Here is a 112,577-nt window from a genome sequence, read left to right on the forward strand (position 1 = left end):
ACGGTGGCCGCGTCCCAGCGGCGTGCGATGACGGGCGGCCCCATCTTCACCGTGAAGGCGCCCTGGGACTTCAGATGGGCCAGCAGCGGGTGCAGCCATCTGCCGAGTCCGGCGTCGTGCCAGTCGATGGCCGGACCTTCGGGCAGGTAGGCGAGGTACCGCTTGATCTTCGGCAGCGGCCGGTAGAGGACGAGAGCAGTGCCGACGATCCGGTCCGACTCGTCGGTCCATCCGAGGCTCTCCGCCCGCCAGTCGGGTTTTACGTCGCCCCAGGACGGCACCTGCATGTGGCTCGCCGAGGGCAGGCTGCCGACGAACGCCAGGTGCTCGTCCCGGCTGATGGTCCTCAGGCGAAGGGTCATGCGGATGCTCCTCGGCAATGGGCTGCGGCCCCCCAACGGCAGCCTACTGGTGGAGCACTTCTGTTCCTCGGAGGTCGGGCGCGCTGCCCGTCCGGCGCCACCCGAACACCCGTCCGCAGCCGCTGGCTACACTCCCCCGATGGACGACATACGGTGCACTCAATGCGGTGCGGTGGAGCTGGAGCCCGGATTCATCGACGACTCGGGACAGGGCGCAGCCGGGTACGGGAAGTGGATCGCCGGGCCCCTCGCGCGTGGAGCGTTCGGCGGTGCCAAGAAGATGGGCCGCACGCGCCGGGAGATCTCTGCTCACCGGTGCTCCATCTGCGGGCACCTGGAACTGTTCGCCATCGAGGAATGCTGACCGGACGAAGGGCCCCGGCTGTCGGCACCGTCCGGCTGTCCGTACCGTCCGGTTGTCCGTACCGCCCGACCGTCAGCGCTGACCGGGTGTGTCGGCGCTGACCGGATCGCCGCCGCGCTGGTACAGCGCCACCAGCACCCCGTGCGTGGGCTGCCCCTCATCCGGGTCGTCCTCCACCTCGTCGACCAGTTGGGCGAGGGCCTCCCCGAGCTCTCGCGCCTTCGCGGGGCCGAGACGCACATGGCGTAGCGTCAGGTGCGTATCGGCGGGTGAGCGGTCCAGCTCCTGGGCGACCGCGGTCAGCATCGCGGCGGTGCCCGCCTCCTGCGGCTCGGCGACGATCATGCGCCGGGCCGTGCGCTGGTAGTGCTGCTCGGTGCCGCCGCGCACCCGGCGGGTCTCGGCGATGTGGACCAGTCCGGCTTCACGGAGCACCTTGAGGTGGTGGGCCACGTTGCCCTTCGTCGTGCCGAGTTGCTCCGCGAGCCGGCCGATGGTCGCGGGCCGGTGGCCCAGAGAGAAGAGCAGCCGTTGGCGCAGCGGGTGGGCGAGCGCCGAGAACTGCTCGGGCGTGCTGATCTCCTGGACGTCCTCGGGTGGCTGCGGAGGGGGAGGGTGGTCGCTCATACCGAAAGTGTCTAACTCTCTTGACGCTTTCGCAAGGGCGGTGCTCTACTCCCTGCCATGACGACCCTGACGCAGTTACTGCCTGCCCCTGTGATCGACGAAACCGCCAGGCTCCTGATGGAGCATTACGTCTTCCCGGAGACGGCCGAACAGCTCGCGGGCCTGCTCCGGCGGCGCCTTGCTGAGGGTTCCTACGACGTCGACGACGCCGAGGAGCTCGGCCGGCTGGTCACCGCGGACCTGCAGTCCGTCAACGGTGACCGGCATCTGAGGCTGAAGTACCACGCTCACCCGGTGCCCCCGGAGCGGGGGGCGGCCGCCCTGGCCGCCATGCGCCGGGACTTCGACACCTCGCTGGGCGGTGCGCCCCGGGTGGAGCTGCTCGACGGCGGGGTGGCCGTGGTGGAGCTGGCGCCGACCCTGTTCCCGCTGGAGTGGGCCGCCGAACCGCTGAGTGCCGCACTCACTCTGGCCGCTCCCGCGCGGGCGCTGATCGTGGATCTGCGCGCCAACGGAGGCGGCGACCCGGACACGGTCGCCTTCGTCTGCAGCTACCTGCTGGATGAGCGCACTCACCTGAACACCATGTACTGGCGCGACGGCGAGCGCCGCGAGCAGTCCTGGAGCCTCCCGTACGTGCCCGGCGCGCGGTTCGGCGGCAGCAAGCCGTTGTACGTACTGACCAGCAGCCGCACCTTCTCCGGCGCCGAGGAGCTGGCGTACGACCTGCAACAGCTCGGCCGCGCGGTTGTTGTCGGAGAGCGCACCGGCGGCGGGGCGCACCCGCGGGAGGGCTGGACGGTGCACCCGCACCTGGAAGCCACGATCCCGGTCGGCCGTGCGATCAATCCCGTCTCCGGTGAGGACTGGGAGGGCACCGGCGTGCAGCCGGACGTCCCGTGCGCTGCGGTCGGCTCCCTCGACCGCGCACACGAACTCGCCCTGGCCAGGCTCGCCGGCTGATCGTGTCGGGAGCGGGGCGGTTCGCCGGTGACGCGGCGCGCAATGACCGGGTTCGCTGACATCGCGGCGCGCGACGAACGGCGCGCCGATGTCCGTCAGCCCGGGGGAGTCCCGGGCAGTGGTGCGGGCTCGGTGGTGCGCAGTCCGTCGAGGATGATCCGGAGATTGCGCTCCCATTGCTGCGCGCCCGCGCGCATGCCCAGTGTGCGGGCGCCGGTGGCCGCCGCGGCCAGGAGGAACGGCACGTCCTGCCACGGCAGATCGGTGCGCATCACGCCGGCCGCCTGGGCGCGCTCCACCAGGAGCCGGATCCGTTCCCGCAATCCGGCCAGGGACTGGTCAAGGGCGTCGCCGCAGGCGCCGCCGAGTGCCTCGCCGATGCCGCAGCTCTCGGCGCGCAGCCGTACGAATGCTGCGGCGAATTCGCAGAGGCCGGCCCAGGGTTCGGGGGCGGCGAGCGATCTGTCGGCCACGTCCGCGATCTCTGTGAGCACCTCGTCGAGTACGGCTTCCAGCAGTGCCTCACGGGAAGGGACCCGCCGGTAGAAGGTGCCCACGCCCACACCGGCCCGGCGCGCGATCTCGTGCGCGCCGGCGTCGACGCCGATCTCGGCGATGGCGGTCCGCGCCGCCACCACGATTCGCTCCACGTTGCGCTGTGCGTCCGCCCGGGGCCGGTGTCCTGCCTCGGTGGCCATCAACCTGCCCACGGCGCTGTCCGGCCTGTTCATGGGATGAGTCTAGCAATTAAGTGGACATGTTCTGTCCGTTTATTTAGGCTGGCTGGATCCTCTAAGCGGACACCACCTGTCCGTTTAGGTGCCCGTCGGCAGGAAGGCAGAGACACGTCATGGCATCGGAGAAAATCCGGGTCGGCATCATCGGTGCGAGCCCCGGCCGGGGCTGGGCCGCCCGCGCGCACGTCCCGGCGCTGACGGCGCTTGCGGACTACGAGATCACCGCGGTCGCCACCAGCCGAGCCGAGAGTGCCGAGGCGGCGGCCCGGCAGTTCGGTGCCGCGCACGCCTTCACCGACCCCCGGCAGCTCGCCGGGCACCCCGAGGTGGATCTGGTCGCCGTCACCGTGAAGGTGCCCGCCCACGTCGAGTTGGTGCAAGCGGCGCTGGAGGCCGGCAAACACGTCTACTGCGAGTGGCCGCTCACCCGCACCACCGAGGAGGCCGAGGCGCTGCTCAAGTCGGCGGAACACGCGGGTGTGCACCACGCGGTCGGGCTGCAGGCGCGGTACGCCCCCGCGATCGGCTTCGCGCGCGACCTGATCGCCGACGGCTGGCTGGGGCGGGTCAACTCGGCAACGGTGTACGCCGCCCGCGGCAAGTCGGCCGGGGAGCAGATCCCCGCCTGGTCCGCCTACACCCTCGACAGAGCCAACGGAGCCGGGCTGCTGGAGGTCGCCGGGGGACACACCCTCGACGCACTGGAATACCTGCTCGGAGACATCGCGGACCTCTCGGCCGGTCTGTCGGTCCAGCACCCGACCCGTCGAGTCGCCGAGACGGGCGAGGTCGTCGGGGCGACCAGCCCGGACCATCTGCTCCTCAACGCGAGCCTGACGAGCGGGGCAGTGGTGTCCGCCCACATTCACGACGCCAAGATCACCGAGGCGCGCACCCGGCTGGAGATCGCCGGCACCGAGGGCGACCTGGCCATCGTCTCCACAGGTCCTGGCGGCCCTGCGGGTGTCCAGATCGGTGAGCTGCGTCTGCTCGGGAACCGCGCCCGCGACGGCGCGTGGCAGGAAATCCCGCTGCCCGACCGGTACCGCTGGGTCCCCGAATCCGCCGCCGCTACCGAGGTCCTGAACGTCGCCCAGCTGTACGCCCGGCTCGCCGGGGACCTCCGTACCGGCGGCCGGAGCACTCCGGGCTTCGGGGAGGGCCTCCGGCTGCACCGCCTGCTCGACGCGATCAGGCGGTCTGCCGGGACGGGTACCCGGCAGACCTTCCACGGATGATCGCTGACTGACTGGCTGGCCGCTGACCGACTCGACGGGAGGGCGGTGAGGGCCGCCGGAGCGCCCCTCCGGACCGGCGGCGACCCTCCGGCTCCTCCCGTCCTCGTGCGCGTCGGCCCGCTCCGGGTACTTGCGGGCCTCCTGTCCCGGAATGGGCCGGACTGCCCGCCCCGGACCGCCCGCCCCGGACCGCTCGGTCTCAGCCCGTGATGCCGCTGTACCCCTCGACCTCGCGGGGGTCGCGTGTGCTCGGTCCCGTGTACCGCGCGGACGGCCGGACCAGCCGCCCGGTCCGCTTCTGCTCCAGGATGTGCGCGCTCCAGCCGGCTGTGCGCGCGCACGTGAACATCGACGTGAACATGTGCGCCGGGACCTCCGCGAAGTCCAGCACGATCGCCGCCCAGAACTCCACGTTCGTGGCCAGCACCCGGTCGGGACGCCTGGCGTGCAGCTCCTCGAGGGCGGCTTTCTCCAGCGCCTCGGCCACCTCGAAGCGGGGCGCGGCCAGTTCCCTCGCCGTGCGGCGCAGCACACGCGCCCGCGGGTCCTCGGCGCGGTAGACGCGGTGGCCGAAGCCCATCAGCCGCTCGCCCTGGTCCAGGGCCCGCTTCACGTACGCGCTCGCGTCGCCGGTCCTTTCGATCTCCTCGATCATTCCCAGGACCCGCGAGGGCGCGCCGCCGTGCAGCGGGCCGGACATCGCGCCCACCGCGCCCGAGAGCGCGGCGGCGACATCGGCGCCGGTCGAGGCGATGACGCGGGCGGTGAAGGTGGAGGCGTTCATTCCGTGTTCGGCCGCAGACGTCCAGTAGGCGTCAACCGCCTTGACGTGCTTGGGGTCCGGCTCGCCGCGCCAGCGGATCATGAAGCGTTCGACGACCGAATCGGCCTTGTCGATCTCGCTCTGCGGAACCATCGGGCTGCCCTGCCCACGTGCCGACTGGGCGACGTACGAGAGGGCCATCACCGCGGCGCGTGCCAGGTCGTCGCGCGCCGTGCGCTCGTCGATGTCGAGGAGCGGCCTCAGCCCCCAGACGGGCGCGAGCATCGCCAGCGCGGACTGCACGTCGACCCGGATGTCGCCGGAGTGGACCGGGATCGGGAACGGCTCGGCGGGCGGCAGGCCGGGGTTGAAGGCTCCGTCGACCAGCAGACCCCAGACATTGCCGAAGGACACCTGGCCGACCAGATCCTCGATGTCGACGCCGCGGTATCGCAGGGCGCCGCCCTCCTTGTCCGGTTCGGCGATCTCGGTCTCGAATGCGACGACTCCTTCGAGTCCGGGTACGAAAGCGGCTGCGGCGTCGGACATCAGGCGGCTCCTCGTGATGCGTTCGACTTACGGGTTCGTCTTGCGGGCTCGGTGCATGGGCTCGGCGTGCGGGGCCGGCTTTCCTTTCAGGTTGTTCAGGGCGGGGCGGGGCGGTTCGGCTCGGTCCGGCTGGGTTCGGGCCGGTTGGGTTCACGCTCCGGCGTGGGTCTGCGCTCCGGGGGCGCGGAGGGACGAGTCTGACGGGTCCCGCCGTCACGGGGAAGCGTGACATCCGGCACACGTCCCCTTTGCGGCAGGATGGGCCCGTGCCGAACCCTGATCTGCCGAACCCCGATCTGAACCCCGCCGCGATGCGAGAGCAGTACCGCTCCACCGTCCTCGCGGAGACGGACCTGGCCCCCGCTCCGATGGAACAGTTCGGCCGCTGGTTCGCCGACGCCGTCGCGGGGGGACTGCACGAACCGAACGCCATGGTCGTCTCGACCGCTACTGCGCAGGGCAGCCCGTCCGCCCGGACGGTGCTGCTCAAGCGGTTCGACGCGGCCGGTTTTGTCTTCTTCACCAACTACAACTCCCGCAAGGGCCGTGAACTGGCCGCCAACCCGCAGGTTTCGCTGCTCTTCCCCTGGCACCGGATCGCCCGCCAGATCATCGTCACGGGTACCGCGTCCCGTATCGCCCGCGAGGAGACAGAGGCGTACTTCCGCACTCGCCCGCACGGTTCACAGCTCGGGGCCTGGGCGAGCGCACAGTCGTCGGTGATCGCCTCGCGGACCGAACTGACCGCCCGTTACGAGGAGTTGGCGGCGCGCTATCCGGAGGGCAGTGAGGTGCCGGTGCCGGAGGACTGGGGCGGCTTCCGGGTGACCCCCGGCACGGCCGAATTCTGGCAGGGCCACGAGAACCGGCTGCACGACCGACTGCGGTACGTGAGCACGGGGACCGGCGCGGGCTGGCGCGTGGAGCGGCTCTGTCCGTGAAGGGCGGGCGGGTGCCGCCCAGTGAACGCAGAAACCCGCGGGCTCTGGTTCCTCCTTGCGGAGGAGCCGGCCGGACTTACCGGCGAGCCCGCGGGTCGGTGACTGCTTGGGATTTCGGCCGGCGGTGAGCCGGCGCTGCACTACGTGCGACGACGGGCCGTCAGCCCGCAGCCACCTCGCAAGTCCGAGAAGAAATCACTTCCGGAACACCTCCTTTCGAGCGTGCAGCCGACTTTAGGACCCCCTCCGGCTCCGTTCAACCGAATTAACGGCCGCATGTGCCGCGCGGCCCCGCCGTCCGCGGAGTTGCCCTGGCAGCCACTTATTTACCGAAGTTGCGTGTGTGCTGCGTCACGTTCGCGTTGAATGATCCGACGTGCGGTACATGCAGTACATGCGGCGGACGCGTCCTGTTGGGGGTGCCGGATGAGTGGTTCCCGGATCGAGGCAGCCAGTGCGCTGGGGCCCGACGAGCCCGAGCCCGGCGGGCAGTCGGGGGCGGGAGCGATTCCTGCTCCCGCGGCTGCGTCCAGCGGCGCGGAGTGTTCCGGCGGCACCGGGGAAGGACCGGTGGGCACGGGCTCCGATCTGCTGGCCGCGCTGCTCGACGGGATGGACGCCGCGCTCTGTGCGTTCGACGCGGACGCGGTGATCACGCACTGGAACCGTGAGGCCGAGCGGATTCTCGGCTGGTCCGCCGACGAGGCCGTCGGACGTACCGGCTTCGCGGGCTGGGCGGTGCGGGCGGCGGACGCGGACGAGGTGCAGGACCGGCTGATGGCGGCGATGCGCGCCCCCGGCCGTCAGGTCCATGAGTTCGCGCTGCTCCGCAAGGACGGCGGGCGGGTGCTCGTACGGACGCAGTCCTCCGGGGTGCGCGGTGCCGACGGCGCACCGGCCGGGGTGTACTGCGCCTTCAGCGAGGTCCACGCGCAGATCGATCTGGAACGCGCGATAGCACTCAGCGAGGCCATGTTCGACGACGCGTCCTGGGGTGTCGTGCTCGTCGATGTCGACCTGCGGCCGACCGTCGTCAACGCCCATGCGGCGCGGGCGCTGTCCACGGGGCGTACCGCGCTGCTCGGGCGGCCACTGGGCGACATCGTCGTACAGGGCGTCGAGGAACTGGAGGGCGCGCTCCAGCACGTACTCGCCGAAGGATCGCTCCCCGCGCCCGCCGAGATGTGGGTGACCCTGCGGACCGCGGATGGTGAGCGGCGGCGCTGCTGGCGCAGCGGATTCGTCCGGCTGGCATCGCCGCTCGCGGAAGAGCCCGTCCCGCTCGGGGTCGGCTGGTTGTTCCGCGACATCACCGCGGCCAGGGAGACCGAGCAGGAGGCGAACAGGCTCCGCTTCCGCGGCAACCAGCTGCACCGCGCGTCGCGGGCCGCCGCCGAGTGCGAGGACCCGATGGAGGCGGCGACGTCTTACCTGGACTTCGCGCTCGCCGGGTTCGCCGACCATGCGCTGATCGACCTGTTCCCCGAGCCGCCCGGTACATCGGCGGATGCGCCTGGGGATGCACCTGTCACGTCCGCCGATCCGGCTCCCGAACGGTCCGGCCCGGGTGCTGCCGCGTCCGCCGCGGGTGCTGCCGCGCGGCTCGTACGGGTGGCCGAGACGCCGTACGGAGGTGAGCACGGGCCGTGCCTCCCGGTGGCGGGCGCCGCACTGCCGGTGCGCTACCGGGCAGGGCATCCGGCGCTCCAGGCGGTGGCGAGGACCGGAGCGGTACGGACCAGTGCGGCGGCGGCCCCGCGGTCGTCCGCATCGGACGGAGCGGCCAGGGCGGCGGCCGAGGCATGGGCGGCGGAGCGGCAGTGGCCCCCGGGCACCGTGCACGCGCTGTGCACACTGCTGCGGAGCCGGGGCAGGACGCTGGGGGTCGTGACGTTCCTGCGCGGCGCGGGCCGCCCCGCTTTCGAACGGCCCGACGCGGTGTACGCGGAGAGTGTCGCCGTACGCGTGGCCTCGGCCATCGATCTGGCGCGGGCGCTGGAGCGGCAGGGGTGATGCCGCGGCGGTGCGGGCCGCGTACGCGCGCCCATGGCCACCGGCGGCGCGCCACGACCACCGGCCGGGCCCCGCTCGGCGGTGGCGGTGGCGGTGGCGGTGGCCCGCAGTGAACCGGGCGGATCCGGGGCTGGGGCCGGCGGGTCAGTGCTGGTAGAAGATCCGGTCGCCGAACTCCGCCAGCACACGGCCGTTCCACTCGTGGCCGCCGTCCACGTTGCCCGACCGGAGCAGGGGCGGCTCGATGCCGCGCCGGGCCAGCTCGCCCGCCGCCGAGGCCATCATCGCCTGCATCAGGGCGCTGGTGACCACGGTCGACGCGGGGGCGAAGGGCGCCTCGACGCCCTCCGCCGTGAGCTCCGCGTCACCCACCGCGATCCGGCTGTCCAGCACGATGTCGCAGTGGTCCTTCAGATACGTACCGGAGCTGTGCCGTGACGTGGTGTCCTTCGTGTAGGCCACTGAGGTCACGCCGATGACCTTCAGTCCCAGGGTGCGGGCGCTCATCGCCATCTCCACGGGGAGCGCGTTGCGGCCGGAGAGCGAGATGATCACAAGTACGTCGCCGGCGGCTGCGGGGCTGGATTCGAGCACAGCGCTCGCGAGACCGTCGACGCGCTCCAGCGCGGAGCCGAGCGTGGCCGGCCTGACGTCGACACCGAGCGTGCCCGGGACGCCGAGCAGGTTCATCAGCGCGAGGCCGCCCGCGCGGTACACCACGTCCTGAGCGGCGAGCGAGGAGTGACCGGCGCCGAAGGCGAAGAGGCGCCCGCCCGCCTGCACGGTGTCGGCGATGGCGGAACCGGCCGCCGTCACGTTCCCGGACTCCTCGTCCCGCACCCGGCGCAGCAGGCCGATCGCGGCGTCGAAGAACTCGCCGGCAAGGCCGCTGCTACCGCTGTTCTCGCTGCTCATGCGGATCACGGTGCGGTCCGTACCAGCGCAGTGTCAATACCGCCCCAGTCCTGCGCAGCCCGGTTGTCGGAGGTATGCGTCAGAATTGGGTGAGGGCCATAGCAGTAGCGGAACATAGGGGCACGTATGAGCGGGCTGATCGACACCACGGAGATGTACCTCCGCACCATCCTCGAGCTGGAGGAGGAAGGTGTGGTTCCCATGCGGGCCCGAATCGCGGAGCGGCTCGACCAGAGCGGCCCGACGGTCAGCCAGACCGTGGCGCGCATGGAGCGTGACGGGCTGGTGTCCGTCGCGAGCGACCGGCATCTGGAGCTGACGGAGGAGGGCCGCCGCCTCGCGACGCGCGTCATGCGCAAGCACCGGCTGGCCGAGTGTCTCCTCGTCGACGTGATCGGCCTGGAGTGGGAGCAGGTCCACGCCGAGGCATGCCGTTGGGAGCATGTGATGAGTGAGGCGGTCGAGAAGCGGGTGCTGGAGTTGCTGCGCCATCCGACGGAGTCGCCGTACGGCAACCCGATCCCGGGTCTTGAGGAGCTGGGTGAGAAGGCCGAGGCGGATCCCTTCCTGAACGAGGGCATGGTGAGCCTGGCCGATCTGGATCCGGGCCCCGACGGGAAGAATGTGGTGGTGCGCCGCATCGGCGAGCCCATCCAGACCGACGCGCAGCTGATGTACACGCTGCGTCGGGCAGGTGTGCAGCCCGGCTCGGTGGTGAGTGTCACGGAGTCCGCGGGCGGGGTCCTGGTGGGCAGCAGCGGCGAGGCGGCCGAGCTCAGCCCCGAGGTGGCATCGCACGTCTTCGTCGCCAAGCAGTAGCGGTCGGGCGGCAGCGGCCGGCTGAGGCCGGCTCCCCCCGCGGATCGCAGCTGGTCCAGCGGATGCGCAGCCGGTTCCAGCCGGTTGCGGTGGGTTGGGATGGTTAACCGCTGGTTTCGGGCGGCTTGCGCCCCATTGGTTCCGGATGGCGGGACCGGCCGGTTCCGGGTGGTTTCCGGCGCCGGGTTCCCGCGAGTTCTTTCACGGCCCCCGCGGCCTCTGGGCCATGGTGCCGGAATCGCCCCCGGCCGAACGCGACCCGTGCGAGGCTGACGCCTACGGCCCGAGGGCGTCGGCCCGACACGACCCGCCCGTCCGGCAGGGAGGGAGCAGGTGCATGCGTCTGTCTCGGACCCACCGGGTCTTGCACGCGGAGGGCCCCGGCGCTCGTAAGCGCCGGGGCCTGATCTCCCCCGCGCCGACCTGGAGCCCCGAGCTCTCAAGGTCGGTCTGGCCGGACCCTCATCCCCGAGTGGTCCGCCCCCCGCAGAAAATCTCCCCCGGGCAGCAACCCTCAACCCTTGAGGGGTGTCACTCGAAGGTGGGGTGTTGTGGGTGGGAACCGCATTTTCGAATGCGAGTTCGATAGCCTGTGTGACGCGACACCGATGTACCGACGCGACACCCGAATTACCACTGAACGGCCTGCGGCAGATGCGGACCGACCACCCGGGGACTGAAGGGGGTGCCAGAACATATGGCGCGACGCATCGACGTGACCGGACCCGACGGCGTGCGCCTCGCCGCCTGGGAGTTCGCCGACCCGCCCAAGGAGCGCGACGGCGAGACGGAGCGTGCTCCCGGCGTCTTACTGCTGCATGGCCTGATGGGCCGCGCCTCGCACTGGGCGTCCACCGCCCGCTGGCTCTCCGAGCGCCACCGCGCGGTCGCCCTGGACCAGCGCGGCCACGGCCGCAGCGAGAAGCCCGCCGACGGCCCTTACACCCGTGATGCCTACGTCGCCGACGCCGAGGCCGCGATAGTCCAGCTCGGGCTCGCGCCCGTCACCCTCGTCGGGCATTCGATGGGCGCGCTCACCGCCTGGCAGCTCGCCGCCAAGCGCCCGGACCTGGTCCGGGCCGTGGTCCTCTGCGATATGCGGGCCTCCGCCCTCGGGATCGCGTCCCAGCGTGAGTGGGAGGACTGGTTCATGTCCTGGCCCGTCCCCTTCGCGACGCTCGCCGACGTACGGAAGTGGTTCGGTGAGGACGACCCGTGGGTGGAGCGTCCGAATCCGTCGCGCGGCGAGTTCTTCGCCGAGGTGATGGCCGAGAGCGCCGACGGCTGGCGGCCGGTCTTCTCCCGCCGGCAGATGCTGGAAGCCCGCAGGACGTGGGTCTTCGACGCGCACTGGGAGGAGCTCGCCCAGGTGCAGTGCCCGGCCCTGGTGGTCCGGGGCCTGGACGGTGACCTGGGCCGGGCGGAATCCCAGGAGATGGTCCGGGTGCTGCCCCGCGGTGAGTACGCGGAAGTGGCCGACGCGTCCCACCTGGTCCACTACGACCAGCCCGAGGCGTGGCGCGCGGCGATCGAGCCGTTCCTGGACGCGGTGCTCGCTCAGTAGCCGGGGCCGGGCCCGCCGCCCGAAGTATCGGCGTGTGCCCGGTTTTTCACCCCTTGCTGACCGCCAGAAGGATCTCCGGCAGCCGCCCGGCCGCCTGCGGCGCGGCTGCGCGCAGTCCGGCCCAGGCCGCCACCACCCCGTACCCCGCGCCCAGCGGAAGCAGGATCCACAGATACTGCTCGTTGCCCGTGACGTGCAGCGCGATCAGCAGCGCGATCACCGGTGAACAGAGCAGGGCCGACGAGACCATGCCGCCGAAGATGGAGATCCAGGCGAGTCCCGCCTGGCCCGGGGCGACGTTCTTGTGGGCGTTGTCCTGCGGGATCGAGTACGGGAAGCGGGCCGAGGTCACGGCGCCCGTCGCCAGCATCGCGCCGAGCAGGGCGAAGGCGAGCCCCATGGCCTCGGGCAGTGCGCCCCAGTCGCTGAGGAGCCCGGCCGTGACCACGGTGACCAGCGCCGTGTACGGGACGGTGATCAGGGCAAGTGCCAGCGCGCGCGACCGCAGTTCGGCGTACGCGTCCCCAGGGGACGAGATGGTCTGCGCGACCATCCAGAACGCCGAGGTGTCCTGGCCGAACTGGTTGTACATCTGGATGCCGAGCATCCCCGCGGCGAAGCACGAGAAGTAGATGGAACCGCTGCCCTGCACCGCGTTGAGCAGCGGCACGATCAGCCCGATCGCGAGCGAGGCGATCCAGGCGGCCTTGGTCTTGGGGTCGCGCCAGATGTAGCGCAGGGTGCGGAGCATCACCGTGCCCGTACGGCCCTCGGGCAGGAGGCGCGAGAAGCCCCCCGCCGACTCCTTGCGGGCCGGCTCGGCCGCCGCGAGCGTCGAGCCGTCCGGTGAGGTCATCAGCCGGACCAGGGTGCGCCGCCAGGCGCCCAGCATGAGCAGCAGAAAGGCGGCGGCGATGGCGAGTTGGGCCACGGCCGGGCCGTACGACCCGCTGCTCGCCGAGTCGATCGCGCCGATCGCGGAGGCCGGCGGCAGCCACCGCACCACGTCCCCGGTCGGGTCGAGCGCGGAGAGCCCGCCTGCCCTGCCGAGCCGCTGGGCGCCGAAGTTGACGGCCTGGATGCCGATCGCGATCACCAGCCCGCTCAGTACGGCGAGATCGCGGCCCTTGCGCGAGGTGAGCAGCCGGACGTTGGCGGCGGCCACCGCCCGCGCCAGCGCCACGCAGACCAGCACGGTGAGCGGGACGGCGATGACGGCCACCACGGCGGCAGCCGCGTCCGTCGCCACGGCGAAGGCCGAGCCGGCCACCAGGCAGAGCGTGAAGAGCGGACCGATGCCCACCAGTGAGGAGACGAGCAGGGCCCGTACGAGCGGCTCCGGGCGGAGCGGCAGCATCACCAGGCGGCTCGGGTCCAGTGTCTCGTCGCCGCTGGGGAAGAACAGCGGCATCGCCGCCCACCCCACCGCGAGGACGAGGGTGAGGATGACGGTCAGGGTGCGCGCGTGCGCGTGGCCGTGCAGGAGGACGAGGCCGAGGAGCAGCACCGCGGCGAAGAGGAGCGAGACGGCGATCGACGCGATGTACGCGGCCTTGCGGCCCGAGGACTGGCGCAGACCGTTGCGGAGCAGGGAGAGCTTCAGCCGTACGAAGACGGGAGTGAGGGACGAGGGTGCGGGCAGATCGGTGCCGGGCGTCGCGGTGGTGGCGGCCGTCGGTGCGGTCATCGCGGGCCTCCGCCCAGCCAGTCGAGGCTGTCTCCGGCGTTCCTGTCGTGTGCGCCGACCAGTTCCAGGAACGACTCCTGGAGGGAGGGTGCGGTTCCGCGTACCTCGGCGAGCGGGCCCTGCGCGCGAATCCGGCCGGCCGCCATCACCGCCACCCAGTCGCAGAGGGACTCGACGAGCTCCATCACATGGCTGGAGAAGACGACGGTCGCGCCGGAGCGGGTGTAGCGCTCCAGCACGCCGCGGATCGTCTGCGCGGACACCGGGTCGACGCCCTCGAACGGTTCGTCCAGGAAGAGCACTTCGGGGTTGTGCAGCAGCGCGGCGGCCAGCCCGATCTTCTTCCGCATCCCCGTCGAGTAGTCGACGACGAGCTTGTGCTGGGCGCCCGCCAGGTCCAGTACGTCCAGGAGCTGGGTGGCCCGTTTGTCGACCTCGGCGCCGGGGAGCCCCCGCAGCCGGCCGCTGTACGCGAGGAGCTCGCGCCCCGAAAGCCGCTCGAACAGGCGCAGTCCCTCGGGCAGTACGCCGATCCGCGACTTGACCGCCACCGGGTCCTGCCAGACGTCGTGACCCGCCACTTCGACCGTGCCCTGGTCGGGCCTGAGCAGGCCCGTCACCATGGAGAGGGTCGTCGTCTTGCCCGCGCCGTTCGGGCCGACCAGGCCGATGAACTGGCCCGCGGGCAGTTCGAGGTCGATCCCGGCGACCGCGATCTGCTCCCCGAACCGCTTCCACAATCCCTTTACCCGTACGGCTGCCTGGTCCGCCATGGTGCAGCGCCTTTCGGAGTCCCGGCTGTTGCGCACACCCTACGGGCGGGCCTCCCGGACCTCCTGGCCGCAGGCGTACGCGAGGGGCGCGGCCAGCTCGTCCGAGTCGGGCAGCCAGCGGTTGACAGCCGTCGGCCGCCGCGCCCACTGCACGGCGCCCGAGCCCCCGAACCGGGTGGGCGGCGCCGCGACGTAGTCGCCCTCGCCGCGGACCGACAGGTCGATCGTGGACGGCGCCCAGCCCAGCCTCCGCACCAGATCGGGCACCTTGGCCCCGGCGCCCGGCAGGACGAAGAAGAGCATCCGGCGGTCGGGGGTGCAGGTCACCGGGCCGAGGGTGACGTCCAGCCGCTCCATCCTGGCCAGCGCCAGGAAGCCCGCGGTCTCGGGCACGTCGATGGCGTCGAAGGTCCGACCGGTCGGAAGCAGGATCGAGGCCCGCGGCTGCCTGGACCACAGGGCGCGGGCGGCGACGGCGCTGCCCGTGGCCGCGGTCGTCCAGTCGGGGCGCGTGGGGTGTGCGCCGGGCGCGAGGCATGCCCTGTCCCCGCAGGAGCAGCGGTCGACGCCGTCCACCGCCTCCAGCCAGGTGCCGGGGAGCACGTCCCAGTGCCGCTCCTCCGCGTACCGTACGGCGCTGTCCAGCAGCGGTTCGGTGCGCTGCTTGGGGATCTGTGCGGCTTGGGTGCCCGCGCTGGTCTCTTTCACGAACAGCTCAACTCCCGCCGTCACCCGGGGTTACGGGCTCCCCTGGGATAGGCGGCGCACGCCCGCCGGCTGCCGCGGAGCAGGCCCGCCGCAGGCTCAACGAGGGTGGTGGAGGGGCGGCTTGACGGCATCCGGGGCGCATGGAGGCATGGGCGGGGGCGCGTAGGCGAATGCACTCCCCGGAGCGGGTATCCCTCAGCGGAGTGCACGGAGAATGCCGGGATTACTCCCGTCTTTCACCGCATTCTCCCGACATTTACCGGGCAGTGATGAACCCGACCGGATCAGTGACCGCCGCGCGTCTCAGGGGGTATTCATGGCCGCCAGGCCTCTCGTCGCCCGTCAGCCCAACGAACGGCTGCAAGCGCTCATCCAGGAAGCCGGCTGCTCCAACGCCGGTCTGGCCCGCCGCGTCAACATGGTGGGGGCGGAGCGGGGCGTCGATCTCCGCTACGACAAGACGTCCGTCGCGCGATGGCTGCGCGGGCAGCAGCCGCGTGGCAGGGCGCCGGGCGTCATCGCCGAGGCGCTGGGCCGCAAGCTCGGCCGTACGGTCACGATCGACGAGATCGGGATGGCGGACGGGAAGAACCTGGCATCCGGGGTGGGGCTTCAGTTCTCGCCGACGGTGCTCGGTGCGATCGAGCAGGTCTGTGAGCTGTGGCGCAGCGATGTGGGGCGCCGCGACTTCCTCTCCGGTTCCACGGTCGCCGCTTCGGCGCTGGTCGAGCCGAGCCGCGACTGGCTGATCACCGGTGCGGACGCCCAGGTGGCGCGGGCCGCCGGGGCGCGGGTCGGGCCGTCCGACGTCGCGGCGGTACGGGCGACGACCGCCGCGCTCACCGAGCTCGACCACCGGTTCGGCAGCGGCCATGTGCGGCCCGTCGTCGTCCACTATCTGAACAGCGTGGTGTCCGGGCTGTTGGCCGGTTCGTACCGCGACGGGGTGGGCCGGGAACTGTTCGGCGCGGCCGCCAGACTGACCGAACTCGCCGGATACATGGCGGTCGACACGGGTCAGCCGGGGCTGGCCCAGCGCTACTACATCCAGGCCCTGCGGCTGGCCCAGGCTGCGGGGGACCGCGGCTACGGCGGCTATGTGCTGGCGGCCTCGATGAGCCATCTCGCCGCCGAGCTGGGCACCCCACGCGAGATCGCGCAGCTGGCGCGGGCGGCGCAGGAGGGCGCGCGGGGGCGGGTCACACCGCGCGCCGAGGCGATGTTCTACGCGGCGGAGGCGCGCGGCCACGCGCTGATGGGCGACGCCCGTGCGACGGAGGCGGTGGCGGGCCGGGCCCTGGCGGCGATGGACCGCGCGGAGTCCGGTACGGACGCGGGTGACGACCCGGAGTGGATCACCCACTTCAACGGCGCATATCTGGCCGACGAGCTGGCCCACTGCCACCGCGATCTGGGCCAGGGCGCGGCGGGCGCGAGCCGCGCCGAGGAGGCCCTGGTGGGCCTGCCGGAGACGAAGGCGCGCCGCCGGGGGATCGGCCTTGTCCTGCTGGCCACGGCGCAGCTCCAGCAGCGCGAGGTGGAGGAGGCCTGCCGGACGGGGACCCGTGCGGTGGAGCTGCTGAGCACGGTGCGCTCGGGCCGGGGAGCGGCTTATCTGGACGATTTGCGCGGGCGGTTGGAGCCGTTCGGGGAGGAGCGGGCGGTCCGGGAGCTGGGGGCGCGGATGGAGGTCGCGGCCGCTTAGGGGGCCTTGCGCTCTCAGCGCGCGACCCGGGCGGGCATAGTGCAACGACCCCTAGTCGGGCGGCCGGGCGGGGGGCCACGGCCCGTGCTGCCACGGGGGCTGCCGCGCGGGCCGCCGGCGGCGGATGCCAGGGAGCGGGCGCCGGTGGCCCGCCCGATTCGGCCATCGCCCCTGCCCGTGAGCGGCAGGGGCCAGAACCAGCCACCGCGGCCCGCGCGGGCACACGAACCGCCCCAGTACAGCGCCGCGTGTCCTCCATGTGTTACATCGCACACCGCCGACAGCCGCCCCGTGGCAGACGCGTCGGTTCACCCGGTAGCGTGAGCTGACGATTCGGTAAGTCCACGTGCAGTAGGAGTCCCGGTGACGCAGAACGGACAGGGCGACGAGCCGCAGCTTCCCGCTGTGCGGCGCGCGCACGAAGGTGTCGTACTGCCGTCCGACGGAAGTGGTCCGTGGATCCCGGAAGTCGCGGGCGAGCACACGGTCCCCGCCGGTGGCCAGCCGTGGGGTCAGCCCTGGGGGCCGCAGGACGATCAGCAGCAGCCCCCGCAGCAGCCTCCGCACATACCCCAGCAGCCGCAGGATCATCAGCAGTACCAGCCGCCGCACTTCCAGCAGCAGTCGCAGCAACCGCAGGCCCAGCAGCCGCAGTTCCCGCAGCACCTGCCGCCGCAGCAGTCGCAGCCGCCTCAGCCGTACCAGCAGCAGCCCCTGTCGCAGCCCCTGCCCCCGCCCGCGCAGTCGTCGGGGCAGCCGACCGGGCACCGGCTCCCGCAGCACGGCGCGCCCGCCCCGCAGTACCAGCAGGACCAGCAGTACCCGCAGGATCAGCAGCAGTATCCGCAGGCCCAGCAGTATCCGCCGCACGGGCAGCCCCGGCGCCGGCCACAGCTCCCGCCCCAGGACCGGCCGCAAAACCCCTCGTTCGCACAGCCGTTGCCCCCCGAGGCGGTTCCGGGCGCGGGCGACAGCGATGCGACGCAGTTCATCGCCCCGGTCAGCGAGGCGACGCAGTTCATCGCGCCCGTGGCCGCGCCGCCCGAGAATCCGGCGGAGTCCACTCAGTACCTCGGACACCGCAGGCAGCCCGGCCCGGCTCCGGCCGCCTCCGGGGCCGATGCGGAACCCACGCAGTTCCTGCCGCCCGTGCCGGCGGCTCCGGCCGCCCCCGACTACGGCATCAGACCTGGCGCCCCCGAGGACCGCAGGCCGCCCGCCGAGTTCGACAGTCTCTTCCGTACGGACGCGGCCGGGCCGCAAGCGGCCGGTGAGACACAGCAGTTGCCGCGGTTCGACCCGCAGGACCCGTACGGGAGCGACCCGTACGGCAGGCCGCAGGCACAGCCGCAGCCGCAGCCCGGCGCGCCGGCTCCCCAGTACGTCCCGGAGCCCGCCTCCCGGGCCGCCGCCGGTGCGGGCAGGCGGAAGTCCTCCCGTACACCCCTCATCGCCGCGGTCGTCGTCGGCTGCGCCGTCATCGGCCTGGGCGCGGGTGCGCTGCTCAGCGGTGGGGGCGGCTCCGACAAGAAGGACGACAAGCAGCCCGCTGGTGCCACCGCGGCCACCGGGTCGAAGGCGCCCGCCCAGCCCGCCAAGGACCCGGCACAGCCGCAGGCCGTGGCGCTCGACAAGCTGCTCGCCGACAGCAACAACAGCCGCTCCGCGGTGATCGCCGCTGTCGGCAACATCCGGTCCTGTCAGAACCTGCCCCAGGCGGCGTCCGACCTGCGCGGTGCGGCGAAACAGCGCCACTCGCTGGTGACCCAGCTCGGGACGCTCTCGGTCGACAAGCTGCCGGACCACGACAAGCTGACCGCCTCGCTGTCCAGGGCGTGGAACTCGTCGGCGAGCGCCGACGAGCAGTACGCGGCCTGGGCCCACGCGGTCGCGGCCAACAACAAGAAGGAATGCAAGAAGGGTCACGCCAAGCGGACGGCGGCCGCGGGCCGGGGCGACGCGGCCAGCGGTCAGGCCACCGCGGCGAAGAAGCAGGCGTCGACCCTGTGGAACGCCATCGCGGACAAGTACAGCCTGACGCAGCGCAGGAGCGACCAGCTCTGACGGCGGGGCGCTCCGGTTCACTCCGGGGGACGGCTCTCCCCGAGAGGGCTCCGGTTCACTCCGGGACGCGGCCTCCCCGGGAGGCTCCGGTCCTTCCCGGAGGTTCCGGCTCGCGCCACGTCACCCCGGAGGTTTCCGGCTCGCCACGTCACTCCGAGAGTGATGCTTTCTCCAGCGTCGGCCCCACATCCACCGCGCCGTTCCGCAGGGCGACCAGCCGTCCGTCGCGCACCACCTGATACGTCACCCGGCGGTTGACGAGGCGGGGGAAGTCCCGTGACGCCAGCAGGTCCTGGAAGCGCCATCTCAGGGTGGGCGTGAGCCCGCCGGTCCGCACGGCGAGCCCGCCGTCGAGTGCCCGGGTCAGGTCGTCCGCCGTGACACGGTCCTTGCCGAGCGACTCGACGACCTCCTTCAGCGCGGTGTACGCGATCCAGGTGGTCTCGGCGCCGGCGTCGGCGGGGTCGATCCTGTTGTCACCGAAGGCGTACTTGTCGATCACGTCGCGCATCGGCTGCCAGCGCGGATCACCGGCCACCGGATACCAGCCCGTGACGTAAGCGCCCTCGTAGGGGCCGTCCTTGCCGCCCGTGCTGTCGACGAGTCCCTGCCCGACGCTGCCCAGCACCGAGGCGATCCGCACCCGGCGCCCGGAACCGTCCAGACGCCGGAAGGAGTCGACGAACGTCTGGGTACGGCCGCCGAGCACCGCGCTGACGCACCCTGTGCCGCTCCCGCCGCCCGGCGGCGGGGAGCCAGGTGTTTCCGGCCCCGCTCCCACGGCCTTGAGCGCTTCGGCGGCCTGCGCGCGGTACTCGCCCGCGTCCTCGGTGGTGCGGATGTCCGTGGCCGGGGCCCTGCCGCTCGCCGCGAGTCCGGTGTCGAGGAGGTTCGGCAGTTCGTCCCCGTCGACGGTCTCGGGTCTGACCAGTGCGACCCGGTCGCAGTCCCTGGCGAGCTGTCCGCCACTGCCCGCCAGCAGGGATGCCTGGCCGCCGTTGACCGGGTAGGAGAGCGCGGAGCGGAACTCCTCGCTGGAGACGCCGTATCCGCCGATGTACGGGATGCCCGCCGCTTCGAGCGGTGGCATGAACGACTGGCCGTAGGCGCTGTACGAGCCGACCGCGGCGACCGCGCCCTCCTCGACCGCCCGCTCGGCGCAGGACCCGGCACCGATCGGGCCGTTGTGGTCGTTGCAGGTGAGGACGCGGAGCCGGTGACCACCCATACCGCCGTGGGCGTTGACCCAGCGGGCATAGGCAGCCGCCATTGCGGGCATTCCAGGCATATTGGTCGCAGGGGTGGATTCAGGGGCCCAGGTCATGACGGTGACGGTGCCCCTGGAGCCGCCCGGCTTCCCGGGGAGCTCCCCGCATCCGGCGAGCAGGGAGGAGGTCCCGGCGGCCGTGCAGAGTGCGAGGACGGTGAGGGAGCGTCGCCAACCGGTCATGCCCAGGACCCTGCCGCCCCACGGGTAACGCGGCGGTGGCCCACCGTCGACGCCGGGTGACGGCAGGGTGAATTGCGGGGGTCCGGCAGACTCGGCCCGGCGGGAACGTACGATCGAAATCGTGCAAGCTTCCCCGAACGCTTCCCGTCGCGGCCGTCGCTCCACCACCATGGACGACATGCCGCTGACTGACATGCCGTGGTGGCGCTGGCGCGCCAATGTGCGCTCCGCGCTGCATATGCTCTCCGATCCGGCGTTCCACCAGGAGTGCTGGCTCGCGGGCCGTGCGGAGTACGGGGACGTCACCGACGCCGTCTACCGGCTGGTCGAGGACACCTGGCTCGACAACTGGTCCGCCGAGAAGTACGTCGGGACGGTCTTCCGGGACTCCGGTGAGGCCGCACTCGTGGACGTGGCCGTGCTGCGTGTGCTGCGCATCATGCACCAGGTCGGGGCGGATGCCCTCGTATCGGCCTATATGGAACACCACGGCTGGCCGGAGGCGGTGCGGGCCGCCCGTGAGGCGCATGTGCGGCTCGCGGCTGCCGACGGTGACGACCCGGATGTGGCCCCGCGCACACTGGAAGTGCTCCGTATTGTGACCAGGGCCGCCTGACCGGGGCCGGTTGTGGCACCCTGCTTGTCATGACCGACCAGTACGTCCTCACGCTCTCCTGCCCGGACAAACAGGGCATTGTGCATGCCGTGTCCAGCTATCTGTTCATCACGGGATGCAACATCGAGGACAGCCAGCAGTTCGGGGACCGGGACACCGGCCTCTTCTTCATGCGCGTGCACTTCGGCGCCGAGCAGCCGGTGTCACTGGAGAAGCTCCGCGCCAGCTTCGCCGCGGTCGGTGACGCCTTCGGCATGGACTGGCAGCTGCACCGCGCCGAGGACCGGATGCGGATCGTCCTGATGGTCAGCAAGTTCGGCCACTGCCTGAACGACCTGCTGTTCAGGGCCCGTACCGGTGCGCTGCCCGTCGAGATCGCCGCGGTGGTCTCCAACCACCCGGACTTCGCCGAGCTGGTCGGCTCGTACGGCATTCCCTTCCACCACATCCCGGTGACGAAGGACAACAAGGCGGCGGCCGAGGCCGAGCTGCTCGACCTGGTCCGCACGGAGAACGTCGAGCTGGTGGTGCTCGCCCGCTATATGCAGGTCATCTCCGACGACCTCTGCAAGGCGCTGAACGGCCGGATCATCAACATCCACCACTCCTTCCTGCCGAGCTTCAAGGGTGCGAAGCCCTACCACCAGGCGCACGCGCGGGGCGTGAAGGTCATCGGGGCGACGGCCCACTATGTGACGGCCGACCTCGACGAGGGGCCGATCATCGAGCAGGAGGTCGAACGGGTGGGCCACGAGGTCACCCCCGACCAGCTGGTCGCGATCGGGCGCGATGTGGAGTGCCAGGCGCTCGCACGCGCGGTGAAGTGGCATGCGGAGCACCGGATCCTGCTGAACGGCCGCCGCACGGTGGTGTTCGCGTAAGGGGCCCTTGCGGGCACTATGAGCGTCCGGTGACCGGGCGGGCGTAGTGCCAGGACTCCTGAGTCCCGCTGGGCCGGGCGTCCGGGCTCGGATCGCGTCCGGCCCGGGTTGCGAGGTGCGGCCGGTACGCCGCCGCGCGGCCCGCTACATCCGGCTCAGTGACGCCGCCGCGAACAGGACGTCCCGGATCGCCTCACGGTCACCCTCCTGCCCGGCCACCGCCTCCTCCGGCTCCACGTGTCCGGCGGCCAGCTTGCAGAACTCGACGCCGTCCAGGGCGACATGGGCCACCGAGTGGTCCGGGGAACCCTCGGCTGCCGGGGAGTCCAGCGCGATGTACCAGTCGCCGCCGCCCGCGCCCTCGATCTCCAGCCGCAGTGAACGGCCCGGTGTGCCCGTGTGGGCCGTGCGGCGGGACGGGCTCGCCAGGCCCGAGCGGCGGCGGCCGGCCACCGCAGCGGGCAGCATCCGGGCCGCCAGGCCGATCATGAGGTTGAGATGGGCCGACGTCGGCGGGTCGTACGGGTAGTCCACCGCGTCCGCGATGTCCCCGGCGTGCACCCAGCACTCGAAGGCCCTGTCCAGCAGCGAGTCCCGCAGCGACAGGCTGAACTCCCCGTACGGCACGAAGAGTTCCGGGAGATCCTGGCCCGCGAAGGAGACCGTACGGAGCAGGGTGTGGCTCTGCTCGCGCCAGGGCTCACGGATCGTACGCGTCGGGGGCGCGGCGAGCGCCTGCCAGTACCGCCGGGTGCGCTCCGTCGGGGAGGGCGGGGGCTCGGCGCCCAGGAGGCCGCCCAGGCTGTCGTCGAGCCCCAGTGCCGTCGACACCAGGCCGTCGACGGTCAGCAGATGGCCGATGACACCGGCGACTGTCGTCCGCTGTGATGTGGCGTGCTCGTCCTCGTACCACTTCAGCCGGACCGGTGCGTGCCACTCGGCATCGCCGAAGTCGTTCAGCAGGGCGTCCAGCCTCGCGGTCTCCGCGTCGTACGGCGCGGCCCACTCGGGGATCGGGATACGGGCCGGCCTGCGGCCCAGGCAGCCCTGGAGCACCCGGGACCGCAGCAGCGGGTCGAGGTCCAGGCTCCGCTCGGTGTGCAGCAGCGCCACGGCGTCCCGCAGCCGCAGAGCCTCGTCCGCGCAGGGCGCGCAGTCGGTGAGGTGGTCCTCGACGGCCTCGGTCTCCTCGGGGGAGCAGGCCGACAGCGCCCAGGCGCCGAGCAGCGACTTCAGGACCCTGTGCGAGAGCGTCACCGGCGGCGCCGGAAGAAAGGCCAGGTCGTCGGCTGCCCCGCGTGGTCCGGGTATCCGCGGCGGCGGGAACTCCTCATCGGGACGCCCGGCCGGTTCCTCGGCGGGCCCCGTCACAGGGCACGGCCGTATCCGGGCGGTGAAGCCCCTTCGGCGGGGCGGGTGTTGGCCGTGGAGAGCAGCTGGAGGCCCAGCCTGAGCCGCCGCCGCGCCTCGTCCTCGGTGACTCCGAGGTCGGCGGCGGTCTGCCGGTAGTCCCGGCGCTGGAAGTACGCGAGCTCCAGCGCGGCGCGCAGCGGCGCGGGCATGGACGTCACGATGTAGTCCGCGCGGGCCGCCGCCGAGGCCTTGCGCACCTTCTGCTCCAGCTCCTCCGTCGTGCCTTCGCCGCGGGCGGCGAGCGACGCCGTCTCCGTCTGCCGCAGCCGCCGGACCGCCTGCCGGTGGGCGAGTGTGGCCACCCAGGAACGCATGGAGCCGTGCTTCGGCTCGTACTCCTCCGGGTTCTCCCAGACGTACGCGAAGACCTCACGGGTGATGCGGTCCGCGTCGTCGTCGTCGTCGAGCACGCGGTGGGCGAGGCTGTGCACGAGGGAGGCGAACCGGTCGTACAGCTCGCCGAGCGCCGCTGCCTCACCCCGCGCGAGGCGCTGCTGCATCCTGCGGTCCCACCGGGGTGGTGCGTCCTTCGGCATGAGGCCCCCAAGCATCTGCCCTTCGTCCCTTTCGACAGTAACCGGATGACCTGCCGAGTGCGCCTCTTTGCACCAAGTGTGGTCCTCGGGAGATGCGGGGGTGGTAAGGAGGGCTGTCCCGTTCTCCGCCGGACCCCGCGCGGAGACGGGTCGGCAGATGCGGCAGCGACGGCGGGGGCGGCCGAAAAAATTGATCTTTACTGTCCGAAATCGCCCACGTGTTTATGGTGGGGCAGGTGTTTCATGGGGGCGCAGTGGGGCAGCTGCGAGGTGGAACGCAAACTTCCGGATCTTCCGGACCGGCAGACCGACAGCGGAGAGGTCCAGTCCCGTGATGCTGAACGTGATCGAAGCCGAACGCGGTGAATGGCTCGTCCTGCGCATATCGGGCGAAATGGACTTGGTGAGTTCCCCCGAGGTCCGGCAGCGGGTCCACGACGCGGTGGCCGTCGGCTGTCACGATGTGGTGCTGGACCTCTCGGACGTGGTGTTCTGCGACTCCAGCGGCGTGGGTGTGCTGATCGCGGCCCGCCGTCTGATGCGCTCCTGCCAGGGCCGGCTGCGGCTGATCCTGCCGGGCAGCGGCGGGGTGGGCGGCATGTCGGGCCAGGGCGGCGCCGCGCACGTCAACAAGGTGCTGTCCGCGCTGGGCGTGCGGCGGCTCTTCGATGTGTACGCGGACGTGTACGACGCCACGGCGGACGACGCGCAGCCGATCTCGGCCTGAGGCGACAGCCGGCTTCCGGCACCCTATGGCTTGGGCGGCAGGCGGAATGCGCCCGCAGCTTTGCTCCTGAGGCCGTGCCGGGCGCCCCGGGCGGGCGGAAGCGCACGTACGGGGCCGGGGGCGGGAGCGCGCTGCGGGATGCCCCCTTCCCCGACTCCGGAGCAGGGGACGGCTCCCGGGTCGGCATCGTGATCCCGCTGACCGTCCTGGTGTGCCGCGGCTGAGCGCCCGCCGGCCCTCAGCCGTACAACTCCCGCAGCTTGTACTTGAGTACCTTCCGCAGCGCGTCGTTGCGCGGCAGGGTGTCCACCACCTCCAGCTGTTCCGGCAGTTTGTGCACGGAGAGGCCCTCGCCGCGCAGGAACGCCGACATGGCGGGCAGGGTCAGGTCCTCGGTGTCCGGCCGCCGCTCGACCACCGCACACACCCGTTCGCCGCGTTCCTGGTCCGGGAGCCCGACGACAGCGGCGTCGGCCACCGCCGGATGCCGGTGCAGCAGGTCCTCGATCTCCTTGGCCGATATGTTCTCGCCCTTGCGGATGATGATGTCCTTCACCCGCCCGGTCAGCACCAGATGACCGCTCTCCCTGAGGTGGCCCACGTCACCGGTGATCAGGAAGCCCTCGGCGTCGAAGGCGCCTGCTGCCTGTGCCGGGTCCGCGTACCCCTGGCAGACCGCCTCGCCGCGCAGCCGCACCTCGCCGTCCACCCCGGCGGGTACCGGCCCGCCTGCCGGGTCCACGATGCGGATCTCCATCCCGGCCGGTGGACGGCCCTCCGTGGTGGCGAGGTTCTCGGCCGTGTCGTCGGGGGCGCCCATGGTGATCATGGGGACCTCGGTCATGCCGTAGCCGTGGGTGAGCTGGACGCCCATCTCGCGCACCACCGCGCGGTAGATCTCCGGCGGCTTCGGCGCCCCGCCGCCCGCCAGCAGCCGCAGGGTGGGGACGAGCCGGCGGCCGGGGGCCTTGCGCTGCTCGGTGAGGAACATCGAGTAGAACGCCGTCGAGCCGCCCGCGACCGTCACCCCGTGTCTGCGGTACTCGGGGAGCGCCGTGTCCATCGCGAAGTGCTCGAACAGGACGGCCGGGAAGCCGTACAGGAGCAGCATCACCGCGTAGTCCGGGCCTCCGATGTGTGCGAAGGGGAAGGCCATCGAGCCGACGTCGTCCGCCGTGAGGCGCAGGGCGTGGGCGAGGCAGGAGCCGCCCGCGATCAGTGAACGGTCCGTGTGCAGCACCCCTTTGGGGTCGGACGTGGTGCCGGACGTCCAGTAGATCCAGCGGACCGCCGTGCCGTCGGTGGGCGGTGCCGGGAGTATGCCGGGGTCGCCGTCCGGGAGGGTGCCGTACACCTCGAAGACGCCCCGGGCGCCGAGGCGAGCGGCCATGCCCGCGTGGTCGAAGCCGCGCCAGGTGCCCGGTACGGCGAAGAACCCGGCCCGGGACTCGCGGAGCGCGAAGCCGACCTCGCGGTCCCGGTAGAACGGGATCACCGGCGACTGGACCGCGCCGAGCCTGGCCAGGGCGAAGGAGAGCAGCACCGTCTCGATCCTGGTCGGGAGCTGCCAGGCGACCACGCTGCCCGGCCGCACCCCCATCCCGTACAGCCCGGCGGCGACGCGCTCGGCGCCATCCCGCAGTCCACCGAAGGTCAGGGAGCGGTCGCCCTGGAGCAGGAAGGGCCGGTCCGGGGTGAGTCCGGCGCGGCGGTCGGCCAGCTCCCACAGCGTGCGGGAAGCACTCAGTGCGTGTGCGGTCTCGTCCATGCCTGAACTCCCTCGTACGCCCATGTAGCTGACGGGTAGTCAGATTGAGTCGAGAGCGTAGGGCCATGCGTCTTGTCGGTCCAGGGGGCCGGAGCTAGCCTGTGACCTGACGGGGCGTCAGGTATCTGTCCGCCGGATACCGGGACACCGGATACACCGGAAGGGCGCTGATGGACCTCAGGTACACGGAGGACGAAGAGGCCTTCCGCGCGCGGCTGAAGCAGTGGCTCGCGAAAGCCGTCCCGGAGCTGCCGCCCGCGCCGGACCCGCTGGACTGGCCGGGGCGCCGGGCGTACGACACGGCGTGGCAGCGGATGCTGTACGGCGCCGGGTACGCGGGCCTGCACTGGCCTGCCGACGCGGGCGGCCGGGGAGCCACCCCCACCCAGCATCTGATCTTCCTGGAGGAGACGGAGCGCGCCGGAGCCCCGTACGTCGGGGCGAACTTCGTCGGGCTGCTGCACGCGGGCCCGACGATCGCCGCGGAGGGGACGGCGGAGCAGCGGGCGCGCTGGCTGCCGCCGGTGCTGCGCGGTGACGAGATCTGGTGCCAGGGGTTCAGCGAGCCCGGTGCCGGTTCCGACCTGGCGTCGCTGCGGACCAGGGCGGTCAGGGACGGTGATCACTATGTGGTCAGCGGATCCAAGATCTGGACCTCGCACGCCGAGGTCGCGGACTGGTGCGAGCTGCTGGTCCGTACGGAACCGGTCAGCGAAGCGGTGCCCAAGCACCGGGGGATCAGCTGGCTCGCGATGCCGATGGACGCCCCGGGCGTGACCGTGCGGCCGCTGCGGACACTCGCCGGGTCCACCGAGTTCGCCGAGATGTTCCTGGACGAGGTGCGGATTCCGGTCACCGACCGGGTCGGCGCCGAGAACGACGGCTGGCGGGTCACGATGGTGACCCTCTCCTTCGAGCGCGGCACCGCCTTCGTCGGCGAGGTCGTCGCGTGCCGCCGCACGCTGGGTGAACTGGCCCGCACCGCACGGGAGAACGGCCGCTGGGAGGACGACCCCGCGCTGCGCCGCAGGCTGGGGCGGCTCGGCGCCGAGTTCGCCGCGCTGTGGCGGCTCACCCAGTGGAACGTGAGCGAGTCGCAGGGCGGCGGCGGGGGCGGCGGCTTCGCCGTGCCCGGAATAGGCGGTTCGGTCTTCAAGCTCCGCTACTCGCAGGCCCGCCAGGAGCTGTACGAGGCGGCCGCCGAAGTCCTGGGGCCCGACGCGCTCGACCTCGCGCACCCCTGGAACCAGGACCGGCTGTCCTCGCTCTCGTACACGATCGCCGCGGGCACTTCGCAGATCCAGCAGAACATCGTCGCCGAGCGGATTCTCGGCCTCCCCAAGGAGCGCTGATGGAGTTCAGGCTCACCGACGACCAACTGGCCCTGCGGAGCGGCTTCCGGCAGCTCCTGGCCGGCCGCTTCGGCCAGGAGGCGCTGCGGGCAGCCGTGGAACGGCCGGTCCTCGACCGGGCCCTGTGGCAGCAGCTCGGGGACGCCGGGCTCTTCTCGCTCCGGCTGCCCGAGGCGGACGGCGGAGTCGGTCTCGGACTGCCCGAGGCCGTTCTTGTCTTCGAGGAGGCGGGGCGGTCGCTGCTCCCGGGGCCGCTGGTCGCCACGCACCTCGCCGCGGGCACGGTGCCCGGTGCGGACACCGGCAGGACCGTCGTCGCTGCGTCGGACGGCGCCCTGGTGGAGTGGCTCGCGGAGGCCGACGAAGTGCTGGGCGAGGTGGCGGGCGCGCGCCCCCTGCGGTCGGTGGACCCGCTCACCCCGCTGCACCGGGTACCGGGGGCACGCACCCCGCGCCCCGCGGCGGTCCTGCTCACCGCGGCCCAGCAGCTCGGCAGCGCGGCGCGCACCACCGAACTGGCCGTCCAGTACGCGCAGCGGCGTGAGCAGTTCGGCCGGCCTATCGGCACCTTCCAGGCCGTCAAGCACCTCTGCGCACAGATGCTCGTACGGACCGAGGTGGCCAGGGCGGCGGTGTACGCCGCAGCGGTGACATCCGAGGCGGGGCCGGACGGTGCGGGCCCGGTCGGGAACGGTGCGGGCGTACCGGACGCCGAAGTGGCGGGCGCCAAGCTGCTCGCCGACGATGCGGCAGTACGCAACGCCCGGGACTGCCTCCAGGTACACGGCGGGATGGGATTCACCTGGGAGGCAGATGTTCATCTTCATCTGAAACGGGCCTGGGTGAGGGCCGGGCAGTGGATCACCGAAGCCGAGGCCGCGGAGCTGATCGCCGCCGCGCTGTGAGGGTAACCGGAGTGTCACCGAGCGTCGATACCGGGTTGTGTCCTTCGACAGGGCCGTCACAGGCCGGAGTCGGCTCCGCGCTCCGGTACGCTCCGTGGAATGCGAATGACCGTGTTGCGCGGATGTCCCGTTGGCGCCTCCGAGGTGGCAGCGGGTCGGGGCATGCGCGCCGTTCGCACCGTACGTGGGTGCGAAAAGCGCCCGCGTTCGACTGCCCGCAGCAAGCGTCGCACAGTATGCACCACGCCTACTCCTTCGCGCTGGAATATGCCTGAAGCGCTTGTTGCGGTGACTGTACGTCAACCATGCTGTCTCCCAAGGGAATCACGGTCCGTGATCCCTGGGAGGCGCTAGGCGATGTTCCCCCAGTGCTTGAAAAGCCTGGGCGGTACCCCCGGCCGGTTCGGATGGTGTGAGCGGTGCAGGTGCTTCAGGTTCAGCTGGAGGTCGGACCCGACCCCGCGGAAGTGGGACGGGCTCGTAGATGGGCGCGGTCCAGGCTCGTCGGTTGTGGCATAAGGGTCGATGAACCACTCGCCGAGACACTGATCCTGCTGATCTCGGAACTGGTGACCAACGCCGTGGTGCACACCGGGTGTCCGGCTGTACTGCGGATGCTGTTCGGCCCGCCCGACGACTCCGGCACGGTCCGGGTCGAGGTGGCCGACACCAGCGCCTGCCCGCCGCGCCCCCGGCACGCGCAGGGCGAGGACACCAACGGCCGCGGCCTCGAACTGGTCGACGGGCTCGCGGACCGCTGGGGCTGGCAGCCCGAGGGGCACGGCAAGTCCATCTGGTGCGAGGTCGACCGGGGCGAGTGCGAGATCGATCCGGGCGGGTGCGAGGCGGACCGGGGCGTGTGCGAGATCGGGGGAGGTGCGCCGGAGCGCGTGGAGGTCATGCGCGAGACCGGTTCGTACGACCCCCCGCGCGCTGTCACAAATGGGGTGTAACTCACAAAGGGCGGTACTGGTGTTGACGCGGAGTGGTTACCTGATCACTCTTGCAGAAGCGATCCGCCGCGGGGGGACGCCGGGGATGCCGGGGGGTGTGGGGGCTCGGATCCCGGTGCCATACGGGTCGCGTCCGGCGCCGGTCAGGGCCTCTCGCGCGGGGAGGGCGGCGCCCGCGCCGTTCCGGGTGGCGGCTGTCGTGACGCCGCCACCCGGAACTCGCCGTGCGGCACCGCTGTCCGTCCCGGCCGCCGTGCTCAGAGGAGCGCCACCGGAGCGACCGGTGCCCCCGTACCGCCCGTGAAGGGTTCGGGTGTGGCGGAGAGCAGGAAGCTGTAGCGGCCCTCTTCCGCACAGGCTGTGGACAACTCTTCGAGATTCCAGTTCTGCCCCTGGAGCATCCCCATCTCGACCAGGTGCAGGGCGTGCACGGGCAGCCACAGATCCTCGTTCTCGGGCGGGAAGATCTCGAAGGTGACCGTGTCGTTGGCGACCGCTGCCACATCTCTGGCGTGGAACCACTCGGGGGTGCGGACGGAGAGTCCGGGTGACGGGTAGGTGTAACCGTGCTTGTCGCCGCCGAGGTAGAGCCTGACCTGTCCGGTCCGTACGAGCACGATGTCCCCGGCGCGCACGGCCGTACCCGCGAGCTCCTCGGCCGCGTCCAGGTCCTCGGGTGTCACCGCCCGGCCGCCGTCGAGCCGGTCCACTCCCAGAGCGCGGGCCACATCGAGGAGTACCCCGCGGGACACGAGGTGGCGCACTGTGCCGATCCCGCTGAACTCGGCACCGGCGTGGGCCGTGACGGACTCCGCCGGGCGCCCGTTGTAGAGCTTCCCGGAGTGCGACGCATGCGTGAGCGCGTCCCAGTGGGTGCCCGTCTGGAGGCTCATGGTCACGACATCGTCGCTGGTGGCCACGGTGCCGGGGCCGAAGAGCTCCTGGTTCAGCTGGACCATCGAGTGCAGCGGATTCACCCGTCCCGGAATCATCCCGGTCTGCACGCCGTCCTGTTGCAGGGGTATCGCCAGCGGTATCCGGCGGCCGGTCCGTACGTTCGCCGCCGCCTGCCGTACGACCTCGTCGGTGACCAGGTTCAGGGTGCCGATCTCGTCGTCGGCGCCCCAGCGTCCCCAGTTGTTGACGCGTGCGGCGATGTCGTGGAACGCGGCCGGCAGTGACATCGGGGCCTCCGGGGGTCTTGTGCTCGGCTGTCTGACTACCCGTAAAATCTAACGGACCGTCAGAAACCGCGGGAAGGGGCCGGGCATGGGGAACTTCTTGGCAGGCAAAGTCATCGCCGTGACAGGTGCCGGGCGTGGCATCGGCCGGGCGGTCGCGCTCGCGGCCGCGGCCGAGGGAGCACGCGTCGTCGTCAATGACTACGGCGTTCCCGTCGAAGGCGGTGAACCGGAGAGCGAAGTCGCCGAGGCCGTCGTCAAGGAGATCCTGGCGGCGGGCGGCCAGGCCGTCGCCGTCGCGGACGACATCTCGACGATGGCGGGCGGGCAGCGCATCGTCGATGTCGCGCTGGCGCGGTACGGGCGGATCGACGGCGTCGTCTGCGTGGCGGGGATTCTCCGGGAGCGGATGCTCTTCAACATGTCCGAAGAGGAGTGGGACCCGGTGGTCGCCACTCACCTGAAGGGCACCTTCACCGTCTTCCGGGCGGCTTCGGCGGTGATGCGCAAGCAGGGCGGCGGCACGCTGATCGGCTTCACCAGCGGCAACCACCAGGGCAGCGTCGCCCAGGCCAACTACAGCGCGGCCAAGGGCGGCATCATCTCACTGGTGCGCAGCGCCGCACTCGGCCTCAACAAGTACGGCGTCACGGCGAACGCGGTGGCCCCGGTGGCCAGGACCCGGATGTCGGCGAACGTGCCCATGGAGCTGAAGGAGATCGGCGAACCGGAGGATGTGGCCGCACTCGTCACGTACCTCCTCTCCGACCGCGCCCGCGAGGAGAAGATCACCGGCCAGGTGTACACGATCGCAGGCCCGAAGATCGCGGTCTGGGCCCAGCCGCGCGAACTGCGCGCCGGATACGCGGAGGGCGCGGCGTGGACGCCCGAGCGGATAGCCGACTTCCTGCCGGGGACGGTGGGCGTCGACCCGATGCCGATGCTGGCGCAACTCGAATCGATGGCTCGGGCGGCGGCGGCCAAGGAGCGGCCCAATGGCTGACCGGGCCACCGGACACCACGGGCCGGGCCGCAGAAGGGGCGTAAGGGGGTGGCGGCATGGATTTCTCCCCCGGCCCTGACGACGCGGCCTTCCGGGAGGAGGCGAGGGCCTGGCTGGCGGCCCGCTCAGGTGGCGGGTTCGCCGCCGTCGGCACGGCCGGCGGCCCAGGCGGCGGACACGAGGGTGCGGACCCGCGCCGCGCCTGGGAGCGGGAACTCGGCAGCGGCGGCTGGATAGGCATCGGCTGGGACGGCGACTTCGGCAACCGCCGGGCCACCCTGACCCAACAGGTCGTCTGGGCCGAGGAGTACGCGAGGGCCCGCGCACCGGGACGGGTCGGCCACATCGGCGAGAACCTCCTCGCGCCCACGCTGATCGCGTTCGGCGACGACGAGCAGAAGTCCCGCTTCCTGCCGCCCATCGCCCGCGGTGAAGCGCTCTGGTGCCAGGGGTACAGCGAGCCGGGCGCCGGGTCCGACCTGGCGGCGGTGCGCACCGCCGCCGTACGCGACGGCGACGGCGCCTACCGGATCACCGGCCAGAAGATCTGGACCTCGCTCGCCCGGGAGGCCGACTGGTGCTTCGTCCTGGCCCGTACGGAGCCGGGCTCACGCGGCCACCACGGGCTGTCCTTCCTGCTGGTCCCGATGGACCAGCAGGACCGGATCGACGTACGGCCGATCCGGCAGATGTCGGGCACCAGCGAGTTCAACGAGGTCTTCTTCGACGGCGCACGGGCGGAGTCCGTGGTCGGCGGCGAGGGCAACGGGTGGCAGGTCGCCATGGGCCTGCTCGCCCTGGAGCGCGGGGTGTCGACACTGGTCCAGCAGATCGGCTTCGCGACCGAGCTGGCCGAGGTCGTCGAAGCGGCGGTCGCCTCCGGCGCCACCGCCGACCCGGTGCTGCGCGACCGGCTGGTCCGCCAGTGGGCCGAGCTGCGCACCATGCGGTGGAACGCCCTGCGCACCCTGGGGCGTACGGGCGACGCCGGGGCCCCGAGCGTCGCCAAGCTGCTCTGGGGCGGCTGGCACCAGCGGCTCGGGGAACTGGCGGTGCAGGTGCGCGGGCCGGGCGGCGCCGTCGGCCCATGTGTCTGGGAGCCCGGGGACCGGTACGAACTCGACGTACAGCAGAGGCAGTTCCTCTTCAGCCGGGCCGACACGATCTACGGCGGCTCCGACGAGATCCAGCGCACCATCATCGCCGAGCGGGTGCTCGGCCTACCGAGGGAGCCGAGATGAGGGGTGTCGTCTTCGACGGCAAGCAGGCCCAGGTGGTCGACGACCTGGAGATACGTGATCCGGGACCGGGCGAGGTCCTGGTGGATGTCGCAGCGGCCGGACTCTGCCACAGCGACCTCTCGGTGATCGACGGGACGATCCCCTTCCCCGTGCCGGTCGTACTCGGACACGAGGGCGCGGGCGTCGTCGAGGCGGTGGGGGCGGGGGTGAAGCATGTGGCCCCCGGTGACCATGTGGCGCTCTCCACCCTCGCCAACTGCGGTGCGTGCGCGGACTGCGACCGCGGCAGACCGACGATGTGCCGCAAGGCGATCGGGATGCCGGGCCGGCCGTTCTCACGGGGCGGCAGCCCGCTGTACCAGTTCGCGTCCAACTCGGCGTTCGCCGAACGTACCGTCGTCAAGGCGGTCCAGGCGGTGCGGATACCCGCCGGCATCCCGCTCACATCGGCGGCGCTCATCGGGTGCGGGGTGCTGACGGGTGTCGGAGCGGTACTGAACCGGGCGAAGGTCGACCGCGGGGACTCGGTGGTGGTCATCGGTACCGGCGGCATCGGCCTCAACGTCCTCCAGGGCGCGCGGATCGCCGGTGCGCCGGTCATCGTCGCGGTGGACGCGAACCCGGAGAAGGAGGCGGTGGCCCGGCAGTTCGGGGCGACCCACTTCCTCACGTCGGCCGAGGGCGTCCGGGACATCCTCCCTAGGGGCGCCGACCACGCCTTCGAGTGCGTGGGCCGGGTGGAGCTGATCCGGCAGGCCATCGACCTGCTGGACCGCCACGGCCAGGCCATCCTCCTCGGCACCCCGCCCGCGACGGCTGAGGCGTCGTTCCTGGTGTCGTCCATGTTCCTGGACAAGTCCATCCTGGGCTGCCGGTACGGTGCTTCGCGCCCGCAGCGGGACATCCCCCTGTACGCGGGGATGTACGCGAGAGGGGCACTGCTCCTCGACGAACTGGTGACGCGGACGTACCCGGTGGAGGACTTCGCGGGCGCGGTGTCCGACGCGGAAGCGGGGAAGGTCGCGCGGGGGGTGCTGACGTTCTGAGGGGGCCGCACCTCCACGGGGCCCTCCGGGGCCCCGGTCCTCAGACGCCCGGCGAGCTTGAGCCTTCCGGACCGCGCAGCGTGCGCACCTCGCGGGACATGAGCGCCCCGAACGTGGCCACGACGGTCATCACGGCGCATCCGGCGAGCGCCGTCCGCGTCCCCACCGCCGCCGCGACCGGCCCCGCCACCAGCAGCCCGAGCGGGGCCAGCGCGAGGGAGCCGAACCAGTCGTAGGAGCTGACCCTGGACAGCACCTCCTCGGGGATCTCCCGCTGCATGGTGGTCTCCCACAGCGCGCCGAACACATCGGTGGAGAGACCCGAGCAGAACATCGCCAGGCAGATCACCCAGACCGGCGCGTGCCCGGCGAGCAGTGCCATCGGCACGGCCACCGGGAAGATCGCGAGAACCGCGACGAAGAGGGGGCGGCGCACCCGGAGCCGCACGGCGAAGGATGCCCCCGCGACGGTGCCGACCGCCTGCGCGGCGACGATGGCCGACCAGGCACCCGCGCCGCCCAGGTGGGCCTCCGCCTCCAGCGGACCGAGTACCCCGGATGTCGCGGAGCTCGCGGCCACCATGACGGCGGCCTGGCAGACCACGACCCACAGCCACTGCCGGGACGCGAACTCCTGCCAGCCGTCGCGTAGATCGGCCCACGCGGACGACGCGGCCCGTGGGGTCGTCGTCAGCCGCAGCCCCCGGACCAGGCCCGCACTCACCGCGAAGGACGCGGCGTTCAGGGCGAGCGCCCAGCCCGCACCGAAACAGGCGACGGTCACACCGGAGAGCGCCAGACCGACCATCATCGAACCGTTCATGCCGACCCGCAGCATCGCGTTGGCCCGCTGGAGCTGCGGCGCGGGGACGATGAGCGGGACCACCCCGGACATGGCGGGGGCGAACAGCGCCCCGGCCGCACCGGCCAGCACCGCGAGGAGGCACATCGCCGTCAGCGGGGCGTGCCCGGTGATGACCATCGCGGCGAGTCCGGCGTACGCGGTGGCGCCCAGGCAGTCCGCGAACATCATCAGCCGGGAGCGGGACATCCGGTCCGCTACGACACCCCCGGCGAGGATGAGGACCAGCTGCGGCAGCGCCTGGCAGGCGAGCACCAGCGACAGCCGCGCGGGTGTGGCGCCCGGCAGCGAGAGCACCGCGAACGCCAGCGCCACCCGGGCGAAGGCGTTGCCCAGCACCGAGATGGTCCGGGCCGACGAGAGCAGCACGAACCGCCGGTCACGCCAGAGCGACGGCAGCTGTGCGGCCCCGCCCGGAGTGCCGGCCCCGCCCGGCGTTGCTCCCTTGCCGCCGGCCCCGGTGGCATCGGACGCGGGCCCTGCGGGGTCCGCGGCGGAGTCCGGTCCGGAGGAGGTGCGGCCGGGGGCCTGGGCAGGGCCCGGAACGGCCGCATCGATGGTCGCGGCAGGGGCCGCAGCCGGCTCGGAATCGTCGGAGGGATGTGCCATGGGCGGTCACCCTACGGTCGGTGGGACTGCCGGGCCATCCTCCGCAGGTGCCCATTCGGGCCAACTTTCGCTCCCGTACGGAGCAGTCGTGATCCGGCCGGAATTCTGCTTCCCGCCACCCCCCGGAACCCGTACAGGCCAGATATCCCAAGGCCTCCGGCGAGACCTGGCTCCGGCGGTCCGACGCTTCCGGGAACTGTCATGCGCACGATGCGTGGCGTTCAGCCCCTCGGCCACCTCGCCCTGTGAATCTCAAGCGCGACAAGAGACCCCACAGGAGCCAGGGAGTCATTCCGTATGTCCGCAGACGACACAGCACGCTCCGCTCTAACCGGCCGCCGCAGGTTCCTCGCCGGATCGGCCGCCGCGCTCGGCGCGGCGGCGACCGCTCAGCTCTCCTTCGCCGGCCACGCCGCCGCCGCGCCGGCCACCGGCACCGCCGCCGCCCCGAGCCTGCCTGACGGGTTGTTCGGACTCGGTGTCGGATCCGGCGATCCGCTGCCGGACGCGGTCGTGCTGTGGACCCGCCTCGCGCCCGACCCGCTGAACGGCGGCGGCATGCCGTCCGTCCCCGTCACCGTCGAGTGGCAGGTCGCCGACGACGAGAAGTTCACCCACATCGTCCGGAGCGGCACCGAGCAGGCCGTGCCGGCGCTGGCCCACAGCGTGCACGCCGACGCGCAGGGCCTTCAGCCGGGCCGCCAGTACTGGTACCGCTTCCGCTGCGACGGCCAGATCTCGACTGCCGGCCGCACCCACACCGCGCCGTCGCCGCTCTCGGCGGGCGGCAGCCTCCGTATCGCGCTCGCCTCCTGCCAGAACTGGCAGCACGGCTACTTCACCCCGTACGCCGACATGCTCGCGCAGGATCCGGACCTCGTCCTTTTCGTCGGCGACTACATCTACGAGTCCGCCCCGGCGGCCGGGTCGGTCCGTCTCCACACGGGCAAGGGCGAGCCGTACACGCTGGACGAGTACCGCAACCGCTATGCCCAGTACCGGACCGACCCCGACCTCCAGGCCATGCAGGCGCACGCGCCCTGGGTGGTGACCTTCGACGACCACGAGGTCGACAACGACTGGGCGGGCGAGGTGCCGCAGGACCCGGCGAAGCAGTCGCACGACGCGTTCGTCGCCCGGCTGACCGCCGCGTACCAGGCGTACTACGAGCACATGCCGGTCCGGGCCGCATCGGTGCCGCACGGCCCGCACATCCAGATGTACCGGCGCTTCGACTACGGCCGTCTCATCCGGCTGAACGTGCTCGACACCCGGCAGTTCCGCACCGACCAGGCCGCCACCCAGGCCGGCGCCGAGGACCCGTCCCGAACGATGCTCGGCGCCGCCCAGAAGCAGTGGCTGCTGCAGGGGCTGACCCGTTCACCGGCCACCTGGAACGTGATCGCCTCCCAGATCATGATGGCCGAAACCGATCTCATGCCGGGTGCGGGCAAGCTCTGGTACTACGACGCCTGGGACGGCTACCAGGTCGAACGCAACGCCCTGTTGCAGCAGTTCCAGTCGGTGCGCAACCCGTTGGTGCTGTCCGGCGACCGCCATCTGACGATGATCAGTGATCTGAAGAAGGACTTCGCGGACCCGAAGTCGGCCGTGGTCGGGGCCGAGTTCGTGGGTACGTCGATCTCCAGCAGCGGCGACCAGGACCAGGCCGTCTTCCATGAGCAGTGGGACCCGCTGAAGGCGGACAACCCGCACTGGAAGGTCATCGACGCGCACCGCGGCTACCACCTCTTCGACATCGGGGAGTCGTCGGTCGACGCCCAGGTCCGGGTGGTGGACACGGTCCTCAGCAAGAAGGCGAAGGCGAGCACGCTGTCCCGGCTGCAGGTGCGGTCGGAGCGGCCGGGCGTGCAGCTGCTGTAGCCGGCCGCCGGGGACCCGCTGCGATTGCGGGGTTCGCACGGCGCGCCGGGGTCTGCGCCGGGGGCGGGCCCCGGGGTCCGCGGCGAGAACGAGGGACCGCGGCCGGCTTCCGTGTCAGCCCGCGGCGGCCCGTGTCCGGAACGTGCGCCGGTAGACGGTCGGCGGGACCCCCAGCGCCGCCTGGAGATGCTGGCGCATGGACTGGGCGGTGCCGAAGCCCGCGTCCCGGGCCACCTGGTCCACCGACAGGTCCGAGGACTCCAGGAGGTGCCGGGCGCGTTCGACCCGTTGCAGGGTGAGCCACTGGCCGGGGCTGATACCGGCCTCCGCGCGGAAGCGGCGGGTGAAGGTGCGTACGGACATCGCCTCCTGCCCGGCCATGTCCCGCAGCTGGATCGGCTCGTGCAGCCGGGCGAGTGCCCAGGCCCGCGCGGCGGTGGTCGTCGCCGACCGGTCCTCGGGCACGGGGCGTTCGATGTACTGGGCCTGGCCGCCGTCCCGGTGCGGCGGGACGACCATCTGGCGTGCCACGTCGTTCGCCACCGCGGCGCCGTGGTCACGGCGCACGATGTGCAGGCAGAGGTCGATGCCCGCAGCGACCCCGGCCGACGTCAGGACGTCGCCGTCGTCGATGAACAGCACGTCCGGGTCGACCAGGACCGAGGGGAACAGCTGCTGGAAGTGGGCGGCGGACGCCCAGTGCGTGGTGGCCGGGCGGCCGTCCAGGTACCCGGCGGCGGCCAGCACGTAGCCGCCGGTGCAGATGGAGACCAGCCGGGTGCCGGGTCTGATGTGGCCCAGCGCTGCCGCCAGTTGGTCCGTCAGCCTGCCCTCCTCGTACACCGGCCCCAGTTGGTACGAGGCAGGGACGACGACCGTGTCGGCGGTGGCCAGCTCCTGTGGGCCGTACTCGGCGACCACCGAGAAGTCGGCGTTCGTGCGGACCGGTCCGGGCGGACGGATTGAGCAGGTCACCACCTCGTACAGCGGGCGGTCGGCGGAGTCCCGCGGGCGGGCGAAGATGCGGTGCGGGATGCCGAGTTCGAAGGGCAGCAGCCCGTCGAGGGCGAGCACGACGACACGGTGCGGTCGCGGATTCTGACGTGGCACGGCTTCTCCCTGGTCAGTACGGCGGAGGTATTGGGGCGGCGCGGGGCGGGCAGGGAAACACGCGAGCCCCTTGGCCCGATCCTATCGAAGGATGCCCTTCGGGCCACTCGTACGGACGGTCCGCGCCCGGTGATGCTGAGCGGGTGAACCAGGCATCCGGCCCCCTCGCCACCCGGCGCTTCCAGCAGCAGCCACGACCACGACTCTCCGGCCGGCCCCGGCTGCACCGCGCCTGGTTCGTCGCCGCCGTCACGTTCGTGACGATCATCGGTGCGGCGTCGTTCGCCTCGCTGCCGGGGCTGCTCATCGACCCGCTGAACAGGGAGTTCGGCTGGTCGCACGGCACGATCGGTATCGCCGTCTCGGCGAACCTGGCGCTCTACGGGCTGGCGGCGCCGTTCGCCGCGGCGCTGATGGACCGCTTCGGTATCCGCCAGGTTGTGGCGGTCGCGCTGACGGTCATCTCGCTGGGCGCGGTGCTCACGGTGTGGATGACCACCGCCTGGCAACTCGTCCTGTACTGGGGCGTGCTGGTCGGTCTCGGCAGCGGATCGATGGCGCTGGCGTTCGCGGCGACGGTGACCAACCGCTGGTTCGTCGCCAAGCGGGGCCTGGTCACCGGAGTCCTCACGGCTGCGAGCGCCTCGGGCCAGCTGATATTCCTGCCGGTGCTCTCCTGGCTGGTCGTGCACCACGGCTGGCGCCCGGCGGCGATCACGGTGTCGCTCGCAGCACTGGCGGTGGTGCCCCTGGTGTGGATCCTGCTGCGCGACCACCCGGCGGATGTGGGTCAGACGGCTTACGGGGCCACGGAGTTCATACCGAAGCCGCCGCCGCTGACGGGCGCGGCCCGGCGCACGGTCGGCGTGCTCCTCAGTGCGGCGAGGACCGGCCCGTTCTGGCTGCTCGCCGGGACGTTCGCGATCTGCGGGGCGACCACCAACGGTCTGGTGAAGACCCACTTCGTCCCGGCCGCGCACGACCACGGCATGCCGGTCACGGCCGCCGCCTCACTGCTCGCGCTGATCGGTGTCTTCGACGTGGTGGGAACGGTCGCGTCGGGCTGGTTCACCGACCGCTTCGATTCCCGCCGCCTGCTGGCGGTGTACTACGCCCTGCGCGGCATCTCACTGTTCCTCCTGCCGATGCTGCTCGCGCCGTCCGTCCACCCGCCGATGTTCTTCTTCATCATCTTCTACGGCCTGGACTGGGTCGCCACGGTCCCCCCGACGATCGCCCTGTGCCGCGAGCACTACGGCGAGGACAGTGCGATCGTCTTCGGCTGGGTCATGGCGTCCCACCAGGTGGGTGCGGCGCTGGTGGCCTACATCGGCGGTGTGGTGCGTGACGTCTTCGGTTCGTACGACGTGATCTGGTACGCCTCGGGCGCGATGTGCGCCGCTGCGGCGCTGATGGCTCTGGTGCTGCGGCCGGGGGCGGGGGGTGCGGTGAGTACGGAGGCCCTGGCGGACGCCGTCGGGTGAGTGCGGCGGGCCGTGGCCGCGCGGTGCGGTGAGCCGGCGCCCGGAAGGGTGCTCAAGGGCTGAAGCGGCCGAACGCCCCCCGGTGAAAGAGCAGTGGTTCACCCTCGGCCGCGCCGCCCAGGGTCTCCACCCGGCCCACCACGATCAGATGGTCGCCGCCCGTGTGCACGGCGTGGATACGGCAGTCGATCCACGCCGGTACCCCGTCTAGCAGCGGCGCCCCGGTCGCGGGGGAGGGTTCGTGGGTCACTGAGGCGAACTTGTCCGCCCCGCTCACCGCGAAGGCGCGGCACAGTCCGCCCTGGTCCGCGCCGAGGATGTTGACGCAGAACGCCCCGGCGCGGGCGATGCGCGGCCAGGTCGTCGACGTGCGCGCAACCATGAACGCGACCAGCGGCGGATCCAGTGAGAGCGACGCGAAGGACTGACAGGCGAACCCGGCCGGGCCCTCGTCGTCGTGCGCGGTGATGACGGTGACGCCGCTCGCGAAGTGGCCCAGTACGCGCCGGAATTCACCCGGGTCGACCGGCAGCCGTTCGTCGTCGGCCACCGCCCGCAGGTCCGGGCGAGGGAGCGGGTCGACCGGGCCGGTGGCCGTCGGAGCGCCCACGGACCTGAGGTACCGGACGGCGGCGACCGCCATCCCTGCGTGTCCCATCATCCCTCCATTGAAACTGACGATACGTCAGATGTGAAGGGTGCGGCCCGCCCTGCCCGGAGCGGATGAGCCTGCCCGGCGCCGCGCGGCGGGGTGCTTCCACTGCTCGGAGCCGTTTACTTCGAGCGGGACCGAGCCGTACTGCGCCTCCTGCGCCGTCCCATCCGGGGCGAGGGGACCGCCCTGGGTGGTGAGTCCCGCTACCGCCCCCGGTACTGCGGTGTCCGGCGTTCCACGAACGCCGCGACGCCCTCGTTCGCATCGGCGGTCGTCATGTTGATCTCCTGGGCGGCGGCCTCGGCCGCGAACGCCGTGGCGCGGTCCGATTCCAGTGAGGCGTTGACCAGTTGCTTGGTGAGGGACAGGGCGCGGGTCGGGCCCTGGGCCAGGCGGGCGGCCCACTCGTGGGCCGTCTTCAGCAGATCCCCGTCCGGGACCACCCGGTTGATCAGGCCGATGCGTTCGGCGTCCGCGGCGGGGAGCGCGTCGCCGAAGAACATCAGCTCCTTGGCGCGGTGCGGGCCGATCAGGCGGGGCAGCAGATACGCGCCGCCGCCGTCCGGGACGAGGCCGCGCCGGGCGAAGACCTCGATGAACCTGGCCGAATCGGCGGCCAGTACGAGGTCACAGGCGAGTGCGAGCTGGGCGCCCAGACCGGCCGCCGTGCCGTTGACCGCGGCGATGACCGGCTTCTCGCAGTCGAGGACGGCCGCGACGAGCCGCTGCGCGCCGAGCCGGATCGTACGGGCCACATCGCCCGCGACGCGCTCCGCCGTGGCCCCGCCGCCCCGGAGGTCGGCGCCCGCGCAGAAGCCCCGGCCGTTGGCCGTGAGAACGACGGCGCGGATGCCGGGGTCGGCGGACGCCGTGGCCAGCAGGCCGATGACGCGCTCACGGTGGTCCCAGGTGAGGGCGTTCATCGCGGCCGGGCGGTTGAGGGTGATCGTGGAGACGTGGCCCGTCGTGGTGTGGAGGATCTCGTCAGTCTCGGAGGGAGGAGGCATGGGGCGGTCACCTTTCGGATGGCGGGTAATTTTCCGGCCCCGCCAGGGAGCAGCTCCCTGCGGTAGCCGGGGGAGCCTGAGGAGCGGGGGGCCGGGGCGGAGCCACCGGACTGCGGGCAGCCGGCAGCTCCGCAGGGCTTCAGCGGCAGACCGCCAACGCGTCCAGCGCCACCGCGCCCTGCCCCCGGCCCAGCACCATCAGCGGGTTCACATCCAGCTCCGCCAGCTGGTCGCCGAGTTCCAGAGCCATCCGCTGGATCCGCAGCACCACTTCCACCAGCGCGTCCACATCCGCCGGGGGCGCCCCCCGCACCCCGCCCTCCAGCAGGGCGTGGCCGCGCAGTTCACCCAGCATCGCGCGGGCCTGATCCTCCCCGAAGGGCGGGACGCGTACGGCCGTGTCGTCCAGGAGCTCCACCAGGACGCCGCCGATTCCCACCGTGACAGTCGGGCCGAAGAGCGCGTCGGTGGTGACGCCGATGACCATCTCCACACCGCGGTCCACCATCTGGCAGACCAGGATGCCGTCCAGGTCGACCGACTCGTACCGGGCGATGTCGGTCAGCTCCCGGTAGGCGTCCCGCACCTGACTCGCCGATGTCAGACCGATCTTCACCAGTCCCAGCTCGGTCTTGTGCCCGAGCTGCGCCCCCGATGCCTTCATGACGACCGGGTAGCCGACCTGCCCCGCCGCCCGGACCGCCGCCGCCGCACTCGTCACCAGCTGCTCGCGCGGTACGCGGATCCCGTACGCCCGCAGCAGCTGCTTCGCCGCGTGCTCGCTCAGCTGCTGGTGCGGGCGCATCAGGGCCTGGGCCTTGCGGTACGACGGGGAAGGGGTCCGGGGTGCCTCGTCGAAGGGGGACCGGTAGCCGGTGGTGAAGCGGTGGTGGTCCAGATACGCCTTGACGGCTGTGACGCAGTTGCCGAACGTCCGGAAGGTGGCCACCCGCGACGAGCCCAGGAGCGTCGTCCGGTACGCCGCCTCCGTGCCCACCGGTGAGCCCCAGACCACGCACACCAGCTTGTCCGTGGCCTCTGCCGCGTCCACCAGGTCCTGGGCCAGCCTGTCGCTCATCGGGGGGAAGGGGCCGGTGATCGGACAGATGAGGACCCCCACTTCGGGGTCCGCGAGAATCGCATCGATGATCTTGCGTCCGCGCCAGTCGCCCACCGGGTGACCGCCGTTGTCGACGGGGTTCGCCACATTCAGGTACTCGGGTATCCAGGTGTGCAGCTCGGCCTGTTTCGCCGCCGAGAGGACCGGCAGGCCGATCCCCGCTGCCGTGGCCAGGTCCGCGAAGTGTGCCCCGGTACCGCCGGAGATCGAGTACACCACCACTCCATCGGCCTGCGGCTTCTTCGCACGGGCCAACAGGGACGAGGTGTCCTGGAGTTCATCGAGGCCGTTCACCCGGATCACCCCGTACTGCCGCATGGCCGCGTCCACCACCCGGTCCGCGCCGGTGAGTTTCCCGGTGTGGGAAGCGGCGGTCCTGGCCCCGGTCTCCGTACGGCCCACCTTCACCGCGACGACCGGCACCCCGGCCCGTGCCGCACGGTCGGCGGCGAGGAGGAAGGACCTCCCGTCCTTGAGTCCTTCCACATAGCAGGCGATGGCGCCGACCTCGGGGCGCTCGGCGAAGTACGAGATGAAGTCCGAGGTCTCCAGGTCGGCCTCGTTACCCGTGGGGGCCCAGTGCGAGAGCCGGATGCCCAGCTCCTGCATGGCGAAGACCGGGCGGCCCTGGTGGCCGGACTGCGTGATGAGGGCGACCGCCGGGCCCTCCAGGTCGTCGCGGAACTTCTCGAAGGCGTTGAGGTTCGTGTTGGGGCCGAGCATCCGCATCCCGGAGCGCTCGACCGCCGCCGTCAGCCGGGTCTGGGCGTCGGCGCCCTGCTCGCCCGTCTCGGCGAAGCCCGAGGCGAATGCGACCGCGAACTTGACCTTCGCCTCTGCGAGTTGGCCAATCAGCGGCAGCGGATCGGCGACCAGGAGCACGGCGAGGTCGACCGGTCCGGGCAGGTCGGCCACAGACGGGGAGCAGGGCAGCCCGAAGACCGCCTTGCGGGTCGGATGCACCGGGTGCAGTGTCGCGCCGACCCGCTCCGACCAGGCGATCAGCTGGCGGGTGATGCCGGTGTTGGGCCTGCCTTCGGTGTCGGACGCACCGATGACGGCCACCGAACCGGGCCGGAAGAACCGGTCGAGGTCCGGTACGGAGGCGTACAGCGGGCGCCCGCTGACATCCAGATCGCCTTCCGCTGCGGCTGTGCCGTGGACGGCGACGGGGGGCTGCTCCCCGCAGGCCACCACGCGCGCATGGAAGTCGGTGGTGAGGGTGCCGTGAGTCGATCCAAGCATCGTTTCCGCCCGCTCCTGCTCGATGGCCGAAGTACCTGACACTCAGTCAGATTACTGAACTGACGGCCCGTCAGGAACACCGCTGCAAGCAAAGACTGCGACGTGGACGGAGGCGCTGGGTGGCGGTGTCCCGTACGGCGTGGCCTCACCCTGGAATGCCCAGCGCGGCACCGTCCGATACCGCGTCGCCGCGCCGACGGCCGATTCTCGCCCCCGGCCCGGCCGCCGCCGGCGCGGTCGCGCCCCGGCGGCCTGCCGCCCCGGGGTCAGCCGGGCACGGTGGCTCGGCGGTGGCCACGCAGTGCGTGCAGTCCGGCCGCGGCGGTGCCCAGGCACAGGGCGGTGGCGCTGAAGCCGAGCGACGCGTGGACGCCGATCGCGGCTCCCAGGAGCCCGACGGTGAAGCCGCTGCCCGCGCGCAGCCCGTTGGCGGACATGCCGTACACGCCGAGGACCCGGCCGCGGTCGGCGGCGGGGGCCATCAGCTGGACGACGGTCTGGCCGATGGACATCGACGCCAGGTTGGCGACGCCGCCGGCGACGAGCAGTGCGAGGGCAAGCGGATAGCTGGTGGTGAGGGCGAAGAACAGGCTGGTCAGGCCGTAGATGGCGGTGCTGATCAGGGCGGCCGGTACATGGGGTTTGACCCACCCGGTGGCCTCCAGCACGATCCCGCCGACGACACCGCCGGCGCCGTTGGCGAACAGCAGCACGCCGTACGCGGTTCCCGCACCGCCCGCGCCGAGGTCGTGGGCGAAGATCGGCATCGAGGACTGCAGCGACGCGCCGACGAAGAAGGAGCCGAGGCCGCCAAGAATGATCATGCTGACCAGGGTGCGGTTGGCGGCGATCTCCCGCAGTACGCGCAGCGATTCCAGTGGTCCTACCCGTGGCCGGCTGTGGCGGTCGCGGGTGTGGCCGGTGAACCGGGTGCGGAAGAGGAAGAGCGTCAGCGGTACGTAGAAGGCGACATTGGCGAAGATTCCCGCTGTCGGGCCGAGGCCCAGCAGCAGTGCGGACCCGACCACGGGCCCGAACAGGACCCCCAGACTGCGGAAGGTGGCGTTCAGGCGTACCGCGCTGGGCAGTTCGGCCGGGCCGACGAAGTCGTGCAGCATCAGCTGTTCGCCGGGGCTCCACAGCGATCCGGCCAGCCCGTGCAGGACGAGCAGGACGCACGCCTCCCACATGTGCAGGGAGTCGGTGAGGAACAGGATGCCCCAGGTGGCGGAGACCGCCATGAACAGGACCTGCGCGGCCTGGATGATGCGGCGGCAGTCGTAGCGGTCGGCGAGGGAGCCGAACCACATCGAAAGCACCAGGAACGGCACCCAGTGGCTGATGACCTGGAATCCGGTGAGTGCCGGGGAGTGGAACGTCTGCCACAGCACCCAGTAGGTGATGACGTGTTCGATGTTGTCGGCCATCATCGCGAGGGCCGCCCCGAAGAGGTAAGGGCGGCAGTCGCGATTGCGCAGCGCGGCGAACCTCGGGGGAGGCCCGTCGGGAGGCCCGTCGGCGGAGCGTGCGTCCGCGGCCGGCGGATCGGTGATCCGGGCCCCGGCGACCGGGGTTCCGGTGGGCGGGACCCCGGTGACCGGGGCTTCGGTGGGCGGGGTTATCAGTGGGTCGGCCAGGTGGGTGGGAACGCCGCAGGCGGCACACATCCTCGGTCTTCTCCTCTTGGGTGCGGCCGGGCCGGGCCGGTGCGGTGGTCGGGCCGGGTCTGGTGGCTGGGCCGGTGCAGTGGCGGGTCGGGGGTCTCTTCTCGGGGCGGCCGCCGGGTTCGCGGGCGGGCCGCGGCCCCACCGCGACAGCGCGTCGCGTGGGGCGCACGGCTCGGGTTCCGCTCAGAGGCGGCAGCTGATCTCCATGCCGTCGTCGACGGGGAAGGTCACGCTGTGGTAGCCGTTCGCCGGGGTGCGTACGTACTCCAGATACGGGAGCAGACTGCTCAGGTTAACGTCGTCGGCCACCACGAGCGTGCCCGGCGCCAAGTGCGGTTCCAGCAGGCGCAGTACGGGCAGGCACAAGTCCTTCCAGCCGTCGAGCAGGACGAAGTCCGCCGGGGCGTCGAGACCGGCGAGGGTCTCCAGGGCGTCTCCCTCCACGACGGTGACCACGTCGTCGAGCCCGGTCTCGGAGAACGTACGGCGGGCCGCGGTGACCTTGTCCTTGTTCAGTTCCGTGGTGACGACCCGGCCCGAGCCGTTGTCCCGGACGGCTGCGGCCAGGTGCAGCGTGGAGACCCCGAAGGACATGCCGAACTCCACGACGGTGGCCGGGCGCACGGCCCGCACCAGGTTGTAGAGCAGCTGACCGCCCTCCGCGGAGATCGGCATGTACAGCTCCGAAGTGGCGTCCGCGAGCTCCTGCGGCGTCTTCGGCTCGGGGCGCCCGGGGTGCTGGGCCCGCGTGCGGGTCTGCGTGGAGCCGTCGAGGTCGGCCAGCGTGAACATCCTGCTGAGCGTGGTCGCGACCCGGGGGTCGGCCAGCGTGTGGGTGAAGGTCATGCCGCTAGAGTAGACGCAACGTTGCGTTAAGTCTAGAACGGCTGACTATCCTTGGGCGGACGGAAGGGAGGCACCATGGGAGCTGAGGCGGAAACCGCCGATGACGGGGCCGCCGGCGCACCCGGTCGCAGGCACCACGGCAACCGGCACGGGCGGAGCGAGATCGCCCGGCACGCGGTGCTGGAAGCGGCCGACGACCTGCTTGCGGAGAAGGGTTTCGCGGGCGTCACGATGGAAGGCATCGCGACCCGCGCCGGTGTCGCCAAGCAGACCATCTACCGCTGGTGGAGCACCAAGACCGCCGTCCTGATGGATGCCTTCCTGCAGGATGTGACGGAAGAGCCGCCCCTGCCCGACCACGGCGATGTCGCGCGCGACCTGCGTGACCACCTGGAGCGACTGGGCTTCTTCCTCGGAGCTTCCGACCCCGGCGCGGTCTTCAGGGCGTTGATGGCCCAGACCCAGCACGATCCGGTGTTCGCCGGGGAATTCCGGACCAGATACCTCGACGAGCAGCGCAGTCGTGACCGGCTGCCGCTGGAACGGGCCGTGCGGCGCGGTGAGTTGCCCGCGGACTTCGACGTGGCGGCCGAGACCGACCAGATCGTGGGGCCGCTCTACTACCGCGTACTGGTGACGGGCGAGCCGGTCGGCCGGGATTTCACGGACCGGCTCGTCGAGTCCTTCCTGGGCCGCCTGGGCTGACACGGCAGGGTGCACACCGCAGGTTCCCCCGTCCGCAACACCGCGCTGCGCCAAAGCGGTTGTTCGGCTGCCGGTCGTTCACTTGCCGGTACGGGGCTTTGCTCGGCCGGACTGGCCCGCCGGGGCCCTGCCCGGCCGAGCACAGCCCCGTACCGGCGTGCCGCTCTTCCTGTGCCGCTGTGCCCGTGGCGCTCTCAACGCCGGGCGATGGCGGAGGCGATCCTGCGTGCGTCGATCGCCAGCTCCCGGAACATTCCGCTGATCGGATTGGTGAACCCGGTGAAGTAGAGCCCCGGCGCCTGCTTCGGGGTGCGGCGCCCGTGCACCACCGGCCGCCCGCGCCCGTCCAGTACGCCCAGGTGCCCCACCAGCGGCTCCAGGGCGCGCCGGTAGCCGGTCGCCGCTATCACCGCGTCCGGCTGGATCCGGGTGCCGTCGGCCAGTACGACCTTGCCGTCGTCGAAGGAGGTCACGGCGGCGACCGGTTCGACCCGGCCGGTCCGTACCGCGTCGATCAGGCCGACGTCCTGCACCGGGATCGCGCCCTCGCGCACCCGTGAGTAGAGGCCCGTGTCGGGCCGCGGCAGCCCCTGCGCGGCGAGGTCCGGCACCGCGATCCTGCCCATCAGCGCGCCCGCCCGGTCCACCAGCCGCGTCGGGAGCCTGCGGACCAGGATGCCGGTGCGCTGTGCGGGCCAGCCGAGCGTGGAGCGCCGGATGATGTGCGGGACGGTGCGGACGGCGAGCCGCACCCGCCCGGCGCCGCCCTCGGCCAGGTCGGCGGCGATCTCGGCGCCGGTGTTGCCCACCCCGACGACCAGCACGTCCCGGCCCGCGTACGGCGCCGAGTCGCGGTACACGCCCGCGTGCGTCAGCTCGCCGGTGTACGTGTCCGAGCCCGGCCAGTCCGGCAGCTTCGGGGTGTGGTTGAACCCGGTCGCCACGACCACCGCGCGCCCCTTCAGCTCCCGCCCTCCGGTCGCGTGCAGCAGCCAGCCGGACCCTTCGGCAGGAGTGATGCGGGAGACCTCGACCCCTGTGACGATCTCCAACTCGTGATACTGCGCGTACTTCTCCAGGTACCGGACGACGTTGTCCCGCGAGACCCAGCGTCCGAAGGAGCGTGGCATGGGCAGACCGGGCAGCGAGGAGAGCCGCCGGGTGGTGTGCAGATGCAGGCGGTCGTAGTGACGGCGCCAGGAGGCGCCGACGGCGGGGGACTTCTCCAGAACGACGGCCCGGACGCCGTGCCCGCGCAGGGCGGCGGCGGTGGCGAGTCCGCCCGGTCCCGCGCCGATGACGTAGACGGGCCGGTCGTCGTTCGTGTCGTCCATGGAACGGAGCGTAATGGCCCGTTCGCTTGATAGGTCTCGGTCAAGGGCAGAAGCGATTGCGAATTGATCACGCGTGCACACCCCTTGTGCCCGACGGCTTCCATTTGTTGAACTGACGTGCCGTCAGTAAGTCCGTGGAGGAGCGAGTGAGGGGATCGATGCATCTCGGCCGGGCCAGTGGCACCGAGTGGCTCGCCCTCCCCAGGGCCGGGGCCGGACCGGGCCCTTGGCGCAGTACGCGATGACGGCCCTGATGTGGCCGCCCGCCCGCGGCGCGACGTCCTGGCGGACCTGGTTCCTCGACCACGCGATCGGATCCCTCTCATGACGAAACCTGCCCCCGCCCCCGTGCCCGCTGCCCCCGCACCCGCCGCGACCGCGCGGTTCGACCTGCCGGAGCCCGACGCCTTCACCGAGTCCTACTGGGCTGCCGCCGGTGAGGGCCGGTTGCTGATCAGGCGCTGCGGAGAGTGCGGCAGGCCGCACCACTATCCGCGCGAGTTCTGCCCGCACTGCTGGAGCGACGACGTGACGTGGGAGCAGGCGAGCGGCCGGGCCACGCTCTACACCTGGTCGGTGGTGCACCGGAACGACCTGCCGCCCTTCGGGCAGCGCGCCCCGTACGTCGCCGCGGTGGTGGACCTGGCCGAAGGGCCGCGTCTGATGACCGAGGTCGTCGACTGCCCGCAGGACGCCCTCCGCATCGGGATGGCGCTCGGTGTCACCTTCCGTGAACTGGCCCCCGGTGTCAGCGTGCCGGTGTTCCGGGCGGCCGGTGGGCCTGCGCTCCATGAGTAGAATTCGGTACGAACGCAATCCCCCGAGCCCGCACGCCAGAAGGTGGACGTTCTATGTCGCGAGTACAGCGGCTGACTGAAATCGTGCTGGCCGACCTCCGGGCGCAACGGCCCGACCTTGATCCGAGTGTGGACTTCACCCCATCGGGCCTCATTCCGGGGGCGGTTGACGTTCTCCTCGGCGACCGGCTCGAAGGTGGATTCGGATGCGGATTCCTGGTCAATCCAGAAAATAGCGACCAGGAAATCGTCCTGGAGCTCGCTTTCAGGATTCCCACTGCGTATGCCGAGCTGTTCCAGGTGGGAATCCCAGTGGTTCCGGGAAGTCAGCGTACGGCGGTCGCGGTCATCGAGGATGACGCAGTCGTGTGGCGCGACCCGAAGGAGCCAGCGGACTGGTCGTGCCCGGTGGGACGACTCGGTCCCTCGGGGCGCTGAGATCCGGTCCGGCGCCTGCCCGCTCCACTCGACAACTGTGCTGCAAACCAGGGAGTCACGGTTACCAGTTACCCGCCGGACCGCGTGAGTGCGTACGCCACGGAGCTGTCCTGATGAACACAAAGACCAGGGCCGGTCTCGTGGTGCCCGTCGCGCTGCTCGCCGCCGCGGCTGCCGGATGCTCGGGCGACGGCGGTGGGCACCACCAGGTGCCCACGGGGAGCCGCAGCAGCAGTCCGGCGCCGAGTACTTCCCCGCCCCCGACGGGTTCCGCGGCCGTATCGCACACCGGCTCAGTGACCAGGCCGCCCGACCTCGGCGGTGACGGCATCGCTCCGCTGGTGTCAGGCGCTTCGCTGACAGGCAGCGCCGAACACCCCCTCAAGGGCGGCCTCCGGCCGGGGAAGACCCTGGCCATCGCGGTGAACTGTCAAGGGTCCGGCACTCTGGACGTGTCCCTGGAACCCAAGAGCTTCGTCAGCTTCCCTTTGCGGTGCGAGGCGGGAAAGGTGAACGGCACCTTCAACGAGATCCGCCTGATTACCGCCCACAAAGGCGCCTACTTCAAGTTCACCGTCTCCTCGCCGGACATCACGTGGTCATTCGCCGCCGGCTGGGACCCGCACTCTCCTGGCCGGGACCAGGGTCGCTCCGGCGGATCCCGCGGTACGGCTATGGGTCCGCCCCAGGCCCGCCTGTAGGCCCAAGGGAGCAGGCCGCTCGTGGGAGGAACGTCTACCTGGCGGCGCGGGCTCTTGACCTCAACCGTGCTCAAGGCAGGTCTTCTTGAGCGGTCCCGCACGGTGTGGAGCTCGGGGCCGGGGAGCAGGCAGACAGAGGCGGCGGCCGACGGCGAGATCCGCGATGCTGTCCGCTCCGGGTCGTGCCGCGACAGCCGTGACGTGACAACGGCCGGACGCGCTCTTGGAGGGTGACCAGCACCGCCCGCTGCCGGCGGTGTGGGGCTTCGTGGCCTCCGGCCGCCGCGGCAACCGCTGCGCACTCCGGCCGGCGCCAATCGCGGACCGGTCGTTACCCGGCGAAGTCCGCCCCCTCGTACCTCCGCGATCCCCCGCGTGTTGAATAGCCGCATGACCGACATACGGACCCAGCCGGAGGTGCACGGCTTCGGCCTGAGCCTGCGCGCGTGGGATGTGGCGGACGCCGACGCGCTGCTGCGGGGTTTCACCGACCCCGAATTCCTGCGCTGGAACACCCCCGCCCGCCCTGTCACCGACCTGGCCGGGGCCCGGACCGCGATCACGAACCGCAGCGACGGCTGGGTTCGCGGGGACCTCGCGCAGTACGCCGTCGTTGAGGACGGCGCGATCGTCGGCAGTGTCGGGCTCGCCGCCATCAACCGCCACATGTGCCGGGCAGTGGTCGGCTACTGGGTGCTGCCCGGTCTGCGCGGCCGCGGCATCGCCACCCGCGCGCTGGAACTCTGCACCCGCTGGGCCTTCGAGCAGGAGGGCATGCACCGCATCGAACTGGGCCACGCCGTCGAGCACACCACGTCCTGCCGGGTCGCGGAGCGCTGCGGTTACGCGTACGAGGGCACCCGTCGCGACGGAATGCACCGGGCGCAGCAGCCCGGCACCTACCGGGACTCGCACCTGCACGCCCGGCTGGCCACGGACCCGTACCCGGACCCCGGAACCGTTCTTCCCCGGTCCCGGTGACCGGCCGCGGCACCCGAGAGTGACCGGACGAGGGCATTCCGTATTTATCGGGTAACGATCCCGGGGGTCCGTACGCAGGAACAGACGACGAAGGAGGTCCGGTATGCGTGATGGGCGTGGACTGACGGTCACTGGGTGGATATTGGGCGCTCTGGGCGTCGCACTCCTGGCCGCCGCCGCCCTCTGGGGGTTCCGTGGGTACGAGTCGGTCGGCGTGACGAGCGACTCGATGGTCCCGGCGTACGCCAGGGGCGACCGGGTGGCCATCGAGAAGAACGACGGCGGCGGCCTGCACCACGGTGATGTCGTGCTCTTCCGTACGCCCGACCGCTACGACGGCGCCGACGTCCTGGAGCGCGTCATCGCGCTCGGCGGTGACCACCTCGTCTTCGACGGAAAGCAGCTGGCGCTCAACGGCGAACCGCTTGACGAGCCCTACCTCAACGAAGGGGACGAGGGCGGGTCGGACGCGTACGACGTCCTCGTGCCGCCCGGCCGGATGTTCACCCTCGGCGACAACCGAGGCCTTTCGCTGGACTCCCGGCACTTCATGGCCGATCAGGCGGGCACCCTGCCGGTGCGGGCGGTCCGCGGCCGGATCATCGACAACCCGGCCATGCCGCTGCTGCTCGGCGCGGGCGTCCTCACCGGCACGCTGCTCGCACTGGCCGGCGCCGGGTTCGGGCTGGCGGGCCGGGTGGTCCGCCGCCGGTGGCTGGCCGCGACGACGCGTTACGGCCAGAGCAGCTCGCGCGTCCAGTCGCGGCCCTCCGTACGCCGGTAGCGCAGCCGCACATGGCGCCTGCGTGAATCGCCCTGGAAGAACTCGACCTCGACCGGTTCGAGCACGTACCGGGTCCAGGACGGAACCGGCGTCTCCGGATCGGCCTGAGCCCGCTCCCAGGCCTCGGTCGACGCCTGCTCCAGCTCGACCGGCGACCCCAGCACATCGCTCATCCGCCCGGTGAGTGCTGAAGCCAGCGCGCCGGTCGAGCGGGCGTGCAGATCCGCCTGGCTCTCGGCTGCCGGAGCGGCCGTCACCGGTCCGCGCACCCGGACCTGTCGGGCCTGCGCCGCCCAGTAGAAGCCGAGCGCGGCCACCGGGCGAGCCGCCAGCTGGCGGCCCTTGGCGCTCCCGGAGTGCGAGGCGAAGTGCCAGCCGCGCGCATCCGCGCCGTGCAGCATCAGCGTCCGCACATCGGGCCGGCCGTCGGCATCGGCGGTCGCGAGCGTCATGGAGTGCGGCTCGGGCTGCCCGGCGGCCGACGCGGACCGCAGCCACTCGCGGAAGAGCGGGAGAGGCGCGTCGGGGGCGGTGTCCGGGTCGAAGCGGGGCAGTTCGGGCAGATCCCAGACGCGCAGCGTGTGCAGGAAGTCCGTGAAGGCGGCGTCGTCCTCGGCGGTGGGGTTCATGGGGCCATTGTGGACCGAGCCGAGCAATCCGGACGGGACTGTCGATGCCCCCCGCTACTCCCGGTCCGGATTCCGGCACAGCTGCGCCGTGATCACCGCGTGCAGCAGCTCCGGGTCCACGAACTTCCCCTCCACTGGCGGATCGCAGCGCCAGTGCAGCGGATACGTGTTGCCGTCGGGCGCGGGAACCCCCACGTACTGGTCGCGTGCGGAGGGCCCGAAGCAGGTGGCCCCCGGCGGCCAGTCGAAGTCGTGCGAGGAACCCGGCGGAATCAGGAAGTACGTCCACCGGCCCCCGGCGACTTCGCGTACGACGGGGCCAGGCAGCCCGTCGGTGAGTGTGGCGAGATGGTGCAGTACGGCCTCGCCGCGTACCCCTCGGACTCGGATGGCATCGAAGTGAATGCCGGTGAGCCGGAGTTGATGCCCCGATGCGGGTACCCAGGCGGGGAGGTTTTCGGTCGTCATACCTACGAGCATCGGCATGATTGCGTAGCGTGACCAGAGGAATGTGGTGCACATCGGGGGGATGTGGAGAGGCAGGGTGATCTTGTGGCGGTCAGCAAGCCGAGTGACGTGAACGCGGCGCAGCCGTCCCCGGCGCGCAAGCATGTAGGTGACCTGATCAGGAACTTCCGCTCCCGGGCGGGTCTGACGAGACAGGACGTCGGTGACCGTCTGCTCATCTCGGAATCCCTGGCCGGGGCGTACGAACGGGGCGAGCGCATCCCGACGACGAGCTTCCTCAAGGACGCCGACGGAGTGCTGGACGCGCGGGGCGCGCTCACCTCCTGTATCCCGCTGATGGAGGACGAGAAGTACCCGCGCACGTTCGTGGGGTGGGTGCGGCTGGAGAAGGTCGCGTCCAGCGTCAGTGCGTACGAGAACATGACGTTTCCAGGTCTGCTCCAGGCCGAGGAGTACATCCAGGCGCTGTACGAGGAGCGCGTTCCACAACTCTCCGAGGCGGAGATCGAGAAGAACGTCGAGGCGAGGCTGGAACGGCAGGCGGTTCTGACACGTGACCCACTGCCGATCGTGGCGTTCGTGATCGAGGAGTCGGTACTTGAGCGTCCCATCGGAGGGCGGACAGCGCTTCGTAACCAATTGCTGCACGTACTGAAGTGCATGCAGGCGATGAACCATCTGATGGTGCAGGTGATGCCGACGAAGAGAACTGCGCACGCGGGGCTGCACGGCCCGTTTCAGCTGGCCAGTACACCGGACGGGCGTAATTGGGCCTACGACGAAGGCCAGACGGGGGGTACGTTGATCTCAAAGCCGCAGCAGGTCAACCAACTGATCGACCGCTTCGGGATGTTGCGGGCCCAGGCGCTCACGCCCTGGGAGTCGGCAGAACTGATCGAGAGGATGGCGGATCAGCTATGAGCAGCGAACTGATGTGGTTCAAGAGCAGCTACAGCAGCAATGAGGGCGGGGCGTGCATCGAGATCGCCTGCGACTGGCGCAAGTCGAGCTACAGCAACAACGAGGGCGGTAACTGCGTCGAGGTGGCAGCCCACCCCCGCACCGTGCACCTCCGGGACTCCAAGGTTCCCGACGGCCCGACCTTCACGGTTGCCCCCGCCGCCTGGACCGCCTTCGTGGAGCAGCTGCCGGGCTGATCACAGGGTGGTGGTCTCCGTGCCGTCTAGACCATGGCGTTCGTCGTGACCATGGCGTTCGCGGGTCGCCCGCGCGTCCGTGACCGGCCGCCATCAGTCCCTCCGCCATCCACTTTCCATCGTGGAAAGTATGTGGCATCGTGGCAAGCGGCGGCCGGTCAAGATTCCGGCGGGGACCTGGAGCGCGTGATGGAACAGAGCACTGCCGACGCATACTCATCCGCTGCCGTGCCGTCGGCCGACGCGGCGGCAAGCACTCTGCGGGATGTCGAGGCGGCCCAGACCCGGGCCCGCCTCCAGGCCCGGAACGCGCCTGCCTGGTTCGGGCCGGTGTACGCGGCCGTCATCGCGGTCTTCTTCTTCGCGGGGCGGGCGGCTGCGGACGCGCACAGCCCGTGGGTACTGGTCCCGACCGTCCTGATGCTGCTGGCGGCGCTCACCCTCGTCAGGGCCCGGAGGCGGAGCACGGGCGTCAAGCTCTACGAGACCACGGTGTTCGGTTCGGCGCCCGGGACGCGGCGGATCACTGCCGTGGCCCTCCTCCTGATCGCAGGCGGGGCGGGAGCCCTGTGCTGGAACCTGGCGTCCGGGACGCTCACCACCAACCTCGTCGGGGCTGCGGCCGTGTTCGTCGCCCTGTGCGCCCTGAGCGCATGGCGCAACATCGTGGTGCGGCGGCAGTTGCAGGCACGGGTGTGACCACCGAACCGCCCCCGCCGAGTGGAGCGGCCGCTCTCGACGAGGCGCTCCACAACCCCACTCGGCTGGCCGTCGCGGCCTTCCTCTACGCCTGTGACGAAGCCGAGTTCGCGGCGGTGCGTGACCACTGCCAGGTGTCCGACTCGGTCCTGAGCAAGACGGCGTCGGCCCTGGAGGCCGTCGGATACATCGAGGTCCGCAAGGGCCATGTCGGCAAGCGCCCGCGTACCTGGCTCTCCCTCACCGGTACCGGGGAACTCGCCCTGGAACAGCACATCGCAGCGTTGCAGGGCATCGTCGCCGCGGCCCAGGACGCCGGTGCGAGCGCACAGGCCCGACCGGCCGCGCCGAGAGCCCCTCTGTCCTGATCCTCCGGATGCCCTGAGCGCTTCGGGGCGCAGTCCGGGATCACCCGGCCGTCCGACCCCCTTCCCGCCCGGCGGCCTGCGCGCCGGGCGGGGCCCCGGCTATCCCCGCCCCAGCACGACCGTCCCCGACGAGCAGAACCAGCCGCCCGTCCCCGAAGCGACCGCCAGCTCCGGCAGCCGGCCGCCCGCCTTGTGCACCTGGCGCCCTTCGCCCGCCTCGCCGCGCAGTTGCCGTACCGCCTCGACCAGCAGGAACAGTCCCCGCATGCCCGGATGGCAGGCCGAGAGACCGCCGCCGTCCGTGTTCACCGGGAGGTCGCCGTCGTGCAGCAGCCGCCCCTCCTCGACGAAGGCGCCACCCTCCCCCTTCGCGCAGAACCCCAGGTCCTCCAGGGTCACCAGCGTCATATAGGTGAAGGCGTCGTAGATCTCGGCCAGGTCGATCTCCGCAGGGCGGACCCCGGCCCGCTCGAAGGCGAGCCGGCCGCTCACTGCCGCAGGGGAGACAGTGAAGTCGTCCCACTCGGACATCGTCGTGTGCGAGACGTGTTCGCCGGCGCCGAGTATCCACACCGGTGCCTTCGCGCAGTCCGGTACGTACTCCTCGGCCACGAGCAGCACCGCGCAGCCGCCGTCGCTCCTGATGCAGCAGTGCAGCTTGGTGAACGGGTCCGCGATCATCGGGCCCGCCAGGACCTCGTCCACGGTGATCGGCGTGCGGTACATCGCGTCGGGGTTGTGGGCGGCGTTGGCCCGAGCCTGGACGGCCACCGAGGCCAGTTGTTCCAGCGTGGTGCCGTACTCGTGCATGTGACGGCGGGCGGCCATCGCGTACTTGGCGATCAGCGAGTGGCCGTACGGCACCTCGAACTGGAGGGGGCCGCGCGCGCCGAAGGACAGGTTGGACGTGCGCCGCTTGGCCCTGATGTCGGCGCGTGCGGTGGAGCCGTACACCAGCAGTACCGCGTTGGCGTGGCCGGCGGCGATGGCGTCCGCCGCGTGCGCGGCCATCACCTCCCAGGTGGAACCGCCGACGGAGGTGGAGTCCACCCAGGTGGGTTTCAGGCCCAGGTATTCGGCTACCTCCACCGGGGCCAGGGTGCCGAGGCCCGCCGAGCCGAAGCCGTCGATCAGGTCGCGGCTCAGGCCCGAGTCGGCTAGTGCCCGGCGGGCGGCCTGGGCGTGCAGGGCGTAGGGGGTGGCGTCGTCGACCTTGCCGCAGTCCGACAGGGAGACACCGGCGACAGCGACTCGGCGCCGTGGCGTGGCAGATATGACAGAGGGCATAAATCTGACGGTACATCAGATGGGCGCCGCGGCAAGCGGCAGCGGTGCTGCACTCATCGGCTCTGCGTGAACCGGCTCTGCGTGCACCGGCTTTGCGTGCACCGGCTTTGCGTGCACCGGCTTTGCGTGCACCGGCTTTGCGTGCACCGATTCGCGCGCACGGAATCCGCGTGCGTCCGCTCTGCGGCTCCGCGTGTGCCTGCTCGACGCATCCCGGCTCTGTGCATCTGGTGCGGCGGGATCTAGTATGACGCGCCGTCAGATCAGGAGAGGGGCCCGCCCATGGATGCCGCCTTCACCGCGGAGCAGGACGAGATTCGCCGTACCCTGCGCGAACTGCTGAGCAAACGCTGTGGTCCGGACGCCGCCAGGGCGGCGGTGGGCACCGCTGCCGGATACGACCGGGAGCTCTGGCGGGCCCTCGCCGAGCAGCTCGGGCTGCCCGGCCTCGCGATAGCCGCCGAGTACGGGGGAGTGGGGTGCGGCCCCGCCGAGCTCGTGCTCGCCTGTGAGGAGACCGGGCGGGCGCTGCTGCCGTCCCCGCTGTTCGCGACGGCCGCGCTCGCCGCACCGCTGATCGCCGCGCTCGGCACGCAGGCGCAGCGCGCCGGGCTGCTGCCCCGGCTGGCCTCCGGCGGGCTGACCGCCACCCTGGCCGCACCGCTCGGACCCGCACTCGGACTGACCGGCGTCAACACGGGGGACTGGGCGGGCGGCGGCCGGGCCGGTGGTGTGCAGGCGCGGCCCGCAGACGGGAAGTGGCGGCTGTACGGGCAGGTGGAGCAGGTGCTCGACGGCCACAGTGCCGGGGTTCTCCTGGTGGCCGCGCACACCGGGGGCTTTGCCAGGAGCCGCACGCTGCTCTTCCTCGTACGGGGCGACGCGGCCGGCACGTCGCGGGTGCGGCAGACCGCGCTGGACGCGACCCGGCCGCAGGCTCGCATCGAACTCAGGGACACCGAAGCGGAGTTGCTCGGGGAGAGCGACGAGGCCGATGTGCCGGGGGCGCTGGCCCGTACCGGCTGTGTGGCCGCCGCCGTACTGGCCGCCGAGGCGGTCGGCGCGGCCGACCGGGCGCTGGAGCGGACCGTGGAGTACGTCAAGGAGCGTGAGCAGTTCGGCCGGGCCATCGGGTCGTTCCAGGCGGTGAAGCACCGGCTGGCCGGACTGTATGTGCAGGTGCAGGCCGCGAGATCGGCCGCGTACTACGCCTCCTGGGACCCGGCGGCGGGCGGACTGGCGCTTGCGCAGGGGCTTGAGGCGCTGCAGAGCGCGGCGTCCGAAGCGGTCCAGCTGCACGGCGGGATCGGGTTCACCTGGGAGCACGACATCCAGCTGTACTTCAAGCGGGCGTCGTCGGACGAGCTGCTGTTCGGGCCGGTGCACGGACTGCGCGCGCACGCGGCGGAGCGCGCCGGGCTCTTCACCGGCCGAGAGGCGGTCGCGGTCTGATGCCGCCCGGGACCCGGCTGGTGCAGAAGGTTTCGTCCACACGCGCGTTCGCCCGGTTCGCGCCGCACGTCGTACCGGCGATGGACCGTGCGGTGCACCGGCTGACCCGGGGGAAAGTGCTGCTCAGCGCGCAGATGCTGCCCGGGGTGATCCTCACGGCGAAAGGCGCGAGGACCGGTCTGCCCCGGGTTACGCCATTGGCGTGCATGCCGGAGCGGGCGGCGCAGGCGGACGGTGGGGAGCAGGGCCCGTGGCCCCGTACCTGGGTCCTGGTCGGCTCGAACTTCGGGCGGCCCGGACATCCCGCGTGGACGGCGAACCTGATGGCCCACCCGGACGCCGAGGTGAGCTGGAAGGGTCAGGACATCCAGGTCACGGCACGGCTCCTGGAGGGCGACGAGCGGGCGGGTGTGTGGGCCGCTGCGCTCGCCTTCTGGCCGCCGTACGCCGCGTACCAGGCGAGAGTGGACCGGGAGATCCGGCTGTTCAGGCTGGAGCGCCGCTGAGGTGGACGCCGGGCCGCGGCCCGTGGGTGCGCCGAGTGCTCTCCGCGCTCGTTGCTCCGCGCCCGTTGCTCCGCGCTCCGTGCTGCGGGTACACGGACGGCGGACCACCTCGGTGATCCGCCGTCTGCGCGACAGGACGAAGGACGTGGTGGCGCCCAGCGGTTACTTCGTCGGCTTCTTGCCCGTGATGCCCAGGTGGACCAACAGGGCCAGGTTGGGGCGGAGTTCGGCCTGTTTCACACCCCAGGTCTGGAAGCCCCTCTGGTGCGCTGCCACGGCGGCGAGCATCGCGACCAGCGAGCCGGCCATCGCGGCGGGGCTGACGTCCTTGTCGACCCGGCCCTTGGCCTGGAGCTCCTTGACCGAGTCGGTCAGGGAGTTGGTGACGGAGTTCAGGATCTTCATACGGATCTTGTAGAACCGTTTGTCCCCCTCGGCCGCACCGAGGTCGACGACCCGGAGGATCGCGTCGTGGCGGCGCCAGAAGTCGAGGAATCCCTCGACGAGTTCTTCGGCCGTCTGCCATCCGGCCTTTCCGGCCCAGGAGCGGCCGGAGACCAACTCGGTGAGCCCCGCGCCTTCCTTGGCCATTTCCTCGGCGATTTCGAGGACGGCGCCCTCGACATCCGGGAAGTACTGGTAGAAGGTCGCGGGCGAAGTCCCAGCCTTCCGGGCCACGTCGATGACCTTGACGTCCCGGTACGGCGAGGAGCTGAGCATCTCGCTGAGGCAGTCGAGCAGCTTCTGCCGCGTCGCCTGGCCTCGTCGGCCGGCCACGCGGCCGTCGACGGTGCGTACTTGTCCTGTCATGCCGTCAGCTTACCGAGGGGTGATCGGAGCGCGATTCGGCCGACTGCAAATGGGGTTCGGGCTGGGAATGGCGCGGCGTGTGGAATTGATATTGTTATCAACAGGCTGTGGATAACTTCCGTGGACAACTTCGGTCCGCAGGGGGCTCGCGGGGCGCCCTGTCCGGTTAATGGCGCAATTGTTCGATCGATCGCCCGATTTCGCCTGTGGGTGACGCCGGTCGAGGTCATGACGAAATGTGACGGGCACCACATTTTCCCGGGTCACACCGTACAAGAGCGGGCCCTCCGGCCTGTACGACCCTCACACTCCACAGGGGCCGTCATGTCCGGATCGCGGTGAGACACCCCGATCCGCACCCGGGTTCGCAACCAGCACGTCAGCCAGGAACAATCGGGGTGCGCACCGCCGGGTGGTGCCCAGTGGTGAGACGCTGAACTCAGCTGTATTTCGCGGACCCCCTTCTCCGGGGCCCGTACGGGGAGGTGGCAGGCGCGTTATGGAGCAGCTGACGCAGCACGATCCGAGGCGGATCGGCCCGTTCGAGGTGCTCGGGCGGCTCGGGGCCGGCGGTATGGGGCTCGTCTATCTGGCGCGCTCGGCGTCGGGCAGGCGCGTGGCGATCAAGACCGTACGGACCGAGCTCGCCGAGGACCAGCTGTTCCGTGTCCGCTTCTCACGCGAGGTGGAGGCCGCGCGGGCCGTCAGCGGCTTCTACACCGCTGCCGTGGTCGACGCCGACGCACGGGCCGCCGTGCCCTGGCTGGCCACCGCGTACGTCCCCGCGCCCTCTCTCGAGGAAATAGTGAATGAGTGCGGGCCGATGCCCGCCCAGGCGGTGCGCTGGCTGGCCGCCGGGATCGCGGAGGCGCTGCAGTCGATCCACGGTGCCGGGCTGGTCCACCGGGACCTCAAGCCGTCCAACGTGCTGGTGGTGGAGGACGGGCCGCGCGTCATCGACTTCGGTATCGCATCCGGCGTCTCCAACACCCGGCTGACCATGACGAACGTCGCGGTGGGCACCCCCGCGTACATGTCGCCGGAACAGGCGAAGGACTCACGCAATGTGAAGGGCGCGAGCGATGTGTTCTCGCTCGGGTCGACGCTGGTCTTCGCGGCGACCGGCCATGCGCCGTTCCACGGGGCGAACCCGGTCGAGACGGTGTTCATGCTGCTGCGCGAGGGCCCCAACCTGGAGGGCCTGCCCGACGAGCTCAGGCCGCTGATCGAAGCGTGCATGAAGCAGGAGTTCACCCAGCGCCCCAGCCCGGAGGACCTCCAGGCGCAGCTGGCACCGCACCTCTTCGCGTCGGGTGGTGACGACAGCGGCACCGCCTCCGCATGGCTGCCGGCGCGCGCCACCGCGATGATCGAGACCCGGCGCGGTGGCCGTCCGCCCGCCGTGCCGAGGCCGGCGAACCCCTCACCGCCGCCGAGACCGGCGTACGAGCCGCCACCACCGCGCCGGCAGCCGCCGCCCCGCCATCAGCAACCGCAGCAGGCCCCGGACCAGCGGGAGCAGGAGCAGCACTCCGGGTGGCGGGACGGGGCCGTACGGCTGGCCGGCGCCCAGGTGCCGATCGGTCCGGGGCCGCGCGTCGCGGAGGCCCGCGCACACGCCGCTGTGCCCGCCGGGCCCGCGACCGGCTGGGTCCGGCCCCCTGCCGGGCAGCACGCCGCCCAGGCGGCGCCCCGGACGGCCGCACCGCCGCCGCCCCGGGCCGCCGAGGCTGCCGCGCGCTGGCGGCCCTGGCGTTTCCGTATGTCGAACGACGTCTGGGGGTCCCCCGCGGTCGACGGCGAGCTGCTGTACGTCACCTCGTTCGAGGTGCACGCCCTCGATGTGGGCAGCGGGCGGCGCCAGTTCAAGACCAAGGACGTGGCGTGGGCGATGGACGTGTCGGGCGGCCGGATCCACGCCTCCGACGGGCCGACGCTGTACGCCCTCGACGGCACGGACGGCACCGACCTCTGGCGGCTGTCGACCGAGGCCTGGGTCTACTCCCTCCAGGCCGAGCGCGGCACCGTCGTCACCGGCACCCGGGGTGGCGGCGTCCAGGCATGGGAGGCCTCCAACGGCGAGAAGCTGTGGGAGCTGGGCGGGGCCCAGACGGACTTCGAGACGCCGGAGTCCGGGCCCGCGATCCACGGTGACACCGTGTACGTCTGGAAGGACGCCCGGCTCTTCGCGCTCGATCCCCGTACCGGCGCCGAACTCTGGTCGTATCCGGTGGGCGACGCGGCCTCGTGCGGAGGTGTGCCCGTCCGGGTGACGTCCGCCGACGACGGCTGTGTGTACGTTGCCGCCGGTACCCGCGTCCTGTCGGTCGACCGCTCGTCGGGCCGGGTGCGCTGGCACTTCGAGGCCCCCGCGGTCTTCCTGTCGGCCCCGGCCTTCGCCCCCGGGCCCGCGGTGGCGGGCGGCGGCGTCTACCTCGCCGACTACCTGGGCACGGTGTACGCCATCGACGCCACGACGGGGAAGGACCGCTGGCGCATCGCCACCGAGTCCCGGCAGTCCGTCCACCCGGTCCTCGTCGCACAGGGCAGCATCCATGTGGGCAGCGGAAGCGCGCTCTACACGCTGGACGCGGTGACCGGCACACCCAAGTGGCGGTTCGCGGCGGGCGGCGAGGTGGTCGGAGCGCCGGTGGTGGCGGACGGCCGACTGCACTTCGGCTCTGCGGACCACTGCCTGTACACGCTGGACGCGGTCGGCGGCCAGCTCCGCTGGAAACTGGCCACGGGCGGCGAGATCACCGGATCCCCCGTGGTGCGGGCGGGAGTTGTCTACGCGTGCAGCAAGGACCGCTGCGTCTACGCCCTGGACGCGGCCAAGGGGACAGGGACCGGCCGGGCCAACTGAAGCCCGGCCGGGCGGATCATGGCCGCTCCCGGGCGCCTCCCGGCGGCGGCCGGGAGGCCGGGTAGCGGCGTTCCGGGGGCGGCGTCCCCGAAGCACCCGGCACTCCCGTCACTCGCCGGACGGTCGTGCCCGTGTGGCCCCGCCGCCGGGACTGCCGGGCTCACCCGGCGCTCCGGGCTCACCCGGCTCCGCGGGAGCCGTCAGCTCCGCAGGCAGATCAGCCGAACTGAACGACAACGTGTCGTGCTCGGCGCCCGGTTCGTACGGCTGGGCCATCGGCGACGCCTGCGCAGCCGCAGGAGGCTCGTACGGGGCGGCCGTGCGGGTCCCGTACGGCGGCGTGGACCCGTACGCGTACGCCCCGGAGCCCCCCGGTCCGGGCGCAGGCGCAGGCCCCGGTGCGGGCACGGCCTCCGGCGCGGCAGCCGCCCGCACCCGCCGTCCTCCCATGAGCCCCGCTCCCAGCAGCATCAGCACCCCGCCGACCAGTGCGTCGCCCACGCCGAGCCCCAGCCCCCTGCCGTTGGAGCTGATCGCGAGGCTGTGCTGCGCGATGCCGACGCGGACCATCCACAGCACGGTGAAGCCGAGCGTGATCAGGCCCGCCAGCGTCACAAGCAGGCGTGAGCGCAGCAGAATGCCGACGACGGTGACGAGCGCGGCGAACGCGAACGGGATCAGGATGGAGCCGCCCGCGTCGGGCTTGGTCGCCGTGATGCCGTTGAACAGGTCCTGGATGCGGTACTCGCTGCCGTGGCGGCCGTCGTACCAGTTACGGAAGGGGCTGAATACGGCGGCCGCTGCCCCGACGAGAGCGACGAGGGAGCCAAGGACATTGCGGATAATCATCGGTCTCCTCCGACGGATCTCGACTTCGACGCTACGCCGGGGTCCCGGTACCCGCCACCACAGCGCGGGCCCACCTGTTACGGTGTCGGCCGAAACGGGGGAGATGACATGATCATGCGACGTGTGAGGTTCGGTGCCGTCCTGGTGGGCGTGGTGCTCTCGCTGACCGGGTTCTCGCGGCACGGCAGTCACAGCAGCCACAGCCACACTTCCGGCGGCGGCTGCAGCAAGAGCCACACCAGTTCCAGTTCCACCACGCACCACTACAACGACTACGACCACACCGGCTATGGGTCGTCGCGCGGTTCCACGAGCGGTTCCACGAACAGTTCGAGCAGCCGCACGACCGCGCCTTCCGCCGACGGAACCGTGCTGGACTGCGCGAAGAAGGGCTCCACCCACTCGCTCGTCCTGGTGCAGGCCAGGAACGGGAGCGGCAGTCACCGTTACCGCGTCAGCGTGAGCTTCCTGAACGCGCGTGGCTCCACCGTCGACACGGGCAGCGCGGTCGCCCGGGTGTCCGACACCGTCAGCGAGCCGGTCAAGGTGCCGATGTCGGACCCGTCGGACGTCGGGTCGGTCGTCAGGTGCCGCGTCGACTTGGTGCAGCCGCAGAGCTGACGCCGTACCCGGTCACCGCACCCGGAACTCACCCTTTCGTGCGCCGAACAGCGCCGACTGCCGTTCCGGGGGCAGATTGCCGAGCGCCACCAGATGAGGGGCCTGCGCCAGAGCCTGTGCGCGGGCCCCCTCCTTTGCGGCCCACACCGCCCGCACCGTCCCCTGCACCGCCTCCGTCGGATACGTGGCGATCGTCGTGGCGCAGCGGACCGCCGCTGCCAGCTCATCGCCGGGCGGCGTCACCTCACTCACCAGGCCGGTCTCGTACGCCCGCCGGGCCGAGACCCGCTCGGCCGTCCCCATCAGCGCCATCCGCGCCACCTCGCCGAACGGCATCCGCTGGGCGAGGTAGATGGTCTCGTAGGCGCTGACCATGCCGTACGACGTGTGCGGGTCGAAGAACGTGGCGTCATCGCCCGCGATCACGAACTCGGCCTCGCCCAGCAGATAGAACGCGCCGCCGCACGCCATCCCGCGCACCGCGGCGATCACCGGCTTCCAGAGGTCGTTGGCCTTCGGTCCGATCCGGATCATCGGGTCGTCGATGGAGTACGGGGACGGGGGCTGCGGCACCTCGGCCGAGCGGTCGATACCGGTGCAGAAGGCGCGCGTCCCCGCGCCGGTGACGACGGCCGCCCTGACGGACGTATCAAAACGGAACTCCCTCCACACGGCCGCGAGTTCACCGGCTGTCTCCACATCGACGGCGTTGAGCCGGTCGGGCCGGTCGATGGTGACGACCGCGACGCCGGTCCGTCCGTCCCTCTCGACGCGCAGACTCATGACCGCTCCAGCAGCCAGCGCGGCAGGGTCGTCCCGCCGGACTCGGTGAAGGTGACCTGTACGCGGGCACCGATGCGCAGACGCTCCGGATCCACCGAGTTCAGCGGTGCGTCGGGACCGGCGACCACATTGCCCACGAGCCGGATGTGCGGGGCGTCGGCCAGCTCCACCACGACCGCGTTGTACGGGGCCTGGGCCGCGTAGTCGGGCAGCAGCGGCGGGTGCGGGAACACGTACGACCAGATGCGGCCGCGCCCGGACATCCGCTCCCACTCGCAGGCGAAGGACTGGCACCGCGGGCAGCAGGGCCGGGGCGGGAAGCGCAGCGTGTGGCACTCCGCGCAGGACTGGACGCGCAGTTCGTGCCGGGCGGCGTACTCCCAGAAGGGCGCGCCGTCGTCGTCGGTGACCGGCTGCAGCATCGGGTCTCAACTCCTCAGCAGGATCGCGGATGTGGGGACGCACTCGCCCGCGGTGACGAGGCAGGTGCCGGCGCCGGGCACCTGGGCGGTGGAGCTGCCGCGCAGCTGTCTGACGCCTTCGGTGATGAGGTTGAAGCCGTGGACATAGCCTTCGCTGAGGCCGCCCCCGCCGGTGTTCAGCGGCAGTCTGCCGCCGATCTCCAGCGCACCGCCCTCGGTGAACGCCGCCCCCTCGCCGCGCCCGCAGAAGCCGTATCCCTCGAGGGAGAGCGGGACGAGCGGGGTGAAGGCGTCGTAGATCTGTGCCACGTCGACATCGTCGGGGCCGAAGTCGGCGTGCTTCCAGAGGTGTCGTGCGGCGGTCCAGGCGGGCCCGGTCAGCGGGTCGTCGTTCCAGTAGTTGACCATGCCGTGGTGCTGGGCGGGCAGCCCCTGGGCGGCCGCGTGGACGTACACGGGCTTATGCCGGCAGTCGCGGGCGCGCTCGGCGGAGACGACGACGCAGGCCAGCGCGCCGTCCGTCTCAAGGCAGTTGTCGAAGAGGCAGAGCGGCTCGCTGATCCACCGCGAGGTCATATACATGTCCCGGGTCAGCGGTCGGTCGTACATGATCGCGGCCGGGTTCTGGTTGGCGCGGTTGCGGCAGGCCAGCGCGACGTTGAAGAGGTGGTCGCGGGTTGCTCCGTACTCGTGCATGTACCGGCGGGCGAGCATGCCGATCTCGTCGGCGGGCCGCAGCAGACCGAAGGGGCGGGTCCACTGGGCCGGGGTCGGCAGCTGGACCGCCGTGTTCTTCCAGGGGCGCGGTCCGCTGCCGCGTTTGCGCGAGCGCCAGGCGACTCCGACGTTCGCCTGTCCGGTGGCGACGGCCGCCGCGAGGTGCGCGACCGTCGCGCAGGAGCCGCCGCCGCCGTACCCGATCTTCGAGAAGAAGGTCACGTCGCCGGCGCCGACCGCCTTGGCGACCTCGACCTCGTCGGTGTCCTCCATCGTGTACGAGGAGAACGCGTCCACCTCGGACGGTGCTATCCCGGCGTCGCTCAGCGCGGCGAGGATCGCCCGGCAGGCCAGCGCCTTCTCGGATTCGGGGAGTTGCTTCGCGAACGCGGTCTGTCCTATCCCGGCTATCGCCGTTGCGTCTTTGAGCGCCGCCACTGCCATCGCCACCTCCGGGGACGTCATGACTGCTGACAGCCGGGAAGGCTACCGCTAACCTGACGGATAGTCAGCTACTGGTTGTAGGAGGCATACGATGCGCGGGGACGTCGAGTGGGGCAGCATTCCGGCGCTGTTGAGGTCCGCAGCCGAAAGGTACGGCGAACAGGAGGCGGTCGTCGACGGCCGTACCCGGATCTCCTACACGGAGCTGGGCGACCGGGTCGAGCGGGCGGCCGCCGCGTGCATGGCGTCCGGCGTGAACGCCGGCGACCGGGTCGCGGTCTGGGCGCCCAACACCGTCGACTGGATCGTCTCGGCGCTCGGCGCGGTGACGGCCGGCGCGGTCCTGGTGCCGCTGAACACCCGGTTCAAGGGTGCGGAGGCGGCGTACGTGCTGGAGCGCAGCCGCGCGAAGCTGCTCTTCGTGACCGGTACCTTCCTCGGCACCTCGTACGTGGCGTCGCTCCGGCGCGCCACCGCCGGGGGCGGCGGACCGGGCCCGCTGCCCGCGCTGCCGCAGCTGGAGCAGGTGGTGGTCCTGGCGGAGGACGCTCCGGACTCCTTCCGTACCTGGAAGGACTTCCTGGCAGGCGGCGAGCACGTCTCCGCCGCCGCGGTGCGGGCCCGCGCGGACGCCGTCGACGGCTCGTCGCCCTCGGACATCATCTTCACGTCGGGAACCACGGGGCGTCCCAAGGGCGCGGTCATCACCCACGCCCAGACCCTGCGCTGCTACCGCATCTGGTGCGACCTGGCCGGGCTGCGCGAGGGGGACCGCTACCTCATCGTGAACCCCTTCTTCCACACCTTCGGCTACAAGGCGGGCATCATCGCCTGTCTGATGCGGGGCGCCACGATGGTGCCGCAGCCGGTCTTCAACATGGACACTGTCCTCGCCAACGTCGCCGCCGAGCGCATCTCGGTGCTCCCGGGCCCGCCGACCCTCCACCAGTCGCTCCTCGACCACCCGGCCCGTGACGAGCACGACCTCGGCGCGCTGCGCCTTGTGGTGACGGGCGCGGCGGTGGTCCCGCTGCGGCTGGTCGAGCGGCTGCGCTCGGAGCTGCACATCGAGACGGTCCTGACCGCGTACGGCCTCTCCGAGGCGAGCGGTGTCGTCACCATGTGCCGCAGGGGCGACGGCGCCGAGGTCATCGCCTCGACGTCGGGCCGGGCCATTCCCGGTACCGAGGTACGGGTCTCGGCGGCGCCGGGCGAGCCGGGGGAGGTGCTGGTGCGCGGATTCAACGTCATGCGCGAGTACTTCGAGGCCCCGGAGGCGACCGCGGATGCCTTCACGGCCGACGGCTGGCTGCGCACCGGCGATGTGGGCGTGCTGGACGAGGCGGGCAACCTCCGGATCACCGACCGGATCAAGGACATGTTCATCGTCGGCGGCTTCAACGCCTACCCGGCGGAGATAGAGCAACTGCTGTGCCTGCACCCGGATGTGGCGGACGCGGCGGTCGTCGGCGTACCGGACGGCCGGCTGGGCGAGGTCGGCAAGGCGTACGCGGTGCGGCGTCCCGGCGCGACGCTGACGGCGGACGACCTGATCGCCTGGTCGCGTCGCGAGATGGCGAACTACAAGGTCCCGCGCGAGGTCGAATTCGTGACGGAGCTGCCGCGGAACGCGAGCGGGAAGGTGGTGAAGGGAGAGCTGCGGGGGCGGGGGTGACCGGGCCGGCCGCACCGTCGCCGCCCGGATGCGGCACGGTCCGGGGCTGGCATGGTGAACGGTATGGCAACGAAGAAGTACACGGTGACCCTCCCGGAGGAGCTGGCCGAGGAAATCCGGCGCGAGGTGGGTCCGGGCAGCTTCAGCGCCTATGTCACCGCCGCCATGGAGCGTCAGCGGGAGCGCGACCGGCTGGGCGAGCTGGTGGCGTGGATGCAGGACCAGGGGGGGCCGCCCACGGAGGCCGAGACGGCTGCGGCCGTGGCGGAGCGCCAGGACATGGAGCGGCACTTCGCCGAGCGGGCCGCTCAGTCACCGGGCCGCGGCGCTGCGGCCTGATGGACATCGACTGTTATGTGCTGGACAGCCAGGCGCTGTCGCTGGCGGCGCTGCGCGACCGGGCCATGACGGCGCGCATCACCGAGGCACACCGGTCGGGGACCCGGGTGGTGACCAGTTCCATGACCCTGATCGAGGCCTATCACGGCCAGGTGCGGCGTGCGGCCTGGGTCTGGGCGATGTCACGGGTGGTCGTGGAGCCGGTCACACGAGATGTGGCGGAGGCGGCGATCGAGGTGCTCGAAGCAGCGGGGCTGCACGGTCACAAGTACGCCGTTGGCGCGGCGCTCGCTGTCGTCGCCGCGCGGCAGCCCGGCCATGTCGCCGTGTTCACCTCGGACGAGGACGACATGCGGAAGCTCTGCGGGCCGCAGGTGCTGGTGCGCCCCGTCTGATGCCGGGTGGGGCGCGGTGTCTGTGCCGCGCCCCACGGCGGGTGCGGGGCGTCAGCCCGCGCGGGACTCCAGCGGGGCCAGGGTTATGTGGCCGTTCTCCGGGCTCACCGTGGCGGTGTGCGCGGCGTTGGGGGAGTCGGTCACATGGCCGTTGGCCAGGGCCGGTGTCACGGATACCGCCGCGGTGGCGAACACCAGGGCGGCGGTGGCGAACAGCTTCTTCGTCAGTGTCATGGCAGCTCTCTCGTTACGGATGGATCGGCTGGGTGCGGACATGCGGCAGCGGCCGTGGCGGCTTCCCCTCCCGGCCGCCACGGCCACTGTTCCCCCGGTTCCCCCGTGCCCCGTCGTGAAGGTCTCAGCTCACGCGGTCTTGTCGGTGACGTGCGCGTTGTTGGGCTTCACCGTGGTCGGCTTGTCGGTGACGTGCGCGTTGGCGGGCGCGACCGTGGGCTTGTCCGTGACATGTGCGTTGTCCGGATCGACCGTGGTGTCGGTGTTCGGCTCTGCGGCCATGGTTCTCAACTCCCCTGTTCCTGAAGGTCTGTGGTGCTGAAGCCCGTCCGGCTGCTCCCCCGAGCGCTGCCGGACGGACGTTCCGCAGGCCGCTCACCTTAGACCGGCCGGCAGTCGCCGGACGATCCTGTTTTGCCGGTGCGGGACCCTTACCGGCGAACCGCCTGCCCCCCGACGCGACGGTTCGTCGTGGAATGAGAATGTCGGGTCGCGATAAACAAACGATGAACGCCCGATGCGGGCCGGCCCGGCACCGGCCCGAGGCCCGGTCTCAGGCCGCTGACAGCGGTGAAAGCAGCTCGCGTACCCCGTCCGCCTCCGGCGACTTGAGCTCGTCGTAGATGGCCAGGGCCTCCAGCCAGCAGACCCGCGCGCGGCCGGACTGCCCGATGCCGTCGAGGGCGCGGCCCAGCAGGGTGAGGACGTTGCCGCGCCGCCACTCACCGCCGATGCCGCGCAGGGCGGTCAGTGCCATCTCGGCTCCGGCCGCCGCCTGGGCGCAGCGTCCCGCCGCCATGTCGACCTCGGCCAGCCTGAAGAGGGCCATCCCCTCCCAGAGCCGTTGCCGGCTGTCGCGGAAGACCTCCAGGGCCTCCTGCAGCCGGTCCGCCGCGGCGGCGAGCTGACCGCTCTGGGTCAGTGCGAGCCCCAGTGCGTAACGGCCGTTGGCCCCCTTGAGGGCGTGGCCCATGCGGTCGTACATGTCAGTGCCCTGCTGCGAGAGTGCGACGGCCTCGCTCACGTCCCCGGTGACGAGGTGGAGCCGCGACAGGTTGCAGAGCGCGCTCGCCTCGCCCGCCATGTCCTGGCAGTCCCGGAACCCCTCGACGGCCCGGGTGAGGTGCGTCTGCGTCTTCACGGCGTCGATGTGGCCCCGGTAGAACTCCAGGATGCCGAGCAGGTTGGCCGCCCAGCACGCGGACAGCAGGTCCCCGGTCCGTACGGCGAGCCGCTCGGCCTCCTCCGCGTCCTGCCCGGCCAGGTCGAACCGGCCCGCCACGTGGTGGACATAGGTCAGGGCGATGGCGGCCCGCCCCTCGGCGTGCTCGTCCCGTGCGGCACGTGCGGCCTCCCGCAGGAGGCCGGCGGCGTAGTTGTACTCCTTCGAGTTGGCCCCCGACTCGGCCAGGTCCAGTGCCGCCCACAGCAGGTCCACCGCCCTCCGCAGGGTCCCCGCTGTCGCCGACTGGCGCACACAGGCCAGCAGCGGCATCGCCTCCGCGTACAGCCAGTCCTGGGCGTCGTGCCGGTCGGTGAAGGTCAGCCCCTCGTACGTCGTCGGCTCAAGGTGGTCGACCAGCCGGTCGCCGGGGCGCTCGATCGCGTAGCCCCGGGCGGCAGTCGCCAGATAGAAGTCCAGGAGCCGCGACAGAGCCGACTCCTGTCCCCCGGAAGGCTGTTCGTCCCGTTCGGCGCAGGAACGCGCGTAGAGGCGGACCAGGTCGTGGTAGCGGTACCGCCCGGGGGCCGCCGACTCCAGGAGTGACGTGTCGACCAGCGACTCCAGGAGGTCCTCCGCCTCCCGGACCGGCAGGTCCAGTACGGCGGCGGCCGCGGCCAGCGAGAGATCCGGGCCCTCCGCGAGACCCAGCAGCCGGAAGGCCCGCGCCTGCTGCGGCTCCAGCTGCCCGTACCCCAGCTCGAACGTGGCCTTCACCGCCAGGTCACCCGCCTGGAGCTCGTCGAGGCGGCGGCGCTCGTCGGCGAGCTTCGCCGCCAGCACCGAGACCGTCCAGGTGCGGCGGGCGGACAGGCGGGAGGCCGCGATGCGGATGGCCAGCGGCAGGAAACCGCAGGCAGCCACCACGTCCAGCGAGGCCTGGCGTTCGTTGCGGACCCGCTCCGCACCGACGATCTTGGTGAAGAGCTGCAGTGCCTCCTCGGGCGACATCACGTCGAGATCCACCAGGTGTGCGCCCGCCAGATCCACCAGCCGGGCCCGGCTGGTGACCAGGGCGGCCGATCCGGCCGTGCCGGGCAGCAGCGGCCGGATCTGAGCGGCGTCGCGGGCGTTGTCGAGCAGGACCAGGACCCGGCGCCCGTCGAGCGCCGTCCGGTAGAGCGCGGCGCGCTCGTCGAGGGACTCCGGGATGGCCGAATCGGCCGTACCGAGCGCGCGCAGGAACGCGCCGAGCACCGCCTCCGGCTCCGCCGCCCGCGCCCCCGCGCCCTGGAGGTCCACATACAGCTGCCCGTCGGGGAAGTGCGGCCGGGCGGCGTGCGCCACGTGGACGGCGAGCGTCGTCTTGCCCACGCCGCCGATACCGGCGAGCGCCGATACGGCCATCACCGACGTCTCGGCGGTGACCAGCCGGTCACCGAGTTCCCGTACGAAGGCGTCCCGGCCGGTGAAGTCCGGCACGGTGGCGGGAAGCTGGGCGGGGTTGGCGGCCGTCGGCGCGGGCTGCGGTGCGGCCTCCGCCGGCCTGGCCAGCTCCGCGTCGGCCTGGAGGATCCGCTGCTGGAGCCTGGCCAGTTCGGGCCGCGGGTCCACCCCGAGCTCGTCGGCGAGCAGCCTGCGCGTATCGGCGTACACGGCGAGCGCCTCCGCCTGCCGGCCGCTGCGGTACAGCGCCAGCATGAGGAGCTCGCGCAGCCGCTCCCGGAGCGGGTGCGCGGCGGTCAGTGAGGTCAGCTCGGAGACCGACTCGGCGTGGCAGCCGACCTCCAGGTCCATGTCGAGACGCGATTCGGTCAGCTGGAGCCGCCACTCCTCCAGGCCCGCCCGCTGGGTCTCGGCGTACGGCCCGGGAACGTTCGCCAGGGGTTCGCCGTCCCAGAGCCCCAAAGCCTGGTCGATCAGGGCGCGGGCCGCGGCCCGGTCACCGGTACCGGCGGCCTTCTCGGCGCTCGCGGCCAGGTGCTGCGCCCGGTGGAGGTCGACGGCCTCGGTCCGTACCCGGATCGCGTAGCCGCCCGACTCGCTGACCAGCACTCCTGGGTCCAGGACCTTGCGCAGCCTGGAGGCGTACGTCCGTACCGCGGCCAGTGCCTGGGAGGGCGGGTCCTCGCCCCAGATCGCGTCGATCAGCTCACCCGCGGTGGCTGTGCGGCCGTCGCGGGTCAGGAGCGCGGCCAGCAGCGCGCGCTGCTGCGGCGACCCAGGGGGCAGCGCTTCGCCGTCCCGCCAGGCTCGCACGGGTCCGAGCACGCTGAAAGAGAGGCCGGTGTCCCGGCTCCGCTGCGGAGTCCGCTGCCCCGGTACGCGCGGCCCGCTGTCACGGTCCATAGCTGCCCCTGCCTCCTGCCCCTGGTCGCTGCCTCAGGTGGTGCCGGCCGTCACCGCCCGTATCGCACAGGCCAGTTTGCCTTGTTCATGGCGAGTACGTCAGCTCTGGGGGCCCCTCTCCACAAGCTCTTCGCCAACCGGCGCGCCGGGAAGGGCTGCTGCATCTTTCCGCAGGGAGGGCCGCACCACTAGCTGACGGTTCGTCAGATGAGCGCTACGGTGGAGAACATGGAGACTTTCCCGAAGATCATCTCGGTGGACGACCACACGGTGGAACCTCCCCGTGTCTGGCAGGACCGGCTCCCTTCCAAATACCGGGACATCGGTCCGCGCATCGTCCGCGCGCCCCTCAAGTCGATGTCCTTCATGGGCGGGAAGTTCGCACCGGTCATGGGCGCCAAGGGCGACGAAGGGCCCATCGGTGACTGGTGGGTGTACGAGGACCTGCACCGGCCGCTGACCCGTCTCGACACGGCGGTCGGCTACGACAGGGACGACATCAAACTCGAAGTCATCACCTACGAGCAGATGCGGCCCGGCTCCTTCTCGGTGCCCGACCGCCTCGCCGACATGGACGTCAACCACGTCCAGTCCGCGCTGTGCTTCCCGACGTTCCCCAGGTTCTGCGGCCAGACCTTCACGGAGGCGTCCGACCGGGAACTGGGGCTGCTCGGCGTCCGCGCGTACAACGACTGGATGGTGGAGGAGTGGTGCGGCCCGGAGGCGCACGGCCGCCTCATCCCGCTGCCGATCGTCCCCCTGTGGGACGCGCGGCTCGCCGCTGACGAGGTCAGGCGCAACGCCGCACGCGGGGTGCGCGCGGTCGCGTTCTCGGAGATACCCCCGCACCTGGGGCTGCCGTCCATCCACACGGACGAGTGGGACCCGTTCCTGGCCGCGTGCGACGAGACCGGCACGGTGATCGGGATGCACATCGGCTCGTCGTCGAAGATGCCGTCGACCTCGGCCGACGCCCCGCCCGCGGTCGGCTCCACGATCACCTTCGCCAACTGCTGCTACTCGATGGTCGACTGGCTGATGAGCGGCAAGTTCGAACGTTTCCCCAACCTGAAGATCATGTACGCGGAGGGCCAGATCGGCTGGATCCCGTACATCCTGGAGCGCGCCGACGTGGTCTGGGAGGAGAACCGCGGCTGGGGCGGGGTGGCGGACAAGGTCCTGCGGCCACCGTCGGAACTCTTCACCGAGCACGTGTACGGCTGCTTCTTCGACGACGCCTTCGGGCTGAAGAACCTCGACTCGATCGGGGTGGGGAACGTGCTGTACGAGACGGACTACCCGCACTCGGACTCCACCTGGCCCAAGTCCCGCGAGGTCGGCGAGTCACAGATGGGGCACCTCGCCCCGGATGTGGTGGACCGCATCGTGCGCGGAAACGCGATCGAGCTGCTCGGCCTGACCGAGGACGGCCTCTGGGCGGGGTGAGCGGGCCCGTCCGGCATGAGCACCGGAACGCGCGAGGGCACGTGATTTCTGGCCACTTTGCACAGGACGCACAGGAGGGGTCCCACCCATGGCACGGCTCTTTCCCGAAGGGCGGCTCGTCTACGGGATGCAGCTGCCCGTCCAGTCCCAGAGCACCATCTACGCGGAGGAGTGGGAGTCCGCCGCCACCCCGCACGACCTCGCGGAGATCGCCCGCACCGCCGACCGCAGCGGCTTCGCGTACATCGCTGTCTGCGATCACGTGGCCATCCCGCGGCGGCTCGCCGATGCCATGGGGGCGGTCTGGTACGACCCGGTCGCGACCCTCGGCTTCCTGGCCGGGATCACCGAGCGGGTGCGGCTGATGAGCCATGTCGCCGTCGTCGGGCTGCGCCATCCGCTGCTCACCGCCAAGCAGTACGCGACCCTGGACCACCTCAGCGGCGGCCGGCTGATTCTCGGGGTCGGCGCCGGCCACGTGCCGGAGGAGTTCGACGCGGTCGGGGCCGACTTCCCGGGGCGCGGAGCGGTCCTGAACGAATCCATCGACGCGCTCAGGGCGGCGCTCGGCCCCGACGAGTACCCCGAACACCACGGCGAGCGCTTCGACTTCGGCGGCCTCGCCCAACTGCCCAGACCGGCGCAGCGGCAGGTGCCGATCTGGGTCGGCGGCTCGTCGGCCGCCGCCGTGCGCCGGGCCGCCGAACGGGGGGACGGCTGGCTGCCGCAGGGCGACCCGCGGGAACGGCTGCCCGAGCAGATAGCCCGGCTGCGCGGGCTCAGGGAGGCGGCCGGGGTGACGGACCCGATCGAGATCGGCGCCATCACCGAGCCGCTGTACGTGGGGGAGCCGGGGCGGTCTGTCGGCCGCCGCACCCTCACCGGCAAGCCCGAGGCCATCGCCGAATCGCTGCGCGCGTACGCGGCGATGGGCGTCGACCAGATCCAGGTGAGGTTCCGCAGCCGGAGCCGTAGCGAACTCACCGACCAGATGGCGGCCTTCGCCGCCGATGTGGCTCCGCACCTCAATCAGTAGTCCAGCGGTCCGCACCTCAATCGTCCGCACCTCAACCAGCAGGGAGAGCGGTATGGGCAAGCTCGACGGGCGGGTCTTCGTCATCACCGGCGCGGCACGCGGACAGGGTGAACAGGAGGCGCGGCTCTTCGTGGCCGAGGGCGCGAAGGTGCTGCTCGGGGACGTCCTCGACGAGCAGGGTGCGGCGCTCGCCAAGGAGCTGGGGGAGTCCGCCGTGTATGTGCGGCTCGACGTGACCCGGGAGGCGGACTGGAGCGCGGCGGTCGAGGCCGCCAAGGAGGCCTTCGGGAAGATCGACGGCCTGGTCAACAACGCCGGGATCCTGCGCTTCAACGAGCTGGTGACGACCCCACTGGAGGAGTTCCAGCAGGTCGTGCAGGTCAACCAGGTCGGCGCCTTTCTCGGGATGCGCACCGTCGCGCCGGAGATCGAGGCGGCGGGCGGCGGAACCATCGTCAACACCGCCTCGTACACCGCGCTGACGGGCATGGCGTTCGTCGGCTCGTACGCGGCGACCAAGGCGGCGATCGTGGGAATGACGCGAGTGGCCGCGATGGAGCTGGCGGCGAAGGGCATCCGGGTCAACGCGATGTGCCCGGGGGCCATCGACACCCCCATGAGCAACCCCGCGCAGCTCGACCCGGACGCGGATCCGGCGGAGGCGTCGGCGGCCCTGGACGAGCTCTACCGGAAGCTGGTTCCGCTGGGGCGGGTGGGCAGGCCCGATGAGGTCGCCAGGCTGGCCCTCTTCCTGTCGGGCGAGGACTCCTCGTACATCACCGGGCAGCCGTTCGTCATCGACGGCGGCTGGCTGGCGGGGGTCAGCATCTTCTGATCCGGCAGTCCGGTGCCACGCCACGACCTGACTACTCGTCAGGTATTGACGCTCCACGCGCACGGTGCCACAGTCGACTCCACCGTGAACTGACGGTGTGTCAGAAACGGGCAGAGACCTAGGGACGGTGAACCCCTTTGGAATTCGGGCTCTTTGTACAGGGATACGTACCGAAGAAGCGCGCCCAGGCCGATCCCGAGGCCGAGCACAAGGCGCTGATGGAGGAGACCGAGTACGTCATCCAGGCGGACAAGTCCAACTTCAAGTACGCCTGGGCCTCCGAGCACCACTTCCTGGAGGAGTACTCGCACCTCTCCGCCAACGACGTGTTCCTCGGGTACCTCGCGCACGCGACGGACCGCATCCACCTCGGATCCGGCATCTTCAACCCGCTGGCCCCCGTCAACCACCCCGTCAAGGTCGCCGAGAAGGTGGCCATGATGGACCACCTCTCCGAGGGCCGGTTCGAGTTCGGCTCCGGGCGCGGTGCGGGCACCCACGAGATCCTCGGGTTCATGCCGGGCATCACGGACATGAACCACACCAAGGAGATCTGGGAAGAGACGATCGGCGAATTCCCCAAGATGTGGCTCCAGGACGAGTACGTCGGCTTCCAGGGAAAGCACTGGTCACTGCCGCCGCGCAAGATCCTGCCCAAGCCGTACGGGAAGGCGCACCCCGGCATGTGGTACGCCGCCGGGTCCCCCTCCTCGTACGCCATGGCCGGCAAGAAGGGCCTCGGGGTACTGGGATTCAGCGTCCAGAAGGTCTCGGACATGGAGTGGGTCGTCGAGTCGTACAAGAACGCGGTGAAGGAGGCCGAACCGATCGGCGCCTTCGTCAACGACAACGTCATGGTGACCTCGACCGCGATCTGCGCCGAGACGCACGACAAGGCGGTCGAGATCGCCGTCAGCGGCGGCCTGAACTACCTGCAGTCGCTGCTGTTCCGCTACCACGACACGTTCCCGAGGCCCGACGGCATCCCCGAGTGGCCGGAGCTGCTGCCCGAGTACAGCACAGAGATCATCGAGCTGCTCATCGCGGAGGAACTGATGATCTGCGGTGACCCGGGCGAGGTGCTGCAGCAGTGCAAGCGGTGGGAGCAGGCGGGGGCCGACCAGCTGTCGTTCGGGCTGCCGATCGGGATCTCCCCCGAGGACACGCTGAACACCATCAAGCTCATCGGTGAGCACGTCATTCCGCAGATCGACACGGACCCGGTCCACCGGACGACCCGCTTCCGGCAGGCCGCCGAGTAGGCCGGCCGGTCCGCCGGCCGACGCCGCGGGCCGGGTTCATCACCCCTGGGGCGGACGGCGGCTCCATCCCGGACGGCCGCCGTCCGGTTCCGGCCGGTGTGTACGGGGGAGCGGCCATCCCGTACCCACCGGCCGGAGCCATGCCCGTCCCCCGTCAGGCCGTGAACCCCGACCCTGCCCGGCAGGCCGGGCCCGCCCGGCGTTCCAGGCGGAACGGGCGCCTCGTATCCGGGTCGCATCCGCTCCGGCCCCGCTCGCCCGCCCGACCGGCACCCCCAGCCCGTCCGGCGACTGACGACGGAACCGGTGACCGCCCCCGCTCACGCCCGCTCACCCGCCGGACAACCAGAGAAGGGACCAGACCACATGCTCGACCACCTCATCCGCGGAGCGACCGTCGTGGACGGCACCGGGACTCCCTCGTACATCGCGGACCTCGGCATCCGGGACGGCCGCATCGCCGTCATCGCCGAGCCCGGCACCCTCACCGAGTCCGCCACGACCAGCGAGGACGCGACGGGACTCGTCCTCGCCCCCGGCTTCGTCGACCCGCACACCCACTACGACGCCCAGCTCTTCTGGGACCCGTACGCCACCCCGTCCATGAACCACGGAGTGACCACCGTCGCGGGCGGGAACTGCGGCTTCACGCTCGCCCCGCTGAACCCGGCCCGCCCCGGCGACGCCGACTACACCCGCCGCATGATGTCCAAGGTCGAGGGCATGTCACTGGTCGCACTCGAAGAGGGCGCCCCCTGGAACTGGTCGACCTTCGCCGAGTACCTGGACGCCCTGGACGGCCGCACCGCCGTCAACGCCGGCTTCATGGTGGGCCACTGCGCCCTTCGCCGCCACGTGATGGGCCCCGACGCGATCGGCGGACAGCCCACCGGCGAACAGCTCGCCGAGATGCTGCGGATCTTCCACGAGGCGATGGACGCGGGCGCCTGGGGATTCTCCACCACCCAGTCGTCCACCCACTCCGACGGCGACGGCGAACCTGTCGCCTCCCGGCACGCCGGGCCCGCCGAACTGCTCGCCCTGTCCAGAGCGGTCGGCGAGCACGAAGGAACCCAGATCGAGGCCATCGTCGCGGGCTGCCTCGACCAGTTCAGCGACGAAGAGGTCGACCTCTTCGTGGGGATGAGCGCGGCAGCGGGCCGCCCGCTCAACTGGAACGTCCTGACCATCGACGCCGCCGTGCCCGAGCGCGTACCGCGCCAGCTCGGCGCCAGCGACCGGGCGCGCGAGGAGGGCGGACGGATCGTCGCCCTGACGATGCCCATCCTGACCCCGATGAACATGTCGCTCGGCACCTTCTGCGCGCTGAACCTCATCCCCGGCTGGGGCGAGACCCTGGCGCTTCCGGTGCCCGAGCGGATCGCCGCGCTGCGCGACGCCGACGTACGGACCAGGATGCTGCGGCACGCCAACAGCAAGGAGGCAGGCGTCTTCCGGCGGCTGGCGAACTTCGGGCGGTACGTCATCGGCGACACCTACTCCGAAGCCAACGAGGGACTCAGCGGCAGGGTGGTGCAGGACATCGCGGCCGAACGCGGCCAGGAGCCCTTCCACTGCCTGGTCGAGATCTGCGCCAACGACGACCTGCGCACCGTGCTCTGGCCGATGCCCACCGACAACGACCCGGACTCCTGGGAGCTGCGGCGCAAGACCTGGGAGCACCAGGACGTGATGCTGGGCGGCTCGGACGCGGGCGCACACCTGGACCGGATGTGCGGCGCCCCGTACACGACGCGCTTCATCGGCGACTGCCTGCGCGGCCGCAAGCTGGTCGGCCTCGAAACGGCGGTGAAGATGCTGACCGACGACCCCGCACAGCTCTTCGGACTGCGCGAGCGGGGACGGATCGAGGAGGGCTTCCACGCGGACCTCGTCCTCTTCGACCCGGAGCGGATAGCGGCGGGCCCTGCGACACTCGTGCACGACCTGCCGGGCGACAGCCCCCGCCTCGACTCACGGGCGATCGGTATCGTGTCGGTACGGGTCAACGGCGTCGAGACCATCAGGGACGACGAGATCACCGGCGCAGTGCCGGGCACGGTGCTGCGGTCGGGCCGTGACACCAGGACGGTGGCGACCCGTTGAGCGCGGGCCAGGAGCAGAGGGTGAACGCCGTCCAGGACCAGGGGCTGTTCATCGGCGGCGAGTGGGTGGCGCCCGACGGCGGGCACTACGACGTGATCAACCCGGCCACCGAGGAGAGCGTGGGCGCCGCCCCCGAGGCGAGTCGTGAGCAGGTGTACGAGGCGGCCGCCGCCGCCCGTGCGGCCTTCGCCGGCTGGTCGCGGACGTCACCGCAGGAGCGGGCCGCGATCCTGGGCCGCGCCGCCGACATCATGCAGCGCGAGTTCCTCCCGTACGCCGAACTCGCCCAGGCGGAGAGCGGCGCCACCACCGGTACGGCACGCGGCATGCAGGTGGGCGTGGGGACGGCCCGCTTCCGGAGGTACGCGAAGGGCGCCCTGGAACCGGTCGAGCAGGCGCTGCCGCCGCAGATCAACGAGGCCGGACCGATGGGGAGAGCGGGCGTGTTCGGCGCGCTCGCGGTACGCCAGCCCGTCGGGGTCGTCACCTGCATCACCTCGTACAACAACCCCTGGGCCAACCCGGCCGGCAAGATCGCACCCGCGCTCGCCATGGGCAACACGGTGCTCGTGAAGCCGGCCCCGCAGGATCCGCTCTCCGTCTTCCGGATGGCGGAGGCGCTGGCCGAGGCGGGTGTGCCGCCCGGCGTGGTGAACGTGGTGAGCGGCACGGGCGCGGAGGTGGGCGAGGCGGCCGTCGACTCACCGGACGTCGACATGGTCAGCTTCACCGGCTCCACGGTGGTCGGCAGACGTATCGCCGAGGTCTGCGGCCGCGGGATGAAGCGACAGCTGATGGAGCTGGGTGGCAAGGGCGCGGCGCTGGTCTTCGACGACGCGGATCTGGACTCCGCCGTGTCCGGGATCGGCACGACCTTCTCCTTCTACAGCGGCCAGATCTGCACGGCGCCCACCCGCGTACTGGCGCAGCGCGGCATCCATGACCGGCTGGTGACGCAACTGGCTTCCTATGTCGGCTACTTGAAAATCGGTGACCCGGGTGAGCGGGGCACCGTGGTCGGACCGGTCATCTCGGCCGCCCACCGGGACCGGATCGAGTCGTACGTCGACCTCGGCCGGAAGGAGGGCGCGACGGTGGTCGCGGGCGGCGAACGTCCCGCGTTCGACAAGGGCTTCTACACCGCGCCCACGCTGCTGGCCGACTGCACGAACGCCATGCGCGTCGCCCGAGAGGAGATCTTCGGCCCGGTCGTCGTGGTGGTCCCGTTCGACGACGAGGAGGAGGGCATAGCCCTGGCCAACGACAGCGACTACGGCCTGCTCGACTACGTCTGGTCGGGCGACGTGGCACGGGCCTTCCGGGTCGCGAGGCAACTACGGGCGGGCGGGGTCGGCGTGAACACCATCGGCCGCAACATGGAAGCACCCTTCGGCGGCTTCAAGCAGAGCGGCGTGGGGCGGGACGTGGGGTCGTACGCCCTGCACGCCTACAGCGAGCTCCAGTCGATCGTGTGGCCGGGGTGAGCGGGGCGGTGGGGTGAGTGGTGGAGGGGCTCGTAGGGACGTTGCCGGTCTCGAACTCCACACGTGCACATCAGGATTCGGCGACAACCGCTCCCAGGGCCCCGGCTGCGTGAGTAGCATCCGGCGGGCATCGGCAATCGCCTGCGCCTGGACGGTCATCCGGAGCGGACATGCCTCCTGAAGGCGTCGGCAAGTCAGCGGTGTGGGCAAAGGCCCTCGCTGCGTTCATTCTCCTTGTCCTCGTGCCCCTGGTGATCTGGTTCCTGGTCTCCTTTCAGATTTCAGAGGTCCGTCGCATTCCCTGGTGAACGCGACTGCCGGATCGCCGGGCGGGTTCAACCGACTGTGACCCCGTCGGCGGTCATATTCTTGTTACGAGCTCTGTACGAGCTCTGTGCGACGGGCGGAACTCGAAATCGAACCCCACGCACTCGGGGAAGGCCTCAACCCATGGCCTGCCGCGGGAGCGTACGGGCCGAGGGCGCGAGCAGCCCTTGGGGGTCCTTGCACCATGAGCGTCCGATGGCGTTCGCCGCCGTCATCGCCCCTCCCCCAGGAACACCGGATTCGTCAGCGCCGCCAGTGCCCCCGGCAGGCCGGCCGCAGCCGGTGCGTGCCGTACCTCGGCGCGTACGTAGCTCGCGTACGCGGGCGTGGTGGTCCACTCTGCCGTGCCGGTCCCCGACGTGGGCAGCGGTGTGGAATACAGCGTGCCCTGGTCGGTGACGAAGTTCGCTGTGCAGCCGGGCGCACCGGTGACGTCGAGGCGGACCGTCACCGGTGTTCCGCTGTCCACCCGGAGGCGTTCGCCGATGCCCGCGTGGGCGGCGCGGCCGCCCGTGGCGCCGAAGGTGAGGGAGATCGCGGAGGACTCGGTGATGTACGAGTGGCCCGCGCGGATGCCCGCCAGGACGGCATCCCTGCTGAGTTCGTCGGCGAGTACGACCGTCTGCGGGGTGCCGATCCGGTCCGGGTCCTTGTGGGCGTCACTGTTGCCCATCGCGGGAGTCCACGCCGTGCCGCCGCTGACCAGGGTGTTGTCCCAGTCCGCTACGGACACCTCGTCGTCCAGGGTGTACGGGCCGTTCCACACCTCGACCGCGTCGGCCTCGCCGAAGCCGAACTTCCAGTTGCAGCCGATGCACGTCGCGTGCGGGTGGGCAGGGACGACCAGGCCGCCCGCACGGCGGATCTCACGGGCGTAGTGGCCGAAGCGGTTGTCGCGGGCGCGGTAGCGCCAGTCGACCCACGTGCCGTGGTCGGTGGAGATGCCCAGCACGTGGCCGTTGCGGGTGGTGATCTCCTCGCCGGTGAGGATGAGCAGGTCGTCGCCCCACAGCCCCTCCCACGCTCGGTGGCCCGAACTGGTGTTGTGCTCACTGGTGTTGATGAAGTCGAGCCCCGCCGACCGGGCCAGCGCCGCGATCTCCGCCGGGGTGCGCTTGCCGTCCGAGTGCACGGAGTGGATGTGGCAGTCGCCCCGGTACCAGGCGCGGCCCCTCCCCTTGGCGCGCACCGGTGGGTACACGGGCTTCGGCGTCGCGGAGGTGGGGCCGGAACGCAGGGTGATGGTGACGGTGTACGGGAGGCCTTCGGGGGCCGTGGTGTACGGGCCGAGGGCGATGTTCCACCTGCCCGCACGGACCGGGCCGGGCAGGTAACCGGGGGTCGCCTCGTCGGCACGGATGAAGAACTCGCTGCGGGCACCGCCCGACCAGCCGCGGAACCCCGGACCTCCCAGCGCCGTACCGCGCTCGTCGAAGATGCCGATGTCCAGGGCGTTGCCCTGGGTACCGGCGGGCACGACCGGCTTCTCGTAGGTGTACGAGACCGAGAGTTCGCGGACGCCTTCGGGGACGTCCACCGGCAGATAGACGTAGTCGGGTGAGCCGGGCGGCAGCGTGCCCCGCACGGTCTTCGTCCGGTCCGGGGCGGCGGCGCCACCACCGCCGGGGCTGCCGTGACCGCTGTCTCCGTCCGACGCGCTCGCGAAGCTCACGCTCCCCAACGTAAGCGCGGCGGCGGCTCCCGTCACCAGCAGGCCGCGCCGGCCGAGCTCACCGGGGGTCAGTTCTCCAGGGTTCATGTCAACGGCTCCAGGGGTCTGTGGGGGACGCGAGGGGTGCAGCTGAACCCTGGTATTCAGCCGTGAACCGGGTGGGAAGGGAAGGGGGCGGGACGGAGACCGTGACACGACGCTCGGATTTTCGGCCCGCACGTCATAACCTCTGCCGCCACGGGCACGGATCACACGGCGAATGAGGGCGGATGCCATGCGGCTGAGTACCACGATCTTTCTGACCGACCGGACCGTCACCCCCGTGCGGCTCGCGCGGGAACTGGAGCAGCGCGGTTTCGCCGGGCTGTATCTCCCCGAGCACACGCACATCCCGGTCGAGCGCACCACTCCGTACCCGATGGGGGGCGAGCTGCCCGACGAGTACGGCAGGACGCTGGACCCGTTCGTCGCCCTGGGGCAGGCCGCCGCGGTGACGGACACCCTGACCCTGGGCACCGGCATCACCCTGATCGCACAGCACGACCCGATCGACCTGGCCAAGCAGATCGCGACCCTGGACCACCTCTCGGGGAGCCGTTTCACGCTCGGCCTCGGCTTCGGCTGGAACAGGGAGGAGGCCGCCGACCATGGTGTGGAGTGGACGCGCCGCCGTGAGGAGGGCCGGGACCGGATGGCGCTGATGCGTGCTCTGTGGGCGGCGGAACCGACCGCGTACGAGGGGGAGTTCGGCTCCGTACGGGCCAGCCGGGCCTACCCGAAACCGCGGGGTGGCGACGTACGCACCCTGATCGGCGGGGCTGCCGGACCGAAGCTCTTCGCCCAGATCGCGGAGTACGCGGACGGGTGGCTGCCGATCGGGGGCGGGGGGCTCAGTGGCTCGATGCCGGTCCTGCGACAGGTCTGGGAGGACGCGGGCCGCGACCCGGCGGCGCTCCAGGTCGTGCCGTACGCCGTGCAGCCGACCTCGGGGAAACTGGCTCACTATGCGGAGCTGGGCATCGAAGAGGTCGTTCTCCAACTTCCGTCCAGCGATGAGGAGTCCGTGCTGAAGGTGCTCGATGCCTACGCGCCGCACTTGCGCTGACTGCCGACCGCGCCGGGGTGCGAGCACGCACACGGCGCGGGCAGGTCGTTCAGCTGGTGCTGGTGCTGGTGCTGGTGCTGGTGGCGCTGGCGCTGGGCCGCGCGGCCGGTGCCGGGGCCGTGCGGTGCCGTGGTGGGGCCCGGGAGGTGGCTCTCCGACATGCGGTGACCGGTGACCGGGCGGAAGCTGGTTGGTGTGCTCCAGGAACCGAAGTACAGCGGCCAGGCGGTGCTGGTCATAGACAGTCACGTCCTGCCTGTGGAAGCCACGCTCGCCTTCTCCGCGGAGGGCTGCACGGGCGTCCTGCGCACACAGGTCGTCTCGGACGACGATCTTGATTTCCCTCCGGGGCCCGTGCCGCTCACGCTCCTGCAGGAGCCGAAGGGGGAGATCTGGGGCACCGTCTCCGTGAGTCGCCGTACGCCTGAGGGGGCTGTGTCGATGCAGTTCAGGGGAGTGCGCCGCTGACTCCGTGGTCCGACTGCGGCGCCCGGCCACCCGCCGGGCGTCAGTACCCCGGGTCCCCTCCGGCGGCGGCCGACCGGCCCGGTGGCCGACCAGCGCACGGTGGCACGGCGGCTGTGGGTCGGCGACCCCGGACCCACCGGTGCGGTGAAGTTCCGGCACTCAGCTCAGGAGCCATCCCTAACCATCGTGATAGCCTCTAACTAAATCGAGTGCTGGGTCGGGAACGGTGCGAGTGCGGTACGCCGGACGGCACGAAAGGTGGCAGGTCGGTGGCTGAATCGGACGCGAAGACCCCGCGTGAGCGCTACCGCGTCCAGGTGCGCACGGAGATCAAGCAGCATGCGTGGGAACAGATCGCCACGGCGGGGACGTCCGCGCTCTCGCTCAACGCGATCGCCAAGCGGATGGGCATGAGCGGACCGGCCCTCTACCGGTACTTCGCCGGTCGCGACGATCTGATCACCGCGCTGGTCAGAGAGGCGTACCGAAGCCTGGCCGACACCGTCCGCGAGGTCTCTGCGGCTTCCGCGCCGCCCGCACCGTCCGTGGCTTCCATGCCCTCCGGTACCCCGGCGAACTCAGGGCCGGGGGGCGCCGCCCCGGTGAAATCCGAGCCTCCCGTCCCCGGCGCCGACACCGTGGTGGCGCTGGCGTACGCCCTGCGCGGCTGGGCCCTGGACGACCCCCACCGGTACTTTCTCGTGTACGGCACGCCCATTCCGGGCTACCACGCGCCGGACGACATCACCGCCATCGCCTCCGAGATCATGGAGGCCCTGCTCGACGCCTGCGCGTCGCTGCCCTCCGCCGGCTCCCCGGCGCCGTTCGCGACGCACCTCGAAGGCCACCGGGAGTGGGCGCACGGCCATCCCGCCCCGTCCGCCGCCCTCCATCGGGCCCTGACCCTCTGGACCCGGCTGCACGGTGCCCTGTCCCTGGAACTCGCCGGCCACTTCACCGGGATGGGATTCGATCCCGCGCAGTATTTCGAAGCGGAGCTGCGCGACCTCCTGGCCCCCTGACCACGACAGGGGCCGTTCGGTGCGGACGCCGCGCGAGAGGTGCGGACCGGAATCCAAGCCTCCCCAGGGGCCGGAACGGCGGACCGGGCGCACGCTGGAGGTATGAAAGTGCCAGTCATCATTTACCCGCCGGATGCGTCGGGCGGTCGACGCGTGCAGTCCGGTACGGAGGCCCTCGGCGTCGCCCACAGCCAGAAGGACGTGGTCGAGCTTCTGCGCAGCGCCGGTCTGGAGGGCGTCGACGAGACAGAGCTCGCGACGACATCGATCATCGAATGGCACGGGGGCGGCCACGATGTGTGGCCCGCGCCCTGGTGAGGAGTGAAGTCTGAACGTGAGGAGTGAGGTCTGCACGTATCGGGCTCGGATCCGTACGTGACGGCACGGGGTCACGTTGCCTCGTGAACACTGGCGAGCAGCGCCACCAGCTCCTGCTGTTCGTCAGGATCGAGCGGCGCCAGGAGCTCGGCGTTGGCCCCTTCGGCCAGTACGGCGCAGCGGGCCAGGGTGGCCTCGCCCTCGGGAGTGACCGTGACGGCGTTCTTGTGACGGACCGGGCATCAAGGGGCGGTCCGCCCACCCTGGGCAGGTCCGGCCGCAGGCAGGTCGGTGGATGGTCCGGTCGGCGGAAGGGTGGGTCGGAAGCCGGGCTGGTCGGAGGACGTGTCGGTCCTCGGATGATCCGGTCGCTCATCAAGTCCTTCCTCGGACATGGAGGTGAGCGATCGTGGGGTGAGCAATCGTGGGCGTTTGGGCCGCGAACGCCCTTCACGCCAAGCCCGGCCGTACCGGCGAACTCATCTCCATCTTGCGGCGGGTGCTGCCCGGCATGGCCCTTCTGGTTGCCGGTGCCGCCGCTTGAGTGACTCCCGCAACTGCCGTGTACCCAGGGCAAGAAGGCTTTCCCCGGGCCCCTGTGGAGGTTCTTTGTCCGCCCTGTGAACCCTCGGGGAACAAGGTTCGCGTGCGTTACTGTGCAACGCGTTGCAGTCGCGGGGGAACGCAGGGGGAAGCATGACGCGTGAAGTACAGGCACGGACCGGTCTCGGGCGCCGAAGTGGGTATGGACTGCGCCGAGTTGATGTGAGAGTGGCCGCCGTCGGCCTCGTCGCCGTCGCAACGCTTTCTCTGAGCGGGTGCGGGGGCGACTCGGGTGGTGCGCCGGACAGCAAGAAGCCGGCCGCCGAACAGGAGGGTGGCGGAAAGCCTGCCGCCGCGGACCCCAAGGGCATGGGTCTGGAGATGAAGGGTGCGAACGGCGCGGTGCTCACCATCGACTCCGTCCAGCGGTACGAGGGTGGTGTAGTGACCGTCCGCGGCGAGATGCGCAACGACGGCAAGGAGGCGTTGAACACCAACCACTGGACCGGTGGCAACGATCTGGCGCTCAAGAACGGCTACTCCTCGTCGGGTGCCTCCCTGGCGGACCTCAAGGGCAAGAAGCGCTACTACCCGCTGCGGGACACCCAGGGCAACTGCCTGTGCAACCAGTTCCACACGGTCTTCCAGCCCGGTGACAAGGCCCCGGTCTACGTCCAGTTCCCGGCGCCGCCGGAGGGCACCACGGCGGTCGACTTCGCTATGCCGACCTTCGGTACCGCCCCCGTCACGATCACGGTCGCGCAGTGAGTCCGGCGACGACGGCACGCACAGCTGCCGCCCGGTTCGGGGCCTGCGCGCTCACTGCCGTGTGCCTGACGGCGTTCCTCGGTCTGCACGATGCGCCTGCGGCCCGTGCCGACCCCTCGCCCAGCGCCTCGTCCGAGCCGCCGCCAGTCCCGGTCGATCCGCACGCCGAGATATTGGAGCTGAAGAAGGGCGCTGAGCTGGCCCCTCCGGTGGTGGTCGACATCCTGTCGGTCTCCGGAGACCTCTCCGGTGACTCGGGGCGCGAGGAGTCGAACGACGACATCAAGCTGACCCTCCAGTCCGAGGTCCTCTTCGCCAAGGACAGTGCGGAGCTGAGCACCCGCGCCGGCGCCCGGCTCGCCGAGGTCGCCGAGGAGATCAGGAAGAACGGCCCGCGGAAGGTCACGGTCAGTGGTTTCACCGACAACCTGGGGACGTACGCCCACGGGAAGGCCCTGTCCACGCAGCGCGCCGAGGCCGTACACAGTGCGCTCGCCGTGAAGTTGGGTGCCTCCGGGATCGCCTACGAGGTGGCGGGCAAGAGCGAGGACGACCCCATCGCGGACAACTCCACGGAGGAGGGCCGGAAGAAGAACCGGCGGGTGGAGATCTCGTTCGGGCGGGGGACGAAGGGGTAAGGCACAGTCGCTCGACGGCTCGACGGCTCGACGGCCGGAGGGGCCCTCACCCCGGCTCGCAGGGCTCGGCGTCCGTCAGGAGGCGGCGTGGCCTTCGAGCCCGTCCCCGAAAGACAGCAGTGTTCCGTGCCCCTGACTCCGGCGCGCTGCCTCCTGGCGCAGGCGGCAGTGCCTCCCCTCGGGGCGAGCTCCCGGCCCCACTCCGTCCGTGCGCGGCGGGCCTGCCGGAACGCGGGAACGAGGACCAGCAGGCGATCACCCGGTCGGCCGGGCGGGTGGCTGCTTCTGCTCCGCCGTGCCGAGCAGGTACGGCAGGTTCGCCGCGTGAGCGGATGGATGGGACCGCTGAGGCAGGCCGCTGGGGCCGCTGCCGTTCCCGCCCGGGGCCCAGTACGCCCGCCCGCCGCACATCACTCCTGCTGGGGCGCCCCTGGGTGACCGGGCGTAACGTGACGTCACTGCGGGCACGGCGCCGCAGACAGTGCGAAATCGCGCTCGTATGCTCGCTTCATGACTGATCCGCAGCCCGCAGCACCCACCGCAAACGCCATGCGCCGCGCGCTCAAGCGGGCCAGGGACGGTGTCGCCCTCGATACGGCTGAGGCGGCCGTCCTGCTCCAGGCGCGCGGCGACGACCTGCGTGACCTCGCCGCGTCGGCGGCGCGCGTGCGGGACGCCGGCCTGGAGGCGGCCGGGCGGCCAGGGGTCATCACCTACTCCCGCAAGGTGTTCATCCCGCTGACCCGGCTCTGCCGGGACAAGTGCCACTACTGCACGTTCGTCACCGTCCCCGGCAAGCTCAGGGGTGCGGGCCACGGCATGTATCTCTCCCCCGACGAGGTGCTGGAGATTGCCCGTCAGGGCGCCGAACTCGGCTGCAAGGAAGCGCTCTTCACGCTCGGTGACCGTCCCGAGGACCGCTGGCCCGAGGCGCGCGAATGGCTGGAGGCCGAAGGGTACGACGACACCCTGGCCTACGTACGCGCCATGGCCATCCGGGTCCTGGAGGAGACCGGGCTGCTGCCGCACCTCAACCCCGGCGTCATGTCCTGGACCGACCTTCAGCGGCTCAAGCCGGTCGCCCCCTCGATGGGCATGATGCTGGAGACCACGGCGACCCGACTCTGGAGCGAGCCGGGCGGCCCGCACTACGGCTCGCCCGACAAGGAACCGGCCGTACGGCTGCGCGTCCTGGAGGACGCCGGACGCTCCAATGTGCCTTTCACTACTGGGGTGTTGATCGGTATCGGCGAGTCGTACGAGGAGCGCGCCGACGCCTTCTTCGAGCTGCGCAGGACCGCACGCTCCTACCACGGCATCCAGGAAGTCATCGTCCAGAACTTCCGGGCCAAGCCCGACACGGCGATGCGCGCGATGCCAGACGCCGAGCTGGAGGAGCTGGCCGCGGCCATCGCGGTGGCCCGGCACCTCCTCGGCCCGTCCGCCCGCATCCAGGCCCCGCCGAACCTGGTCGACGCGGAGTACGCGCTGCTCATCGGCGCGGGCATCGACGACTGGGGCGGGGTGTCACCGCTGACCCCGGACCACGTCAACCCGGAGCGCCCCTGGCCGCACATCGACGAGCTGGCCGAACGGACCGCGGCGGCCGGGTTCCAGCTCCGCGAACGGCTCACCATCTACCCGGAGTTCATCCGGCGCGGTGAGCCCTGGCTGGATCCCCGCCTCGTGCCGCACGTCCGGGCGCTCGCCGACCCGGAGACCGGTCTGGCCCGCGAGGGCGTCAAGCCGTCAGGGCTGCCCTGGCAGGAGCCCGACGAGGGCTTCACCGCCACCGGCCGCACCGACCTGCACACCACCATCGACACCGAGGGCCGCACATCCGACCGCCGGGACGACTTCGACGAGGTGTACGGGGACTGGGATGCCCTGCGCGAACAGGCCGCCCCCGGCATGGTCCCGTCGCGGATCGACACCGACGTCAAGCAGGCACTGGCCCAGGCCGCGGCCGATCCGACCCGGCTGACCGACGACGAGGCGCTCGCACTGCTGCACGCGGACGGCCCGGCGCTGGACGCGCTCACCCGGATCGCCGACGATCTCCGGCGGGACGTGGTCGGTGACGACGTCACGTACATCGTCACCAGGAACATCAACTTCACCAACGTCTGCTACACCGGCTGCCGTTTCTGCGCCTTCGCCCAGCGGCGCACCGACGCCGACGCGTACACACTCTCGCTCGACCAGGTCGCCGACCGTGCCGCCCAGGCGTGGGACGTCGGCGCGGTCGAGGTCTGCATGCAGGGCGGTATCCATCCGGACCTGCCCGGCACGGCGTACTTCGACATCGCGAAGGCCGTGAAGGACCGCGTCCCCGGGATGCACGTCCACGCGTTCTCCCCGATGGAGGTGGTCAACGGAGCGACCCGCACCGGCCTCTCCATCCGCGAATGGCTCACCGCGGCGAAGGAGGCGGGCCTCGGCTCGATCCCCGGTACCGCGGCGGAGATCCTGGACGACGAGGTCCGCTGGGTCCTCACCAAGGGCAAGCTGCCGACGGCGACCTGGGTCGAGGTCATCACGACCGCCCACGAGCTGGGCATCCGTTCCTCGTCCACGATGATGTACGGCCATGTCGACCAGCCCCGGCACTGGCTCGGCCACTTCCGCACCCTGGCTGAGATCCAGCAGACCGCGCTGGCCAAGGGCGTGGAGGGCTTCACGGAGTTCGTGACGCTGCCCTTCATCCACACCAACGCCCCGGTGTATCTGGCAGGGATCGCCCGGCCCGGCCCGACGGCCCGCGACAACCGTGCGGTCACCGCGATGGCCAGGCTGCTGCTCCACCCGTACATCCCCAACATCCAGACGAGCTGGGTGAAGCTGGGCGCGGAAGGCGCGGCGGAGATGCTGCGCTCCGGGGCGAACGACCTGGGCGGCACGCTGATGGAGGAGACCATCTCCCGTATGGCAGGCTCCAGTTACGGCTCGTACCGATCGGTGCAGGACCTCATCGCCATCGCCGATCTGGCGGGCCGGCCGGCCCGCGCGCGCAACACGCTGTACGGGCCGGTGCCGGAGGAGCGGATGGAGGCGGCGCGCACCTCGGACGGGCACCTGCCGGAGCTGCTGCCGGTGCTGGACTGATGGCCGCCACACGTAGCACCTGATGACGGGCGGAGCCGGCCGGGATCACTCCGGCCGGCCCGCGTGTTACATCAGCCGCGGCGTCGCAGACGAGGGAGGCGGAGCTTCCGCTTACGCTCGCCCAGCAGGCCGGGCCGCTCCGCGCCGGACGCCGGGACGGCGTCCTCACGGTGTCCGCCGGAAGGGCCCGCACCCGGGCCACCCTGAGGCCGGACGCTGCCGTCGCAGCCCGCCGGGCCGCTGTCCTTGCCGTGGGCCTGCTGCCACTGGAACACGACTTCGTCGATGTCGATCACCGGGCGGCCGAGCGGCGGCCCCGGCGGCGGCGTGCGCAGGTTGGCGGTGATCTTCTCGTTGACCGGCTCCAGGAGCTCGCGCACCCGCCGCTCGTACGGGGCCTGCGCCGCCTCGGCCAGGGCGTCCTCGATCTCCTTGCGCAGCGCGAGAGTTGGGTGAAGTATCGCCCCCGAGCCCTCCTGGGCCATCTTCTGCTTGATCCACCACAGTTCGTCGTACGGCGCGTTCATGTGGGGCAGGGGCTTCCCCGCACCGGGCAGCTCGGCGAAGTCGCCGCGCTGCTCCGCCTCGCGGATCTGCCGGTCGACCCAGGACTCGAAGCTGAGCCCCGGGGGCTTTCGCTCAGTCATGGGGTCATTCTCCCACTCCCGGTACCCACCGAACCGTGTGGACCGTGTGGACCGTGTGACTGTGGATACGGGTGTCCTGCGCACGTGGACAGTTCCCGCCTGGGGACCGGCCAGGAGAATCGACCCGGTAGCTTGCCTCAGCAGGAGGCTCATCAAGACGCCCACCCCAATACGTCCACCAGGAGGCTCACCGGGAAACGGAGAAGGCATACACACTTCTCCCCACTCCTAACGTATAGCGCACTGGGGGGCTTGCGGCAAGGCCCCGGTCATGGCACAGAATCACCGCTCGAAGCCAGAACCCGGGGATCCGGCTTCGAGGAATTCAACGTGGTGAACGTGGGTGAAATGGGGGTTCTGATGATCGATGTGATCGTCGTCGGCGGTGGACCGACCGGCATGATGCTCGCCGCCGAGTTGCGGCTGCACGGCGTACAGGTGCTCGTTCTGGAGAAGGAGCCGGAGCCGGCCGCGTACGTCCGCGCGCTCGGCCTGCACGCACGCAGCATCGAGGTGATGGACCAGCGCGGGCTGCTGGAGCGGTTCCTGGCGGAAGGCAAGAAGTATCCGCTCGGCGGCTTCTTCGCCGCTATCCGCAAGCCGGCACCCGGCCGGCTGGACACCGCACACGGGTATGTTCTGGGGATCCCGCAGCCCGTCACCGACCGGCTGCTCGCCGAGCACGCCACCGAGCTCGGCGCCGAGATCCGACGCGGCTGCGCCGTGGTCGGGCTGAGCCAGGATGCGGACGGGGTGACCGTCGAGCTGGGCAGTGGTGGCGCCCACGGCGGTGCCGCCGGTGCCGCCGGGGAGAGCGCACAGCTGCGTGCACGCTACGTGGTGGGCTGCGACGGCGGCCGCAGCACGGTGCGCAGACTGCTCGGCATCGGCTTCCCCGGTGAGCCCAGCAGGGCCGAGACACTGCTGGGCGAGATGGAGGTGGCTGTTCCGCCGGAGACAGTGACCAGTGTGGTGACCGAAGTGCGCAAGACCCAGTTGCGATTCGGTCTGGGGCCGGTCGGGGACGGCGTGTACCGCGTCGTGGTGCCCGCCGACGGACTGGCCGACGACCGTACGGTTCCGCCGACTCTCGACGAGTTCAAGCAGCAGCTGCGGGTGGTCTCGGGAACCGACTTCGGTGCGCACTCGCCGCGCTGGCTGTCGCGCTTCGGCGACGCCACACGGCTGGCCGAGCGCTACCGGGCCGGAAGGGTGCTGCTGGCCGGTGACGCGGCGCACACCCACCCGCCGATCGGAGGTCAGGGCCTCAACCTGGGCATCCAGGACGCGTTCAACCTCGGATGGAAACTGGCCGCCGAGATCGCCGGCTGGGCGCCGGAGGGGCTGCTGGACAGCTACCAGACCGAACGGCACTCGGTCGCCGCCGACGTCCTGGACAACACCCGCGCACAGATGGAGCTGATGTCCACCGAGCCGGGGGCCCAGGCGGTGCGCCGTCTGGTGTCGGAACTGATGGACTTCGACGACGTCAGCCGCCATCTCACCGAGAAGATCACTGCGACGGCTATCCGCTACGACTTCGGTGAGGGCCACGAACTGCTCGGCCGAAGGCTGCGCGACGTGGAGCTCAAGCGCGGCCATCTGTACGGACTGATGCATGCGGGCCGCGGCCTGCTGCTCGACCAGACCGGCCGCCTTTCGGCGGCGGGCTGGGACGACCGGGTCGACCATGTCGCAGACGTCAGCGAGGAACTGGACGCCCCTGCCGTACTGCTGCGTCCTGACGGTCATGTGGCGTGGGTCGGCGAGGACCAGCGGGATCTGCTGAGCGCACTGCCGGAGTGGTTCGGCGCCGCAGCGGGCTGAGTGGGCGGGGGGCCGCTTCCGACGGTCGGCGCATTGACGGCCCCGCGGCCCCGCGGCCGTCAACGCCGACCGTCGGCCGCTGGGTCAGTGACCTGCGGCAAACTCCACGAAGGCGGCCCAGGCGCCCGCCATGAAGACGAGCGTGGGGCCTGCGGGGGCTGTCTTGCTGTCGCGTACGGGGATGATGCCGGGGCAGTTGTCTGCGACCTCGACACAGTTGTTGTCGCCGCCGTCGCTGTAACTCGACTTGCGCCATGTCGCGGTAGAGAGATCGGGCTTGCGATTCATCCTTCGTGCTCCTTCAGGACGCCCCTGATGAAGGCAATGGAGTCGGACGGGGGCAGCGCCAGATCTCGCAGCCGATCGTAAGACAGCCTGGCGCGTGCTACATCAGCCGGATCTTCCATAAGTTCTGCGCATCGGTTGCCCTCCGTGTAGGCAGCGGCGCTGCCGTCTGCTTGCCAGAGCAGAGTGAGGGAGCCCTGCGTGTAGTGGTGGGCTCCGGCCGATAGGGGGAGAATCTGGAGAGTAACCATCGTCGACTCGGCCACTTCAGCGAGGTGTTCCAGCTGCTCTTCCCATGCCCGAGAATCGGTGACAGGACGCCGAAGCGCGTACTCGTCCATGATGATCCGGACCGAAGGTGCCGGGTTGCGGTAGAGCAGCTGCTGCCGTCCAAGGCGCGCTATGACCTGCTCCTCCACTTGTTCCGCTTCTCCCTCCGTTTCCTGATCACCGGACAACAGGGCCCGCGCCACAGCCTCGGTCTGCAATAGACCAGCGACGCCCAGTGTGAACTTGTGCATGATCTGAGCTGTCAGCTCCAGCCGCATGAACTCCTTGTACTTGTCCTTGAACACCTCCCTACGCGCCACCTTCCACAGCTGCACCAGCAGCCCCCCGGTCCCGTAATGACGGTCCAGGTCCTCCATCACCGCGAGTTTCGAGAGGCGCTGGCTCACTTCGAGCCGGTACAGGTAGCTCTTGTCGTACCGCGTTTCTCCGGCCAGCTCGCTCAGCGTCCTGCCGGACTTCTCGCGCAGATACCGCAGGGCTCGTCCCAGTGCCGCCCGCCCCGACTCCTCGTCCATATCGGTTTGTTCGGTCATCGGGCCCCTCCCGATGTCCTGCGCGACGGCAATCGCGCGTCCCTTTCCGAGCGTAGGGCCAAGGGGTAACCATCGGGACACGAACGGTCATCACCGCTCGTCAGTGAAGAGCCGAACCCGCGATCCCCTGCGAGGCGCCGACCATGCCCGACTCCCTGCTCCGTCTCCTGCCGTGGACCACCCCCGACGGCAAACCGTGTTACCTCAGCAGCGACGACCCGCGCAGTGTGCTGTCCCGGCTGGCCGACGATCTCGAGGATCAGCAGATGGACTCGGCGGAAGCGGTGCTGGCCGGTTCCCGTGCGGTGCTGGCCGATGGGGCGGCGGGGGAGTGGGCCTTACGGTTCGCGCTGACCCGGGCCACCGAGTCGCTCGGTGACGTGCTTCGTGTCGCGTACAGCAGGGGCGGCCGGATCAGTGACGGCGGAGGGGGAGGGGATGCGGAGTATGGGGGAGCCGTGGAGTAGCGGCCCGCATCCGATTGCGTGACGCGGCGCGGCCCGTAGGAGCGGCGCCGCTCAGTGGCTGGACAGCATGCGCAGTACGTCGGCGTGTTGTCCGCGGGCCTCGGCGAACCTCAGGGGTTCGACCGCCTTGACGAGGATCTCGGCCGGCTGCTCGTCGGACCCGATGATGTCCATCACCTCGTCGAGGAAGGCCTCCAGCGGCATGGCGTTCTCCGCCTCCTCCTGCCCCATGAGGGCGGTGCGCACTGCCGGGGGTGCGAGTTCCAGGACTTCGACACCGGTGCCGTCCAGTTGGACACGCAGGCTCTGGGTGAATGAGTGGATGGCGGCCTTGGTGGCGCAGTAGGTCGGCGTCATCGGCAGGGGGACGAAGGCCAGCCCGGAGGAGACCGTCATGATCGTCGCGTGCGGTCGGGTGGCGAGATGTTCGGTCAGAGCGGCCACCAGACGGATGGGGCCCAGCAAGTTGGTTGTCACGGTCGCCTCCGCCGTACTCAGGAAGTCGCCGCTGTGAAGGTCCTCCGGCCGCATGATCCCCGCCATCGCGACCAGGACGTCGAGATCGGGGAAGCGCCGCACCAACTGCGCCGTGACGTCCCGGACAGCGACCGGGTCGGCGGTGTCGAGCACGACGGACTCGATACCGGGGTTCTCCGCGACGATCTGGGCCAGTCTCTCCTCGCGGCGCCCGGAGACGATGACCCGGTTGCCCGCCGCGTGCAGTCTCAGCGCGAGGCCGAGACCGATACCGGAGGTCGCCCCGGCGATGAAGACAGTGTTGCCTGTGAGCTTCATGGGTGTTCTCCGCTGTGGTCGGGTGGTGGTGAGAGCGACGTGTGCCGACACCCGGTGTGCAGGTACCTGTAGCGACGCTCGGCGTGCACCGACCAGTGGACGTCGTCCGGCGGCACGGATGAAGGGCCCGCTCAGCCACTGATCGCCGGTCAGTGGTTAAGGACCACTGAGATCCCGCGAGGCTGCGACGATTGTGGACGTGGACGTGGACGTGGACGTGGACGTGGACGTACGGGAGGAGACCCATGGATGAGATGGCGGACCGCGCGTCGCTGGGTGCCTTCCTGCGTGTCCGGCGGGAGTCGCTGCAACCGGAGGACGTGGGGCTGCGTCGTGGATCGCGCCGGCGGGCCCGTGGGCTGCGGCGGGAGGAGGTGGCCGAGCTGTGTGACATGTCGGCCGACTACTTCGCCCGGCTGGAACGTGGCACCGGGCCGCAGCCCTCGCAGCAGATGACGGCGGCCATCGCCCGCGGGCTGCGCCTCACCCCGTACGAGCGTGATCACCTGTTTCTCCTGTGCGGGCACCGCACACCCCACCGGCGGCTGCGCGGTGAGCACGTCAGCCCGGGGCTGATGCGCATCCTGGACCGGCTGCAGGACACCCCGGCCCAGGTGATGGGCCCGCTCGGTGAGACGCTGCTCCAGACGCCGCCGGCCGTGGCCCTCCTCGGAGAGCAGACCCACTACACCGGGGACGCGCGCAGCGCCCCCTACCGCTGGTTCACCGACCGGGATGCCCGCAGCCGGTACGTTCCCGACGACCACGACCACTACAGCCGGGTGAATGTCTCGCTCCTGCGGACGGTCGCCACCCGGGACGGACCCCGTTCGCAGGCGTCCCGCCTGGCGGCCCGCCTGCTTCGGGAGAGCGAGGAGTTCGCGTCGCTGTGGGAGCGGCAGGAGGTCGGCCTGCGCTGGAGCGACGCCAAACGCTTCGTCCATCCGCAGGTGGGCCGCATCGACCTGTTCTGCCAGAACCTGCAGGACCTCGACACCGCACAGACGCTGCTCGTTTTCACCGCGACGCCCGGCACCGACAGCTACGACAGGCTGAGCCTGCTGAACGTCCTCGGCGCGGAGAGCTTCCCGGGCGGTTGACCCCGCGCTCGTCCTCCGGGAGGTGTCCCGCCGGGGCCCGGCCGTTCCACGGACCGGCAGCAGCCCTTCGCGCTGCTGCCGGTCGCCGTGAACGTGCTGGACCTGCCCTGTTCTACTTCGCGGTCGCCCGGACGGAGACCGTCCCGCTTCCGGACGAGCTGACGTAGAACGTGTAGACCCCGTCCGCCGGAATCGCGTACGAGCTGATCAGCGCCTGCGAGGCGCCGGTGCCCTTCGTGGCGGTGTTCGGGACCACGTAGTCACCCGACGGATCGGCCAGCAGGTATCCGGCATCGTCCCCGGCGGGGAGGGTGCCATCGATGGAGACCTTCTGCCCTGCTGTGGCGTAGAAGGAGAAGTCCATGTCGCCACCTGCGTCGCTGGATACGGCGGGGCCGTTCAGCGTCATCACCGTGTCCGGCTCGGCGGTGCCGAGGTTGACGGTGAGAGTCCCGCCCTCTCCGGCGGAGTTGACCGACTGGATCTCGATGGCGGACGGCAGTTCCATGTACGGAAGCGTCACCGATCCTGATCCGCTGCTGACGATGTCATCCAGCAGGACGCCGTTCGTCCCGTAAATCTCGTACCCCTGAACGGCCGGGCCCGATGCCGGCGCGCTCCACGAGACAACCGCGTCCACCTGGTTCCCGGGGTTGGAGACCGACACGGAAGCGTTCGTCGGCGCCGAGGGTGTCCCCGAAGCCGCTGGTGCTGCCGCCTTGACGGGACGCTGGGCGGTCCGGGAGTCGGGGTCGGTCCCCGCGAGGGCCTGGGCGGCCTGGGTGGTGTACGGCGTCGGGTCCTTGGCGTCGCCCTTGTCCTGGTAGTTGAGGTGGCCGGTCATCGACGTGGTGAGGCCGAAGGGTTTGAAGCTGAAGAAGCCCTGACAGATCGGGTCGTCGCCGTGGCAGTAGGACAACACCTTCTGGGAGCTCGGGAACTCGGGCCTGGTCCTGCTGGCCGGGTGTGCCAGAGCTCCCCGGCGCCCAGGTGTGAAGTCGCCCCGCGCCGACTGTGAATCAGGGTTGAACAACGGGTCGCCGAAGAGAGCCACGCCTCCGATGTCGGCGAGTTGGGCAGACGTAAGGGCCTGATAGGCGTTCGCGGTGACCTGTGCTCCCTGGCTGTAGCCGGCCAGGATGATGGTCGTGGAGCTTCCGCACGCGCTCTCGATCGAATCGATCTCGTTGGTGAGAGCGATCTGTCCCATCTGTACGGAGTTGGTGTACGTACCCCATCCAAGGCTGGCGCTGACCGAGTTCGGTACGCCTGACGCGCCGGCCACGGCGATGGCAGGGTAGGGGTTGGCCCACTGCAGCGTGTTGGCCTCGCTCAGGCCCTTGGCGCTGATGAAGCTGTTGAGGAACGCCGATACCTGTTCGCCGTAGCCGTGGAATTCGGGGTCGTCGAAAAGCTGCCCGGAGCCGCGGCTGCCGAGTATGGCGTAGCTCTCGCAGTCGGTGGCGGACCGGTTCTTCGGTGCCTTCGATGATGACGCCGCCCCCTTGGCGGCGACGGCGTGGGAGGGGCCTGGTGCGGCGTCGGCGGTGGCTGTCTGCAGCGAAGCCATTCCCGTCAGGGACAGGAGTAATACCCCTGCTCCCAGCGCCCGTCTCGCGCGTATGCTCCCCGTATTCATGGCTCTCCTGGGTAGTTGGTCGGGTGAAAAGGGGCTGAGACAGCGCTATGTGGCGTTCACGTCGGCTGCATCAGCACGTTGGGGTGGGCCGCGTCTTCCGGCCGGTTGTCCCGCCGGGGCGCAGGATGCTCGCCTTCCAGGCGATGTTCTGCGCGGTGGCCGGCGCGCTCGGGGCACGGCAGGGGATCGTCATCACCGACCGGTTGGCTCCGGGCAGCGGCGTCACTGACTCCTACGCACAGCAGGTGGTGACGGTCCGGGCCGGGCGGCCGGATCAGGTGCTCGCCGCACTCGACGGCCGTGCGCGGGCCCTCGGTTACGTACGTGAGCCGCACGACCCAGGTCGACAAGGCCCTGCCGACCAGGTGACGCGTGACTGTTACCGGTACAAGAGGGTCAGGAACCTTCCGTATCTGGCCATCGGTCTCGCCTCTCCCGGAGAGCTGAACGGCTTCACGGTCCCGGAGGGTTCGGTCGGGTTCTTCCTGCACCTCCGGACCGGCTTCACCGGGTCGGAGGACGGCAGCAGCACTTCCGCTCAGCCGAACACCGCGACCAGAGCGCACCTGGCACAGTTGGGAGTCGACTTCGCGCGGCCTCCGGGCCGGCGGCGCTTCACGTGGTGGGGTGCCCGGCTGCTGACACAGGTCCGGCTGACGTGGACAGCGCGTCGCCTGGGCGTCCTCCGGGGGCGGCGGGTGGCCACATGGCTGGTCGGCGGCGAGTTCACCGGGCCGTGCACGCTCGGCGTCATGACCATTCGGCGCGGCGAACGCCAGCACGTTGTGGATGAGCTTCGCGAACGCGCGGGCGAGAAGGGCTACCGGTACGGCGTGGACGACGCCGCCACGCCCCGCACCCCGATGCTGAACCTGGCTGTCCATGGGCCTGGCGAGCAGATCGACGCCGGCGGCAGGAAAGTCCCGGAGGGGTCCGTCGCGGTCGTCGTCACGCTGACGGACGCGTAAGTCGTCACGACGACGGTTCCACAAGAGCTGACGGCCGCACAAGGCGCACCCGGAGCCGGCCCCCCGAAAACCTGCCACGACGAGCCTCCCCCCAGAAAGCGCCGTGCCACGCGCCGCGGTGTTCCTGTTCTGCGGCACGTTGCTGAAGGTGATGGTGTTTCACGTGTGACGCGTTGTCCAGAGGCAGGGCAGCTTTGGTTCGCGGAACCGTCCCCGCCGTTCATCCGAATCCGTCCGCTGCTCGCAGGAGTACCCGGAGTTGACTCCCTGGCGGACGCGGCCCCTCGGCCACCGGGCCTTCCCCGCGCCTGGCTCCCACCCATGGCCGCCGGACCGGGCCCTCACCCGAACCGGGCGCACAGGCCGGGGCCGAGTGGTCAAAAACGACCTGCTGGACGTTGATCCACATACCTACGCGTACTCGGATCGCACCTTCGACCGAGCGTTCCCGTTCGATTACAGTGCTGCGCAGTCGCAATCGAACGGACCGACGGGGAGGTGCCGGGTGAGCGCATCATCCACACCCCTCTGGGGCCGCACCGAACAGCAGGACTTCCGCAGCAGGGTGCGCGGCTGCCTGCTGGGCGGTGCGCTCGGCGACGCCCTGGGCGCGGGCGTCGCGGGGCTCGGCCTCGACGCGATACGCGAGACCCACGGCGCCGGCGGGCTGACCGACTACGCGGTCGTGTACGGCAGACGCGGCGCTGTCACGGCCGCGACCCAGCTCTCCCTCTTCACGGTCGACGGCCTGATAAGGGCGCAGGTCCGGCGGGACACGGGCGCCTGGCATCCGCCCACCGATGTGTACCGGGCCCATCTGCGCTGGGCGGCGACCCAGCGCGACTGGGGGCCCGACGAGCGCCGCAAGGACAACGGCTGGCTCGCCTGCGAGGAGTGGCTGTACACCCGCCGTGACCCCAGCAGGAGCTGTCTGATGGGTCTCGGCGACGAGGTGATGGGCACCCTGGACAAGCCCAGGAACCCGGAGGCGCGTGACGCGTCGGCCGTCAGCCGGTCCGCGCCGTTCGGGCTGCTCGTCGGATGGGAGCCGGGGCTTGTCTTCCAACTCGCCGTCGAATGCGCGGCGCAGACCCACGGTCACCCCACCGGCTACCTCAGTGCGGGGGCACACGCCGTCATCGTGCACGGGCTCGCACGCGGCGAGAGCCTCGACGCGGCGGTGCAGCACGCGCTCGGTCAGCTGACCCCGCGCCCCGGCCACCAGCCGGTCACCGACGCCCTCCAGCACGCGCTCGGCGCCGTGCGACAGGGGATGCCGAACCCGGCGCGTGTCGAGTCGCTCGGCGACGGTGAGCTGGCCGAGGACGCGCTCGCGATCGGCGTGTACTGCGCGCTGGTCGGCGAGGACGTACGCCACGGGCTCCGCCTCGCCGTGAACCACAGCGGCCCGTCGCAGGCCACCGGTGCGATCTGCGGCAGCCTGCTGGGCGCCCTGCACGGCGAGACCGCGCTGCCGCCGGGCTGGCTGGCGGAGCTGGAGGGGCGCTCCACGGTGCTGCAGCTCGCGGACGACTTCGCCATGGAGATGACCCAGGGCCCGGCGCTGCACAGCCCGGCGCTCACCACACCGGCCTGGCTCTCCCGCTACCCGAGGGGCTGACCGGACTGCGGTACACGGTGGGCCGCCCCCTTCCGCATTCCGGGGCGGCCCCACCGTGTACGCGCCTCCGGCGGCCCCCCGGCCGCCGGCGTGTCAGCCGTCCGCGCGGTCCCGTCCCAGGACCTTCCCGTCGGCCGGGGTGCCCTGCGCCGGCACGGCTGCGGCCGCAGCCGTGTCCGGTCCGTCGCCGTCCATGTTGACCATCGCGATGATCGCGTCGCGCTCCGGTGTGTCCTCGGGCTTGATGAAACCGATGAGGATGTAGAGCACCAGCGAGATCGCGAGCGGCAGGGAGACCTGCCACTCCAGGGCGACGTCCGTGTTGGCCGAGCCATCCAGGTGGTAGTTGGTGAAGTAGAACGCGAGCAGCCCGGCGGCCCAGCTGACCAGCGCCGCCGTCGGCCCGGACTTCCGGAACGAGCGCAGCAGGCCGAGCATGAACGGGATCGCGATCGGGCCCATCAGCCCGGCCACCCACTTGATGACGACCGAGATGATGTCCTTGAACGTGGGCGAGTTGATCTGGGTCGCCAGCGCCATCGACAGGGCGAGGAAGCCGAGCGTCGAGATCCGCGCCGCCAGCAGCCCGGTGCGGCTGCTCCACTCCCGTGCCGACCTGGACATGGCCGGAGCGATGTCCCGGGTGAAGACGGCGGATATGGCGTTGGCGTCCGACGAGCACATGGCCATCGTGTGCGAGAAGAAGCCGACGACGACCAGACCGAGCAGCCCGTGCGGCAGCAGCGACTCGGACATCAGCGCGTACGCGTCCGACGCGTCCGGCTTCTGCGCGTGCACCAGCAGCGGCGCGCACCACATGGGGAAGAAGAGGACGGCGGGCCAGATCAGCCAGAGCAGCGAGGAGAGCGTGGCCGAACGGGTCGCGGAGCGCGGGGAATCGGTGGCCATGTAGCGCTGGGCCTGGTTCCACATGCCGCCGTTGTACTCGAAGGTCTTGATGAAGAGATACGCCAGCAGGAACGTCATCGTGTACGGGCCGGCCGTCGGGTCGGTGTGGCCGCTGGGGAGCTTGTCCCAGACCGTCCACAGCGTGCTGAAGCCGTCGAGCTTGCCCATGGCGGCGACCAGCATCGCGACACCGGCTATGAGCTGGATGACGAACTGCCCCAGCTCGGTGAGCGCGTCGGCCCACAGGCCGCCGACCGTGCAGTAAATGGCGGTGATCACACCGGTGATGAAGATGCCCTGGGTGATGGTGATTCCGGTGAAGACGGCGAGCAGGGTGGAGATCGCCGCCCACTTGGCGCCGACGTCCACGATCTTCAGCAGCAGCCCGGACCAGGCCAGGGCCTGCTGGGTCTGGATGTTGTAGCGGTCCTTCAGGTATTCGAGCGGTGAGGCCACATGCAGCCTGGAGCGCAGCCGGTTGAGGCGGGGCGCGAAGAGCTTTGCGCCGATGCCGATGCCGATGGCGATCGGCAGCGACCAGGTGACCATGGATGTGAGGCCGTACTGGTACGAGATTCCGGCGTACCCGGTGAACATCACCGCGCTGTAGCCGGACATGTGGTGGGAGATGCCCGACAGCCACCACGGCATTCTGCCGCCGGCGGTGAAGAAGTCGCTCACGTCGTCCACACGCTTGTGGGACCAGAAGCCGATTGCGATCATCACGCCGAAGTAACCGATGAGCACGGTCCAGTCGAGACTGTTCATGTGCCCCCTCCAGGGGTCCGCCTGTACTGAGTTCATCTCGATGAACCTCGATGAACGGGAAACGCTTCGCCAGTACGTCGATCGGGCGGTGCCCCCGTGCGGGACCGGGGGACTTCACGGATTGAACCCTCTGTGCCAAGGGTCGGTCAAGGGTTCGACGATCACAAATATGAACGCAGATCAGTAAGCAGAACGATTTTACTCCCTCTTGACCCCGGGACTGGTTGCTCTCGGAGTGACGGGGGCCACACCATGAGCGGGCACTTCGCCAGAGACGGTCCTACGCAGCCAGGCGCAGCCGGATGCGGGCAGAACAGCAGGACCGCACGGGATGCGGGTCCCGTGCGGTCGGGAAGAGGAGGTCCGACTGAACCGTTCAGCGCATCAGTTCACCGGCGTTGACCAGCAGGGACTGGCCGGTGATGGCCCGGGAGCGGTCGGACGCCAGGAAGATCGCGGCGTCCGCCACGTCTCCGTCCGTGGCCAGCTCGGGCAGGGCCATCCGGTCCGTGAGCCGGCTCAGTACCTCCGCCTCGGGGACGCCCTCGGTGTGCGCGGTGAACTGGACGAAGGCCTGCACGGGAGGCCCCCACATCCAGCCGGGCAGCACGGTGTTCACCCGGATCCGGTGCGGCCCCAGCTCGCGCGCCATGGAGTACATGGCCGAGGTGAGTGCGCCCTTCGACGCCGCGTACGCCGCCTGGTGCACCTCTGACGGAGCGGCCACCGCCGACTGCGTCCCCACGATGACGACCGCGCCGCCCCGCTCCTTGAGTCCCGGCAGGCAGGCCCGCGTCATCCGGAGCGTGCCGAGCAGATTGACGTCGATGACGCCCTGCCAGGTCGAGAAGTCGGCGTCCTGGAGCCCGCCGAAGTAGCTGTCCCAGGCGGCGACATGAACCACCGCGTCGATCCCGCCGAACCGCTGGACTGCCAGTGCGGCGAGCGCGTCGCACTGCGACTCGTCGCCGATGTCGGTGGGCAGGTACGCGGTCCGGCCGCCGGCCGGGTCGATCTCGGCAGCGGACTTGGCGAGGTTCGATTCGGTGCGGGCTCCCAGCACGGCGTTGCCGCCGTCCCGCACCACGGCCGCCGCCACCTGGTGCCCCAGGCCGGCCCCGACGCCGGACACGACGACGGTCTTGCCCGCGAGCGCCGCGTCCCGCGCTTCTCCGGTACGGCCTTCCCCGGTACGGCTTTCCATGGTGGGGCCCTCCGCGCTCTGGCAGTTTTTCTGACGGGCCGTCAGAGTAGGTCCGTCCGGCGGTGGAGGGAAGAGGAAGGATGGGGTGCCGATGAGCGAGGAACCGCGCAGCGGCGGCGCAGGCGGTGGCGGCAAGGGCGTTGGTGGCACAGGTGACGGCGGCACGCGCGGCGAGGTGTACGGCGAGCTGGCTTCGGTCGGCCCGTACGGTGTGCGGCCGGGCCACGCGTTGATCACCATGGTGGAGCCGCATCCGGGGCACGAGTACGCGTACAACCGGTGGTACGAGGACGATCACTACTACGCGGGGGCGATGGCGATGCCCTGGATGTACGCGGGGCGCCGCTGGGTCGCCACCCGTGAACTGCGGGAGCTTCGGTACCCGGAGGAGTCGGCGGTCGCGCAGCCGGTGACCGCCGGGTGCTACATCACGACGTACTGGGTGACCGAAGGCCGTTACGACGAGCACATGAAGTGGACCGTCGGCATCAACAAACGGCTGAACCGCGACGGCCGCGTCCACCAGGGCCGTACGCATGTCTTCACGTCGTTCCAGGAGCATGAGGCGACGGTCTACCGGGACGGTGCGGCCGGGCCACGCGACTTCCACGCGCTGGACCACCCGTACGCCGGACTGGTCGTCGAGGTGATCGACACCGAAGGCCCTGAGCAGCGCGCCGAGTTGCTGGAGTGGCTGCGGGCGAAGCGCCTGCCGAAGCGGCTCGCGGGCGGGCCGGCCGCGATGGTGACGGTCTTCCGGCCCACGCCATTGCCGGGCGACCGCATGGCGTATGTGAAGCAGGTGGAAGGGGTGGACACCCGGCTCACGCTGCTCTGGTTCCTGGAGTGCGATCCGAGGGAGGTCTGGGATTCACGCTTCACCGGGCTCGACGGGGACCTGGTCGAGCACGGCCTGGGGCGGGTGGAGCTGGTGGCGCCCTTCATACCTACCGTGCCGGGTACCGACCGTTACGTCGACCTGCTGCGCTGACAGGGCGACCGGCCGGGATGACGGGCCGGGGCCGGTAGCCACTCAGGGCCGAGCCCCCTCGGCCGGGACGGCGATCCAGTCGAGAGGGCTCTTGTCCACGGTGGCGCTGATCATGGAACCGGGGGTCAGCCGAGACTGAATGTGCCCTGGCCAACTTCGCTCACGAAGCTGTTCCACGAGGTGGGGACAAAGGTGATCGACGGGCCGTCGGTGACTTTTGAGTCCCGCACGGCGATTGCCTGAGTAAGCGGTGACTTAACCTCGACGCAAGCACCGTTTCCCGTGGAATACGAAGACTTGGTCCAGGTCTCGGTCGCGCCCTGCTGAATTGCCATGTTTGCTCCGGTAAGCAGTGGTCGTGTGCGCCAACGTTCTCGGTGGCGTGATCGACGCTACTCGTGAACTCTCAGGTCTGAGACGGCCGTTCACTCGACCGGATGGCTTATGCCGGTACGGTCTTCCGCTCCGGGGCGGGTCAGGTGTACCGTGCCGACCCTGCGTACGGGAATCGGACATACATGGCTATTCAGTGCGCGTAGCCCTTCGCGATCTCCATAATGAACTGTCGCGTCTGATCCACGTTGAGGGCCTGGGCGCGCAAGTGCTCGTACATCACGCTGTACTTCTGCACATCGTGCGCTTTCTCCAGATAGAGGTCGCTGGTGACGCCCTCGATGTAGACGACGCTTGAGTCCGCGGTGTCCGGGAATTCCAGAATGGCGTACTGGCCATTGATGCCCGGGTGCGCTCCCACGGCGAACGGCAGTACCTGCACGGTGACGTGGGGGAGCTGCGACAGTTCGACGAGGTGTTCCAGCTGGCCGATCATCAGCTGCTTGTCGCCGATCACCCGGCGCAGCGCCGACTCGTCGATCACGACCCAGAGCCGCAGCGGGGACTCGTCGGCGCTGACCCGCTCCTGGCGGCGCAGCCGGACCTGGACCCGCTTCTCGATGTCGGTCACGGCGGTCTCCGGCAGTGCGCCGGCGATCAGGGCCTCCGCGTACTGCCGGGTCTGGAGCAGTCCCGGAACGACCTGCGGGTCGTACACGCGCAGGCTGGCCGCGTCGGTCTCCAGGCCGATGTAGACGCTGTACGGGATGTCGCCGAAGGCGTGCCACCAGCCCTGCTGGCGGGAGTCCTTGGCCATCTGCATCAGCGAGTCGACGATCCGGTGGTCCTCGACCTCGTACACGCCGCAGAGGTCGCGGACATCGCGCTGGCTGATGGAACGGCGGCCGTTCTCAAGGCGGCTGATCTTCGACTGGGAGACCAGCAGGCGCTCGGCGACCTCTTCGGCCGTCATGCCCTTGAGTTCACGGAGCCTGCGCAGCTCCTGCCCGAGTCGGCGTCGCCTGACAGTGGGGTTGACGTTGGACGCCACGGGAACTGCACCTCCGGCTTGACGTACTGAGCCCCACCGCAATGTGCCGGTAGGTCTTACTGCTCAGCAGATTGCCATCAATGCAACGCGTTGCGCTGGGAAATGGCCAGAGAGTGAGCGCGCGGGGCCGGCGACGTGCCGGCCCCGCGCGCTCGTGTTGCGGCTCCCGAACCGGGTCTGTGGGGACGTCGGTGCGGCGGTCCTGGTGGAGCGGTGATTCCAGCGCTCCGGTGTCCCGGGGTGCGCCGGAACTCCGATTGCCCTGAGATCTCTGTCGTGCCCTGTGGTGCTCTTCTGTGCTGGTGCTGCTCGTGATGCGGTGGTGACTGCTGGTGCGGTCGAGCTCATCCCTTGCGGCTGGGCTCAGTGCGCCGCCACGCGGGCCATGGGCCCGTGGTGCGACTGCATCGGCGCGGCATTGCCCGGTGCCGGTGCTGCACGGCGCGGCTGTGCCGCCACACCGTTCTGGACGTCCATGACCGCGTGCGCCACGAGACCGCCCATGGGGTCGTGTCTGATCAGGTCCCGGAGACGGGAGCGCGATGAACGCCCCTCGTTGCCGGGGTAGAGGTGCTTGCCGAGCCCCACTGCGTGAGCGAGCGCGGCGAGCGCCGCGGTCCGCGGGTCCGGCGGTACGCCGGTGCGGATCGCACTGTCCAGCCGGGCTCTGATGTCCCGGCTGATGGCTGTCTCCGTCGCTTGGTAGCGAGTCGTCGGCAGCACTCCGCACATCTGGCCCGCCACGGCATGCACCATGCCGCACCGCTCCAGATGAGCGAGATAAATCTGGCGGAGCCCCAGTCGGGGCCCGCCGATCCAGTGGACTGCCCGTACCGGGCTGCCGCGCCTGCGCAGCAGTTCCAGTGCGGAGTCCAGTGTCGGATCTCCTGTCGGCCGTGCCATCACCACGGCGATACGATCCCCGTCCGGGGCTATCCGTCCTGCCAGAGCCAGCTCTACTAGCTGGGCTCCGGCCAGGCCGAGGTCGAGCGACTGCGGCTGCGCTGTGGTACCCGTGGTCGGGTCCAGAGCGAGCAACAGAAGCTCTTCCGGAATCGTTCTGCGGCTCCTGCCCATCCATGCCTCCCCGCGTGGATGAGTGACAGGGTGACCCCTCTCACATTGGTCTGTCGAGAGCGCCTGGGTTTTTTGTACGTGAATCTAGATGTATGTCGTTCTTGTCCAGTGCAGCGGTTAAGCGCCCACACAGGACACTGGTAGATGGTTCGGACAGGCGGAATTCCCGCCGCGGCGTATCCAGGAGGCATCGGTGGCGGGCGAGTCCCCCGACAAGACGGAGCAGCGGAAGTCGTCAGAGGGAACGACTCCGGATACGAACGATCCGAGGCTTGCGGTCTTCCGCTCGGTACCGGATCCGGAGGCGAGCGCGGTGTCCGGGTCGCAGTCGGGCGACGCCCGGCTGCGTGAGGCGGTGGCCGCGTGGGTCGCGGGGGCGGACGAACCGTCCGGCCCGTCGGACGCGTCCGGTGCGTCGGGTACGTCCGGTGAGAGCGGCGGGAGCGGCACCCCGGACGTCGACGAGACCCGGGTACTGCCCGAGGGTGCTGCCGACACGCCCGAAACCGGCGGCGAGAACAGCGCGGCCCCGGAACCCGCTCAGGAGCCGGCACCGGCAGGCGAGGACGCGCGGGACGCCTCCTTGACCCCGTCCGCCTCCGGTGCGCCCAAGGGTGCTCCAGGCGCCCCGCAGGGCGCCGAGGCCGTCACGGGGGCTTCGGGCGGTGCGGGCGACCCCGCTGGAGCGGACGGCGAGGCGGCCTCTGACGAGGCGACAGGGGATTCTGCGGGCGAAGCGGATGCAGTGGGCGGAAGCGCCGCAGATGCGGGTGCGGGGGTAGACGCAGGCGCGGGCACGCTGGGTGCCGATGCCGATGCCGATGCCGATGCCGATGGCGGCTCCGGTGCGGACGAAGCCGAGGCCGAAGCGGAAGCCGGATCGGAGGCGGACAGGCCGGAGGTGAAGCCTGCTGCTGCCGCCGCCGAACCGGAAACCGGCGCCGGAAGTGACGACACGCCCGGCGCGGACGCCGAGACCAGTGACGCGGCGGAGGTCGGCAGCGGTACCGACGGCGACGACACGCCCGACGCCGAGCCGGCTGCTGCCTCGCCTGGCGTAGCGGGCGCAAATGCTGAAGCGAAGGCAGCCCAGGAAGGCGGCCCGAAAGCCGACCCCAAGGCCGACCCCAAGGCCGACCCCAAGGCCGATCCCAAGGCCGGTCCGGAGGAAGCCGACCAGAAGGGCATCGACCAGCCCACCGGTGTCTTCCGCGTCCCGTCCCGCCCGGTGGTCGACCAGCCCACCACCACGCTGAAGCGCAGCACCTTCGTGCCGCTGCGGCCCGACGACGTGCCCGGCGAGCGGAAGAAGAAGTCCGCCCCGGTCCCGTCGCCCGCCAAGCCGCCCAGCGGGATCCCGGCTGCCACCGGGGCCACAGGTGCCACCGCCGCGACCGGGTCCGCCGGGCCCGCGCAGCCCGGCATCGTCGAGCCGACCCGGCAGCAGCCGCTGCCGCCCAAGCCGCCGCTCGACCTGCTCGCCGAGCTGACCAATAAGCCGGCTCCGCCGGAGACTCCGGTGCGCACCGTCGTACGGCGGTTCAAGATCTGGACGCCGCTGGTCATCCTCGCGGTGATCATCTTTGCAGTCGTACAGGCGGTAAGGCCGCTTCCGGACCCGTCCCTCACGCTGACCGCCGCGCCGTCGTACTCCTTCGGCGGGTCCAAGGTCTCGCTGCCGTGGCCGAACGAGGGCCAGGGGCAGATCTCCGTGGCCGGTCTCGGCGCCGTGGACAGGTTCGGGGACGACAAGCCCGTGCCGATCGCGAGCATGGCCAAGTCGATGACGGCCTACCTGATCATGCAGAGCCATCCGATGAAGCCCGGTGCGAAGGGTGCCTCCATCCCGGTCGACGCCACGGCGGAGAAGGAGGGGCACTACGACACGAGCCACAACGAGTCGACGCTCAACACCATCAAGAAGGGCGACGTCCTCTCCGAGCAGGACGCCCTGAGCGCGATCATGGTCCCGTCGGCGAACAACGTCGCACGGCTGCTGTCCCGCTGGGACTCGGGCTCGGAAGCGGCGTTCGTGAAGAAGATGAACGACACCGCCAAGAAGCTCGGGATGACGCACACGAAGTACACCGACCCCTCGGGGCTGACCGCTTCCACCGTCAGCACGGCGTCCGACCAGGTGAAGCTCGGCGAGGAGCTCGTGAAGATCCCCGCGCTGATGGACATCACGAAGCAGCCGACCTGGAAGGACCCGTCGGGCAAGACCTGGAGCAACTACAACCGGCTCGTGCCCTACAACGGCACTCTCGGCATCAAGACCGGTTCCACCACCGACGCCGGCGCCAGCCTGCTCTTCGCCGCGAAGCAGCAGGTCGGCGGCACGACGCAGTACGTAGTCGGAGCGATCCTCTCGCAGCACAAGACGCCGATCATCGACACGGTGAACGCGGTGAGCAAGACAGCGCTACTCGCCACCCAGTCCGCTCTGACGTCGCGCGACGTGGTGAAGAAGGGGCAGGTCGTCGGGTACGTGGACGACGGGCTCGGCGGGCAGACCCCGGTCGTCGCGACCAAGGACTTCGAGGCGGCCGGATGGGCCGGTCTGAAGGTCGGAATCAAGATCGGTTCCAGTAAGGCGATTCCGCACTCGGCGAAGGCCGGGACGGTTGTCGGTCAGCTGACCGTCGGCTCCGGTCCGGGCAAGGTGAGTGCCCCGGTCGCCCTCCAGAAGGACCTCACGGAGCCCGGCTTCGGCGACAAGCTGACCCGCGTCGGCTGAGCACGCGGCCGGGCGCTCCAGGGTGCCCGGCCGCCCTCGCGACCGGCGGCGGCAGCCCGTTTCGTACGTGTTAGCGTCGCTGGGCAACTCTGGGCGCGGGGACTGCGTCCTCCTTCGCAGGAGAGCGAGCCTTGGTGACCACTGCAGACCCGATACGTGAAGACGAAGGAAGAGGCGGCCCCCGCAGCGGGGGCCGCCTCGGCCTGCTCTCACGAGGTGACGGGCCGGATCAGCAGCCACCGGGCCGGGTGCCGTGGTCCTGGCCGGCCGCCCACCCCGTCGCCACCGCGACGGCCGTGGCCGCCGTCGCACACATCCTCTGGTTCTTCTTCTTCGCCAACAGCGGCGGCGACCTCGCGGCACAGGACGCCTGGGCCGAGTTCGTCGGCCGCCACCCCGCGTCCGCGTACAACCTCGCCTGGTACGGCGGTATGCACCCCGTCTCGTACAGCGTGGTGTCGCCGTACCTGATGTCCGTACTCGGTGTCCGTACGACGATGATGATCGCCGGCACCGTCTCGGCCGCGCTGACCGCGCTGATCCTGGTGCGGCTGCGCGCCGTCCGCAATCCGCTGCTGTGCGCGCTCGCCGCCGACTTCGCGTTCCTCTGCAACGCGCTGTCGGGACGGGTCACGTTCGGCCTGGGCCTGATGTTCGCGGTGGGCGCGGTGGCGGCCGTCTTCTGCTGGCCGCACCGCTGGCGCGAGCGCCGCTGGGCGAAGGCCTGGGTCGCCGCTCCGCTCGCCGGGATCGCGACCGCCAGCAGTCCGGTGGCGGGGTTGTTCCTCGGAGTGGTCGCCGCGGCCCTCTTCCTCAACAAGCGGCGGCCCGGCGCCTATGCGCTGGGGCTCGCACCGGTCGCCGTGGTCGCGCTGTCCGCCTGGCTGTTCCCGTTCTCCGGCACCCAGCCGATGTCCGTCGGGACGGCCTCGCTCCCCCTCCTGTACGGGGTGTTCGTCCTCTTCCTGGTCCCCAAGAAGTGGCGGACGGTCCGTACGGGAGCTGCCGTCTATTCGCTGGGTGTCATCCTGACCTGGCTGATCGACTCGCAGATCGGCTCGAACGTCTCCCGGCTGCCGATGATCTTCGCCGGTGTGGTGCTGCTCGCGGCGCTTCCCTACACGGTGCCGAAGTCACGCAAGTGGTACGTGGTGGTGATCGCGTTCGTCGGGCTCAACGTGTGGATCGGCTTCAAGAGCGTCGACGACGTGGTGCGCACCGCCCCCGCCGCCTCCTGGACCCGTGAACTCGCCCCGCTGGTCAACGAACTCCAGAAGCACGGCGCGGCCAGGGGCCGGGTCGAGGTGGTCCCGGCCAAGAGCCACCGGGAGGCCTCCGCGCTCTCCCCGTACGTCAACCTCGCCCGCGGCTGGAACCGGCAGGCCGACATGGAGCGGAATCCCGTCTTCTACGACGACACGCTCGACTCGATCAGCTACCGGGCCTGGCTCTCGCGCTGGGCGGTGCGGTACGTCGTACTGCCCACGGGGGCGCCGGACACCGGCGCAGGCCAGGAGGAGAAGCTCGTCCAGGACGGGCTGCCCTATCTGAAGCGGCTCTGGGGCGACGACAACTGGCAGCTGTTCGCGGTCGACAGGCCAACTCCGATGGCCGACCCGCCGGGGACCGTCGACCGTGCGGAGGAGGGCGAGCTGACCGTCCGCGTGCGGAAGCCGGGCCGGGTGCTGATCCGGATTCCTTACTCGCCGTGGCTCGGCCTGGTCGACGGCAAGGGCAAGAGCGTGGAGCCGCCGCAGGAGACAGAGGCGTCGAAGGGACGCGGCGAAGGACAGCCGAAGGTCTTCTCCAACACGCACGGCTGCCTGGTGAAGACGGACAAGGACGCGGACGGCGACGAGTGGACGGAACTGGTCGCCCCGAAGGCCGGTGTCTACCGTCTGGCTTCGCCCTACCGGCTGCCCCGCGGGACGCCCTGCCCGGACGAGCTGAAGGACACGCAGCCCGCGGGCGGCCCGGCACACTGACACCGGAGCCCGGAGCCCGGAGCCCGGAGCCCGGAGCCCGGAGCCCGGAGCCCGGAGCCCGGAGCCCGGAGCCCGGAGCGCCGCCGCTCGGCCGGGTGCCCGGGAGCGAGCCGCCGTCGGCGTGCCGGGTGCGCCCGTGCCCTCAGGGTGCCGGGCGACCTCCGTGCCCTCAGGGTGCCGGGCGACCTCCGTGCCCTCAGGGTGCCGGACGACCTCCGTGCCCTCAGGGCCTGACTCCCTCTGCCGCTGTGTCCTCAGCGCGACCCGGCAGCCAGCAATGCCGTGTGCGGCAGGGCGAGTTCACCGCTCGCCGTGGTGAACTCCCGGGCCAGGACGTCGTACTCCCGCTTCACCCGGGCGCGTACGCCGTCCGTCAGCCCGCCCAGTACGTGTCCGATGGTGGCCACCCCGGCGACGGCCCCGGCCCACCAGACATCGGGGTCGACGAGGTGGTCCCAGACGACCGGCGCGCACTTCACGTCACGCAGCCCCGCCGCGCCCAGCAGCGCGCCGAAGCCCTCCTCGGTCCTGGGGAACTCGGCCTCCGCAGCCAGCCGCGGCAGCCCGCCCGGCCGCTCGACCCCGGCGGCCTCCACGGCCCGCCAGAGCAGCGCCTGCCCGGCGGCCGCGGACCCGCCCCAGATGGTGACGGCCACCCGGCCGCCGGGCCGCACCACCCGTCGCATCCCGTTCAGCGCGGCCCGCGGGTCGCCCACATGGTTGATGACGAAGTTCCCGACAACGGCCTCGAACTCGCCGTCGGAGAAGGGCAGCAGAGGGAGGGCCCCCTCCTGGAAAGCGGCCCCCGGCACCCGTGCGCGGGCCGTGTCGACCATGGTCCGGTCGGCGTCCACCCCGGTGACACGCGCCCCGCGGGCCACGGCGGCGG

Annotated in this window: 102 protein-coding genes and 1 pseudogene (2 of these 103 running past the window's edge); 58 read left to right on the forward strand and 45 right to left on the reverse strand. The window is 71.0% G+C overall.

Annotated elements, in window-relative coordinates; translation table 11 throughout:
• Positions 1-362, reverse strand: the 5' end (the start) of a protein-coding gene (locus OG584_RS20065; protein WP_405779674.1) for a lipid II:glycine glycyltransferase FemX. 760 nt of this gene lie to the left of the window's left edge; the window shows 362 of its 1,122 coding nt (coding positions 1-362); its start codon is at positions 360-362; its stop codon lies beyond the left edge, outside the window.
• Between the two features lie 139 nt (positions 363-501).
• Between OG584_RS20065 and OG584_RS20070 the strand changes: the two genes are divergently transcribed.
• Positions 502-726, forward strand: coding sequence for a hypothetical protein (locus tag OG584_RS20070; RefSeq protein ID WP_405779676.1), 225 nt, complete (start codon positions 502-504; stop codon positions 724-726).
• Between the two features lie 72 nt (positions 727-798).
• Here OG584_RS20070 and OG584_RS20075 read toward each other — a convergent pair whose 3' ends face one another.
• Entirely contained in the window at positions 799-1,353 is a 555-nt protein-coding gene (locus OG584_RS20075) for an ArsR/SmtB family transcription factor (protein WP_405779677.1), read from the reverse strand.
• 57 nt (positions 1,354-1,410) lie between these two features.
• Here OG584_RS20075 and OG584_RS20080 point away from each other — a divergent pair, with 57 nt between their 5' ends.
• Entirely contained in the window at positions 1,411-2,316 is a 906-nt protein-coding gene (locus tag OG584_RS20080) for a S41 family peptidase (protein WP_405779679.1), read from the forward strand.
• A gap of 95 nt (positions 2,317-2,411) precedes the next feature.
• On the opposite strand, the gene OG584_RS20085 is transcribed toward OG584_RS20080, so the two are convergent.
• Entirely contained in the window at positions 2,412-3,047 is a 636-nt protein-coding gene (locus tag OG584_RS20085; RefSeq protein ID WP_405779681.1) for a TetR/AcrR family transcriptional regulator, read from the reverse strand.
• A gap of 119 nt (positions 3,048-3,166) precedes the next feature.
• Here OG584_RS20085 and OG584_RS20090 point away from each other — a divergent pair, with 119 nt between their 5' ends.
• Entirely contained in the window at positions 3,167-4,291 is a 1,125-nt protein-coding gene (locus OG584_RS20090; protein WP_405779683.1) for a Gfo/Idh/MocA family protein, read from the forward strand.
• Positions 4,292-4,490: 199 nt separating this feature from the next.
• Here OG584_RS20090 and OG584_RS20095 read toward each other — a convergent pair whose 3' ends face one another.
• Positions 4,491-5,603, reverse strand: a complete 1,113-nt coding sequence (locus OG584_RS20095) for a citrate synthase 2 (protein ID WP_405779685.1) — start codon at positions 5,601-5,603, stop codon at positions 4,491-4,493.
• Positions 5,604-5,914: 311 nt separating this feature from the next.
• On the opposite strand from OG584_RS20095, the gene pdxH reads away from it, so the two are divergent.
• A complete protein-coding gene (gene pdxH, locus OG584_RS20100) occupies positions 5,915-6,544 on the forward strand; it encodes a pyridoxamine 5'-phosphate oxidase (RefSeq protein ID WP_405784177.1) in 630 nt (209 codons plus the stop codon).
• Between the two features lie 426 nt (positions 6,545-6,970).
• Positions 6,971-8,557, forward strand: coding sequence for a PAS domain-containing protein (locus OG584_RS20105; protein ID WP_405779687.1), 1,587 nt, complete (start codon positions 6,971-6,973; stop codon positions 8,555-8,557).
• Positions 8,558-8,701: 144 nt separating this feature from the next.
• Here the strand turns inward: OG584_RS20105 and OG584_RS20110 are convergent, their stop codons facing one another.
• The gene (locus OG584_RS20110; protein ID WP_405779688.1) at positions 8,702-9,472 is read right to left on the reverse strand and encodes an SIS domain-containing protein; all 771 of its coding nucleotides are present in this window, start codon (positions 9,470-9,472) and stop codon (positions 8,702-8,704) included.
• Between the two features lie 126 nt (positions 9,473-9,598).
• On the opposite strand from OG584_RS20110, the gene OG584_RS20115 reads away from it, so the two are divergent.
• Complete coding sequence (locus OG584_RS20115; protein ID WP_405779690.1) at positions 9,599-10,291, forward strand: iron dependent repressor, metal binding and dimerization domain protein; 693 nt, start codon at positions 9,599-9,601, stop codon at positions 10,289-10,291.
• Between the two features lie 697 nt (positions 10,292-10,988).
• The gene (locus OG584_RS20120) at positions 10,989-11,855 is read left to right on the forward strand and encodes an alpha/beta fold hydrolase (RefSeq protein ID WP_405779692.1); all 867 of its coding nucleotides are present in this window, start codon (positions 10,989-10,991) and stop codon (positions 11,853-11,855) included.
• A 46-nt stretch (positions 11,856-11,901) separates the two neighbouring features.
• Here the strand turns inward: OG584_RS20120 and OG584_RS20125 are convergent, their stop codons facing one another.
• The 3 genes from OG584_RS20125 to OG584_RS20135 are packed head-to-tail and all read right to left on the reverse strand — an operon-like array spanning position 11,902 to position 15,023.
• Positions 11,902-13,542 carry a transporter gene (locus OG584_RS20125; protein ID WP_405779693.1) on the reverse strand — a complete coding sequence of 547 codons (1,641 nt, stop codon included), beginning with the start codon at positions 13,540-13,542 and terminating at the stop codon, positions 11,902-11,904.
• Positions 13,539-14,315 (reverse strand): ABC transporter ATP-binding protein, encoded by a 777-nt coding sequence (locus tag OG584_RS20130; protein WP_405779695.1) that lies wholly within the window; start codon positions 14,313-14,315, stop codon positions 13,539-13,541. Before OG584_RS20130 ends, OG584_RS20125 begins: the two co-directional genes overlap by 4 nt.
• A gap of 39 nt (positions 14,316-14,354) precedes the next feature.
• Positions 14,355-15,023: a bifunctional DNA primase/polymerase gene (locus OG584_RS20135; RefSeq protein WP_405779697.1), complete on the reverse strand. Its 669-nt coding sequence runs from the start codon at positions 15,021-15,023 to the stop codon at positions 14,355-14,357.
• A 316-nt stretch (positions 15,024-15,339) separates the two neighbouring features.
• On the opposite strand from OG584_RS20135, the gene OG584_RS20140 reads away from it, so the two are divergent.
• Together OG584_RS20140 and OG584_RS20145 are read left to right on the forward strand one after the other, a co-directional pair.
• Complete coding sequence (locus OG584_RS20140) at positions 15,340-16,728, forward strand: transcriptional regulator (protein ID WP_405779699.1); 1,389 nt, start codon at positions 15,340-15,342, stop codon at positions 16,726-16,728.
• Positions 16,729-17,091: 363 nt separating this feature from the next.
• Positions 17,092-18,792: a hypothetical protein gene (locus OG584_RS20145; RefSeq protein ID WP_405779701.1), complete on the forward strand. Its 1,701-nt coding sequence runs from the start codon at positions 17,092-17,094 to the stop codon at positions 18,790-18,792.
• Positions 18,793-18,940: 148 nt separating this feature from the next.
• Here OG584_RS20145 and OG584_RS20150 read toward each other — a convergent pair whose 3' ends face one another.
• Positions 18,941-20,242, reverse strand: coding sequence for an ABC transporter substrate-binding protein (locus OG584_RS20150; RefSeq protein ID WP_405779702.1), 1,302 nt, complete (start codon positions 20,240-20,242; stop codon positions 18,941-18,943).
• Positions 20,243-20,411: 169 nt separating this feature from the next.
• Here OG584_RS20150 and OG584_RS20155 point away from each other — a divergent pair, with 169 nt between their 5' ends.
• Together OG584_RS20155 and purU are read left to right on the forward strand one after the other, a co-directional pair.
• Positions 20,412-20,858, forward strand: coding sequence for a hypothetical protein (locus tag OG584_RS20155; RefSeq protein WP_405784179.1), 447 nt, complete (start codon positions 20,412-20,414; stop codon positions 20,856-20,858).
• 29 nt (positions 20,859-20,887) lie between these two features.
• Positions 20,888-21,739 (forward strand): formyltetrahydrofolate deformylase, encoded by an 852-nt coding sequence (purU, locus tag OG584_RS20160; RefSeq protein WP_405779704.1) that lies wholly within the window; start codon positions 20,888-20,890, stop codon positions 21,737-21,739.
• A gap of 144 nt (positions 21,740-21,883) precedes the next feature.
• On the opposite strand, the gene OG584_RS20165 is transcribed toward purU, so the two are convergent.
• Positions 21,884-23,110: a zf-HC2 domain-containing protein gene (locus OG584_RS20165; protein WP_405779706.1), complete on the reverse strand. Its 1,227-nt coding sequence runs from the start codon at positions 23,108-23,110 to the stop codon at positions 21,884-21,886.
• Positions 23,107-23,688: a sigma-70 family RNA polymerase sigma factor gene (locus tag OG584_RS20170; protein ID WP_405779708.1), complete on the reverse strand. Its 582-nt coding sequence runs from the start codon at positions 23,686-23,688 to the stop codon at positions 23,107-23,109. Before OG584_RS20170 ends, OG584_RS20165 begins: the two co-directional genes overlap by 4 nt.
• Before the next feature lie 331 nt (positions 23,689-24,019).
• On the opposite strand from OG584_RS20170, the gene OG584_RS20175 reads away from it, so the two are divergent.
• Entirely contained in the window at positions 24,020-24,415 is a 396-nt protein-coding gene (locus OG584_RS20175) for an STAS domain-containing protein (RefSeq protein ID WP_405779710.1), read from the forward strand.
• A gap of 238 nt (positions 24,416-24,653) precedes the next feature.
• Here the strand turns inward: OG584_RS20175 and OG584_RS20180 are convergent, their stop codons facing one another.
• Entirely contained in the window at positions 24,654-26,183 is a 1,530-nt protein-coding gene (locus tag OG584_RS20180; protein ID WP_405779712.1) for a class I adenylate-forming enzyme family protein, read from the reverse strand.
• Between the two features lie 170 nt (positions 26,184-26,353).
• Here OG584_RS20180 and OG584_RS20185 point away from each other — a divergent pair, with 170 nt between their 5' ends.
• The 3 genes from OG584_RS20185 (at position 26,354) to OG584_RS20195 (ending at position 29,393) form a co-directional block, all read left to right on the forward strand.
• Complete coding sequence (locus tag OG584_RS20185) at positions 26,354-27,535, forward strand: acyl-CoA dehydrogenase family protein (protein ID WP_405779714.1); 1,182 nt, start codon at positions 26,354-26,356, stop codon at positions 27,533-27,535.
• On the forward strand, positions 27,535-28,440 hold the full coding sequence (locus OG584_RS20190; RefSeq protein WP_405779716.1) for an acyl-CoA dehydrogenase family protein: 906 nt from the start codon (positions 27,535-27,537) through the stop codon (positions 28,438-28,440). The genes OG584_RS20185 and OG584_RS20190 overlap by 1 nt, the downstream gene beginning before the upstream one ends.
• A gap of 419 nt (positions 28,441-28,859) precedes the next feature.
• A complete protein-coding gene (locus OG584_RS20195) occupies positions 28,860-29,393 on the forward strand; it encodes an ATP-binding protein (RefSeq protein WP_405779718.1) in 534 nt (177 codons plus the stop codon).
• A 257-nt stretch (positions 29,394-29,650) separates the two neighbouring features.
• Here the strand turns inward: OG584_RS20195 and OG584_RS20200 are convergent, their stop codons facing one another.
• The gene (locus OG584_RS20200; protein ID WP_405779720.1) at positions 29,651-30,577 is read right to left on the reverse strand and encodes a cyclase family protein; all 927 of its coding nucleotides are present in this window, start codon (positions 30,575-30,577) and stop codon (positions 29,651-29,653) included.
• 85 nt (positions 30,578-30,662) lie between these two features.
• Here OG584_RS20200 and OG584_RS20205 point away from each other — a divergent pair, with 85 nt between their 5' ends.
• The 3 genes from OG584_RS20205 to OG584_RS20215 are packed head-to-tail and all read left to right on the forward strand — an operon-like array spanning position 30,663 to position 33,864.
• A complete protein-coding gene (locus OG584_RS20205) occupies positions 30,663-31,577 on the forward strand; it encodes an SDR family NAD(P)-dependent oxidoreductase (protein WP_405779722.1) in 915 nt (304 codons plus the stop codon).
• A 56-nt stretch (positions 31,578-31,633) separates the two neighbouring features.
• Positions 31,634-32,818 (forward strand): acyl-CoA dehydrogenase family protein, encoded by a 1,185-nt coding sequence (locus OG584_RS20210; RefSeq protein ID WP_405779724.1) that lies wholly within the window; start codon positions 31,634-31,636, stop codon positions 32,816-32,818.
• On the forward strand, positions 32,815-33,864 hold the full coding sequence (locus tag OG584_RS20215; protein ID WP_405779726.1) for a Zn-dependent alcohol dehydrogenase: 1,050 nt from the start codon (positions 32,815-32,817) through the stop codon (positions 33,862-33,864). The genes OG584_RS20210 and OG584_RS20215 overlap by 4 nt, the downstream gene beginning before the upstream one ends.
• Positions 33,865-33,904: 40 nt before the next feature.
• Here OG584_RS20215 and OG584_RS20220 read toward each other — a convergent pair whose 3' ends face one another.
• The gene (locus OG584_RS20220; protein WP_405779727.1) at positions 33,905-35,335 is read right to left on the reverse strand and encodes an MFS transporter; all 1,431 of its coding nucleotides are present in this window, start codon (positions 35,333-35,335) and stop codon (positions 33,905-33,907) included.
• A 297-nt stretch (positions 35,336-35,632) separates the two neighbouring features.
• On the opposite strand from OG584_RS20220, the gene OG584_RS20225 reads away from it, so the two are divergent.
• Positions 35,633-37,219, forward strand: coding sequence for an alkaline phosphatase D family protein (locus OG584_RS20225; RefSeq protein ID WP_405779729.1), 1,587 nt, complete (start codon positions 35,633-35,635; stop codon positions 37,217-37,219).
• A 114-nt stretch (positions 37,220-37,333) separates the two neighbouring features.
• Here OG584_RS20225 and OG584_RS20230 read toward each other — a convergent pair whose 3' ends face one another.
• Complete coding sequence (locus OG584_RS20230) at positions 37,334-38,329, reverse strand: GlxA family transcriptional regulator (RefSeq protein ID WP_405779731.1); 996 nt, start codon at positions 38,327-38,329, stop codon at positions 37,334-37,336.
• Between the two features lie 143 nt (positions 38,330-38,472).
• Here OG584_RS20230 and OG584_RS20235 point away from each other — a divergent pair, with 143 nt between their 5' ends.
• A complete protein-coding gene (locus OG584_RS20235) occupies positions 38,473-39,813 on the forward strand; it encodes an MFS transporter (protein WP_405779733.1) in 1,341 nt (446 codons plus the stop codon).
• Between the two features lie 52 nt (positions 39,814-39,865).
• Here the strand turns inward: OG584_RS20235 and OG584_RS20240 are convergent, their stop codons facing one another.
• From OG584_RS20240 to OG584_RS20260, 5 genes are all read right to left on the reverse strand, one after another.
• A complete protein-coding gene (locus OG584_RS20240; RefSeq protein ID WP_405784181.1) occupies positions 39,866-40,456 on the reverse strand; it encodes a flavin reductase family protein in 591 nt (196 codons plus the stop codon).
• 215 nt (positions 40,457-40,671) lie between these two features.
• Positions 40,672-41,475 (reverse strand): enoyl-CoA hydratase/isomerase family protein, encoded by an 804-nt coding sequence (locus tag OG584_RS20245; RefSeq protein ID WP_405779735.1) that lies wholly within the window; start codon positions 41,473-41,475, stop codon positions 40,672-40,674.
• A 139-nt stretch (positions 41,476-41,614) separates the two neighbouring features.
• Positions 41,615-43,840 (reverse strand): acetate--CoA ligase family protein, encoded by a 2,226-nt coding sequence (locus OG584_RS20250; RefSeq protein WP_405784183.1) that lies wholly within the window; start codon positions 43,838-43,840, stop codon positions 41,615-41,617.
• A 266-nt stretch (positions 43,841-44,106) separates the two neighbouring features.
• On the reverse strand, positions 44,107-45,507 hold the full coding sequence (locus OG584_RS20255; RefSeq protein WP_405779737.1) for an MFS transporter: 1,401 nt from the start codon (positions 45,505-45,507) through the stop codon (positions 44,107-44,109).
• Positions 45,508-45,690: 183 nt separating this feature from the next.
• Positions 45,691-46,353, reverse strand: a complete 663-nt coding sequence (locus OG584_RS20260; protein WP_405779739.1) for an O-methyltransferase — start codon at positions 46,351-46,353, stop codon at positions 45,691-45,693.
• Between the two features lie 75 nt (positions 46,354-46,428).
• Between OG584_RS20260 and OG584_RS20265 the strand changes: the two genes are divergently transcribed.
• Positions 46,429-47,058, forward strand: coding sequence for a TetR/AcrR family transcriptional regulator (locus tag OG584_RS20265; RefSeq protein WP_405779741.1), 630 nt, complete (start codon positions 46,429-46,431; stop codon positions 47,056-47,058).
• A gap of 194 nt (positions 47,059-47,252) precedes the next feature.
• Here OG584_RS20265 and OG584_RS20270 read toward each other — a convergent pair whose 3' ends face one another.
• A complete protein-coding gene (locus OG584_RS20270) occupies positions 47,253-48,392 on the reverse strand; it encodes a flavin-containing monooxygenase (RefSeq protein WP_405779743.1) in 1,140 nt (379 codons plus the stop codon).
• A 324-nt stretch (positions 48,393-48,716) separates the two neighbouring features.
• Between OG584_RS20270 and OG584_RS20275 the strand changes: the two genes are divergently transcribed.
• The 5 genes from OG584_RS20275 to lepB all read left to right on the forward strand — a co-directional run bounded on the left by OG584_RS20275 (position 48,717) and on the right by lepB (position 52,093).
• Entirely contained in the window at positions 48,717-49,190 is a 474-nt protein-coding gene (locus OG584_RS20275) for a Zn-ribbon domain-containing OB-fold protein (protein ID WP_405779745.1), read from the forward strand.
• A 53-nt stretch (positions 49,191-49,243) separates the two neighbouring features.
• Entirely contained in the window at positions 49,244-49,627 is a 384-nt protein-coding gene (locus OG584_RS20280; RefSeq protein WP_405779747.1) for a hypothetical protein, read from the forward strand.
• 113 nt (positions 49,628-49,740) lie between these two features.
• The gene (locus tag OG584_RS20285; protein WP_405779749.1) at positions 49,741-50,328 is read left to right on the forward strand and encodes a hypothetical protein; all 588 of its coding nucleotides are present in this window, start codon (positions 49,741-49,743) and stop codon (positions 50,326-50,328) included.
• A 390-nt stretch (positions 50,329-50,718) separates the two neighbouring features.
• Positions 50,719-51,309, forward strand: coding sequence for a GNAT family N-acetyltransferase (locus tag OG584_RS20290; RefSeq protein ID WP_405779750.1), 591 nt, complete (start codon positions 50,719-50,721; stop codon positions 51,307-51,309).
• 103 nt (positions 51,310-51,412) lie between these two features.
• On the forward strand, positions 51,413-52,093 hold the full coding sequence (lepB, locus tag OG584_RS20295) for a signal peptidase I (protein ID WP_405779752.1): 681 nt from the start codon (positions 51,413-51,415) through the stop codon (positions 52,091-52,093).
• Here lepB and OG584_RS20300 read toward each other — a convergent pair.
• Both OG584_RS20300 and OG584_RS20305 read right to left on the reverse strand, forming a co-directional pair.
• A complete protein-coding gene (locus OG584_RS20300; protein ID WP_405779754.1) occupies positions 52,042-52,722 on the reverse strand; it encodes a pyridoxal 5'-phosphate synthase in 681 nt (226 codons plus the stop codon). The two genes, lepB and OG584_RS20300, sit on opposite strands and share 52 nt — an antisense overlap.
• 54 nt (positions 52,723-52,776) lie before the next feature.
• Positions 52,777-53,190: a hypothetical protein gene (locus OG584_RS20305; protein ID WP_405779756.1), complete on the reverse strand. Its 414-nt coding sequence runs from the start codon at positions 53,188-53,190 to the stop codon at positions 52,777-52,779.
• A gap of 84 nt (positions 53,191-53,274) precedes the next feature.
• On the opposite strand from OG584_RS20305, the gene OG584_RS20310 reads away from it, so the two are divergent.
• The 4 genes from OG584_RS20310 (at position 53,275) to OG584_RS20325 (ending at position 55,414) form a co-directional block, all read left to right on the forward strand.
• The gene (locus tag OG584_RS20310) at positions 53,275-54,111 is read left to right on the forward strand and encodes a Scr1 family TA system antitoxin-like transcriptional regulator (protein WP_405779758.1); all 837 of its coding nucleotides are present in this window, start codon (positions 53,275-53,277) and stop codon (positions 54,109-54,111) included.
• A complete protein-coding gene (locus tag OG584_RS20315) occupies positions 54,108-54,347 on the forward strand; it encodes a DUF397 domain-containing protein (protein WP_405779760.1) in 240 nt (79 codons plus the stop codon). The genes OG584_RS20310 and OG584_RS20315 overlap by 4 nt, the downstream gene beginning before the upstream one ends.
• Positions 54,348-54,536: 189 nt before the next feature.
• Entirely contained in the window at positions 54,537-55,046 is a 510-nt protein-coding gene (locus OG584_RS20320) for a hypothetical protein (protein WP_405779762.1), read from the forward strand.
• Positions 55,043-55,414, forward strand: coding sequence for a winged helix-turn-helix domain-containing protein (locus tag OG584_RS20325; RefSeq protein ID WP_405779764.1), 372 nt, complete (start codon positions 55,043-55,045; stop codon positions 55,412-55,414). The genes OG584_RS20320 and OG584_RS20325 overlap by 4 nt, the downstream gene beginning before the upstream one ends.
• Before the next feature lie 99 nt (positions 55,415-55,513).
• On the opposite strand, the gene OG584_RS20330 is transcribed toward OG584_RS20325, so the two are convergent.
• Positions 55,514-56,701: a thiolase C-terminal domain-containing protein gene (locus tag OG584_RS20330; RefSeq protein WP_405779766.1), complete on the reverse strand. Its 1,188-nt coding sequence runs from the start codon at positions 56,699-56,701 to the stop codon at positions 55,514-55,516.
• 282 nt (positions 56,702-56,983) lie between these two features.
• Between OG584_RS20330 and OG584_RS20335 the strand changes: the two genes are divergently transcribed.
• Together OG584_RS20335 and OG584_RS20340 are read left to right on the forward strand one after the other, a co-directional pair.
• Positions 56,984-58,153, forward strand: a complete 1,170-nt coding sequence (locus tag OG584_RS20335; protein WP_405779768.1) for an acyl-CoA dehydrogenase family protein — start codon at positions 56,984-56,986, stop codon at positions 58,151-58,153.
• Positions 58,153-58,659, forward strand: a complete 507-nt coding sequence (locus tag OG584_RS20340) for a nitroreductase family deazaflavin-dependent oxidoreductase (RefSeq protein ID WP_405779770.1) — start codon at positions 58,153-58,155, stop codon at positions 58,657-58,659. The genes OG584_RS20335 and OG584_RS20340 overlap by 1 nt, the downstream gene beginning before the upstream one ends.
• 162 nt (positions 58,660-58,821) lie before the next feature.
• On the opposite strand, the gene OG584_RS20345 is transcribed toward OG584_RS20340, so the two are convergent.
• A complete protein-coding gene (locus OG584_RS20345) occupies positions 58,822-59,469 on the reverse strand; it encodes a TetR family transcriptional regulator (protein WP_405779772.1) in 648 nt (215 codons plus the stop codon).
• 499 nt (positions 59,470-59,968) lie between these two features.
• Here OG584_RS20345 and OG584_RS20350 point away from each other — a divergent pair, with 499 nt between their 5' ends.
• Positions 59,969-62,335: a serine/threonine-protein kinase gene (locus tag OG584_RS20350; RefSeq protein WP_405779773.1), complete on the forward strand. Its 2,367-nt coding sequence runs from the start codon at positions 59,969-59,971 to the stop codon at positions 62,333-62,335.
• A gap of 108 nt (positions 62,336-62,443) precedes the next feature.
• On the opposite strand, the gene OG584_RS20355 is transcribed toward OG584_RS20350, so the two are convergent.
• Complete coding sequence (locus OG584_RS20355; RefSeq protein WP_405779775.1) at positions 62,444-63,184, reverse strand: hypothetical protein; 741 nt, start codon at positions 63,182-63,184, stop codon at positions 62,444-62,446.
• A 108-nt stretch (positions 63,185-63,292) separates the two neighbouring features.
• Here OG584_RS20355 and OG584_RS20360 point away from each other — a divergent pair, with 108 nt between their 5' ends.
• Positions 63,293-63,805 (forward strand): hypothetical protein, encoded by a 513-nt coding sequence (locus OG584_RS20360; protein WP_405779777.1) that lies wholly within the window; start codon positions 63,293-63,295, stop codon positions 63,803-63,805.
• Positions 63,806-63,817: 12 nt separating this feature from the next.
• Here the strand turns inward: OG584_RS20360 and OG584_RS20365 are convergent, their stop codons facing one another.
• Genes OG584_RS20365 through OG584_RS20375 form a run of 3 tightly spaced genes read right to left on the reverse strand, consistent with a single transcriptional unit; the run spans position 63,818 to position 66,165 of the window.
• On the reverse strand, positions 63,818-64,588 hold the full coding sequence (locus OG584_RS20365) for an enoyl-CoA hydratase/isomerase family protein (RefSeq protein ID WP_405779778.1): 771 nt from the start codon (positions 64,586-64,588) through the stop codon (positions 63,818-63,820).
• Positions 64,585-65,010, reverse strand: coding sequence for a Zn-ribbon domain-containing OB-fold protein (locus OG584_RS20370; protein WP_405779780.1), 426 nt, complete (start codon positions 65,008-65,010; stop codon positions 64,585-64,587). The genes OG584_RS20365 and OG584_RS20370 overlap by 4 nt, the downstream gene beginning before the upstream one ends.
• Before the next feature lie 6 nt (positions 65,011-65,016).
• Positions 65,017-66,165, reverse strand: a complete 1,149-nt coding sequence (locus OG584_RS20375) for a lipid-transfer protein (protein WP_405784185.1) — start codon at positions 66,163-66,165, stop codon at positions 65,017-65,019.
• A gap of 97 nt (positions 66,166-66,262) precedes the next feature.
• On the opposite strand from OG584_RS20375, the gene OG584_RS20380 reads away from it, so the two are divergent.
• From OG584_RS20380 to OG584_RS20390, 3 genes are all read left to right on the forward strand, one after another.
• A complete protein-coding gene (locus OG584_RS20380; RefSeq protein WP_405779782.1) occupies positions 66,263-67,846 on the forward strand; it encodes a FadD3 family acyl-CoA ligase in 1,584 nt (527 codons plus the stop codon).
• A gap of 63 nt (positions 67,847-67,909) precedes the next feature.
• Complete coding sequence (locus tag OG584_RS20385; protein ID WP_405779784.1) at positions 67,910-68,185, forward strand: hypothetical protein; 276 nt, start codon at positions 67,910-67,912, stop codon at positions 68,183-68,185.
• A complete protein-coding gene (locus tag OG584_RS20390) occupies positions 68,185-68,580 on the forward strand; it encodes a PIN domain-containing protein (RefSeq protein WP_405779786.1) in 396 nt (131 codons plus the stop codon). Before OG584_RS20385 ends, OG584_RS20390 begins: the two co-directional genes overlap by 1 nt.
• A 51-nt stretch (positions 68,581-68,631) precedes the next feature.
• On the opposite strand, the gene OG584_RS20395 is transcribed toward OG584_RS20390, so the two are convergent.
• The 3 genes from OG584_RS20395 to OG584_RS20405 form a co-directional block, all read right to left on the reverse strand.
• Positions 68,632-68,814, reverse strand: coding sequence for a hypothetical protein (locus tag OG584_RS20395; protein ID WP_405779788.1), 183 nt, complete (start codon positions 68,812-68,814; stop codon positions 68,632-68,634).
• Positions 68,815-68,943: 129 nt separating this feature from the next.
• Positions 68,944-69,096 carry a hypothetical protein gene (locus OG584_RS20400; RefSeq protein WP_405779790.1) on the reverse strand — a complete coding sequence of 51 codons (153 nt, stop codon included), beginning with the start codon at positions 69,094-69,096 and terminating at the stop codon, positions 68,944-68,946.
• Positions 69,097-69,367: 271 nt separating this feature from the next.
• Positions 69,368-72,325 (reverse strand): BTAD domain-containing putative transcriptional regulator, encoded by a 2,958-nt coding sequence (locus OG584_RS20405; RefSeq protein WP_405779791.1) that lies wholly within the window; start codon positions 72,323-72,325, stop codon positions 69,368-69,370.
• 228 nt (positions 72,326-72,553) lie between these two features.
• On the opposite strand from OG584_RS20405, the gene OG584_RS20410 reads away from it, so the two are divergent.
• The 6 genes from OG584_RS20410 (at position 72,554) to OG584_RS20435 (ending at position 80,494) form a co-directional block, all read left to right on the forward strand.
• The gene (locus OG584_RS20410; RefSeq protein WP_405784187.1) at positions 72,554-73,771 is read left to right on the forward strand and encodes an amidohydrolase family protein; all 1,218 of its coding nucleotides are present in this window, start codon (positions 72,554-72,556) and stop codon (positions 73,769-73,771) included.
• Positions 73,772-73,859: 88 nt separating this feature from the next.
• Positions 73,860-74,807 carry an LLM class F420-dependent oxidoreductase gene (locus OG584_RS20415; RefSeq protein WP_405779793.1) on the forward strand — a complete coding sequence of 316 codons (948 nt, stop codon included), beginning with the start codon at positions 73,860-73,862 and terminating at the stop codon, positions 74,805-74,807.
• A gap of 52 nt (positions 74,808-74,859) precedes the next feature.
• Positions 74,860-75,642, forward strand: coding sequence for an SDR family NAD(P)-dependent oxidoreductase (locus OG584_RS20420; RefSeq protein ID WP_405779795.1), 783 nt, complete (start codon positions 74,860-74,862; stop codon positions 75,640-75,642).
• Between the two features lie 137 nt (positions 75,643-75,779).
• Positions 75,780-76,904, forward strand: coding sequence for an LLM class flavin-dependent oxidoreductase (locus OG584_RS20425; RefSeq protein ID WP_405779797.1), 1,125 nt, complete (start codon positions 75,780-75,782; stop codon positions 76,902-76,904).
• Positions 76,905-77,270: 366 nt separating this feature from the next.
• Positions 77,271-79,010 (forward strand): amidohydrolase family protein, encoded by a 1,740-nt coding sequence (locus tag OG584_RS20430; RefSeq protein ID WP_405779799.1) that lies wholly within the window; start codon positions 77,271-77,273, stop codon positions 79,008-79,010.
• 20 nt (positions 79,011-79,030) lie between these two features.
• A complete protein-coding gene (locus OG584_RS20435) occupies positions 79,031-80,494 on the forward strand; it encodes an aldehyde dehydrogenase family protein (protein WP_405779801.1) in 1,464 nt (487 codons plus the stop codon).
• A gap of 538 nt (positions 80,495-81,032) precedes the next feature.
• On the opposite strand, the gene OG584_RS20440 is transcribed toward OG584_RS20435, so the two are convergent.
• Entirely contained in the window at positions 81,033-82,580 is a 1,548-nt protein-coding gene (locus tag OG584_RS20440; RefSeq protein ID WP_405779803.1) for a CehA/McbA family metallohydrolase, read from the reverse strand.
• Between the two features lie 187 nt (positions 82,581-82,767).
• Between OG584_RS20440 and OG584_RS20445 the strand changes: the two genes are divergently transcribed.
• Positions 82,768-83,598 (forward strand): LLM class F420-dependent oxidoreductase, encoded by an 831-nt coding sequence (locus OG584_RS20445; RefSeq protein WP_405779805.1) that lies wholly within the window; start codon positions 82,768-82,770, stop codon positions 83,596-83,598.
• On the opposite strand, the gene OG584_RS20450 is transcribed toward OG584_RS20445, so the two are convergent.
• Entirely contained in the window at positions 83,577-83,759 is a 183-nt protein-coding gene (locus OG584_RS20450; protein ID WP_405779807.1) for a hypothetical protein, read from the reverse strand. The genes OG584_RS20445 and OG584_RS20450 overlap by 22 nt on opposite strands.
• A 34-nt stretch (positions 83,760-83,793) precedes the next feature.
• Between OG584_RS20450 and OG584_RS20455 the strand changes: the two genes are divergently transcribed.
• The 6 genes from OG584_RS20455 to OG584_RS20480 all read left to right on the forward strand — a co-directional run bounded on the left by OG584_RS20455 (position 83,794) and on the right by OG584_RS20480 (position 90,460).
• Complete coding sequence (locus tag OG584_RS20455) at positions 83,794-84,066, forward strand: hypothetical protein (RefSeq protein WP_405779809.1); 273 nt, start codon at positions 83,794-83,796, stop codon at positions 84,064-84,066.
• 269 nt (positions 84,067-84,335) lie between these two features.
• Positions 84,336-85,088: a TetR/AcrR family transcriptional regulator gene (locus OG584_RS20460; RefSeq protein ID WP_405779811.1), complete on the forward strand. Its 753-nt coding sequence runs from the start codon at positions 84,336-84,338 to the stop codon at positions 85,086-85,088.
• Positions 85,089-85,190: 102 nt separating this feature from the next.
• A complete protein-coding gene (locus tag OG584_RS20465; RefSeq protein WP_405779812.1) occupies positions 85,191-85,406 on the forward strand; it encodes a hypothetical protein in 216 nt (71 codons plus the stop codon).
• A gap of 771 nt (positions 85,407-86,177) precedes the next feature.
• Positions 86,178-86,717, forward strand: a complete 540-nt coding sequence (locus tag OG584_RS20470) for a hypothetical protein (protein WP_405779814.1) — start codon at positions 86,178-86,180, stop codon at positions 86,715-86,717.
• Positions 86,714-87,355, forward strand: coding sequence for an OmpA family protein (locus tag OG584_RS20475; protein WP_405779816.1), 642 nt, complete (start codon positions 86,714-86,716; stop codon positions 87,353-87,355). The genes OG584_RS20470 and OG584_RS20475 overlap by 4 nt, the downstream gene beginning before the upstream one ends.
• Before the next feature lie 510 nt (positions 87,356-87,865).
• Entirely contained in the window at positions 87,866-90,460 is a 2,595-nt protein-coding gene (locus tag OG584_RS20480; RefSeq protein WP_405779817.1) for a bifunctional FO biosynthesis protein CofGH, read from the forward strand.
• Between the two features lie 257 nt (positions 90,461-90,717).
• On the opposite strand, the pseudogene OG584_RS20485 reads toward OG584_RS20480, so the two are convergent.
• A pseudogene (locus OG584_RS20485) lies at positions 90,718-91,107 on the reverse strand (DUF1992 domain-containing protein); the annotation flags it as partial.
• Between the two features lie 360 nt (positions 91,108-91,467).
• On the opposite strand from OG584_RS20485, the gene rox reads away from it, so the two are divergent.
• On the forward strand, positions 91,468-92,934 hold the full coding sequence (gene rox, locus OG584_RS20490) for a rifampin monooxygenase (protein WP_405784189.1): 1,467 nt from the start codon (positions 91,468-91,470) through the stop codon (positions 92,932-92,934).
• An 84-nt stretch (positions 92,935-93,018) separates the two neighbouring features.
• Here rox and OG584_RS20495 read toward each other — a convergent pair whose 3' ends face one another.
• Complete coding sequence (locus OG584_RS20495; protein WP_405779819.1) at positions 93,019-93,222, reverse strand: DUF397 domain-containing protein; 204 nt, start codon at positions 93,220-93,222, stop codon at positions 93,019-93,021.
• Complete coding sequence (locus OG584_RS20500; RefSeq protein WP_405779821.1) at positions 93,219-94,043, reverse strand: helix-turn-helix domain-containing protein; 825 nt, start codon at positions 94,041-94,043, stop codon at positions 93,219-93,221. The genes OG584_RS20495 and OG584_RS20500 overlap by 4 nt, the downstream gene beginning before the upstream one ends.
• 143 nt (positions 94,044-94,186) lie before the next feature.
• Here OG584_RS20500 and OG584_RS20505 point away from each other — a divergent pair, with 143 nt between their 5' ends.
• Entirely contained in the window at positions 94,187-94,510 is a 324-nt protein-coding gene (locus OG584_RS20505; protein WP_405779823.1) for a hypothetical protein, read from the forward strand.
• A gap of 51 nt (positions 94,511-94,561) precedes the next feature.
• Here OG584_RS20505 and OG584_RS20510 read toward each other — a convergent pair whose 3' ends face one another.
• Entirely contained in the window at positions 94,562-95,305 is a 744-nt protein-coding gene (locus tag OG584_RS20510) for an SDR family oxidoreductase (RefSeq protein WP_405779825.1), read from the reverse strand.
• Positions 95,306-95,559: 254 nt separating this feature from the next.
• Between OG584_RS20510 and OG584_RS20515 the strand changes: the two genes are divergently transcribed.
• Positions 95,560-96,405, forward strand: a complete 846-nt coding sequence (locus OG584_RS20515) for a helix-turn-helix transcriptional regulator (RefSeq protein ID WP_405784191.1) — start codon at positions 95,560-95,562, stop codon at positions 96,403-96,405.
• Positions 96,406-96,517: 112 nt separating this feature from the next.
• On the opposite strand, the gene OG584_RS20520 is transcribed toward OG584_RS20515, so the two are convergent.
• Entirely contained in the window at positions 96,518-97,975 is a 1,458-nt protein-coding gene (locus tag OG584_RS20520) for a cutinase family protein (protein WP_405779827.1), read from the reverse strand.
• A gap of 194 nt (positions 97,976-98,169) precedes the next feature.
• On the opposite strand from OG584_RS20520, the gene OG584_RS20525 reads away from it, so the two are divergent.
• The gene (locus OG584_RS20525; protein ID WP_405779829.1) at positions 98,170-99,012 is read left to right on the forward strand and encodes a hypothetical protein; all 843 of its coding nucleotides are present in this window, start codon (positions 98,170-98,172) and stop codon (positions 99,010-99,012) included.
• 505 nt (positions 99,013-99,517) lie between these two features.
• Positions 99,518-100,633, forward strand: a complete 1,116-nt coding sequence (locus tag OG584_RS20530) for an ADP-ribosylglycohydrolase family protein (RefSeq protein ID WP_405779830.1) — start codon at positions 99,518-99,520, stop codon at positions 100,631-100,633.
• A gap of 93 nt (positions 100,634-100,726) precedes the next feature.
• On the opposite strand, the gene OG584_RS20535 is transcribed toward OG584_RS20530, so the two are convergent.
• Positions 100,727-102,310 carry a sodium:solute symporter family protein gene (locus OG584_RS20535; RefSeq protein ID WP_405779832.1) on the reverse strand — a complete coding sequence of 528 codons (1,584 nt, stop codon included), beginning with the start codon at positions 102,308-102,310 and terminating at the stop codon, positions 100,727-100,729.
• Between the two features lie 376 nt (positions 102,311-102,686).
• The gene (locus tag OG584_RS20540; protein ID WP_405779833.1) at positions 102,687-103,514 is read right to left on the reverse strand and encodes an SDR family oxidoreductase; all 828 of its coding nucleotides are present in this window, start codon (positions 103,512-103,514) and stop codon (positions 102,687-102,689) included.
• A gap of 91 nt (positions 103,515-103,605) precedes the next feature.
• On the opposite strand from OG584_RS20540, the gene OG584_RS20545 reads away from it, so the two are divergent.
• On the forward strand, positions 103,606-104,505 hold the full coding sequence (locus OG584_RS20545) for a hypothetical protein (RefSeq protein ID WP_405779835.1): 900 nt from the start codon (positions 103,606-103,608) through the stop codon (positions 104,503-104,505).
• Positions 104,506-104,630: 125 nt separating this feature from the next.
• On the opposite strand, the gene OG584_RS20550 is transcribed toward OG584_RS20545, so the two are convergent.
• From OG584_RS20550 to OG584_RS20560, 3 genes are all read right to left on the reverse strand, one after another.
• Entirely contained in the window at positions 104,631-104,840 is a 210-nt protein-coding gene (locus OG584_RS20550) for a DUF397 domain-containing protein (RefSeq protein ID WP_405779837.1), read from the reverse strand.
• Positions 104,841-105,031: 191 nt separating this feature from the next.
• Positions 105,032-105,889, reverse strand: a complete 858-nt coding sequence (locus OG584_RS20555) for a helix-turn-helix domain-containing protein (protein ID WP_405779839.1) — start codon at positions 105,887-105,889, stop codon at positions 105,032-105,034.
• 363 nt (positions 105,890-106,252) lie between these two features.
• Entirely contained in the window at positions 106,253-106,966 is a 714-nt protein-coding gene (locus tag OG584_RS20560; protein ID WP_405779841.1) for a GPP34 family phosphoprotein, read from the reverse strand.
• A gap of 193 nt (positions 106,967-107,159) precedes the next feature.
• Here OG584_RS20560 and OG584_RS20565 point away from each other — a divergent pair, with 193 nt between their 5' ends.
• Both OG584_RS20565 and OG584_RS20570 read left to right on the forward strand, forming a co-directional pair.
• Positions 107,160-109,703, forward strand: a complete 2,544-nt coding sequence (locus OG584_RS20565; RefSeq protein WP_405779842.1) for a D-alanyl-D-alanine carboxypeptidase — start codon at positions 107,160-107,162, stop codon at positions 109,701-109,703.
• A gap of 134 nt (positions 109,704-109,837) precedes the next feature.
• On the forward strand, positions 109,838-111,688 hold the full coding sequence (locus OG584_RS20570; protein WP_405784192.1) for an MFS transporter: 1,851 nt from the start codon (positions 109,838-109,840) through the stop codon (positions 111,686-111,688).
• A gap of 254 nt (positions 111,689-111,942) precedes the next feature.
• On the opposite strand, the gene OG584_RS20575 is transcribed toward OG584_RS20570, so the two are convergent.
• Positions 111,943-112,577: the 3' portion of a class I SAM-dependent methyltransferase gene (locus OG584_RS20575; protein ID WP_405779844.1), read on the reverse strand. The gene runs 214 nt beyond the window's last position; 635 of the gene's 849 nt are visible here — the last part of the coding sequence; its start codon lies beyond the right edge, outside the window; the stop codon is at positions 111,943-111,945.

Source organism: Streptomyces sp. NBC_00859, from assembly GCF_045161865.1.
GTDB lineage: Bacteria > Actinomycetota > Actinomycetes > Streptomycetales > Streptomycetaceae > Streptomyces.

What these genes read in the sequence shown, in the direction of transcription:
- OG584_RS20245 (WP_405779735.1), bottom strand. Translation starts at nt 41,475, where the DNA reads ATGCCTCCTCCCTCCGAGACTGACGAGATCCTCCACACCACGACGGGC.
- OG584_RS20085 (WP_405779681.1), bottom strand. Translation starts at nt 3,047, where the DNA reads ATGAACAGGCCGGACAGCGCCGTGGGCAGGTTGATGGCCACCGAGGCA.
- OG584_RS20265 (WP_405779741.1), top strand. Translation starts at nt 46,429, where the DNA reads ATGGGAGCTGAGGCGGAAACCGCCGATGACGGGGCCGCCGGCGCACCC.
- OG584_RS20180 (WP_405779712.1), bottom strand. Translation starts at nt 26,183, where the DNA reads ATGGACGAGACCGCACACGCACTGAGTGCTTCCCGCACGCTGTGGGAG.
- OG584_RS20305 (WP_405779756.1), bottom strand. Translation starts at nt 53,190, where the DNA reads ATGACGACCGAAAACCTCCCCGCCTGGGTACCCGCATCGGGGCATCAA.
- OG584_RS20150 (WP_405779702.1), bottom strand. Translation starts at nt 20,242, where the DNA reads ATGACCGGTTGGCGACGCTCCCTCACCGTCCTCGCACTCTGCACGGCC.
- rox (WP_405784189.1), top strand. Translation starts at nt 91,468, where the DNA reads ATGATCGATGTGATCGTCGTCGGCGGTGGACCGACCGGCATGATGCTC.
- OG584_RS20415 (WP_405779793.1), top strand. Translation starts at nt 73,860, where the DNA reads ATGGCACGGCTCTTTCCCGAAGGGCGGCTCGTCTACGGGATGCAGCTG.
- OG584_RS20210 (WP_405779724.1), top strand. Translation starts at nt 31,634, where the DNA reads ATGGATTTCTCCCCCGGCCCTGACGACGCGGCCTTCCGGGAGGAGGCG.
- OG584_RS20535 (WP_405779832.1), bottom strand. Translation starts at nt 102,310, where the DNA reads ATGAACAGTCTCGACTGGACCGTGCTCATCGGTTACTTCGGCGTGATG.
- OG584_RS20420 (WP_405779795.1), top strand. Translation starts at nt 74,860, where the DNA reads ATGGGCAAGCTCGACGGGCGGGTCTTCGTCATCACCGGCGCGGCACGC.
- OG584_RS20300 (WP_405779754.1), bottom strand. Translation starts at nt 52,722, where the DNA reads ATGAACCCCACCGCCGAGGACGACGCCGCCTTCACGGACTTCCTGCAC.
- OG584_RS20370 (WP_405779780.1), bottom strand. Translation starts at nt 65,010, where the DNA reads ATGCTGCAGCCGGTCACCGACGACGACGGCGCGCCCTTCTGGGAGTAC.
- OG584_RS20335 (WP_405779768.1), top strand. Translation starts at nt 56,984, where the DNA reads ATGGATGCCGCCTTCACCGCGGAGCAGGACGAGATTCGCCGTACCCTG.
- OG584_RS20350 (WP_405779773.1), top strand. Translation starts at nt 59,969, where the DNA reads ATGGAGCAGCTGACGCAGCACGATCCGAGGCGGATCGGCCCGTTCGAG.
- pdxH (WP_405784177.1), top strand. Translation starts at nt 5,915, where the DNA reads ATGCGAGAGCAGTACCGCTCCACCGTCCTCGCGGAGACGGACCTGGCC.
- OG584_RS20500 (WP_405779821.1), bottom strand. Translation starts at nt 94,043, where the DNA reads ATGACCGAACAAACCGATATGGACGAGGAGTCGGGGCGGGCGGCACTG.
- OG584_RS20200 (WP_405779720.1), bottom strand. Translation starts at nt 30,577, where the DNA reads ATGTCACTGCCGGCCGCGTTCCACGACATCGCCGCACGCGTCAACAAC.
- OG584_RS20090 (WP_405779683.1), top strand. Translation starts at nt 3,167, where the DNA reads ATGGCATCGGAGAAAATCCGGGTCGGCATCATCGGTGCGAGCCCCGGC.
- OG584_RS20220 (WP_405779727.1), bottom strand. Translation starts at nt 35,335, where the DNA reads ATGGCACATCCCTCCGACGATTCCGAGCCGGCTGCGGCCCCTGCCGCG.
- OG584_RS20110 (WP_405779688.1), bottom strand. Translation starts at nt 9,472, where the DNA reads ATGAGCAGCGAGAACAGCGGTAGCAGCGGCCTTGCCGGCGAGTTCTTC.
- OG584_RS20115 (WP_405779690.1), top strand. Translation starts at nt 9,599, where the DNA reads ATGAGCGGGCTGATCGACACCACGGAGATGTACCTCCGCACCATCCTC.
- OG584_RS20260 (WP_405779739.1), bottom strand. Translation starts at nt 46,353, where the DNA reads ATGACCTTCACCCACACGCTGGCCGACCCCCGGGTCGCGACCACGCTC.
- OG584_RS20505 (WP_405779823.1), top strand. Translation starts at nt 94,187, where the DNA reads ATGCCCGACTCCCTGCTCCGTCTCCTGCCGTGGACCACCCCCGACGGC.
- OG584_RS20290 (WP_405779750.1), top strand. Translation starts at nt 50,719, where the DNA reads ATGACCGACATACGGACCCAGCCGGAGGTGCACGGCTTCGGCCTGAGC.
- OG584_RS20270 (WP_405779743.1), bottom strand. Translation starts at nt 48,392, where the DNA reads ATGGACGACACGAACGACGACCGGCCCGTCTACGTCATCGGCGCGGGA.
- OG584_RS20130 (WP_405779695.1), bottom strand. Translation starts at nt 14,315, where the DNA reads ATGGCGGACCAGGCAGCCGTACGGGTAAAGGGATTGTGGAAGCGGTTC.
- OG584_RS20120 (WP_405779692.1), top strand. Translation starts at nt 10,989, where the DNA reads ATGGCGCGACGCATCGACGTGACCGGACCCGACGGCGTGCGCCTCGCC.
- OG584_RS20410 (WP_405784187.1), top strand. Translation starts at nt 72,554, where the DNA reads ATGGAGACTTTCCCGAAGATCATCTCGGTGGACGACCACACGGTGGAA.
- OG584_RS20315 (WP_405779760.1), top strand. Translation starts at nt 54,108, where the DNA reads ATGAGCAGCGAACTGATGTGGTTCAAGAGCAGCTACAGCAGCAATGAG.
- OG584_RS20285 (WP_405779749.1), top strand. Translation starts at nt 49,741, where the DNA reads ATGAACACAAAGACCAGGGCCGGTCTCGTGGTGCCCGTCGCGCTGCTC.
- OG584_RS20545 (WP_405779835.1), top strand. Translation starts at nt 103,606, where the DNA reads ATGAGCGAGGAACCGCGCAGCGGCGGCGCAGGCGGTGGCGGCAAGGGC.
- OG584_RS20280 (WP_405779747.1), top strand. Translation starts at nt 49,244, where the DNA reads ATGTCGCGAGTACAGCGGCTGACTGAAATCGTGCTGGCCGACCTCCGG.
- OG584_RS20400 (WP_405779790.1), bottom strand. Translation starts at nt 69,096, where the DNA reads ATGGCCGCAGAGCCGAACACCGACACCACGGTCGATCCGGACAACGCA.
- OG584_RS20215 (WP_405779726.1), top strand. Translation starts at nt 32,815, where the DNA reads ATGAGGGGTGTCGTCTTCGACGGCAAGCAGGCCCAGGTGGTCGACGAC.
- OG584_RS20515 (WP_405784191.1), top strand. Translation starts at nt 95,560, where the DNA reads ATGGCGGACCGCGCGTCGCTGGGTGCCTTCCTGCGTGTCCGGCGGGAG.
- OG584_RS20070 (WP_405779676.1), top strand. Translation starts at nt 502, where the DNA reads ATGGACGACATACGGTGCACTCAATGCGGTGCGGTGGAGCTGGAGCCC.
- OG584_RS20190 (WP_405779716.1), top strand. Translation starts at nt 27,535, where the DNA reads ATGGAGTTCAGGCTCACCGACGACCAACTGGCCCTGCGGAGCGGCTTC.
- OG584_RS20430 (WP_405779799.1), top strand. Translation starts at nt 77,271, where the DNA reads ATGCTCGACCACCTCATCCGCGGAGCGACCGTCGTGGACGGCACCGGG.
- OG584_RS20380 (WP_405779782.1), top strand. Translation starts at nt 66,263, where the DNA reads ATGCGCGGGGACGTCGAGTGGGGCAGCATTCCGGCGCTGTTGAGGTCC.
- OG584_RS20225 (WP_405779729.1), top strand. Translation starts at nt 35,633, where the DNA reads ATGTCCGCAGACGACACAGCACGCTCCGCTCTAACCGGCCGCCGCAGG.
- OG584_RS20320 (WP_405779762.1), top strand. Translation starts at nt 54,537, where the DNA reads ATGGAACAGAGCACTGCCGACGCATACTCATCCGCTGCCGTGCCGTCG.
- OG584_RS20075 (WP_405779677.1), bottom strand. Translation starts at nt 1,353, where the DNA reads ATGAGCGACCACCCTCCCCCTCCGCAGCCACCCGAGGACGTCCAGGAG.
- OG584_RS20540 (WP_405779833.1), bottom strand. Translation starts at nt 103,514, where the DNA reads ATGGAAAGCCGTACCGGGGAAGGCCGTACCGGAGAAGCGCGGGACGCG.
- OG584_RS20185 (WP_405779714.1), top strand. Translation starts at nt 26,354, where the DNA reads ATGGACCTCAGGTACACGGAGGACGAAGAGGCCTTCCGCGCGCGGCTG.
- OG584_RS20255 (WP_405779737.1), bottom strand. Translation starts at nt 45,507, where the DNA reads ATGTGTGCCGCCTGCGGCGTTCCCACCCACCTGGCCGACCCACTGATA.
- OG584_RS20205 (WP_405779722.1), top strand. Translation starts at nt 30,663, where the DNA reads ATGGGGAACTTCTTGGCAGGCAAAGTCATCGCCGTGACAGGTGCCGGG.
- OG584_RS20170 (WP_405779708.1), bottom strand. Translation starts at nt 23,688, where the DNA reads ATGCCGAAGGACGCACCACCCCGGTGGGACCGCAGGATGCAGCAGCGC.
- OG584_RS20480 (WP_405779817.1), top strand. Translation starts at nt 87,866, where the DNA reads ATGACTGATCCGCAGCCCGCAGCACCCACCGCAAACGCCATGCGCCGC.
- OG584_RS20495 (WP_405779819.1), bottom strand. Translation starts at nt 93,222, where the DNA reads ATGAATCGCAAGCCCGATCTCTCTACCGCGACATGGCGCAAGTCGAGT.
- OG584_RS20345 (WP_405779772.1), bottom strand. Translation starts at nt 59,469, where the DNA reads ATGACAGGACAAGTACGCACCGTCGACGGCCGCGTGGCCGGCCGACGA.
- OG584_RS20445 (WP_405779805.1), top strand. Translation starts at nt 82,768, where the DNA reads ATGCGGCTGAGTACCACGATCTTTCTGACCGACCGGACCGTCACCCCC.
- OG584_RS20365 (WP_405779778.1), bottom strand. Translation starts at nt 64,588, where the DNA reads ATGAGTCTGCGCGTCGAGAGGGACGGACGGACCGGCGTCGCGGTCGTC.
- OG584_RS20450 (WP_405779807.1), bottom strand. Translation starts at nt 83,759, where the DNA reads ATGTCGGAGAGCCACCTCCCGGGCCCCACCACGGCACCGCACGGCCCC.
- OG584_RS20155 (WP_405784179.1), top strand. Translation starts at nt 20,412, where the DNA reads ATGGACGACATGCCGCTGACTGACATGCCGTGGTGGCGCTGGCGCGCC.
- OG584_RS20560 (WP_405779841.1), bottom strand. Translation starts at nt 106,966, where the DNA reads ATGGGCAGGAGCCGCAGAACGATTCCGGAAGAGCTTCTGTTGCTCGCT.
- OG584_RS20520 (WP_405779827.1), bottom strand. Translation starts at nt 97,975, where the DNA reads ATGGCTTCGCTGCAGACAGCCACCGCCGACGCCGCACCAGGCCCCTCC.
- OG584_RS20360 (WP_405779777.1), top strand. Translation starts at nt 63,293, where the DNA reads ATGATCATGCGACGTGTGAGGTTCGGTGCCGTCCTGGTGGGCGTGGTG.
- OG584_RS20550 (WP_405779837.1), bottom strand. Translation starts at nt 104,840, where the DNA reads ATGGCAATTCAGCAGGGCGCGACCGAGACCTGGACCAAGTCTTCGTAT.
- lepB (WP_405779752.1), top strand. Translation starts at nt 51,413, where the DNA reads ATGCGTGATGGGCGTGGACTGACGGTCACTGGGTGGATATTGGGCGCT.
- OG584_RS20510 (WP_405779825.1), bottom strand. Translation starts at nt 95,305, where the DNA reads ATGAAGCTCACAGGCAACACTGTCTTCATCGCCGGGGCGACCTCCGGT.
- OG584_RS20105 (WP_405779687.1), top strand. Translation starts at nt 6,971, where the DNA reads ATGAGTGGTTCCCGGATCGAGGCAGCCAGTGCGCTGGGGCCCGACGAG.
- OG584_RS20440 (WP_405779803.1), bottom strand. Translation starts at nt 82,580, where the DNA reads ATGAACCCTGGAGAACTGACCCCCGGTGAGCTCGGCCGGCGCGGCCTG.
- OG584_RS20390 (WP_405779786.1), top strand. Translation starts at nt 68,185, where the DNA reads ATGGACATCGACTGTTATGTGCTGGACAGCCAGGCGCTGTCGCTGGCG.
- purU (WP_405779704.1), top strand. Translation starts at nt 20,888, where the DNA reads ATGACCGACCAGTACGTCCTCACGCTCTCCTGCCCGGACAAACAGGGC.
- OG584_RS20080 (WP_405779679.1), top strand. Translation starts at nt 1,411, where the DNA reads ATGACGACCCTGACGCAGTTACTGCCTGCCCCTGTGATCGACGAAACC.
- OG584_RS20385 (WP_405779784.1), top strand. Translation starts at nt 67,910, where the DNA reads ATGGCAACGAAGAAGTACACGGTGACCCTCCCGGAGGAGCTGGCCGAG.
- OG584_RS20140 (WP_405779699.1), top strand. Translation starts at nt 15,340, where the DNA reads ATGGCCGCCAGGCCTCTCGTCGCCCGTCAGCCCAACGAACGGCTGCAA.
- OG584_RS20330 (WP_405779766.1), bottom strand. Translation starts at nt 56,701, where the DNA reads ATGCCCTCTGTCATATCTGCCACGCCACGGCGCCGAGTCGCTGTCGCC.
- OG584_RS20355 (WP_405779775.1), bottom strand. Translation starts at nt 63,184, where the DNA reads ATGATTATCCGCAATGTCCTTGGCTCCCTCGTCGCTCTCGTCGGGGCA.
- OG584_RS20240 (WP_405784181.1), bottom strand. Translation starts at nt 40,456, where the DNA reads ATGGCGGTCGCCGCCGTCCGGTACCTCAGGTCCGTGGGCGCTCCGACG.
- OG584_RS20125 (WP_405779693.1), bottom strand. Translation starts at nt 13,542, where the DNA reads ATGACCGCACCGACGGCCGCCACCACCGCGACGCCCGGCACCGATCTG.
- OG584_RS20395 (WP_405779788.1), bottom strand. Translation starts at nt 68,814, where the DNA reads ATGACACTGACGAAGAAGCTGTTCGCCACCGCCGCCCTGGTGTTCGCC.
- OG584_RS20525 (WP_405779829.1), top strand. Translation starts at nt 98,170, where the DNA reads ATGCTCGCCTTCCAGGCGATGTTCTGCGCGGTGGCCGGCGCGCTCGGG.
- OG584_RS20405 (WP_405779791.1), bottom strand. Translation starts at nt 72,325, where the DNA reads ATGGACCGTGACAGCGGGCCGCGCGTACCGGGGCAGCGGACTCCGCAG.
- OG584_RS20095 (WP_405779685.1), bottom strand. Translation starts at nt 5,603, where the DNA reads ATGTCCGACGCCGCAGCCGCTTTCGTACCCGGACTCGAAGGAGTCGTC.
- OG584_RS20275 (WP_405779745.1), top strand. Translation starts at nt 48,717, where the DNA reads ATGACGAAACCTGCCCCCGCCCCCGTGCCCGCTGCCCCCGCACCCGCC.
- OG584_RS20340 (WP_405779770.1), top strand. Translation starts at nt 58,153, where the DNA reads ATGCCGCCCGGGACCCGGCTGGTGCAGAAGGTTTCGTCCACACGCGCG.
- OG584_RS20465 (WP_405779812.1), top strand. Translation starts at nt 85,191, where the DNA reads ATGAAAGTGCCAGTCATCATTTACCCGCCGGATGCGTCGGGCGGTCGA.
- OG584_RS20250 (WP_405784183.1), bottom strand. Translation starts at nt 43,840, where the DNA reads ATGCTTGGATCGACTCACGGCACCCTCACCACCGACTTCCATGCGCGC.